The organism is Novosphingobium sp. (genome assembly GCF_027489515.1).
GTDB lineage: Bacteria > Pseudomonadota > Alphaproteobacteria > Sphingomonadales > Sphingomonadaceae > Novosphingobium.
In genome coordinates this window covers 1-114,964 of record NZ_JAIXZS010000015.1, presented here as the reverse complement: position 1 = coordinate 114,964, position 114,964 = coordinate 1, and the positions used below count along the sequence as shown (strand labels likewise).

Genomic DNA, 114,964 nt, shown 5'->3' with positions numbered 1-114,964 from the left:
GCGTTTTCCTCGTATTCGTGCTGATTATCATGAGCAACGTGACGGGCGACGGCGGCCCGGCAGGCGGCCAACTGGTGGCGATCAACATCGCCCCGCCTTCTGCGGAGAAGGAAAAGCAGAAAGCCGCGCCCAAGCAGGACGTGAAGCAGGAGCAGGTGCAGACGGTGACGACGCCGCCACCTAAGCTCCCCCCGCGCGTCGAAATCCCGAGCAAGAACCAGGTTGAATGGCCGCCGGGCTTTATCAAGCTCAGCCGCGAGGACATTGCCAAGGCCGATATCAGCCGGATCAAGCCCGCTGGCGGTGGTGGACAGGCCGGAGCATCGGCGGGCGGAGGTGGCAATGCTGAAGGGACCGGCGATGGCCCGGGCGGTGCCCGCGTCTACAACGCCGAATGGTACCGCGAGCCGACGCGGGCGGAAATGTCGCCCTATATGGGCGCGGCGCGCGGCGGCGGGGCAGGCGATTGGGCGATGATCATCTGCCGCACGGTCGAGCGGTTCCATGTCGAGGATTGCCGCGAGGTGGACGAAAGCCCGCGCGGTTCGGGTCTGGCGCGCGCACTACGGCAGGCAGCGTGGCAGTTCCTAGTCCGCCCGCCGCGCGTGGACGGCAAAGCGCAAGTGGGCGCGTGGGTGCGCATCCGCTTCGATTTCAAGGCGGCGAAGCGCGATGATGGGGTGGCCGGCCAGGACTAGGGGACCTGACCGGCCGGGGCCACGCGCCTTCGCACAAGGCGCGAGACCCAAAGGTTCTGCGCTAGAATTCGGACCAGTTGTCCTCGTCGAGCTCGATCGCAAGATTGCCGTGGACCGGCGCGGGCGCGGCAGCGGCAATCGCCCGCGGGGCCGGGGCCACGGCAGGCGGCGTGTGCCGCAGCGGCGGCGGCGGGGCGGCAAACGTGGTAGCCGAGCCGCTGATCCCCGCGCCCCGGAAGCGCGCGACGAGATTGGCAAGATTGGCGGCCTGACCCGAAAGATTGCGCGAGGCTGCGGCGCTTTCCTCGACCATCGCAGCGTTCTGCTGGGTCATCCGGTCGAGTTCGCTCATGGTCACGTTGACCTTGGATATGCTGGCGGCCTGATCGACTGCGGCAGTGGCGATGCCTTCAACCAGCGCGCCGATCTCGCCGACCTGGGTGATGATCGCATCAAGCGCCTCGCCCGTCTCGCCGACAAGATGGACGCCCATCTCGACATGCTGCGCGCTGCCGCTGATGAGGCCCTTGATATCGCGCGCAGCCTCTGCCGAACGCTGGGCGAGCGCGCGCACTTCGTTGGCGACGACCGCGAAGCCGCGGCCGGCTTCGCCGGCGCGGGCAGCCTCGACCCCGGCGTTGAGCGCCAGCAGGTTGGTCTGGAAGGCAATGCCGTCGATAAGGTCGATGATCTGGGTGATCTGCTTCGAGCTGTCGACGATCGAGTCCATCGCGCCGACCGCGCGCTTGACGACATCGCCGCCTTCGTTGGCGCGCTGGGTGGCGCGCACGATCGTCTCGCGCACGGCGCCGGCGTTCTGGGCGCTCTGTTCGACCTTGGCGGTGACTTCGCGCATCGCGTTGGCCGCGGATTCGAGGCTGGCGGCCTGCTGCTCGGTGCGGCTGGCGAGATCGTCCGAAGCGGCGCGAATCTCGGTCGAGCCGGTCTGCACGCCGCTGGCCGTGCCGGCGACCGAGCCGATGACCTGCTCGAGTTCGCTCGCCATGGCGTTGAAATCAGTCTTGAGGCGGGCAAAGGGGCCTTCGAGCGCGGAGGTGACCCGCGCACCGAGATCGCCTTCCTTGAACTTCGCGAGCGCCGCGCCGAGCGTGCTGACGATGAGTTCGACCTGCTCGGCCTTGCTCTTTTCGGCGCGGACAAGCTGATCCTGCAGCGCCCGCATGGCGCGGCCAAGTGCGCCGACTTCGTCCTGCGTATCGGCAAGGCGCAGCGAGCCATCGAGACGGCCATCGGCGAGATCCTGGATTGCATGGGTGATCTGGCCGACGGGGCGGGCGACGAGGCGGACCATCATGAGATAGATACCGCCGAGCGTACCCAGCAGGAGCAGTGCGGCCAGAATGCCGGTCCACAGCGCGACGGCATAGGAGGTGGAGGCCTCGTGGCCGGCTTCATCGATATGGCGCCGCTGGTAGGTCGCAAGGTCGCTGAGCGCCTTGGTGGTCGCCTCGACCGGTTCGCTCGAGGTGGCGAGGCGAGCCAGCGCTTCAGCAGTGCGACCCTCGGACGAGAGCTGGATGATCTGGCTGGTATCCTGGCTCATCTGCTGCCAGCCGGTCTTGAAGGCCTTGAGGTACGACTTTTCCTTGTCGTCGAGATCAGTGGCCTCGAACGCGGCCGTCTGCGTGCTGATGACCTTCTGGTTCGCGGCAATAGCGGCCTCGGCATCGGCGCGCTCGTATTCATCGGCCGCGAGCAGGTGGGCGCGCAGCGCGTTCTCGAACTCGGCCATGGCAATGTTGACCTTGTCGGCTGACAGCGCCTGGGGGACATGGTCCTGCGCAACCTCGATCTCGGAGGCCCGCATTGCGCTCATGCGCCAGACCATGGTGCCGATGGCGGCGACGACGACCAGCGAGAGCACCGCGAACATCAGCGCGAGCTTGCGTCCGATCGGAGCGTTCCTGAGATAATCCATGCCGAGTGAGCCCGTATCTGCCGCCACGCGGGACTGCGCGGCGGATAGCGCGTCCGTTCTAGGCGCGGGGTGGCTGCAAGGGCGTTTGGCGCGGGCTAGGGTGAAACCCGCAGGGGGTGGTTAAAATTCAGGTGGCAGGTGCGCCGATGGCATCAAGCGCGGCCATGTCTTCGGCGCAGAGTGCGATGTCGGTGGCGGCCAGGTTCTCGCGCAAGTGCACGCGTGAGGAGGTGCCGGGGATCAGCAGGATGTTGGGCGCGCGGTGAAGTAGCCAGGCGAGCGCGAGCTGCATCGCGCTGACGCCGAGCCGTGCGGCAAGGGCATTCAGTGCCTCGGACTGGAGCGGGGAGAAGCCGCCGAGCGGGAAGAACGGAACATAGGGGATGCCGTCCGCGCCAAGCATGTCGATCAGGGCATCATCGCTGCGCTGGACGAGGTTGTAGGCGTTCTGCACGCAGGCGACTTCGCCGATGGCGCGGGCTTCGGCGATCTGGGCAGCGGTGACGTTGCTGAGGCCGATATGGCGGATCTTGCCCTGCTGCTGAAGATCGCGCAGCGCGCCGAACCGTTCGGCAAGGCTCGTGTCATCAGGGCCGAAGGCATGGCCGATGCGCAGGTTGACGACATCGAGCGTCTCCAAACCGAGGTTGCGCAAGTTGCCATGAACCTGTTCGACGAGCGCGCTGGGCTCGGGCGTCATGATCCACGCGGCATCGGAGCCCCGCCGCGCGCCGACCTTGGTGACGAGGACGAGGCCATCGGGGTAGGGGGCAAGCGCCTCGCGGATCAGCTTGTTGGTGACTTCGGGGCCGTAGAAATCGCTGGTGTCGATGTGGTTGACGCCGCTCTCCACCGCCTCGCGCAGCACGGCGATGCATTCGGCGAGATCGCGCGGGGGGCCGAACACGCCTGGGCCGGCGAGCTGCATGGCGCCGTAGCCCATGCGGCCAACAGTGAACTGGCCTAGCTTGTGAGTAGCGGGTTGGCTCACGCGTCGATCAGTTCCGGATCGAGCTCACCCGCGCGGTTCTGGATGAACATGAAGCGCTGCGCGGGGTCGCGGCCCATGAGGCGGTCGACGAGGTCCTTCACCGCGGCGCGGCCTTCGTATTCGGGCGGCAGGGTGATGCGGATGAGACTGCGCGAGGCAGGGTTCATCGTCGTCTCGCGCAATTGCTGCGGGTTCATCTCGCCAAGGCCCTTGAAGCGGCCCACTTCGACCTTCTTGCCCTTGAACTTCGTGGCTTCGAGCTCGGCGCGGTGCGCATCATCCTTGGCGTAAACCGAAGTCGCGCCGCTGGTGAGGCGGTAGAGCGGCGGCTGGGCGAGGTAGAGGTGCCCGCGCCGAACGATCTCCGGCATTTCCTGAAAAAAGAACGTCATCAGCAAGGTGGCGATATGCGCGCCGTCGACGTCGGCGTCGGTCATGATGATGATCCGGTCATAGCGCAGGGCGTCAGCGTTGCAGTCCTTGCGCATCCCGCAGCCCAGCGCGAGCGCGAGGTCGGCGATTTCGGCATTGGCGCGGATCTTGTCGGCGCTGGCGCTTGCGACGTTGAGGATCTTGCCGCGGATGGGGAGGATCGCCTGCGTCTTGCGGTCGCGCGCGTGCTTGGCGCTGCCGCCCGCGCTGTCGCCCTCGACGATGAACAGCTCGGTCTCGCCGCTGCCTTCGCCGCTGCAATCGGTGAGCTTGCCGGGGAGGCGCAGCTTGCGCGAATTGGTCGCGGTCTTGCGCTTGACCTCGCGCTCCGCCTTGCGGCGCAGGCGCTCGTCCATGCGCTCCATCACCGCGCCGAGGAGGGCTTTGCCGCGATCCATGTTGTCGGTGAGGAAGTGGTCGAAATGGTCGCGCATCGCAGATTCGACCATGCGCGCGGCTTCCGGGCTGGTCAGCCGGTCCTTGGTCTGGCTCTGGAACTGGGGATCGCGGATGAACACCGAGAGCATGATCTCGCTGCCCGTGAGCATGTCTTCCGGCGCGATCTCCTTGGCTTTCTTCTGGCCGACCAGCTCGCCGAACGCGCGGATACCCTTGGTGAGCGCGGCGCGCAGGCCCGCTTCATGCGTGCCGCCATCGGGTGTGGGGATGGTGTTGCAGTACCAGCTGTAGGAGCCGTCCGACCAAAGCGGCCAGGCGATCGCCCATTCAGCGCGGCCCATTTCTTCGCCGCCCGGACCGGCCGGAAAGTCCTGGCTGCCGGTGAAGGGCACGCTGGTGACGCATTCGCGCCCAGCAACCTGCTCGGCAAGGTGATCGGCAAGCCCGCCGGGGAACTGGAACACGGCCTCGGCCGGGATGTCCGTCCCCGCGATCAGCGTAGGCGCGCACTTCCAGCGGATTTCGACCCCGGCGAAGAGATAGGCCTTGGAGCGGACAAGCCTGAACAGGCGGGCAGGCTTGAAACGCGCGTCTTCGCCGAAGATTTCGCCATCGGGAATGAAGGTGACGGTGGTGCCGCGCCTATTTGGCGCCGCCCCAATGCGCTCCAGCTTCGTGGTCGGCAGCCCGCGCGAGAACTCCTGCGCGTAAAGCTCCTTGTTCCGCGCCACTTCGATGCGGGTAAGCACCGAGAGCGCGTTGACCACCGAGATGCCGACGCCGTGGAGGCCGCCCGAGGTGGCATAGGCCTTGCCGGAGAACTTGCCACCCGAATGGAGCATGGTGAGGATGACTTCGAGCGCCGATTTGCCGGGATACTTCGGGTGCTCATCCACCGGCATGCCGCGGCCGTTGTCGGTGATCGTGATCTTGCCCGCGGTGCCGGGAGGTCCTTCCTCCAGCGTGACTTCGATGCGGTTGGCGTGGCCGGCGACAGCCTCGTCCATCGCGTTATCGAGCACTTCGGCGGCGAGGTGATGAAGCGCGCGCTCGTCGATGCCGCCGATGTACATGCCGGGGCGGCGGCGGACGGGTTCGAGCCCCTCCAGCACCTCGATGGCCGAACCGTCGTAGCTTTCCTCGGCGCTGCGCGCGGGCAGCTTGTCGAACAGGTCATCAGACATGGGAACGGCTATAGAACATGGCCGATTCCCGCGGCAATGGGGGTGGTGCGCTTATCCCGGGGTTTTGTGGGCTTTACCGCCTCAGGGATTGAACTTGGCCGGGGCCGGGCTCGCCGTCACGAAGGTGCCCGCGCCCACTTCGCGCACTTCCATCGCGCGTTCGGCGACGCCATTGGCCTCGAAGCGGAACACGCCATCGAGCCCGACGAAGCCGTCGCGCACATAGAGCTTGCCGGTGGGGAACAGCGTGCCCGGCTTCCACCCGCGCGCCACATTGAGCGTGAGCAGCACGGAATCGTAGCCCAGCGTGGCAAGCCGCGAGGGAGCAGCGCCGAAGCGGGTGCGGTAGGACTGTTCGAACCGGCCGAAGCGGCTGTCGGAGACGGCGGCAAACCAGGCGCCGCGCATCGAGGGACTCTTTGCGATCGAGGCATCGCCGTTCCACAGCTCGGTGCCAAGAAGCTGCGTTCCGGCAGCGGCAGGCGCGGCCATCAGTGCGATGCGGCCGCTATCGCCGATCAGGAGCGCATCGACCGGACCCTTGGCGAGGACGCGGCGCACGGCGCTGGAGACCGAGGTGTTGGACCGATCGTAGCTCTCGATCGTGGTCACCGTCAGCCCGCGCGAGCGCGCTGCGACCATCAGCGCGGAAGACACGCGCTGGCCGTAGGCACCGGTCGGAATGATCGCGCCGATGGACTTGATGCCCTTGTCCTGCGCGAAGCCGACCACGCGGGCGATGGCCTGCGCGGGTACCTGGCCGAGCACGAAGACATCGCGGTCAGCCACGGTCGCATCGTTGGAATAGGTGATCATCGGCACCTTGGCGGGGCGCGCAACGCTGGCCACAGCGACCACCTCATCAGCCAGTAGCGGCCCCAGGATCAGGCGGTTGCCATCAAGGATCGCCTTGTTGGCGGCAGGCCCGGCGCCGAGCGCGGTGTCGTAGGTCGTGATGCGCACGTTCTGCGCATTGGTATCGAGCAGAGCCATCGTAGTTGCGTTGGCGATCGCCATGCCTACGGGCGCGTTGGGTCCGCTCATCGGCACGAGCAGCGCGACGCGGTGGCGGTCTGCATCGGTGGGCAGAACATTGGCATCGGGCGTCACCTCCACCGGCTTGGGCGGCGGCGGTGCTTCGGTCGGCTTCGGGATAACGGCGCAGCCCGCAAGCAGCGAAAGCGCCCCGCACATGATCCAGCGCCGCAGGTTCCCGCCTGTTGCCCACCCGCTTACGATCATCATTGGCTTGCCGCTCCCTGGTCGCCGGTCCATTGGTCTGCGCATGACTACGCCCTTACTTGACCCCGGTCTCTATATAGTCGCGACTCCGATTGGCAATCTCGGTGACGTCAGTCGGCGGGCAATCGACGTGCTTTCGCGCTGTTCGGTGATAGCTTGCGAGGACACGCGGGTGACGGGGGGGCTGCTGCATCACCTTGGAATCAAGCGCACGCTGCGGCGGTATGACGATCACGCGAGCGATGCGGCGCGTGAGGCGCTGCTCGGCGAAATGACGCGCGGGGCCGTGGCGCTGGTTTCGGACGCGGGGACCCCGCTGATCTCTGATCCAGGCTACCGGCTGGTGCGCGAGGCGCGCGCGCGCGGCATCGCGGTGACGACAATCCCGGGGGCGAGCGCGCTCATCGCAGCCTTGACGCTGGCTGGGTTGCCGACCGACCGCTTCCTGTTTGCCGGCTTCCTGCCAAACAAGGACAAGGCCCGCAGCGATGTGCTGGCCGAACTGGCGGCCGTGCCGGCGACGCTGGTGTTCTACGATACGGGGCCGCGGCTTGTCGCCTCGCTCGAGGCGATGGGGCGCGTGCTGCCGGGGCGCGAGATTGCCGTCGCGCGCGAACTCACCAAGCTCCACGAGGAATGCCGGACAGGGACAGCGCAGGAGCTGGCGGCGCACTATACGGCGCATCCGCCGAAGGGCGAGATCGTGCTGCTGGCAGGGCCGCCGGGGGCACCGGAGACGCCGGACGAAGCCGATGTGGATGCCGAGCTGCAAGCGGCATTGGCCGATCTGCCGGTTTCCAAGGCAGCGGCGCAGGTGGCCAAGAAGCACGGGCTCGATCGGAAGGCGCTCTATGCCCGGGCGTTGGAGCTCCGCGGAGAACTGAAGGGGTGAGCCGGCAGGAGGCCGAGCGGCAGGGGCGGCGCGGGGAGAACCTTGCAGCGTGGTACCTGTGGCTCTGCGGATGGCGCATTCTGGCGCGGAGGCAGCGGGTCGGGGCGGGCGAAGTCGATCTCGTGGCGCGCAAGGGGCGCACGGTGGTGTTTGTCGAGGTAAAGTGGCGGTCGGGGCAGGCGGCGCTTGATCAGGCGATCGATGCGCGGCGGCTGCGGCGCGTGGCGCGGGCGGCGGAGGCACTGGCGCCGCGCTTTGCCGGACCGGGCGACGATGTGCGGATTGACGTGATCCTCATCGCGCCCGGAACCTGGCCGCGCCGGATCACCAATGCCTGGCAACCCGGCGCGTAAAGTAAGGGCTCAGTGGCTGGGATGACCGGCGCCGTGGCCGTCCTTGTGCTCGCCATCCCCATGGCCATCCTTGTGGTCGCCGTCGTGGCCGCCCTTGTGCTCACCGTCCTTGTGCTCACCGTCCTTGGGGTGCTCGGTCGGGTGCTGATCGGGGTTGGCGGTGGCGCTGGCGGTCCAGCCGAGGATGGCAGCGGTGCAGGCGATAGCGGTGAGGGTCTTGCGCATGTGGTCTGGTCCCTTTGCATGTTGGCGGTGCCGGACGACACGCCGACCGGGCACGGTGCTTTCATGGTCGCAAACCGGAGCAAACAGCATTAAGGCGCGGCTGCGGGCGATCACGGACCCGCCCGCTAATGGAATGACTGGCCCATGACCCTTCGCGTTGCCGTCCAGATGGACCCGCTGCATTCGATCAATATCAATGGCGACAGCTCGTTCGCGCTGATGCTGGCGGCGCAGGCGCGGGGGCATGAGCTGTATCATTATGACGTCGGCGCGCTCTCGCTCGATGAGAACGACCGGCTGACGGCGCGCGCGGTGCCGGTGACGGTGCAGCATGTGCCGGGCGATCATTACCAGGCGGGCGAGGCGCGGCGGCTCGATCTCGGGCGCGATATCGATGTGGTGCTGATGCGGCAGGATCCGCCGTTCCATATGGGATATATCACCGCGACGCACCTGCTCGAGCGGATCGAGAGCGAGACGCTGGTGGTGAACAACCCGCGCAGCGTGCGCAATGCGCCCGAGAAGGTGATGGTGCTCGACTACCGGCGCTTCATGCCACCGACGCTGGTGACGCGTTCGGTGGAAGAAGTGCGCGCCTTCCAGAAGCGCCATGGTGCGGTGGTGGTGAAGCCGATCCACGGCAACGGCGGCAAGGCGATCTTCCGCGTTTCGGAAGAGGGCGAGAACCTCGGCGCGCTGCTCGAAGTGTTCAACCAGACCTGGCCCGAGCCGCACATGGTGCAGGCCTTCCTCCCCGAAGTGACCGAGGGCGACAAGCGCATCGTGCTGGTGGACGGCGAAGTCGCGGGCGCGATCAACCGCAAGCCGGGCGAGGGCGAGTTCCGCTCCAACCTCGCGGTCGGCGGCTATGCCGAGAAGACTGCGCTGACGCCGGAAGAGCAGGAAATCTGCGCGGCGCTGGGGCCGGAACTGAAGCGGCTGGGGCTGATCTTCGTCGGCATCGACGTGATCGGCGGCAAGTGGCTGACCGAGATCAACGTGACCTCGCCGACGGGGATCGTGGCGATCGACCGGTTCAACGGGACCGATACGGCGGGGATGATCTGGGACGCGATCGAGGGGCGGGTTTAGGGGGCCGCTATTTGTGCGTGTGGTGGCGACGAGGGGGAGGTGGTGGAGCTTTGTACCTCGCCGTCCACTCCGCATCGGAGTATTCGATGCATTTTTCGGAGCAGTTAACTGTTTGCTGCAAGGTAGCCCGAATCTTTTGCACCAGCGCGCAGTCCGCAGTGGCCCGAATTCGCAATTCGGTGAGAGGAGCGGGGGTTAATGCTCCGACTGCGGCAATCAGCCTGAGTGCCCTGGACTCCTTAATTACCGTGTGATTCCATTTAATGTTCTTGCCGTCGATTAGAATAAGATTGCTGACGCCCCAGTCTACAAGGCCCTCGTCAGGTGAAGCCAGCGTTGTTCTAAGCCAATTGTTTGAAACTCCACCACATCGGGTTTCGGAGTATTGAGACGTGGTTGGGTGAGCAGATGTGCCCGCAGGTGCCATTGCCATTGAGGCAATGCCAAGGCCAACCCATGGCGTTAGCCTATGCAGAAGAGCGGCGCGTCGTTGCATTTCCGTGCTTGTATCATGCCCGAGACCCATACTGCTAGGCAGCACTTCGTCCTCCCTGTTTTCACGAAGTGCAAACGGGGAGGTGTCAGCCAGCAGGGCTGACGGAGGGGTATTCCCGGTTGCCGCAGGGGCGGCTTGCGAGGTACCATGCGGTTCTCGCCAAGGAGACTGCCGCCATGCCATCTCCCGAGGTCTATATCGAGGAAGCCGCGCCGCTGTCGCCCCGCATCGCGCAAGTGCCGACCGGGATTGCCGCTTTTGTCGGTGCCCTGCCGCAGGGGCCGATTGCCCAGCCCGCCATCTGTCGCAGTCAGATCGAGTTCGAGGCACTGTTTGGGGCTTGCGATACGGCGTTCCCGACCAGCCTGCAGGTACGCCAGTTCTTCACTAATGGCGGGTTCGAAGCGCGGGTATGCCGCACGGCGCCGGGTGCCGCCATCGCGGATGTTGCCGCCACCGCCGCGCTGGTGGACGGGTTCGATGTGCTTTGTGCCCCCGATCTCGCCGCTATGGCCGCCCAGGCCCATGCAGACACGGTCGGCGCGCTGCTCGCGCTGGTGCAGCAGCGGCGGGCCTTTCTGGTGCTCGATCCGCCGGCGGATGCGCGGGATCAGGCGGGCATAATCGCCTGGCGGCGGGGCGGTATTGCGGCGCTGGGGGATGGTATCAGCCACGCGGCCGTCTATTTTCCGCGCGTGCTCGTGGCGGCGCCGCAAGGGGGTAACATAGCGCTGGGGCCCTGCGGCACCTTGGCAGGGATCTATGCGCGGATCGACCGCGATCGCGGAGTGTGGAAGGCGCCGGCCGATACACTGCAAGGCGTGACGGGCCTGGAGCTGATGATTGGCACGGCGGCGCAGGAGGTGCTCAACCCTTTGGGGATCAACAGCTTGCGCAGCTTTTCGGGGCGGGGCTTGCAGGTGGGAGGCGCGCGTACGCTGCTCTCGTCTGCCAGCACGGCGCCGAGCGGCAAGTATGTCTCGGTGCGGCGGCTGGCGCTCATGATCGAGCGCAGTCTTGTCGCAGGACTACAATGGGCAGCATTCGAACCGAACGGTGCGCCGCTGTGGGCAAGACTGCGCCTCGCGGTTGAGAGCTTCATGCGCTCGCTCTGGCAGGACGGGGCGTTGCAGGGGGCCAAGCCGGAACTCGCCTTCCTTTGCCGCTGCGGGCTCGACACCACGATGCAGGCAGAGCTTGACCAGGGACTGGTGCAACTTGAGGTAGGCTACGCCGCGCTCAAGCCAGGCGAGTTCGAGCTGATCCGGCTGACGCTACGGACTGCTGGCGGTCTTTGATCCTCCCCGCCTTCACGAAATGGAGATGGGGAGGACCTTGACGTTCAGCCCGCTTCCGAAAGCCACTGCTCCAGATACTTGATCGAGTAGTCCCCATCGAGAAACTTGGGGTCAGTCAGCAGCTTCTGGTGCAAGGGGATCGAAGTCTTCACCCCGCCGATGACCATCTCTTCCAGCGCGCGCTTGAGGCGCATGATACAGCCTTCGCGGGTGCGGCCCGATACGATGAGCTTGGCGATCATGGAGTCATAGTAGGGCGGGATGCGGTAGCCGGCATAGAGGCCGCTATCGACACGCACATGCATGCCGCCCGCGGCGTGGTAGCTGGTGACGAGGCCGGGCGAGGGGGTGAAGTTGAACGGGTCTTCCGCGTTGATGCGGCACTCGATTGCGTGGCCCTTGAACTCGATCTCTTCCTGTTTGACCGAAAGCGGCTTGCCATCGGCAATGCGGATCTGCTCGCGCACGAGGTCGACGCCGGTGATTGCTTCGGTGACGGGGTGTTCCACTTGCAGGCGGGTGTTCATCTCGATGAAGTAGAACTCGCCGCCTTCCCACAGGAATTCGATCGTGCCCGCGCCGCGATAGCCCATGTCGGCCATGGCCTTGGCGACGATGCCGCCCATGCGGTCGCGCTCGGCGGCGGAGATGACGGGGGAGGGGGCTTCCTCCAGCACCTTCTGGTGGCGGCGCTGGAGCGAGCAATCGCGCTCGCCAAGATGGATGGCATTGCCGTTGCCATCGCCGAAGACCTGGAATTCGATGTGCCGCGGATTGCCGAGGTACTTCTCGATGTAGACGGTGGCATCGCCAAACGCGGCTTTCGCCTCGCTGCCGGCCTGCTGGATCAGCGTTTCGAGCTCGTCGGGCCCGTTGCAGACCTTCATGCCGCGCCCGCCGCCACCTGAAGCGGCCTTGATGATTACCGGATAACCGGCGGCGTCGGCGATTTCCTTGGCTTCCTTGATATCGGAAACCGCGCCGTCCGAGCCCGGGACCAGCGGCAGGCCGAGAGCGCCAGCGGTGCGCTTGGCCTCGATCTTGTCGCCCATCGTGCGGATATGTTCGGGCTTGGGGCCGATCCAGGTGATGCCGTGGGCCTCCACGATCTCGGCGAACTTGGCGTTCTCCGAAAGGAAGCCGTAGCCGGGGTGGATCGCGTCGGCATGGGTGATCTCGGCCGCGGAGATGATCGCGGCCATGTTGAGATAGCTGTCCTTCGCCGCCGGCGGGCCGATGCAGACCGCGTGGTCGGCAAGGCGCACATGCATGGCATCGGCATCGGCGGTGGAGTGCACCGCGACCGTCTCGATCCCCATTTCATGCGCGGCGCGGTGGATGCGCAGCGCGATTTCGCCGCGGTTGGCGATCAGCAGGCGGGAAATGGCCATGGTTTACGCGCGCTCAGGCGATGACGACGAGCGGCTGGTCAAACTCGACCGGCTGCGCGTTTTCGACCAGGATCGCGGTGATCTTGCCGCCGGTGGGCGCGGTGATCGGGTTCATCACTTTCATCGCCTCAACAATGAGCAGCGTGTCACCGGCCTTGACCGTGGAGCCGACGGTGATGAACGGTGCGGCGCCGGGTTCGGGGGTGAGGTATGCCGTGCCGACCATCGGCGAGCGCAGCGCATTGGCGTGGGTCTCGGCGGCAGGCGCGGCAGGAGCCTCGGCCGCCGCGGCGGGTGCCGCAGCCGGAGCCGGTGCGGCGGCAGGGGCGGGCGCATAGCTCATGACCGGTGCTGCGGTGATCGTGCGGGCGACGCGGATCTTGCGCGAGCCGTCCTCGACTTCGATCTCGGTCAGGCCGGTGTCGGAAAGAAGTTCGGCCAGTTCGCGCACCAATGCGCTGTCGATGGCCATCTTGGCGCTCTCGTCGCCGCGGTCTTGCCCCATTATCTTGTCCTCGCGGGTATACGTATCGAAAGCGGGTTCCATGCCCGCCGCGCTGCGCAGAGGCAAGAAAAACCGGCGCGGGCGGCGTGGAAAACGCCCGCAAGGGCCATTCAGAGCCGGTACGCGCCTTCGAGCGCGAGGAGGTAGCTGAGGGGGCCGAAGCCCGCGATCGTCGCCTTGGCGGCCATGCCGACGAAGGACTTGTGGCGGAACGCCTCGCGCGTGTGCGGGTTGGAGAGGTGGACTTCGATCACCGGCGTGCGAATGGCCTTGATCGCATCATGGAGCGCCACGCTGGTGTGGGTGAAGGCGCCGGCATTGAGCAGTACGGCCTTGGCGCCGACCGCCTGCGCTTCGTGAAGCCAATCAACAAGATGGCCCTCGTGGTTGGACTGTCTGAGATCGATCTCCAGCCCCAGTTCACGCGCGCGGTCTTCCAGCATGCCGGCGATATCATCGAGCGTGGCCGAGCCATAGATCTCCGGCTCACGCGTGCCGAGCAGGTTGAGATTGGGGCCGTTGAGGACGAAGACAGTCTCGGGCATGGCAGGCTCCGGCAGAGGCAATTGCGCTGTATCCGGCTCTGATAGAGCTTGGGCCTGCCGAGGCAAGCCCGCCCGAACCGGACGGCGCGATCAACCCTTGCCGTTATCGGCCATCGGCGGCGGCGGGGGCGGATCACCACCATCGTCGACCGAGGCGGCGGGATCGTCGCCATCGGGATTGTCGTTGCTCTGCACGACGGGTTCCGGCTGTGCGATCGGTTGCGGCTGGTTGGTCGCGGCAAGCGATTCGGCCGCCTTGGCCTTCTTCTCGGCCGCATCGGCCTTGGCCTCGACCGCCGTCACGCGCTCCTCGAGTGCGTTGACCCGGTCGACGTCGCAGCCGGAGAGCAGCAGCGCAAACACGGCGGCACTGCCGGCCAGGGCCAGGCGGCGCGGCTGGGGGCGCTGGGCGAGAAAGAGGCGATGTGCTTTCATGCTGCCCAGCGTCATATCAGGTAAACATTACCCGAAACTAACCACGCAGGTGTGTTTTACCGATCCGTGCCCCTGGCTTTGCCCCACTGGCGGGCTGCTGTGTAGCCGAGGTAGGCTGTGCCAAAGAGCGCATAAAGCGGCTCGGGCAGGCCGGCGAGATAGGCCGTCATCGCCCCGATCATGGCGCGCGCGGCTGCGGGGTGGACGGCGCCGAGCAGGCCGAGCGGGATGGCCCAGAGGATCATCGCATACATCACGTAAAGAAAGGTCGGGCGCGCCAGCGCCACGTAGCGGCGCGGCGCGGCGGGGATGGGCCGGGTGGTCATGGTGAGAGCGTCCTTTCCGGGAGAGGTGGGGGCGCCGGACCAGATAGCTGCAATGCGCCATGTAGGAAAATGGTTTGGGGATGTCGGCGCGCCACCCCGCGCGCAAAAGCGCGATTGCCTGTCCGGATTATGGCAATGGACGTGCTGCACTGCGGTAGATAGGGCAGTGGCCTTGTTGTCATGCTGGTGTAAGCTGGCGACGCGGCACTGGTTCAGGGGCGGGCATTTGGTCGAGGCTTTGCGGCGGATTTCCTTCGGGCGCGGAGTGCTGGCGCTGAGCGCGCTGGTCTCGGGATCGTGCCTCTATGCCGCCGCTGACGTGACCGCCGTGCCGCCTTCCGCGCCCGCGCTGGAGGAGCGTCGCGCCGAGCTGGTCGAGCCGATGCTCGCCGATTACTGTTCGCGCTGCCACAACGATTTCGATCACGTCGCGGGGCTTTCTGTCGAGGGCCTCAAGGCGGACGATATTGCCACAGGCCGCAATGCCGAGACCTGGGAGAAGATCCTGCGGCGCGTCGCGGCGGGCGAGATGCCGCCGCATAGCAAGAAGCAGCCTGAACCAGCCTTGCGGGCGGACTTCGTGAACTGGCTCGATGAAGGGCGTGCGCGCTTTGTCATGGCGAACCCCGATCCGGGCGCGGCGCCGGTGCGGCGGCTCAACCGGCGCGAGTATGCCAATGCAGTGCGCGATCTGCTGGGCGTGGAAGGCGATTTCGCCGCCGCGCTGCCGCCGGACAATTCGGGCTTCGGCTTCGATAACATCGCCGATGTTCTGAGCGTCTCCCCCACCCTGATGGAGCGGTATGTCGCCGTGGCGGGCAAGGCGGCGCGGCTGGCCACGGGGCTTGTGCCCAAGCGCGATTTCGTGACGAGCTGGCAGGTGGCCAAGGACGGCTCGGTGATGAATTCGGGCATTCCTGCCTTCAACGAGCGCGCCGGGGCTGACCTGCCGCTCGGTTCGCGCGGAGGAACGGCGGTGCGCTATACCGCGCGCTGGGACGGGGCCTACGATGTCGCGGTCTGGCTCAATTCCAACACCAACAACGAGAGCGACCGGCTGGCCGAAGACCGCTTCGTGCTTCGCGTGCCGATGAAGGCAGGGGTGCACAGCGTGGCGGTGTCGTTCCGGCGGCAGACCTGGCCGGACGAGGCCGTGCAAGTCGTGCGCAACACGACCGACTACGTGCCGCTTCCGCTCGAAAAGCCGGTCGATCTGCCGCTTGACGTCTGGGTCGATGGCGCGCGCGCGGGGACGCTGACTGTCCCTTCGTTCCGCGTCCATCCGCGCTATTCGCAGCACAATTTCCCGCGCGATGTGCTGCAATTGGACGTGGCAGGACCATTCGATGCGGCAGGCAATGCCGACCTCGCGAGCCGCAAGGCGGTGTTTGTCTGCCAGCCCAAGCGGACGGTGGAAGAAGCGCTTTGCGCGCGGCGTATCCTCGGGAGCCTTGCAAGGCGGGCATGGCGCGGCCCGGTGAGCGAGGCGGAGTTGGCGCCGCTTCTAAAGATTTACGAGAGCGAGCGTGCGGCGGGCGGCTTTGAAAGCGGCGTTGAGGCGGGAATCGAGGCGCTGCTAGTTTCCCCGCGCTTCCTGTTCGCGGTCGAGACGCCGGTCGCGGGCCCTGCCGGCAGTGCGCAGCACATATCCGACTATGATCTGGCGACGCGGCTTTCGCTGTTTCTGTGGAGCTCGATCCCAGACGAGCGACTGCTCGCGCTGGCAGGGCAAGGCAAGTTGCACCAGCCGGTCGTGCTCGCTGCGGAAATTGCGCGCATGCTGGCGGACCGGCGCGCCGAGGCGCTGACCGAGAACTTTGCCGGGCAGTGGCTCTATTTGCGCAACCTCGACCAGCAGCGGCCGGACATCAACGAATTCCCACAATTCGATGTGCCGCTGAGGAGCGCGATGGCGACCGAGACGCGGATGTTCTTTGGCCATGTGCTAGCCGCGAACCGGCCGGTGACCGACTTCATCCGCGCGGACTACACCTTCCTCAACGAGCGGCTGGCGCGGCATTACGGGATCGACGGCGTGCGCGGGCCGGCATTCCGCAAGGTTTCGCTGGGGGCGGATATCCCGCGCGGCGGGTTGCTCGGGCAGGCAAGCATCCTCACCGTGACGAGCTATGGCAACCGGACTTCGGTGGTGAAGCGCGGCAAGTGGATCCTCGACAACATGCTGGCCTCGCCGCCGCCACCGCCGCCTGCCGACGTTCCCGCCCTCAAGACCGAGCATGACGGCAGGCTGCTCACCGCGCGCGAGCAGCTCGAACTGCACCGTGCCAATCCGGCCTGCGCTTCGTGCCACCAGCGGATGGACCCGCTGGGCTTCGCACTGGAGAACTTCGATGCCGTCGGCGCATGGCGCGCGCAGGATGCCGGGCAGGTGATCGATGCGGGCGCGGTGCTGGCAGACGGGACAGCGTTCAAGGGGTTCACCGGCCTGCAGCAGATCCTGCTCGATCGGCGAGAGGAGTTTGCGCGGGCGTTTACCGAGCGGCTGATGACCTATGCACTGGGGCGCGGGCTCGGGCCGCAGGACATGCCGGCGGTGCGGGCCATTGCGCGTGATGCGGCAAAGGATGACTGGCGGGTGCAGACGATCATCAGGGGCATCGTGATGAGCTCCGGCTTCACCCTGCGCCGGGTGCCGACGCCGCCGACCAACGTCGCACTCGCCGTGAGCGGATGGAGACCGCATCGATGATCGTGAAACGCCCTGCGCTCAGCCGCCGCACCGTGCTGCGCGGGCTTGGCACCACGATGGCGCTGCCGTTCCTCGAAGCAATGATCTCGGCCGCGCGCGCGGCGGACGCGGCTGCACGGCCCAAGCGGCTTTCGGTGTTCTACACGCCCAATGGCATGACGATGGACGCCTATCGGCCTGCCACGACGGGGGCTGACTTTGCGCTGCCACCGACACTTGCGCCGATGGAGCCGTTCCGCAGCGATATGGTGGTGGTGAGCGGGCTGGGGCATCCACAGGCAGCGGCTTTCGGTGACAGACCTGCAGGGCATGGGCGATCTTGCCCGGCGTTTCTGACGGGTGCGCATGCGCGGCAGACGGAAGGGCCGGACATCCGCTGCGGCGTTTCGATGGATCAGGTCTTTGCCGCGCATCTGGGCGAGACGACGACGATTCCGAGCCTTGAACTGGGGATCGATCAGGCAAGCCTCCTGGGCAGCTGCGACATCAATTATTCGTGTGCCTACACCAACGGCATCTCATGGCTGACGCCGACGGTGCCGCTGCCAGTCATGGCCAATCCGCGCGACGTGTTCGAGCGCCTGTTCGGCGATGGCGAGGCGCTCGATCCCGCGAGCCGGCTGGCGCAGGCGCGGCAGCAGGCCTCGATCCTCGATTATGTGCGCGAGGACGCGGCGCGGCTTTCGGGCCGGCTGGGCGCGGAGGACAAGCGCAAGCTCGATGAATACCTCGACGCGACGCGCGCGATCGAGAAGCGCATCCAGCGCGCGGCGGCGGGGCCGCAAGCGGAGGCGGGCTCGTTCGCGCAGCCGGCGGGCATCCCCGCAGACTTTGCCGAGCATGTGCGGCTGATGATCGACCTCAAGGTGCTCGCCATGCAGGCCGACCTGACGCGGGTCGCCACCTTCATGCTGGGGCGCGAGATCTCGAACCGCACCTATCCCGAGATCGGTGTGCCGGATTCGCACCATATGCTCAGCCACCACGGCAAGAACGCCGACAAGATGGCCAAGCTCGCGGTGATCAACCGCTATCATATGGAATTCTTCGCCTATGCGCTGAAGCGGCTGAAGGAGACAAAGGACGGCGCGGGATCGCTCCTCGATACGACGCTGGTGATCCGCGGGTCGGCGTTCGGCGATTCCAACGAGCATGACTTCATGGACTTGCCGGTGATCGTGGCGGGCGGCCTCGTGCAGGGCGGACGGCATCTGGCCGTGGACAAGGGCACGACAATGTCGAACCTGCTCCTCGCGGGGCTCCAACTGCTCGATGTGCGAGCCACGAAGTTCGGCGACAGCACCGCGCCGCTGGCGGGACTGGCCCATGCGTAGGATCGCGGCGCTGCTGCTCGCGCTCTTGCCGCTGCCGGCCAGGGCGCATGGCACGGACGAGATCGCGCGGGCGATTGCCGAGGATGATGCCGAAGCACTGGCCGCCGCGATCGCGCATGGCGGATCTGCCCATGCCGTGCTCGAATATGGCGAGACGCCGCTGGCGCGCGCGGTCGAGACGCAGGACCCGGCGCTGGTCGATGTGCTGCTCAAGGCCCGTGCGCGGGTAGACCGCGCCGACGCGCTGGGGGTGACGCCGCTTCTGCTGGCCTGCGAGCGCGGCAATGGCGCGATCGTGGCCGCGCTGGTGGCGGCGGGCGCGCCGGTCGATCAGGCGAATGCCGATGCGATCACGCCGCTCGCCATGTGCGCGCGGTTTGCCGAAGCGGACGCGGTGCGCGCGCTGCTGGCACGCGGCGCGGCGGTCGAAAGCGTTGACGCGCGAGGGCAGACGCCGCTGATGTGGGCGGCTTCGGCCGGCAAGCTCGATGCGGTTTCGGCGCTGATCGCAGCCGGCGCGGGGGTGAACCGGGAGACACCGAACGGCTTCACCCCGCTGTTCTTTGCGCTGGCGAGCGGCAAGGCCAGTGTCGCCTCGGCACTGATTGCGGCGGGGGCAGATGTGAAGCATCGCGGGCCGGAGAATACCAGCGCCTTGCAGATGGCGCTCTATCAGAAGAACTGGGCCGCAGCCGAAGAGCTGGTGCGGCTGGGCGGCGGTGATGTTGCCGAACTGGACCGTCAGGGGCTGCGGCCGCTGCATGTCGCCGCCGCTGCCGGGCAGGGCACGCTGGTCGCGGCGCTGCTCGAGCGCGGGGCGGACGTCGACGCACTCTCCGGCCCCTCGAAAATCACTTGGGTGACCGAGGCCAATTTCGGCATGCCGCCACCACCTGTCCAGCCGACGACAGCGTTGATGGCGGCGGCGAAGGCGGGGCAGGCCGATGTCATGTGGCAGCTTGTGCGCGCAGGGGCGGATGAGCACTTTGTCGATGGCGCGGGCGTCAATCTGGTGCTCGCGGCAGTGCAGGGGCGCAATGCAACCGCGCTCGGCCTTGCGCTGGACCTCGCCGGCGATGCCAACGTGGCAGACAAGGACAAGACGACCGCGCTGCACATGCTGGCAGGCGGCCCGTTCTTCGCAGAACTTCCCGCGATGCTGCGCGTGCTGGCCGCAAAAGGCGCGCGGGCTGATATTCCCAACATCAAGGGCAAGACCGCTTGGCAGATCCTGACAGACGGGCTTGCCACGGTGCAGGCCGCGTTTCATGAAGTCTATCCGGACAAGGCGCCGGCCGCCCTGGCGCTGTCTCACTGAATTTTTGCAGCAGAAGGACCACTGCCGATGACCCGAGCAAGACCGATCCTGATGGCTGCCGCTATTGCCGCGTTGGTGGCAGGCGGAGCCGCCTCGATGGCCGCCTCCCCCGCAGAGACGATCGCGGCGCGGCAGGCCAATTTCAAGAAGATGGGCGGCGCGATGAAGGCGCTCAAGGACGAGCTGGGCGGCGGCGCGGACAAGGCCAAGCTGCTCGCCGCGGCGCGTACGCTGGCCGCGACGGCGCGGACGCAATGGGTGCTGTTCACGCCGGGTACCGGGCCCTCCTCGGGCGTCAAGACCGATGCATTGCCGGCGATCTGGACGCAAAAGGGCGCTTTCGATGCTGCCTCCGCCAAGCTGGTGGCCGAGGCGGACAAGCTCGTGGGGATTGCCGGTTCGGGCGATACCGCGGCAGTGCTTGCGCAGTTCAAGGCCGTCGGCGGCACCTGCGCAGCCTGCCACAAGCAGTTCCGCGCCGAGGATTGAGCCGGCGATGAGCACGGATACCGAATCCGTAAAGGTGTGGGACCCGTTCGTGCGGGTGTTCCATTGGAGCCTGATCACGCTCTTCGGCATTGCCTGGTGGAGCGGCGAGAACCACGACATGGAGCGCCACAAGCAGGCGGGCTATGCGATCTTCGCTCTGGTGGTGTTCCGCGTGTTCTGGGGCTTTGCCGGATCGCGCACCGCCCGCTTCGCGCAGTTCCTGAAAGGGCCGGGCGCGATCATGGCCTACTTGAAAACGCACGACGGCGAGAGGCCTTCGGATGGGCACAACCCGCTTGGGGGCTGGAGCGTCGTTGCGCTGCTGTCGGTGATCCTCGTGATCACGCTGGCAGGGCTTTTCGCGGTCGATGTCGATGGCATCGAATCCGGGCCGCTGGCGGATTGGGTGAGCTTCGATACCGGCCGCATAGCTTCGGAATGGCATGAGTCCGTCTTCAAGGCCGCACTCGCGGTGATCGGCCTGCATATCCTCGCGATCGGCTACTATCAGGTGCTCAATGCGCACAACCTGATCGGGTCGATGATCACCGGACGGCGCGAGCGCGCCAAGGGTGAGGCGGTCGAGGACGTGAAGTGGTCGCCGGTCATGGCGCTGATCGGGATTGCCGGGGTCGGTGCGCTAACCTGGGCGGTGATGAGCGGATTCAAATTCGGCTGAGCTCAATCCTCACGTCATTCCCGCCAAGGCGGGAATCCAGAGCCGCAAACGCTGCGGTGACGAAAGTTCAGGAAAGGCGCTCGGGCACCGCCTGCGCTTCCTCGGTGAGCGTTTCGGCGGTCATCACCGCTTCCCACGGGAAGACGAACCAGCGCTTGTCCTCGGCGCGGTCGATCACTTCGGCGGTGTAGTCGACCCGCGCCCTGGAGCGGCAATTGTCCTTGAGCACGGCGAAGCGCAGGTTGTCGGGATTGCAGCCATTATCCGCCAGCAGGCCCCGGATGTAGACGATGGTGCCGCCGCTGTCGTTGATATCGTCGACAAACAGCAGCCGCGTGCCAGTGGAGGACTTGTCCGCCACCTTGCCCAGCAGTTCGTCGGCAAAGCCCGGAACCTTCGACGAGTGGTCGATCGAGAGCATCGGCACCTGCAGCTCGTGGCTGATGTAGACTGCGGGGACGAGGCCACCGCGGCCGATGCCGATGATGAAATCGGGCTTCCAGCTATCGGCCGCCAGCAGCCGCGAGAGCCTGCGCACGCTGCTGAGGAAGTCCTCGTAGGGGATGTAGTTCAGCACGGGGGCGGCAGCTTCGGTCATGGCGGGTCCGTTTGTCGGGCGGCAAAGGAGAGCGGTTACCGATTCCCGGCGCGCGGGGCAATTGCGGCAAGGGCACGTTTTCAACCGGAATCGCGGCCGCCAGCCGATGGCCAGGCCAGTTCGCCGAACGCCGTCTGGATCTCGCCCAGCACGATATCGGCGGCATAGCTCGGCGGGCGGGCCGATGCAGTGCACAGCGCTAGCGTCATCGGGCGCAGCACCGGATCGGATATGCGGGTGAAGGACAGGAGCCCGGCACGCACCTCGGTCACCACATCGAGCGAGGTCAGGATGCCGATGCCGACGCCCTGGAGTACGAGGCTGGTGATCATCTGGATGTTGTTGCTGGTCGCCTTGCGGTCGAGCGCGATACGCGTGGTGCCTTCGAGGACCGCGATCTGCTGGTGGACCGCGAGCGGGCTGGATGGGACGACCACCGGCGAGCCGACAGAGGCGGAGAAGCGCGCCTCCGCCTGATCCCCAAAGGGATGACCGGCGGGCGTGATGAAGCCGAGATGGACATCGACAAAGGCTCGCACGGTGATGTCACGGTAGGATTCCGGACTGAAGAAAACCCCGAAATCGACCTCGCCACTCGCGATCATCCGGCGCACGGTGTCGTTCGCCGCAACCTTCACTTCGATGGTGATGCCGGGGTAGCGGGTCTGCAAGGACTGGATCGCTGCGGGGATCACGCCCTTGGCCAGCGCATCGATGACCGCGATCTCGACATGACCACGCTTCAGTCCGCGCAAGTCCTCGATCTGGGCGCGCACTTCGGCAAGGCTCTTCTGCCAGCGCCCGCCGGCCGCCATGAAAATCTCGCCCGCAGCGGTGAGGCGCAGGCCGGTCGGCAGGCGCTCGAACAGCGGCATGCCGATTTCGGCCTCAACATTGAGGATCTGGCGGTCGATGGCCGAGGCCGACACATTGAGCTCGTCCGCCGCCTTGCGGATCGAGCCGAGCCGGCCGACAGCGAGGAAATAGCGCAGGAAGCGGGAGAATGCCGGCACTGGTCTTTTACCCTACCTAATTTTCGCAACACCTTGCGCGATTCATTGCAGTTGCGCGAAACAGGTCAAGGCCATAATCACGCCGCAACGCAGCATACGGGATCGCAACTTGGGTTACAGGGCAGGGGGCTTTCGGACGATGGCAGGGCGCGCGCTGGGCGCGGCGCTGCTGCTCACCGCGTCTGCGCCGGTGCTCGCACAACCCGTGCTGAACGATCCTGCGCGTGAAGCCGCCGTTGCCAAGCTGATCGAGGACGCCCGCGAAAGTCCGCCGGCTCTGCGTGTGCTGCTGCGCGGCATGCCCAAGGGCGGCGACCTGCACAACCACCTCGGCGGTGCGATCTATGCCGAAGATTATCTGACCTGGGCCGCAGCAAAGGGCTTTTGCGTCGACGAGACGGGCCTCACTGTCGAGCCGCCGCCGTGCCCTGCCGAACGCGGGATCGAGCGCTTTGCGGCGAGCAACGAATTCGGCATGGACCGGCTGATCGACGCGATGTCGACGCGCGGCTTCCAGCGCGGGGTGGGGCAGAACGACGTTTCGGGCCACACCCAGTTCTTCCGCTCGTTCGATCGCTTCGGGAAGATGGGCGGCGAGACCGCGCAGATGCTTACCGCGACGCGGCGCATCGCGGCGGGGGACCATGTTTCCTATCTCGAGCTTGATCACAACACGACGACGCTGGTCTCGGTGGTGCGCGCGGCCGGGGATGCGCCGCTGGCCGAGGCCGATCTTGCAGCGGTCTTCGCGGGCGAGGCGAAGCAGTTCGCAGCGCTGATCCCGAAGGCGCGCGCCGAGCTTGATGCCGACGAGGCGGCAGCTGCCAAGGCCATGGCCTGCGGCACGCCATCCGCCGAACCGGCCTGCAAGGTTGCGGTCCATTATCTGTTCCAGGCGCTGCGCGCGCTACCGCCGCGGCAGGTCTATCGCTCGCTGATCCTCGGTTTCATGATGGCTGACGCCGATCCGCGGTTTGTCGGCGTCAATATCGTGATGCCGGAAGACGCGTGGCTGGCGCGGCGCGATTACGGCCTGCATATGGCGATGATCCGCTTTCTCGCCGCGAAGTACCCGCGCGTGAAGTTGACGCTCCACGCCGGCGAAGTGACGCTAGGGCAGGTTCCGCCGGCGGACCTCAAGGACCATATCGCGCAGGCGGTGGAAGTAGGTGCTAAGCGGATCGGGCACGGCACCGGCATTGCCTTCGAGGACAAGGCCGAAGATACGATGGCCCGCATGGCGCGCGAGAGCATCGCGGTCGAGATCAACCTTACCAGCAACGCGGTAATCCTCGGCGTGAAGGGCGCGGATCATCCGCTGCGGCTCTACCGCGCGCATGGCGTGCCGGTAGTGCTATCGACCGACGACGAGGGCGTGCTCCGTTCGGATATGACGAACGAATATGTCCGTGCGGTGCGCGAGCAGGGGATGACGTACGGTGAGCTCAAGCAGATCGCGCGGGCGGGTCTGGCCTATTCCTTTGTGCCCGGCGGGGCGTTGTGGAGCGATCCGGCAAAGCTGGTGCCGGTGGCTGCCTGTGCTGATTTTGCCACACCTTCTTGCGCCAAGTATCTGGCGGTCAACGAGAAGGCGCGGCTGCAGATGGATCTTGAACACCAATTTGCGGCGTATGAGGCCGAGCGTCTGGCGCGTGCTGGAAAGGTGACATAAGAGCGTAATACGAATTGCCGCGGTAGTGGCATCATAAGAAACGGGTACGCCCAGCCTCGGGGATGCTGCGGAAAGCAGCATGGCGGCAGGGAAGATGCCCGGTGGTTTGCGGGAGAGGCGCGGTTCAACCACGCGCATTGCGGTCCTCACGGCCAAGTGAGGGCAGTGCGCCTTTTGCGTCCCAGGGGGTTTCTCGATGCTCTACCCGAATAGTTCCGCGCAGGTTCTTGCGCCGCGCCGCCTCGTGCAAGGTCTGGTTGCGCTTCTTGGCTGCACCGCACTCACCGCGCCTGCCTTTGCGCAGGAAGCGCCGGCAGACGAGCCCAAGAAGGAAGAGATCGTCGTCGTCGGCTCGCTGAACGCGCTGCCAGTCAAGGACGTTGGCTCGATCTTCGGGTTCGACAAGAACCTCGTCGAAACGCCCCGTTCGGCCTCGACCATTTCGAAGGAGCAGCTCGAGCGCTTCGGCGTGAGCGAGATCTATGACCTCGTCTCGCAATCGCCGGGCGTGTTCACCAACTCGTTCTTCGGCGTCGGCGGCGCGCTCGACATTCGCGGTACCCCCGGCGAAGTCTACTTCCGCGGTATCCGCCGTCTCGACAACCCCGGCAACTACCCGACCCCGATCGGCGCCTCGGACCGTATCGACATCGTGCGCGGGCCAGCCTCGCCGATCTACGGCCCGTCGAAGACCGGCGGCTATATGAACTTTGTGCCGCTGACCGCGCGCGCTGCCGGCGGCAAGTTCCTCGACAATCCGGAAGGCCAGCTTTCGTACACGAGCGGCAGCTGGGCGCGCAACGTGCTCAGCGCGCAGGTGCGCGGCCCCGGCAAGATCGGCAGCCAGGAATTCGGCTACAGCCTCTATGGTCAGATCGAGGATTCGGGCAGCTACTACCGCAACATGTCGACCCGGCAGACAATCCTGCAGGCCGCGTTCGACACCGACCTTGCACCCAATCTGCGGCTCGAGTTCGGCGGCATGCATCACAACTTCAAGGGCCAGCAGAATGGCGGCTGGAACCGCCTGACGCAGGACCTTGTCGATAACGGCAACTACATCACCGGCCAGGCCAAGCCGCTTGACACCAACGGTGACGGCCAGATCTCGCACGCAGAGGCGAAGGTTGCCAACGGCGGCTTCGGCCTCAATCCGTTTGGCAGCGCGTTCTGCTCGACCCCGCCGTTCTCGAACCCCTTCGGCGGCCTCACTAACGACTGCCTTGCGACGCTCTATCCCGACAACGGCCTGACCAACGTCGGCACCGCGAAGCTGGACCGGCGCAACACGCTGACAGCCGAGAACGACAAGCTCAATAACATCGCCAATACGGCTTATCTCGATCTCATCTTCGATGCCGGGAATGATCTGGAGATCAAGAACCAGTTCTTCTACGATGGCTACAAGAACGACAACGCCAACCAGTATGGCTTCTCGCAGTTCCACAAGTCGTACGTGATCGAGGATCGCATCGTCGTTTCGAAGGTCTTCAAGACCGATATCGGCAAGTTTTCGCTCGAAGTTTCGCCGTCGATCCGTTACACTAATTTCCGTCACGGTGACGACTTCAACTATGAATACTTCAACCGCGTCGACCTGACCGTCGGCTACAACGCGTTCTCGGATCGTCTGCTTTCGACCGAGTGCGATTGCAATTACACCAGCTACAACGTCGGCCACTACACCGACCTCGGTTTTGCCGGTCTTGCAAACCTCGATTTCAACTTCGGTCTCGATCTGACGCTGGGTGCCCGCTATGATCACATCAAGGTGACGACAGCGGATCTGGCTTCGAAGCTCGAGAATCCGGCCAGCGCAGGCTCGGCAAAGAACTCGAAGGGCGGTTGGTCGTGGTCGGCGAGTGCCAACTACAAGCTGCCGCTCGGCCTGATCCCCTATGCGACGATCTCGCGCCAATCGACCATCATTGCCGGTCAGGGCGCGGAGATAACCACGGCTGACGCGCTGTCGGGAGCGTTTATCAGCGCTTCGAAGCTCTACGAAGGCGGTATTAAGGGTTCGTGGCTGAACAACCGGCTCTATGCTGCGATTTCGGTCTACAAGCAGACCCGTACGGACCGCAATTCGCAGGCCATCGTGACTAACCAGGCGGTGCAAACCAAGGGCATCGAGGCCGAACTGCGTTGGTCGGTCGACAAGCACTTCCTTGTGACGGCCAACTACACCAAGACCAAGGTCGAGAATCTGACCGCGATTGGCGACGGCGTGCTGTTCAGTTTCTTCGGCATCGAGGATCTTAAGGGCCTCAACCCGGCGCTGTTCCTTGGCGGCCAGCCAATCGGTCTCGTGCCGATCCCGAACCGCAATGCCTCGCGCCGCGCGGGTATCCCGGAGGATCTCTATTCGGCGACCGCGACCTACTCTTTCGACAACGGTCTCGCGTTCGCTGGCAGCATCAGCCACGTGCCGTCGGTCTTCTCGGGTCAGTCGCAGACGGTCCGGCTTCCGGCCTACACGCTGGTTGACGTGAGCGCTTCGTACGCCACCGGGCCGTGGCTGTTCCGCGCGGTTGTGAAGAACGCGACGAATGCCTCGTACTTCCGCGCCAACTTCACGGAACTGTTCGGCGCAACGATCGCGCTGCCCGAGCGTCCGCGCAACTGGCAGGCCTCGGTCGTCTACAAGTTCTGACCGGGCCATGGGCGAGGGGCGGCGGTGCCGCCCCTCGCATCTTTTCTGACGTGATATCAGGGTGACAAGACCCATGCGCCTCCTCGCGCGCCTTTCCTGCCTTGCCGCTTCGCTGCTGGCACCGTTCGCTGCTTCTGCCGCACCGGTGGCGGATGCGGCGACCCTCGCGGCGGTGAAGGCTTGCGCGCCGGCGCGGCCCTGCTCGGCAAAGCTGCCAGTGCGCGTGGTGGTCGTCACCATGTTCGAGATCGGCAAGGATACCGGTGACAAGCCGGGCGAGTTCCAACTCTGGAAAGAGCGCCGCCACCTCACTGAAACGCTGCCGTTCCCGCAAGGCTGGCACGATCTGGCTTATGATCCCGAAACGGGCGTGCTCGCGATCGTGACGGGCATGGGCTCGATCAAGTCGGCCACGGCGGCTCTCGCGGTCGGGCTCGATAACCGGCTCGATCTTTCCAAGGCCTACTGGCTGGTGGCCGGGATTGCCGGGATCGACCCGGAGGACGCTTCGGTCGGCTCCGCCGCATGGGCGCGCTATCTGATCGATGGCGATATTGCGCACGAGATCGATGCTCGCGAGATTCCGAAGGACTGGAGCAGCGGCTACTTTGCGCTCCACAGCAAGGGGCCCATGGATCCGACGCCGCTCGAGCCCGTCAACGGCGAGATGTTCGAGCTCAATCCCGCGCTGCAGGACTGGGCCTTTGCGCTGACCAAGGGCATGGCGCTGCCCGATGATGCTCGGATTGCCGAGGCGCGCGAAGCCTTCAAGGGCTATCCCAATGCGCAGAAGCCGCCCTTCGTGCTCAAGGGCGACAACCTCGCTGCGATGACCTTCTGGCACGGCGCGAAGATGACGCAGTGGGCGAACGACTGGACGCAGTTCTGGACGCGCGGGAAGGGCGAGTTCGTGACCTCCGCGATGGAGGAGACGGGCACGTTCCAGTCGATCGAGTACCTCACGAAGGTGGGCCGCGCCGACCGCGACCGGGTGCTCGTGCTGCGCGCAGGCAGCAATTTCACGATGCCGCCGCAGGGGATCGATCCGGCGAGTTATCTGCTGAGCGAGAACCAGGGATATGCCGGGATGACCGCAGCGCTGGAAAGCCTCTATGCGGTGGGCACCAAGGTGGTCGACGAGATCGTGACGCATTGGGACCGCTATGAGCAGAGTCCGCCAAGATGACGGGGCGCTGCTGACATGGCCCTCACGCTCATCCGCAATGCCGCCGTGGTTGCGGCCATGGACGACGCGGGGAGCGAGATTGCGGGCGGCGCGCTTGCCCTGCGCGACGGTGTCATTCTGGCGGTGGGGACGACCGCAGAACTCGCGCCGCTGGCGGGCCATGCCGATGTGATCATCGAGGCGGCGGGCTGCGTAGTCACGCCCGGGCTCATCAACACCCACCATCACTTGTACCAGACGCTGACCCGCGCCGTGCCGGGGGCGACCGAGGCGTCGTTGTTCGGCTGGCTCAAGCGGCTCTATCCGATCTGGGCGCGCTATACGCCCGATGATGTGTTTGCCGCGACGCAGCTGGGGCTGGCGGAGCTGGCGCTTTCGGGCTGCTCGCTGAGCAGTGACCACCTCTATCTGTTCCCCAATGGCGTGACGCTGGATGACACGATTCATGCCGCCGCCGGGATCGGCGTGCGCTTCCATGCGACGCGCGGGAGCATGAGCGTGGGCGAAAGCGCCGGGGGTTTGCCGCCGGACAGCCTCGTCGAGCGTGAGGATGCGATCCTCGCCGACTGCATCCGGGTGATCGACAAGTTCCATGATGCTTCGGATGGCGCAATGGTGCGTGTTGGCGTGGCGCCATGCTCGCCTTTTTCGGTGAGCCGCGAACTGATGCGCGATGCGGCGCTGCTGGCACGCGACAAGGGCGTGATGCTGCATACGCACCTCGCCGAGGATGCCGACGATGTTGCCTTCAGCCTCGACCGGTTCGGGTGCAGGCCGGGGCAATATGCGGAAGAACTGGGCTGGACCGGGCCCGATGTATGGCATGCACACTGCGTTCAATTGGACTCGCAAGAGATCGATCTGTTTGCGCGTACGAAGACCGGGGTGGCGCATTGTCCGGGATCGAACTGCCGGCTGGGTTCGGGCGTTGCGCCGGTGCGGGCGATGGTGGATGCGGGCGTGCCGGTGGGGCTGGGCGTTGATGGCTCTGCCTCCAACGATACCGCGAATCTCCTGGGGGAAGCGCGGCAGGCCATGCTGCTTCAGCGGGTCACGCATGGCGCGACCGCCTTTGCTGCGCGCGAGGCGCTGCGGCTCGCAACGCGGGGCGGTGCGGCGGTGCTTGGGCGACCTGATCTCGGCCAGCTCGTGCCGGGCAAGCGCGCCGACGTGGCGGTCTGGGACATGGCCGACGTTGCCTCGACCGGCGCGTGGGATCTCGTCGCTGGGTTGGTGCTCGCGCCGCCTGGAGGTGTCCGCGATCTGTTTGTCGAGGGCCGCGCGGTCGTGCGGAGGGGCGAGCTTGTCCAAACACCCCGAACGCAGATTCTTGGCGCCGCCCGCCGCTCGCTCGACCGGCTGATCGCCACAGGATAGGAGACTGCCCGCCGTGCCATTGCCCAAGTCGGTCAGCCGCGCGCAGGCTCGTGACCCGGATTTCTTTCCCGGCATGGCCCTCGCGCTTCCCCTGGGCATCCAGCACGTGCTGGCGATGTTTGTTTCCAACCTGACGCCGCCAATCATCGTGGCGGGCGCGGCGGGCTTCGGGTTCGGATCGGCAGACCCGTCCGAACTGATCTACATGATCCAGATGGCGATGCTCTTCGCCGGGATCGCCACCCTGATGCAGACGGTGGGCTTCGGCCCCATCGGAGCGCGGCTGCCGCTGGTGCAAGGGACGAGCTTTGCCTTCATCCCGGTGATGATCCCGATCGTTGCAGGCCGGGGCGTCGGCGCGATGGCGGAACTGACGACGGCGGCGCTGATCGGCGGGCTGGTGCACGGGGCCTTGAGTGTATTCGTGGGCCGCGTTCGGTTCGCCCTGCCGCCACTGATCACGGGCCTTGTCGTGCTGATGATCGGGCTATCGCTGATGCGGATCGGGGTGCAGTATTCGGCAGGCGGCGTGCCGGCGGTGGGGACGCCGGCGTTTGGTGCGGCAGGCAGCTGGCTGCTGGCGGGTGTGGTCGTTCTCGCGACACTAGGCCTGAAGTTCTTCACGCGCGGAATCTGGTCGACAGCATCGGTGTTGCTGGGGCTGCTCGCGGGCTATCTTGTGGCGCTGGCAATGGGGCGCATCTCGTTCGAAGCGGTGAGCGCGGCGCCGCTGGTCATGGTGCCGCAGCCATTCCATTTCGGCTTCGCGCTCTCGGCTTCGGCGGTGTTGGGCTTCGTCCTTACGGGCTTTGTTTCCTCGATCGAATCGATCGGGGATGTCGAGGCGATCTGCGACGGGACGGCGGGGCGGCCCGCGACCGATGCCGAATTGAAGGGCGCGGTGGCGGCAGATGGAGCCGGGACAGCGCTTGCAGCGATCTTCGGTGCGATGCCTAATACGACCTTCAGCCAGAACGTTGGCCTGATCGCGATCACCGGCATGATGAGCCGCCATGTCGTCACCCTGGGCGCAGTATTCCTTGTCGTTTGCGGGCTGGTGCCCAAGATCGGTGCGGTGATCACCACGATCCCGATCGAAGTGCTTGGCGGAGGGGTGATCGTCATGTTCGGGATGGTCGCCTCGGCGGCGCTGGCGATGCTTTCGGGCGTCGTGTGGAACCAGCGCAACATGCTGGTGTTCGGGGTGAGCCTTTCGCTTGCGCTCGGCCTGCAGCTGGAGCCTACGGCGCTGGCGCATCTGCCAGACACGGCGCGTATGCTGCTTTCATCGGGCGTTCTGCCGGCAGCGGTCGTGGCGATCCTGCTCAACCTGATCCTGCCGCACGAGACGACCGAGGACGAACTGGTTCCCGCCGGGGATGGCGCCTGAGCATATGGTGACGAGCGCGCTCTTTTTTGCAACAAACCGTCCGGTTCATTGCGTTGGATCGGTAGGGGTCAGCGCGGCATAGGGACGGCACCATGGCAGCGCGCATCAAACTTCCCACGGTCGATCCGTTCCTGATGTGGCTGGTGAGCTGCGTCGTAGCGGCAAGCGTTCTGCCGGCGCGCGGGGCGGTGTTGACGGGATTCGACTGGGCGGCGAACGCCGCAATCGTCCTGCTGTTCTTTCTCCATGGCGCCAAGCTTTCGCGCGAGGCGGTGCTCGCAGGGATCGGGCACTGGCGGCTTCACCTGATGACGCTGGCGTTCACCTACGTGCTGTTTCCGGTGCTCGGGCTGGTCGCGCAGGCGGCGACGGGGCAGGTGATCGACCCGACCCTGGCGATGGGGCTGCTGTTCCTCGCGCTGCTGCCCTCGACCGTGCAAAGCTCGATCGCGATGACCGCCATGGCGGGCGGGAATGTGGCGGCAGCGGTATGCAGCGCCTCGCTCTCCAACCTGATCGGCGTGGTGCTGACTCCGCTGCTGGTGACGGTGTTCATTCACGGCGGCGGTGGAGGGGCCGGTGGCGGGATGGATGGGCTAGCCTCGGCCGAAAAGATCGCCACGCAGCTGCTCCTGCCCTTTGTTGTCGGGCATCTGCTGCGGCCCGTGATCGGCAAATGGGTCGATAGCCACAAGAAGCTGCTGCAGCCGGTCGACCGGTCGTCGGTGCTGCTGGTGGTCTATTCGGCGTTCAGCGCGGCGGTGGTGAACGGAGTGTGGCAGCGCGTGGGTCCGTTTGACCTTGCCGTGTTGCTCGCGGCTTCGGGGGCGATGTTGGCGGTGGTGATCGCCATCAACGGCGTGGCGGCGCGGGCCGCGGGGCTGGCGCGCGAGGACGCGATCGTCCTCCTGTTCTGCGGCTCCAAGAAAAGTCTTGTTTCGGGCGTGCCGATGGCGGGGGCGCTGTTTGCCCCGGCGCAAGTGGGCATCGTGATCCTGCCGCTTATGATCTTCCACCAGTTGCAACTGTTCGTCTGCGCTTGGCTGGCCGGTCGCTGGCGGCGCGAGGGCGAGGCGCTGGCGGCGGCTGCGGCTGCAGCAACGCTACCCCCGCAGGATGAGGCAGCGATGCTTGCGCGTGCCTCCGAGATCGGTCTGCCGGTCCCGGAGGAATGCCGGCCGGGCGTGAGCAGCAATCTCGCTTTGCTGACGCAGCATGCGCGCATAGCGCTGGGCGAGGGTGGCGCGTGAGAACGGCGTGCGCAATCGCCGCGGCCGTCCGCGCGGGGACGGTGACCGCCGCAAGCGTAACGGCCGAGGCGCTGGTGCGATTGCGCGCAGATGACCACGTCGCGGTGACGCGCGTGCTGGCCGAACGCGCGATGGCTGAGGCGGCGGCGGTCGATGCCCGGATTGCCCGGGGCGAGGATCCGGGGCCGCTCGCGGGCGTGCCCTTTGCGGTGAAGGACTTGTTCGACGTGGCGGGTCTGCCGACGACGTCGGGCTCTGCGGCGCGGGATAAGGAAGCGCCGGCAGCCGCTGATGCGGAGGCGATTCGGCGGCTCAACGCAGCAGGCGCGGTGCTGTGCGCCACGCTCAACATGGATGCGTTCGCCTATGGCTTTGCCACGGTGAACGCGGACTATGGCACCACGCGCAATCCGCATGACACCGCGCGGCTGGCGGGTGGGTCCTCGGGCGGATCGGCGGCGGCGGTGGCGGCGGGGCTCGTGCCGCTGACGCTGGGATCGGATACGAACGGTTCGGTGCGCGTACCCGCCAGCCTGTGCGGGCTCTATGGCCTCCGGCCCGCGCGCGGCGATCTGCCACTCGCGGGGACATTTCCCTTTGCCGAGAGCTTCGACGAGATCGGGCCGTTTGCCGCGAGCCTTCAGGATCTGGCGCTGGTGTGGGCGGTGCTGCGCGGCGGCGAGGTTTGGCCATCAAGCTCTGCGCCGAGGATCGCGCGGCTGGGCGGGCGGTTTCGCGAGAATGCCGATCCGGCGCAGCTTGCCGCGATCGATGCGATTGCGCCCGGGGCGCCGCTGGTCGACCTGCCGGACGTTGCGCGGGCGCGCAGCGCGGCTTTCGTGATCACGGCCTATGAGGGGGGGCGGCTCCACCGCAAGGCGCTCGCCGCAGACCCGATGACCTATGATCCGGCAGTGCGCGACCGATTGCTGGCGGGGGCCTTGCTCCCCGAAGCACTCTTCGAACGGGCGCTGGCGTTCCGGGTGGAGTACGCCGCGCGGATCGCGGCGCTGGTGGCGGATTTCGATGTGCTGCTGGCGCCTTCCGCGCCTTGCGCCGCGCCGCTGATCGCCGATCCCATGATCCTGATCGATGGTGAGTTATGTGCGGCCAGGGCCAATCTCGGCATCCATAGCCAGCCGATCACCTTCACTGCACTGCCGGTATTGGCGGTGCCGCTGAAGCGTCCGGGCCAGTTGCCGTTGGGGCTCCAACTGATCGGCAAATGCGGCGCCGAAGGCGCGCTGCTGCGGCTGGCGGGCGAACTTGAAGAACGGGGCATGACCGGCGTCACCATGCCGGCAGGCGCATTTGCGGGGGAAATGACATGACGGGCGAAACGGCTAGTACGGGGATGCTGGAGGCCCGGTTCCACCTGAGCGAACGCGGCACCGATGTGCGCACCGAAGTGCTGGCGGGCTTCACCACGTTTCTGACGATGGCCTACATCGTGCTCGTCAACCCGGCGATCCTGGGGCAAGCAGGGCTGCCGGTGGCATCCGTCGCGGCGGCGACCTGCTTTGCGGCAGCCTTCGCCTCGATCCTGATGGGCATGGTGGCAAACACCCCGCTGGCGCTGGCGCCGGGCATGGGGCTCAACGCCTATTTCAGCTTCACCGTCGTGCAGCAGATGGGCGTGCCCTGGCCTGTGGCGCTGGGCTGCGTGTTCATTTCGGGGGTCGCCTTCCTGATCCTTACGCTGACGGGGGTGCGGCAGCTGATCGTCTCGGTGATCCCGCAGCACCTGTTTGCGGCAGTCGCGGGCGGCATCGGCCTGTTCATCGGCTTTATCGGCCTCAAGGATGCGGGGATCGTGGTGGCCAATCCGGCGACGTTCGTGGCGCTGGGCAGCGTGACGCAGCCCGGGCCGGCGCTGGCGTTGTTCGGCCTTGTCATCATCGGCACACTGTCGGTGTGGAACGTTCGCGCGGCGATGCTGATCGGCATCGTGCTGACGACGATTGCCGGCTGGGTCATGGGGCAGGTCCATGCGCCGACCGAGCCCTATAGCCTGGCGGCATTGACCGCGACGGCGTTCAAGCTGGATATTCCGGGTGTCTTCGGCCTTTCGGGGAAGGCCGGGCTGGGGCTGCTCGAAATCCTGTTCGTCTTCCTGTTCGTCGATCTGTTCGACAATATCGGGACGCTGGTGGCGGTGACCAAGCGCGCCGGGTTGATGGACGCGGCAGGCAAGATCCCCGGGCTCAACCGCATCCTGATGACCGATGCCGTTGCGACAATGGTGGGCGCGGTGGCGGGCACCTCGACGGTAACGAGCTATGTCGAGAGCGCTGCGGGCGTCCAGGCGGGTGGGCGGACGGGGCTGACAGCGGTGGTCTGCGGTCTGCTGTTCTTTGCTACGATGTTTGTCGCACCCTACGCGCAGCTCGTGCCCCTTGCGGCGACCGCGCCGGCACTCGTCGTAGTGGGCGGCCTGATGCTGCTGCCGCTGACCGAAGTCGACTGGGAGGACCCGATGGCCGCGATCCCGGCCTTCCTCACGGTTGCGATGATCCCGCTTACGTTCTCGATCGCCAATGGCCTTGCCTTCGGCATCACCGCGCATGCCTTCCTCAAGCTCATCAAGGGCGAGGCGGGCTTCAAGGACTGGTTTCTCTACACGCTCGCCGCGTTGTTCGTGGCGCGCTTTGCCTGGATGGCTGCTGCATGATCCGCCTGATCTTCCTGATTTTCGCCGCGCTCCTTGCCACCCCGGCGTGTGCGCAGAAGCTTGATGAAACCCCGCGCACGGTGGTGATGACGGCATTCTACCCCGAATGGCACTCACTCGTGCCGACGATCCAGAACGCCAAAGAGCACACAATCAACGGCAACACCTTCCTGACCGGCACGCTTGAGGGAAAGCCGGTCGTGCTCATGCAAAGCGGCGTCAGCGTCGTGAACGCGGCGATGAGCACGCAGCTGGTGCTCGACCGGTTCACCGTCAAGCGCATCGTGTTTTCGGGGATCGCGGGCGGGGTCGATCCGGCGCTCTCCATCGGCGATGTCGTGGTGCCGGAAAACTGGGGGCAGTATCTCGAAGGTTCGTTCGCGCGGAAGACGAGGAGCGGATGGCTGCCACCGGATGAGGGCCACCCGGAATCACCCGCGAACTGGAACTTCATCTTCCCGCGCGGCACGCTGATTACCACGCCGGCGGCGCCGATGAAGCGGGTCTATCGCATTCCTGTCGACGCGGACATGCTGACGCTGGCGAAGAAGGTCGTTCCCACGATCACGCTGGAACGCTGCGTGCCGCCTTCGGACAAGATGCGTGCAGGTTCGGAGCTCTGCTTGCCGCGCATGCCCAAGGTTGTGGTTGGCGGGACAGGGGTGACGGCGGGGATCTATGCCGACAACGCCGCGTTTCGCATCTACCTGCAGAAGGCGTGGAAGGCGCGTGTGCTCGACATGGAAAGCGCCGCTGTCATGCAGGTGGCGATGAGCAATACGGTGCCCGCGATCGTGTTCCGCAGCTTGTCGGACCTTGCTGGCGGCGACCCGCACAAGAACATGGAATATGTCTTCGAGCATCTCGCTTCGGCCAATTCGGCGCATGTCGTGCGCGCGTTCGTAGCGGCTTTGCCCGACTGATGGGGCTGGCAACCGTCTCGGGTCGCAACGGCATGGTGACCGCGCCGCACTCGCTGGCGGCGGAGGCGGGCCTGTCGGTGCTGCGGGACGGCGGCAATGCGGTAGAGGCGGCCGTGGCGGTCGCGGCGTGCCTCGCGGTGGTCTATCCGCACATGACCGGCATCGGCGGTGACGGGTTCTGGGTGATCCACGAGCCGGATGGCGCCGTGCATGGCATCCATGGCTGCGGCGGCGCGGCGGGCGCGGTTTCGCTGGAGATGTACACCGGGCTGGAGGCGGTACCGTTTCGCGGGCCACTTGCGGCGAACACCGTTGCGGGGACGATCTCGGGCTGGGCCGCGGCGCTGGCGAGTTCGAGCGGTTCGCTGCCACTGGACCGGCTGCTGCGCGATGCGATTGCCCATGCCGAAGCGGGCGTGGCGGTGACGGCGGGGCAGGCAGCGATCGCGGCGGCCAAGGGGCCGGAACTGCGGGTGCAGCCCGGCGCTTATGCGGCAACATTCGAACCAGCTGGGCGGCCCTTGGCGGAGGGCGAAGTGCTACGCCAGCCGGTGCTCGCCGAGACCTTGAGCAGGCTCTGCACCGAGGGGCTGGCGAGCTTTTATTCCGGCGGGCTGGCGGCAGATATCGCCGCAGATCTGGACGCACTGGGCAGCCCGGTTTCGGCAGCGGACCTGGCGGCGCATGTCGCGACGCGACCAGAGCCGCTCACGGTGGCGATCAAGGGTGCGCAGCTGTGGAACTCTGCACCGCCCACGCAGGGGTTTGCATCGCTGTTGATCCTCGCGCTGTTCGACCGGATGAAAGCGGATGCGGCGGACGGGTTCGATCACGTCCACGGACTGGTCGAGGCCACCAAGCAGGCGTTCCTGCTGCGCGATCGGCATGTCGGCGATCCGCTCTTTACCGGGTTTGATTTTCAGGCGCTGCTGGATGATGCGGCGGCGCTTGATGCACTGGCGAGGGAGATCGATCCTGCCAAGGCGCTGCGGTGGCCGCAGCCGCCGCAGTGGGGGGATACCTGCTGGTTCGGCGCGGCGGACGGCGAGGGGCGCGTGGTGAGCGCGATCCAATCGACCTATTTCGAGTTCGGCTCTGGCCTGGTGCTGCCGAAAACCGGGATCACCTGGCAGAACCGGGGGAGCAGTTTCCGGCTGGCAGAGAGCGGCTGGAATGCCCTGAAGCCCTATCGCAAGCCGTTCCACACGCTCAATCCCGCACTCGCGCGCTTCGATGACGGGCGCGTGATGGCCTATGGCACGATGGGCGGGGAAGGGCAGCCGCAGACGCAAGCGGCGCTGTTCACCCGCTATGCGCGGTTCGCCGCAGACTTGCAGGATGCGATCAGTGCCCCGCGCTGGCTGCTCGGGCGGACCTGGGGGGATCAATCGACCACGCTCAAGCTGGAGGACGGCTTTGTGCCCGAGCTCTATGCGGCGCTGAAGGCGGCAGGGCATGCGGTAGAGCGCGTCGGGCCGCTGACAGCCACGATGGGCCATGCCGGCGCCATCGTGCGCCATGCCGATGGGCGGCTCGATGGTGCGACCGATCCGCGTAGCGATGGCGGGGTTGCCGCATGGTAAGCGCCAGTGCCTCCGGGGGCGCCCGGGCTGTGGCGCGCTGCGAGGTGCTCGCGGTGTCGCCGTTCAGCGATAGCGCCGAGGGGCTGACGCGCACCTATCTTTCCCCCGCCTACATCGCAGCGCAGAAGCAGCTTGCCACATGGATGACCGAGGCGGGCATGGCGGTGCGGCGCGATGCCGCGGCGAACCTGATCGGGCGCTACGAAGGCGCGCAGGAGGGGGCGCCGGCGCTGGTGATCGGGAGCCATATCGACAGCGTGTGCAATGCCGGGGCTTATGATGGGCCGCTCGGGATCATGCTCGGAATTGAAGCGGTTGCGGCACTTTCTTCAAGCGGTACGCGCATGCCCTTCGCCATTGAGGTCTATGCTTTCGGCGACGAAGAGGGCTCGCGCTTTCCCGCCGCGATGCTGACAAGCCGCGCGGTTGCAGGCACGCTCGATCCGGCGGCGCTCGAGGTGCGCGACCGGGATGGCGTAGCGCTGGGCGATTTGCTCGATCTTGCCGCCTATCCCTCCGCTGCCCGGTCAAAGGGCGAGATCCTGGCCTATCTCGAGGCGCATATCGAGCAGGGGCCAGTGCTGGAAGCCGAGCGGCTTGCTGTCGGGACGGTGACCGGGATCGCTGCGCAGCTGCGCTTCGAGATCGGCCTTTCAGGCATGGCGGGCCACGCCGGGACAACCGCGATGGGCCTTCGCCGCGATGCCGTGGCCGGGATGGCCGAGATGGTGTTGGCGGCTGAGGCGGTCGCGACAGCGGGGCCGCCCGATCTGGTCGCTACCGTCGGCGTGGTCGAAGTGCCTTCAGGCGCGGCGAATGTCATTGCCGGGCGCAGCCGGTTCACGCTCGATGTGCGGGCAGGGGAAGCGGGCGTGCGCAACAGGGCTGCGGACGAAGTGTTGCGGCGGTTCCGCGCCATTGCCGGCTGGCGCGACCTTGGGCTGTCCGTGCGGCAGGTGCACGACTTGCCAGCGAGCCCCTGCGACACGGCGCTGACGGAGCTGCTCGATGCAGCGACGGCGGAAGCGGGGCACAAGCCGTTCCGCCTCGTTTCAGGCGCCGGGCACGATGCCATGATCCTGGCGGCGCTTTGCCCCACGGCCATGCTGTTCCTGCGCTGCCGGGGCGGGGTGAGCCACAATCCGGCTGAACATGTCGAACCCGCCGATGCCGAGGTGGCGCTGGCCGTCATGTCAGGATTTATCAGACGTTTGGGAGATAAACTTGAACCCGCTTGATCCCACCTTGTTCGGCGAGATCGATCCGCCGCAGCGCCTGCTGATGGGGCCGGGACCGGTCAACGCGCATCCGCGCGTGCTGCGCGCGATGGCGGCGGACCTGCTCGGCCAGTTCGATCCTGAGATGACGGAGTTCATGAACCAGGTCATGGCGCTCTATCGCCCGGTGTTCGGGACCGGAAACCAGTGGACGATGCTGATCGATGGGACGGCACGCGCGGCGATCGAGGCTTCGCTCGTCAGCCTCGTCGAGCCGGGCGATACGGTGCTGGTAGTCAATTTTGGGCGGTTTGGGCTGCTGCTTACGGAGATCCTGACCCGGCTCGGCGCGAAGATCGAGACCGTGAGCGCGCCGTGGGGTGAAGTCGTGCCGATGGAGGCAATTGCCGAGGCGATCGAGAAGTTCGGGCCGAAAGTCGTAGCAACGGTGCATGGCGATACCTCAACGACGATGGCGCAGCCGCTCGAAGGGCTGGGTGATCTGTGCAAGGCGGCGGGGGCCTATGCCTATGTCGATGCCTGCGCGACGCTTGGCGGCATGGAAATCGCGGCTGACCGGTGGGGTGTCGATATCGTGACCGCTGGCCTGCAGAAGTGCCTTGGCGGGCCGTCGGGCTCGGCCCCGATCACGATTTCGGACCGCGCGGCGGAGCGCATCTTCGCGCGGCGGCATGTGGAGCAGGGGATCCGGCGCGCGGATATCAGCGATGGTGTGGGCCCGCGCATTCCCTCCAACTACTTCGATCTCGCGATGATCATGGACTACTGGTCGGAGAAGCGGCTCAACCACCATACCGAGGCAACTTCGATGCTCTATGCCGCGCGCGAATGTGCGCGCGTGGCGCTGGGCGAGGGGCTGGACCTGCGCTTTGCCCGGCACCGCAAGGCGGGCGCGGCGATGACGGCGGGCGTGCGCGCGATGGGGCTTACGGTGTTCGGCGATGATACGCACCGGATGACCAACGTGACGGGCGTGTACATTCCCGAAGGCGTGGACGGCGAGGCGATCCGCACCGCAATGCGGACACATTTCGAGATCGAGATCGGGACGGCGTTCGGCCCGCTGCAGGGCAAGATCTGGCGGCTGGGCGCGATGGGCTACAACGCGATGAAGCACAAGGTGCTGCTGACCCTCGGTGCTCTGGAGGCGTGCCTGACCGCGGCTGGCCACAAGGTTCCGCTCGGTGAAGCGGTGCCGGCGGCGCTGGCGGCGTGGGAGGCGGCATGACGTCACCGCGCGATCTCGTCGGTTATGGGGCAACGCCGCCCGAAGCCCGCTGGCCGGGCGGGGCGAAGGTCGCCGTGCAGTTCGTGATCAATTACGAGGAGGGCGCGGAGAACTCGGTCCTCAACGGCGACAAGGGTTCGGAAGCGTTCCTTTCGGATATGGTGGGGGCAGCGAGCCATCCGGCGCGCGCGATGGCGATGGAGAGCCTCTACGAATACGGCAGCCGCGCCGGGTTTTGGCGGCTGCACCGGCTGTTCACCGAGCGGGGCGTGCCGGTGACCGTATTCGGTGTGGCGGCGGCGATGGCGATGAATCCAGCCGCAGTCGAAGCGATGATTGCGGCTGAATGGGAGATCGCGAGCCATGGGCTGCGCTGGATAGATTACCAGTATGTGCCCGAAGAGGTGGAGCGCGAGCACATCGCCGGGGCAATTGCGCTGCATACAAAGCTCACCGGCACGCGGCCGCTGGGCTGGTATCAGGGGCGTACCTCGCCCAACACGGCGCGCCTGGTGGTGGAGGAAGGCGGCTTCCTCTACGATGCGGATAGCTATGCCGATGATCTGCCCTACTGGGACCGGCGGCATGGCAGGCCGCAGCTGATCGTGCCCTATTCGCTCGATGCCAACGACATGAAAATTGTTTCGCTCAACGGCTTTACCGAGGGCGAGCAGTTTTTCAGGTACTTGTGCGATACTTTTGAGCAGTTGCGCGAGGAAGGTGGGCGGATGATGTCGGTTGGTCTCCACGGCCGCGTTGCAGGCCGTCCGGGCCGGGCGCGGGCGGTGGCGCGGTTTGTCGATCATGTGCTGGCGAGCGGGGACGCGTGGATCGCGCGCCGCGTGGATATCGCGCGGCACTGGCTGGCGGAGCATCCTTGCGGGGACGTGGCGGCATGAGGGTGAACGATCCCGTCCTGCTGGCCGAAGTGACTGCGGCGTTTGCGGAATACGAGCGCGCGCTGATGGCAGACAATCTGCCGGCTATGGACGCATTGTTCCATGAGGCTGCAACCACCAACCGCTTCGGCGTTGGTGAAGTGCTGTGGGGGATCGAGGCGATCCGAGAGTTCCGGAAGGGACGCGGCGGATCGCCACAGCGGCGGCTCGGGCATGTCGCGATCACCGTTTACGGGGATGCCTTTGCGACAGCAGATGCAGAGTTCTTCCGCGAGGGCTCGGATCGGCGCGGGCGGCAGAGTCAGGCATGGGTGAAGTTTGAGGACGGCTGGAAGGTCGTTTCCGCCCATGTCAGTCTGGAAGGAGCGACGTCGTGACCGCGCTTTTCGAACATAGCCCCTGGGTCGAAGCGCGGGCGGATGCGCTGCCATCGAGCGGGGACCGGCATGCAGACCTGATGGCGGTGGTCCATGCGGCGTCGCCCGAGGAGCAGCTGGCGCTGATCCGCGCGCATCCGGAGCTGGCAGGAAAGGCGGCGATTGACCGCACCCTGACCGAGGCCTCGGCGGCCGAGCAGGCGAGCGCGGGGCTCGACCGGCTGACGGAGGAGGAGTTTGCGCGGTTCCATGCACTCAATGCAGCCTATCGCGAGCGCTTCGGATTTCCTTTCATCATCTGCGTGCGGCTTACCGACAAGGCGGGCATTCTCGCGGCGATGGAAGCGCGGCTGGCGAATGATCGGGAGACTGAGATCACCACTGCGATCGCGCAGATCGGCGAGATCGTGCGGCTGAGATTAGAGGACGCGCGATGAATATCGCCGTGACCATCGATCTTGGCGAATGGCTCAATCTGGCGATCCGCTGGTTCCACCTGACCGCCGGTATCGCGTGGATCGGCTCGTCGTTCTATTTCGTGTGGCTCGACAACCATCTCGTGCCGCCGAAATCCGGTGAGGCCTCGGGTGAGGTGTGGTCGGTCCACGGCGGCGGGTTTTACCACAAGCAGAAGTATCAGGTCGCGCCGAGCCAGATGCCGGAGGACCTGCACTGGTTCAAATGGGAGGCCTACACCACCTGGGTGACGGGCTTTCTGCTACTGGTGCTGGTTTACTGGGTGGGCGCGGCGAGCTTCCTCATTGATCCGGCGAAGGCTGCGCTGACGCCGCTGCAGGCTTCGGGGATCGGCGCGGCGGTGCTGGCGGTCGGGTGGCTGATCTACGATGGCCTTTGCCGTTCGCCGCTGGGGGGCGATGACCGGCTGCTGGGCGCGGTGTGGTTTGCCGTGCTGGTAAGTGCAGCCTGGGGGCTGTGCCAGGTGTTCAGCGCGCGCGGGGCCTATCTTCATGTGGGAGCGATCATCGGCACGGCCATGGTCGGCAACGTGTTCTTCGTGATCATTCCGAACCAGCGCAAGGTGGTGGCGGCGTTGGTCAAAGGCGAGGTGCCCGATCCGGCTCTGGGCAAGGCGGCGAAAGCACGCTCCCTGCACAACAACTACATGACCTTGCCGGTGCTGTTCATCATGATCAGCCACCACTACGCGATGACCTTCGGTGCGCAGCGGCCCTGGCTGGTGCTGGCGCTGCTGGGCGCGACCGGCGTGGCGGTGCGTCATGTGTTCAACTTGCGGCACCGGGGCCAGCCACTGGGACGCGCGATCCTCGCCGCGGCGGTGCTGGCGCTGGTGAGCGTGACCTATGTCTCGGCAGAAAAGGCGGGGGCGAAGCGCGCGGCAAATGGGTCTTCGGACTGGGCCAGTGTCGAGCCGATTTTCGCCAAGCATTGCACAAGCTGCCATGCCGAAAAGCCGACCAGCGATCTCGTCACAGCGCCGCCTCTGGGTGTCATGCTCGAAAGCCATGAGCACGCTCGCCAGTTCGCTGCGCGGGTGAAGAAGGTGGCCGTCGATGCGGAGATCATGCCGCTGGGCAATACCACCGGGATGACACGCGCCGAGCGCGAAGCGCTGGGCCGCTGGATCGAGGCAGGAGCACCCTGATGACGACGCTTTCGACACATGTGCTCGATACGATGCACGGGAGGCCGGCCGCAGGCATGCAGCTCTGGCTCGAGGACGCGGCAGGCGAAGCACTTTTCGCCGGTGAGACCAATGCCGATGGGCGTTGCCCGGGCATGCCCGAGCTTGGGCCGGGTCGCTACGCGCTGACCTTTGCAGTGGCAGAGTATTTTGCCGGCGAAGGTGTCGCGCTGCCCGATCCGCCGTTTCTGGGCGACGTGCGGATTGCCTTCGGGGTCTCTGACGACGGGCACTATCACGTGCCGCTGCTTGTCTCGCCCTTCGCTTATTCGACCTATCGGGGGAGCTGAGCCGTGGCGGTGCGCTTCCTGCTTGATGGCGAGGTTGTGGAGCTGGCTCAGCCCGATCCGACTGGCACCCTGCTCGAAACCTTGCGTGGGCCGCTGCGGCGGACGGGCACCAAGGAAGGCTGCGCCGAAGGGGACTGCGGGGCCTGCACGGTGCTGGTGGGCGAGGCTGGGGGCCGCAAGGTGCAATGGCGCGCGGTGAATGCCTGCATCCAGTTTCTGCCGATGGTCCACGGCAAGGCGGTGATGACGGTGGAGAGCCTTTCGGCGGACGGCGGGCTCAATCCGTTGCAGGTGTGCATGGCGGCGAACGGCAGCTCGCAATGCGGGTTTTGCACGCCGGGCTTCGTGATGTCGCTGCATGGGCGGGCGATCGGGGCGTTGGGCAGCGAACTGCCGGTAGCGGATGCGATCGCCGGGAACTTGTGCCGGTGCACGGGCTATGGGCCGATCCTTGAGGCGGGGGAAGCGGTGCCGAGGCTGACGCAGGATGATGGCGCTGTTGCGGCGGCGCTTGCTGGCCTTGCAGGCGGTTGCATGGCAGCCGGCACTTTCGAAGAACGGCAGTGGTTTGTGCCGCGTTCCTCAAGCGAGCTGGTGGAGGTGCTGGCAGTGCATCCGCAGGCGCGGATCGTGGCTGGGGCGACCGATGTGGGGCTGTGGGTGACCAAGGGGTTGCGCGATCTGGATGCGCTGGTGTTCATTGGCGATGTCGCAGACCTCAAGGCCATCGAAGAGACGGCGGACGGCGTGCGGTTGGGCGCAGGGGTGCGCTATGCCGAGGCTCATGAGGCGCTGGCGCGGCTTCATCCGGATCTGGGCGAACTGGTTCGGCGGATCGGGGGGCTGCAAGTGCGGTCTTCGGCGACGGTTTGCGGCAACATCGCCAATGGTTCGCCCATCGGCGACGGGCCGCCGGCGCTCATTGCGCTGGGGGCGGAACTGACGCTCCGCTCGGCTGCAGGGCAGCGGACCATGCCGCTGGAAGCCTATTTCCTTGATTACGGGAAGCAGGACCGGCGGCCGGGGGAATTCGTCGAGAGCGTCTTCATACCGCGTCCCGAGACTGGCAGCCAGGTTCACATTTCCAAGCTTTCGCGGCGGTTTGACAGCGATATCTCTGCGGTTCTGGGAGCTTTTGCGCTGAAGGTGGAGGCGGGGACGATTATCGCCGCAAGGGTAGCGTTTGGCGGTATGGCAGCGATACCCCGGCGGGCGGTGGAGTGCGAGGCGGCATTGGTCGGCCAACCGTTTGGCGAGGCGACGATTGTGGCGGCGGGCGAGGCGCTGAAGAGCGATTTCAGCCCGCTGACCGATGTGCGCGGCACGGCAGCCTATCGCATCGAGGCAGCGGCGGCGCTGCTGTGGCGGCTGTGGCACCGCGAGCAGGGCGTGGCAGTCTCGGTGCTCGATGTGGAGGCCTGTTGATGGCGGAGGGGAACCCGCTCTGGCCGGAAGCCGCGATGCCGGCGCTGCCGCATGACAGTGCGCACCTGCATGTGGCAGGCCTCGCGCGGTACGTCGATGACGAGCCCGAGTTGCCCGGCACGCTGAATCTCGCTTTCGGGCTTTCGAGCGAGGCGCGGGCGCGGATCGTGGGCATGGACCTCGATGCCGTCCGCGCGTTTCCGGGGGTCGTGGCGGTCTACACCGCGGCGGATATTCCGGGTGAAAACAATGTCGGCCCGATTGCGCATGACGACCGGGTGCTCGCGGATGGTGAAGTGGTGAGCCATGGCCAGCCCGTCTTTCTGGTGGCAGCGGAGACGCGGCTGGCGGCGCGCAAGGCGGCGCGGCTGGGCAAAGTGAGGTACGAACCGCTCGAGCCGGCGATTACCGTGGAGCAGGCGCGCGGGATAGGTTCGCGGATCGAGGCGGACCAGCGCATGGCGCGCGGGGATGCTGATTCGGCGCTGGCAGCGGCCGAGCACCATCTTTCCGGAAGCCTCAAGATCGGGGCGCAGGATCACTTCTATCTGGAGGGACAAGTGGCTCACGCGCGGCCGGGGGAGGACGGGCAGATTCACGTCGTCTCCTCGAGCCAGCATCCGAGCGAGGTGCAACATCTGGTGGCGCATCTGCTGGGGAAACCCAGCGCTGACGTCACGGTGGAAGTGCGGCGCATGGGCGGGGCGTTTGGCGGCAAGGAAAGCCAGGCGGCGCTGTTTGCCGCTGCCGCCGCGCTGGTGGTGCACCATACCGGCCGGGCGGCCAAGTTCCGCTGCGACCGCGATGACGACATGATCGTGACCGGCAAGCGGCATGACTTCGAGGTGGACTATGAGGTCGGCCACGATGGCGAAGGGCGGCTTTCGGCAGTGAAGCTGCGCTTCGGCGGACGATGCGGAGCGACGATGGACCTCTCGCCAGGCATCAACGACCGGACGATGTTCCATGCGGACAACTGCTATTTCTTGCCAGACGTGGAAATCCTCTCGGAGCGGCTGAAGACCAATACGGTATCGGCGACGGCGTTCCGGGGCTTTGGCGGGCCGCAGGGGATGCTGGCGATCGAGCGTGTGTGCGACCATGTGGCGGCGCGGCTGGGGCTCGATCCGCTCGTCGTACGGGAGCGCAATCTCTATGGGCCGGGGCGTGATGTGACGCCCTATGGCATGACCATCGAGGACAACATCGCCCCGCAAATCATTGCACGGCTTCGAGAAACGGCTCGCTATGATGCAAGGCGGGAGGCGATTGCAGCCTTCAATGCGGGCTCGCCGGTGCTAAAGAAGGGGATCGCGCTGACGCCCGTGAAGTTCGGCATCAGCTTCACGACGACGCATCTCAACCAGGCGGGTGCGCTGGTCCATGTCTACTCGGATGGCTCGATCCAGGCGAACCATGGTGGGACCGAGATGGGGCAGGGGCTGCACATCAAGATCGCGCAGATCGTGGCGGACGTCTTTGGCGTGGGCGTCGATACGGTGCGGATCACTGCGACGCGGACGGACAAGGTGCCCAATACCTCGGCGACGGCGGCGTCCTCCGGCGCCGACCTCAACGGCATGGCGGCATGGCGCGCGGCCATGGCGATCCGTGGGCGGATGGCCGATTTCCTCGCGGGAGTGTTCGGCTGCACGGCGGATGACGTCAGCTTTACCCCTGATGGGGTGATCGCAGGCGATGCGCGGATGAGCTTTGCCGAGGCGGCACGGAAAGCGTGGCTCGGGCGGATTTCGCTGTCTTCGACCGGGTTCTACGCGACGCCTGAGATCGAATACGACCGCGCTTCACACCGGGGTCGGCCGTTCTACTACTTTGCCTATGGCGCGGCGGTTTCGGAAGTGGTCGTCGATACGCTGACGGGTGAGCACAAGGTGCTGGCCGTCGATATCCTGCATGATGTGGGGCGCTCGCTGAACCCTGCGATCGACCGCGGGCAGATCGAAGGCGGCTTCGTGCAAGGGCAGGGCTGGCTGACCACCGAAGTGGTCGAGTGGGACGCCAAGGGCCGGCTGCTCAACCATTCGCCCGCGACCTACAAGGTGCCGACAGCCTCTGATCGGCCGAAGCGGATGCGGATCGACTTGTGGGACGGGGAAAACGTGAAGCCGACGATCCACCGCTCCAAGGCGGTGGGCGAGCCGCCGCTGATGCTGGCGAACTCCGTGTTCTGCGCGATCTCGGCGGCGATCGCGGCAACGGCGCCTGAAGTGCGCGAGCTGCCCAAGCTCGATGCGCCGGCGACGCCTGGGGCGGTGCTGCGCGCGATTGCGAGTTTGCGCGGATGACTCGGTGGCTGGACGATCTGGCACAGCTGGCGGCGGCAGGGCCTGTGGCGATGGTCAGCGTGCTGGCGACCGAAGGCTCCGCGCCGCGCGGTGCGGGGACGCGGATGCTGGTGACCGCAGACGGGCTCTTCGGCACGATTGGCGGCGGGGCGCTGGAATTTCACGCGGCGGAGCAGGCGCGCTCCGTTCTGGGCCATGCGCCGGGGACGTGGCGGGTGCAGGACTATCCGCTGGGGCCGCTGCTGGGGCAGTGTTGCGGCGGGCGTGTCCGGCTCTTCGTCGAGCATGTCGACCGCGCGGCACTGGGCTGGCTGGCTGAAGCGCGCGAGGGCCGAGTGCTGGTGAGCGTGTTGCGCGCCGGCGGGATCGAGCGGCAAGTCAGCGATGGACCGACGGTGCCGCTTTCGGCGCGGGGCGACAAGCCATGCGAGGGCTCGCGGCTGGCCGAGGTGATCGGTGGTTTCCGGCGGCCGCTCTGGCTGTTCGGGGCTGGCCATGTGGGGCAGGCGATTGCGCGCCATGCTGGCGGGCTGCCGGTGCGGCTGGCCTGGTTCGATACGCGGCCGGTGTTCGAGGATATTGCAGGCGTGACGGTGGTGCCGGAGAGCGCGCTGATCGAATGTGTGGCGGAGGCGCCGGACGAGGCGGCGCTGGTGATCCTGACTCATGACCACGCGCTGGATTATCGGCTGACCTTGGCGGCGCTGCGACGGTCGGCTCTCGCGTTCACCGGGTTGATCGGTTCGCAGACCAAGCGCGCGCGGTTTCTCGCGCGGCTGGAGCGGGACGAAGTCTCTGCCGAGGCGCGCGGGCGGCTGTCGTGCCCGATCGGCCTGCCGGGCGTGACGGGCAAGGAGCCCGATGTAATCGCCATCGCACTGCTGGCGCAGCTGCTGCAATTGCCGCAAGTGGCCGCGGTGCAGGCTGTTGCGGCATGAGTATCAAGGGCTTTCGGGGTGAACTTGTGAGCCTTTCGCACGATCCGGTGGAAGCGCCGTACGCGGTGCGTCATGAGGCGGACGGACTGCTGGTGGTTGAGGCCGGGCACGTGGTGGCGCGGGGGCCGTATGCGGCAGTGGCGCCGCGTTTTCCGGGTCTCATGGTGGAGCACCTCCCGGGCTTGGTCGTTCCCGGCTTCATTGACGCGCACGTGCACTATCCGCAGCTGGGCCGCATCGCGAGCCATGGGGCGCAGTTGCTCGATTGGCTGGAGCGCCACATCTTTCCGGCGGAGAAGGCCTTTGCCGATCCGGTCCATGCGGCGGCGGTGACGGAAGAGTTCCTTGATGAGCTGCTGCGGCACGGGACGACCAGCGCGCTGGTGTTCGGCACTGTGCATGCAGCTTCGGTCGAGGCGTTCTTTGCGGCGGCGGAGGCGCGGCAGCTCCGGATGATCTGCGGCAAGGTGTTGATGGATCTGGGGCCGGAAGGCCTGCGCGATACGGTAAAGGAGGCGCGGAGCGAGAGCGAGGCGCTGATCGCAAAGTGGCATGGGCGCGGGCGGCTCGGCTATGCGGTGACACCGCGTTATGCGCTGACGTCGACCGATGAACAGCTTGCGCTCGCAGGGGAACTGCTCGCGGCGTATCCAGGGGTGCTGTTACATACGCATCTGGCCGAGAACACGCGCGAGATTGCCGAAGTGGCGGCGCGGTTTACCGAGGCGGTGGATTACCTTGATGCCTACGACCGGTTCGGGCTGGTGACGGATCGTTCGGTCTTTGCGCATGGAGTGCATCTTCCGGACCGGTCCTGCGCGCGGCTCGCGGAGACCGGCGCGGGGATTGCTGTTTGCCCCAGTTCGAACTTCTTTCTGGGTTCGGGCATGTTCGATTTCGCGCAAGCCGAGCGGCACGGGGTACGCTTGGGACTGGGCTCGGACATCGGGGCGGGAACGTCGCTCTCGCTGCTCCACAACGGGGGGCTCGCCTATCAGGCCGGGCTGCCGAAGGGGTATGTGCTCGATCCCTTCCGCGCGTTGTGGCTGGCGACGGGCGGTTCGGCGCGGCTGCTGCATATCGACGGCGAAGTGGGCATGCTTGCGGAAGGGCAGGAGGCCGATTTCGTGGTGCTTGATGACGCGGCGACACCGCTGATGGCGCGGCGGACGGCGGGGGCCTCGCTCGCGGAACGGTTGTTTGCGCTGCAGGTGTTGGGGGATGACCGGGCGGTGCGCCGGACTTATGTGCTCGGGCGCTGCGTTTGGGACAGGGAGGCCAGGCATGGACGGGCTTGAGGACTTCATTCGGCAGCTGCCCAAGGCCGAGCTCCACCTCCATATCGAGGGAAGCCTCGAGCCCGAGCTGATGTTTGCGCTGGCCGAGCGCAACGGGATCGCCATTCCCTATGCCAGCGTGGAGGACGTGCGTGCAGCTTACGCCTTCTCCAACCTGCAGGATTTCCTCGATATCTACTATGCGGGCGCGGGGGTTCTGCAGACCGAGGCGGATTTCCGCGATTTGGCCATGGCCTATTTCGAGCGGGCGGCGGCGGACGGAGTGGTGCATGCCGAGATCATGTTCGATCCCCAGACGCACACGGATCGAGGCATCGCATTTGGTACGGTGATCGAGGGGCTGCTGGCGGCGATGGCCGAGGCCGAAGTCCGACTGGGGATCACTTCGGTGTTGATCATGAGCTTTCTGCGGCATCTGAGCGAAGAGGCGGCGTTCGAGACATTGGCCATGGCCGAGCCGTGGCTGGAGCGGATCGCAGCGGTCGGCCTTGATTCGAGTGAGGTCGGGCATCCGCCGAGCAAGTTCGCGCGGGTGTTCGCGGCGGCGCGGGCCAAGGGGCTGAAGCTTACGGCGCATGCGGGGGAGGAGGGGCCTCCGGACTACGTCTACGAGGCGCTCGATCTGCTGGGGGTCGACCGGATCGACCATGGCAACCGGGCGCTGGAAGACGAGGCGTTGGTAGCACGGCTGGCGACGCAGGGCATGACGCTGACGGTATGCCCGCTCTCCAATCTCAAGCTGTGCGTGGTCGATGATCTGGCGGCGCACCCGCTCGACCGGATGCTGGCGGCGGGCCTCAAGGCCACGGTCAATTCGGACGATCCGGCTTACTTTGGCGGCTATGTGGCGGACAACTACCGCGCGGTGGCGGCGGCGCGGGGGCTATCCCGGACGGATCTGGTGCAGCTGGCGCGGAACAGTTTTACCGGCTCGTTCCTGCCGCCCGATGCGGTCGCACAGCACCTTGCAGCGATCGATGCTGTTGCAGGCGCATAAAACACCTCTTGCGTGGGGACGGGCGCGCGGGCCAATGACGGCGCAACGCTCCATTTCATGGGATTTTGCCATGCTTCGCCAGACGCTTGCCTTGCTTCTTCTTTCCACTGCGGTGCCGGTCATGGCCCAGAACCTGGCAGCGCCCGCGCCGGCCGCGACGACCGAGCAGCCTTCGCGGCTGTTCGGCGGGGCTGACCTCTTCGGCCTCGAAATTGCGGACAGCCCGCAGATCAGCCCGGACGGCGCGCGCGTCGCCTATGTGCGCAAGTCGGGCGACGTGATGGCCGACAAAATGCGCTCGGCGATCTGGCTGGTTGATGTGAAGACCGGTGAACAGGTGCCGTTGGCCGGCGCAGGATCGCAGTTTGCTCCGGTCTGGTCGCCCGATGGCAAGCGGCTCGCCTATGTCGGCGCTGAGGAGGGCGGCGCGCCGCAACTCTATGTGCGCTGGATGGACAGCGGGGCGACGGCGCGGATCACCAGCCTCCCGGATTCGCCGTCAAGCCTCGCGTGGTCGCCGGACGGAAAGCAGATCGCTTACGTGATGCACGTGCCGGGCGAGCCGACAAAATTCGGCGCCGCGCCTGCCAAGCCCGAGGGGGCGAAGTGGGCCGAGCCGCTCGAGGTGATCGACCGCGTGACCTACCGGGGCGATGGCGGTGGCTATCTCAAGCCGGGGTTCGATCAGGTGTTTATCGTCGCTGCCGATGGCGGCGCGCCGCGCCAGTTGACGTTCGGGAACTTCGACGTTTCGGGACCGCTCTCGTTCGCACCCGATGGCAAGACCCTGGTGCTTGCCTCCAATCGCCGGGCGGACTGGGAGCGGGAGCCGAATGATAGCGAAGTCTTCGCGCTCGATGTGGCGAGCGGGGCGCTGACACAGCTGACCAAGCGCTACGGGCCGGATCATGGCGCCGTGGTTTCGCCCGATGGCAGCAAGATCGCCTACCTTGGCTATGACGACACGCACCAGAGTTATCAGGCCGACGTGCTCTATGTAATGGACCGTGATGGGGCGAACGCAAAGGCGCTGACCGCCGGGCTTGATCGCAGCATCGAGGATGTGCAGTGGGCCGCAGACGGGCGCTCGGTCTATGTCGCCTTCGACGACAAGGCGGTGCGCAAGGTGGCGCGGGTCGATCTGGCGGGCAAGCTGACGGTGCTGGCCGAGGGCCTTGCCGGAGGCGGACTCGACCGGCCCTATACGGGCGGCAGCTTCAGCGTTTCCAAGGGCGGGGTGATTGCCTGGACTGGCGACATGAGCGGCGGTGTGCGCCCGGCCAATCTCTTTGTCGGCAAGCGGCAAATGACGCAGCTGGGTGAGACGCTGCTTGGGGGCAAGACCCTTGGCAAGGTTGAGCCGCTTGACGTGACGGCGAGCGACGGGCGCAAGATCGGGGCGTGGCTGGTGCTGCCGCCGGGGTATCAGGCAGGCAAGCGCGTGCCGCTGATCCTCGAGATCCACGGCGGGCCGCACACCGCCTATGGTCCGGTGTTCTCGAGCGACGATCAGCTTTATGCCGCGCACGGCTATGCGGTGCTGTTCACCAATCCACGCGGCAGCACGTCCTATGGCAGCGACTTTGCCAACCTAATCGACAAGGCCTATCCGGGCGACGACTACACCGACCTCATGAGCGCGGTGGATGCGGCGATCGCCAAAGGCGTGGCCGATCCTGACAACCTCTTCGTGACTGGCGGCTCGGGCGGCGGCGTGTTGACGAGCTGGATCGTCGGCAAGACTGACCGCTTCAAGGCGGCGGCGACGCAGAAGCCGGTGATCAACTGGATCAGCGAGGCGTTGACGATGGACGGCACGGGCTTCACCTCGCGCTACTGGTTCAAGAAGCAGCCGTGGGAAGACCCGATGAGCTACTGGACCCGCTCGCCGCTTTCGCTCGTCGGCAATGTGAAGACGCCGACGATGGTTGTGGTGGGGAGCGAAGACTTCCGCACGCCGGTCAGCGAATCCGAGCAGTATTACGCCGCGTTGCAGATCCGCGGCGTGCCGACTGCTCTCGTGAAGGTGCCGGGCGCGAGCCATGGCGGCTTTACTGCGCGGCCTTCGCAATCGGCGGCCAAGGCCTCGGCGATCCTCGCGTGGTTCGACAAGTACCGCACCGAGGCGGGCAAGGCGAAGTGAGGCGCTGATGGCGTGGCGGGTCCTACTTGCGCTCCTGATGCTGCTGGGGGCTCTCGCGCCCGCGGCGGCGGCAGAGGCGAAGCGGCAGGTGATCATCGATGACGAGGGTTTCGCGATCCCGCATCTGATGCTGCTGGAGGACGCCAACGTCGAGGTGCTGGGGATCACCACGGTATCGGGCAATGTCTGGGCCAACCGCGCGACAGCAATGGTGCTTCGCGGGCTGGAACTGCTCGGCCGCACCGAAGTGCCGGTGGCGGAAGGGGCGACCTTTCCGCTGCTCAACAGCGAGGCGCGCACCGGACGATGGGAGGCGCTTTACGGCAAGCTGGTGTGGAAAGGCGCGTTCATGAAGCAGTGGGCCGAGCCCACGGCGCAGTCGACGCCGCCCTATCACGGGCCGTTCGATCCCGTGGACTTGCCGTGGGGCAACCCGAAGTTGAAGGCGCTGGCCGAGCCGGCGGCGCAGTTCCTGATCCGAACGGTGCGCGCGCATCCGCATCAGGTGACGATCATCGCGTCCGGGCCGCTGACCAATCTCGCTTTGGCGCAGCGGCTCGATCCCGAGTTTGCCTCGCTGGTGAAAGAGCTTGTCATCATGGGCGGGAGCCTTGCGCCGCGGCAGGTGCTGGAGGGCAAGTCCGCTTCCGACTTCGCGCGCGAGTTCGTCAACACGCCGCGGCGCGAGTTCAACATCCGCTTCGATCCCGAGGCGGCGAGCATGGCGGCGCATGCGCCATGGCCCAAGGTGACGATCATACCGGTCGATCCCTCGACTGCGACGCAGCTTTCGCCCGCGCTGCTGGAACGGCTGGCGAAGGCATCGCGCCCGCCCGTCGCGGCATTCTTGCGGCGGATGGAGCCGGGCTTTCCGATGTGGGACGAGATCGCCGTCGCGGTCTGGCTCGATCCTTCGATTGTCACGAAGTCGGAGCGGCTGTGGTATGATTTCAATACGGATTTCGGCGCCGGCTACGGCGACATGCTGACCTGGCACGACGCCTATAGGCCGGGGCTGGATGAAGGGCAGGCGCAGGTTGTGCTTTCGGTCGACGTGCCGCGCATGGATGCGTTGATGGCGAAGGCGCTGGGCGAGCACTGATCCGGCTTGGCGGGCGGACCTGCTCGGCTCTATGGGCGGGCTAGACCAGCCGGAGAGGGCCGCACCATGAATGCCAATCTCGTTGCCGTGTTTCTTGCCCGTCATGCAGGGCATGAGGCCAAGCCCGCGTGGCTGTGGCAGGGGGAGGCGGTCTGCACCTTTGGCGAGTTGCCTGCGGCCATCGGGCGCTATCGGGCGGCGTTGGAGCAACTGGGCGTTCGGCGCGGCGACCGGGTGATGATCAAGGCGGAAAACTCGCCCGGCTTTGCGCTGACCTATCTGGCAGTGCTCGCCTCGGGCGCGATCGCGGTGCCGGTGAACCCGGCCTATACCGCGAGCGAGCTTGCCATGCTGATCGAGGATGCCGAGCCGGTGCTGCTGGTGCATGGCTCGGCCACGCCGGTGCCGGAGGGTGATGTCCCGCTGCGGATGACGTTGGAGCCTGATGGTTCGGGATCGCTGCCCGCGCTGGCGGCCGGGCTTGAGCCCGATCTCACGGTGGAGGTCATGGCCGAGACCGACCTCGCCGCGATCCTGTTCACCTCCGGAACGACGGGGCGGCCGAAGGGCGCGATGCTGATGCATCGGAACCTTTCGTCGAATGTCGTGGCGCTGTTCGAGACCTGGCGGTTTTCGGATGCCGACAGCATCCTGCACAGCCTGCCGCTGTTCCACGCGCATGGGCTTTTCGTTGCGCTGCATCTCGGGCTTTACAGCGCGGCGACGGTGCATCTGCTGGGCAAGTTCGATGCAGCGAAAGTCGTGGCGCTGCTGCCAACGGTCAGCGTGTTCATGGGGGTGCCGACGTTCTACACGCGGCTGCTCGAGCGGGCGGATTTCGGGCGCGATGCGGTGCGCAATATCCGGCTGATGATCTGCGGTTCGGCTCCGCTGCTGCCTTCGGTCTTTACCGAGATCGAGGCGCGCACCGGGCACCGCATTCTGGAGCGCTACGGGATGACCGAGGCGGCGATGATCACCTCGAACCCCTATGCGCCCGAAGGTCGGAGCCCGGGAACAGTCGGTTTCCCGCTGCCGGGCGTGGAGCTGCGCGTGGTCGGCGTGGAAGGGCGGCAGGAGCTGCCCGCGGGCGAGGTCGGCGAGATCGAGATCAGGGGGCCGAACCTGTGCGCCGGGTACTGGCGGCGGCCCGAGGCGACAGCAGAAGCGATCGGGCCGGACGGGTTCTTCGTGACGGGGGATACCGGCTTCAAGGACGAGACAGGCCGGGTGACCATCGCGGGCCGCTCGAAGGACCTTATCATCTCGGGCGGGTTCAACATCTATCCGGCCGAGCTCGAAATGGTGCTCGCAGAAGTGGACGGCGTGGCTGATGTCGCCATCATCGGCGTGCCGCATCCCGATTTCGGTGAGGGCGTGGTGGCGGTGGTGACGGCGGCGCGGCCTGATCTGGAGCCCGCAGCGATCGAGGCCGTCGCGCGGGAAAAGCTCGCGCGCTTCAAGCAGCCCAAGGCGATCCGCATCGTGCCGGAGTTCCCGCGCAATGCCATGGGCAAAGTGCTGAAAGCCGAGCTGCGGAAGCAGTTTGCTGGGCTATTTAAGGGGGAGGGATAGTTTGGTCGGGACGAGAGGATTCGAACCACCAAGCGGAGCCGCTCGCGGCACAGCGCATCAAAGGACTCAGGAGGTTCCGGGAGGCTGGGCGCAGCGTTCGGGGGAAGAAATGCCGCTTGAAATAATTGGTCGGGACGAGAGGATTCGAACCTCCGACCCCCACACCCCCAGTGTGATGCGCTACCAGGCTGCGCTACGTCCCGACCGGAAGGCGGGCCTATAGGCAGGGTCAGGATGGATGGCAAGGCTTCTTGATCGCCGATTGCGGAAGGCACAATCCGTTCGGGCCAAATGCCATGGGCGCAAAGTTGCCTAACCCATGCCAAACTGCTAGCGCGCCACCCGATACTGGCCGCCTGCGCCAGACCCGCCTTTAGCGAAAGTTCCTGTGTCCGCCATGACTGGTCCTGCCCTGCTTTCCTTCCTTGCCGCCGCCGCGCCGGCTGCCACGCCTGCCGAACCGCCGGCCTACCTTCAGTTCCTGCCGCTCGTTGCGATGGCGGCGATCTTCTACTTCCTGATCCTGCGCCCCCAGATGCGCCGCCAGAAGGAGCAGCAAGTGAAGATCTCTGCGCTCAAGAAGGGCGACCAAGTGGTGACTGCGGGCGGCCTCATCGGCAAGGTGATCAAGGTCGATGACGCTACGGTCGATCTTGAACTCGGTCCCAACGTCCGTGTCCGCGCGGTGCGGGCGACGATCGGCGACGTGCTGCCCCCCGCCGGATCGGCGCCTGCCAACGATTGATGCCGCGGCCCGCGTCCCCATATCGCGGCGCATGCGCCGATATGCGTGCGGCCTCCTTCAGGAAGACTGTGTTCGATGCTTGAATTTCCGCGCTGGAAGGTGATCTGGCTCTGGGCGATCACGCTGCTGGCTGCGCTTGCCGCGGCCCCGTCGATTGCCACGGTCATGGGCTTCACGATCCCTGCGGGCATCTATGCGCCCAAGGTCAATCTGGGCCTCGACCTTGCTGGCGGCAGCCACATCCTGCTTGAAGCCGATCCCAGCCAGGTGCGCCAGCAGCGCATCGAGGGCATGGACGAATCAGTTCGTAACAAGCTGAAGCAGGCCAATCCGGACATCCGCATCAGCGATATCTCCAACCGAGACGGCGCGCTGACCTTCCTTGTCGAGGATCCCGCCAAGGTTGACGCGGTGCGCGAGGCGATCCTGCCGCTGACCAATGGCGCGGGGCTGACCGGCGCGCGCGACTGGACGATCAACGTCATCGACGGCAACCGCTTCGTGCTGACGCCGACGCCGGAGGGCATCGATCAGGCGGTGGCACAGGCGATGGAAACCGCGGTCGAAGTGGTGCGCAAGCGCATCGACGCGCTGGGCACGCGCGAGCCGACGATCATCCGTTCGGGCGCCAACCGCATCGTCGTGCAGGTGCCGGGTCTGCAGGATCCGCAGGCGCTCAAGAACTTGCTCGGCCAGACCGCCAAGCTCGAGTTCAAGCTGGTCGATACGACCGCGCTGCAAAGCGATATCCAGCGCGGCGTGGCGCCTCCGGGCAGCGAGATCGTGCCCTATGCAGCGGGCAAGGACGGCGGACCGGTCGGTTCGATCGCGGTCAAGCGCCTCGGCGGCATTCGCGGCGACCAGCTGACCAACGCGCAGGTCACCAACAACCAGCAGACCAACGAGCCGCAAGTGGCGATCACCTTCAACACCGAAGGTGGCGCACGGTTTGCGAAGCTGACGACGCAGAACGTCAACAAGCCGTTCGCGATCATCCTCGATGGCAAGGTGCTCTCGGCGCCCAACATCAATGAGCCGATCCTGGGCGGCAGCGCGGTCATCTCCGGCAACTTCACCACGCAGGCGGCGAGCAACCTTGCCATCTCGCTGCGTTCAGGCGCGCTGCCGGTCGATCTCAAGGTCGTCGAGGAACGCACTGTCGGGCCTGATCTCGGCGCGGATTCGATCCGCAAGGGCATGATCGCGATGGCGGTTGGCACGCTTGCGCTTGTCGCCTTCATCCTTGCTGTCTACGGCCGGTTCGGCATGTATGCCTGCATCGCGCTGGTGTTCAACGTGCTGATGATCCTCGGCATCATGGCGCTGATCGGCACGACGCTGACTCTGCCGGGCATCGCCGGCTTCGTGCTGACCATCGGCGCGGCGGTCGATGCCAACGTGCTCATCAACGAGCGCATCCGCGAGGAACGGCACCGCGGCCGCCGCGTGTTCCAGGCGGTCGAGATGGGCTACAAGGAAGCCAGCCGCGCGATCTTCGATGCCAATATCACTAACGTGATCGCAGCGATGTCGATGGCGGCATTTGGCACTGGCCCGGTGCGCGGCTTCGCCATCGTGCTCCTCATCGGTATCGCGACCTCGGTGTTCACCGCGGTGACCATGACCCGCATGTGGGTCGCCCAGTGGCTGCGCAAGGCGCGGCCCACCGAAATCGCGCTGTAAGGAACCAGCCCCATGAAGCTTCTCAAGCTCGTTCCCGACAACACGAACATCAAGTTTCTGCGCTGGCGCGTGCCGTTCTACGTGATCAGCCTGCTGCTGATGGCGGCAAGCCTCGGCCTCGTGTTCACCAAGGGCCTCAACCTCGGCGTCGATTTCATTGGCGGGCAGATGATCCGCGTGACCTTCACGCAGAGCGCGGAGGCCCCGGTCGGGCCGCTGCGCGGGGAGATTGAAGCGCTGGGCTATGGCGAGCCGATCATCCAGCGCTACGGCAAGCCGAACGAGATCTCGATCCGCATGAAGCTGCCGGAAGGCGCCGACCACGACAGCGGCCTGTCCGACAAGATGGCGCGCACAATCACGGCGGATATCAAGGCCAAGCATGCCGATGCGCGCGTGGACGGCGTGGACTCGGTTTCGGGCAAGGTTTCGGGTGAGCTGTGGCACAGCGCGGTGCTATCGCTCGGCCTCGCTGCGCTGGCGGTGGCGGCCTATATCTGGCTGCGCTTCGAATGGCAGTTCGGTATCGGCGCGCTGTTCAGCCTTGTCCACGACGTGACGCTGACACTGGGCTTGTTTGCGGTGACCCAGCTCGAATTCGACCTCACCATCGTGGCGGCGCTGCTGACGCTCATTGGCTATTCGCTCAATGATACGATCGTGGTCTATGATCGCATCCGCGAGAACCTGAAGAAGTACCGCAAGATGCCGATGCCCGAGTTGCTCGACCTTTCGGTGAACGAGACGCTGCACCGCACGCTGGCGACCTCGCTTTCGATGCTGATCACGCTGACGGCGCTGCTGCTCTTGGGGCCGGGGGTAATCTTCGGCTTTACGGCGGCGATCACGCTGGGCATTTTCGTCGGCACCTACAGCTCGATCTACATGGCGGCGCCGATCCTGATCTGGCTCAAGGTGACCTCGAAGAGTTTCGTGCCAACCGAGAACGCGCTGGAGAAGCAGGAGCGCCTGGCACGCGAGGGGGCTTAGGCTCTGGCCCAGCACCAGCCCCTCCCGTAAACGGGAGGGGAAATCAGCGGTTGGCAGCTTTCTCGTAGATCCCGGCCAGTGCCTCTGCATTCGCGTCCCAGCTGAAACGGGTCGCGCTGGCTGCGACGTCTGCCTGCGCTGGGGGCGCGGCCAATATGTCTGTGATGGCAGCGGCGATGGCAGCGGGAGTGCGATCGGCAAGGCGGCCGGCGGCCGGGCGGTCGAGCACTTCAGCGGCGCCGCCGATCGGCGGTATTACGAGCGGCGTGCCGCAGGCGAGTGCTTCGATCCAGGCATTGGCGAGGCCCTCGCGCTCCGAGGGCAGGACCATCACATCGGCGGCGCTAAGCAAAATCGGCAGCGTCTCGTGGCTCACCGATCCGAGGAAATGCACTCGGCTCGCCACGCCGTGGGCGGCGGCTTTGGCGCGCAGCGCGGCTTCGTCCGCGCCGGTGCCGGCGAGTGCGAGCTGGATATCGCCGGGCAGGCTGGTCAGCGCCTCGATCGCGAGCGCCTGCCCCTTGATCGCGATCAGCGCGCCGACGCAGACTGCTAGGCGATCCGCGGGGCGCAGGGTTAGGCTGGGGAGGCTCTGCTCGAGGCGGGCACGGGCTTCGGCGCGGGGCACTGGCTGGAAGCGGACGCGGTCCAGACCGGTATAGTGCACGGTGATCCCGCCGGGCGGGGCAAGGCAGAGCGCTTCCATGTCGCGCGCGAGGGCGCCTGAAACGGCCAGCACCGCCGATGCGCTGTGCGCAGCGCGGCGCATCTGCAGCAACGCCGCGGCGCGGTCGCCCCAGAGGTGAATGTCCGAACCGCGCGCCTTGATCGCGTGGGGCAGGCCAAGCGCAGCAGCGACATCGGCGGCAGCGGGGCCATCGGGATAGAAGAACTGCGCGTCGACCAGATCAAAGGGGGCTTCACGGTGGAGCTTTCGCGCCAGCGGCAGGACGGCGCGGGTGATTGCCCATGGATTGAAGCGGCCCGATAGTCCGGGCACGAGCAGGAAACGCGGATGGTGCACCGTGACAAGGCCGCCTCCCACCACTGGTGGGATCACTGCCAGCGGTTTGTAGCGTCCAAGCGCACTGAAAGGCGGCGGCGGCAGGCCGATCGGGTTGATCACCGTGACGTCCCAATCCCCCCGCGCCGCCAGAGCCTCCATCTGGCGCGCGACGAAGCGGCCGAAGCCCGGACGGGTGGCGGCGGGATACAGCGTCGAGATCGACAGCAGGCGGCGCTTCACTGGCAAGGCGCGAAGGATCAGAGCGAGCGGACGAGCAATTCGGCCACACCGATCCAGGCGGGATGATCGATCACCACCTGGCGCTGACCGATGCCCGGTGGCAGCAGGGCGACGCGGTCACCGTCGCGATCGATCATGCGGCCGAATGCAAAGCGCCCGCCGGGGCGCGGGGCGAGCACATCGCGGTTGAGCGCGCGCCCGAAATCCTCTGCGCCGATCTGGCGCAGCCACACCTGATCGCCAGCGCGGTATTCGCCGGCGCTTGTCTCGACCGTCATTACCACGAGCTGCGCCGAGCCGGGCCCGACCGGGAAAACCGCAGACATCGGCTTTGCCAGCGCTTCCGCGCCGCTTGCGCCGAGGCGCGCGATGATCTGCGGCTCGCTGTCAACTTCCGCTTTCACGAGCAGCTGGGGATCGACTTCCAGCGCGGCAGCGATGCGGTTCATCCATCCGAGCGAGAGCGAGCGCATGCCGGTTTCGAGCCGGCCGATTGTCTGGGCAGTCGTCGGCGGCGCGCAGCGTGCGGCGACATCGGCCAAGGTCAGGCCCTTTTGACGGCGGATATCGCGGATGCGGTTGATCATGATGGGGGCACTCTCAGGGGCCTCATACGTGCTTTTACAGCTTTTGTGCGCTGCGGCAAGTTTTGTGCTTTCCTACAGGCGGCTATCTCCGGCAAGACAGCATTTGTTCCATATTTGTTCTTTAGGGAGAGGGTTATGGCACAAGTTCTGGTCGAACGTGAACTGACCGAGGAAGGGCCGCGGCGCCTGGAGGGTGTGCGTCCGGGCGGGGGGCGCGGGGCCGTACGCAGCGTGAAGGTCAATCTCGCCGAATCGCCGCTCACCTGGCTGCATGCGCGCGGACACCTGAATGACCGGCAGTTTGCTGCGGGCGAGCGGCTGCGCGCGGATTGGGAGCGCGCCGAACTTGCGCCTTCGGTGACGATGCGCTGGGATCTGGTGCGTGTGGCGGGTGGTGAGCCGGACCTCACGCCGGGCGAGCGCCAGCTGGCGGCGCGGCGCCGGTTTGACGGTGCGATCGCGGCGGCAGGGCCGGGACTTTCCGATATCCTTTGGCGCGTGGTTTGCGCAGGCGAGGGCGTGCCGGCGGCAGAGAAGGCCCTGGCCTGGCCGGTGCGCAGCGGCAAGCTGGTGCTAGAACTGGCGCTTGACCGGGTGGCGGGCTTTTACGGCATGGGTTAAGAAATCCCCCGCTCCGCCCGCCGGGTGGGTTGCCTCTGATGGCGGGGGTGTGCAAGCGAGCAGGCTTTCCAATCTGCGGGAGCCTTGTCCATGGAAAGACGTGAATTTCTCGCCGGTGCGGCCACGGCTGCGGTTGCCACCTGGCTGCCAATTGCGAGCAGGGCTGCGGCATCTTCCGCACCCGGCGATGCCGCCTTTGCTGCCCTTGCCGATCGTCTGTTCTACGAAAACCTGCTGTTGACGCCGAACCACGCGACCGGTCTCGGCCTCGACACCGGCGTGCGCGCAGGCTTGCGCTCGCGGCTTGATGACAAAAGTGAGGCTGGCCGCGCGGCGGTGCAGGCGTTTGACCGCGCCGGGCTTGCGGCGATGCGCGGGGTCGATCCCGCAAGCCTCAGCCCCGTCGTGCGGCGGCAGCGCGATATCCTGGCCTACATGTTCGAGCGGCGGCTCGCCGGTGTGCCCTTTGGCATCGAGAGCGTGCAGCAGCCCTATCCGATCACCCAGCAGCAGGGCATCTATTTCGAAGTGCCCGACATGCTCGACAGCCAGCATCCGGTGGAGACGGCCGCCGATGCCGAGGCCTATCTGGCGCGGCTCAAGGCCTTCGGATTTGCCCTCGACGAGGACACGCTGGGCCAGAAGCGGCTGGCAGCGCGCGGGGTGATCGCGCCGCGCTGGTCGCTTGATCTCGCGCTCGGCCAGCTTGCCAAGCTGCGCAGCGCGGCGCCCGAGGCCAGCGCAATGGTGCTTTCACTGACGCGGCGCACCACGGCCAAGGGCATTGCCGGGGATTGGGCGGGGCAGGCGGCAAAGATCATTGGCAGCGAGGTCTATCCCGCGCTCGACCGGCAGATCGCGCTGATTAAGGCGCTGCGGGCGAAGACCCCGGCGGGTGACGGCGCGTGGCGCGTGCGTGGCGGCGATGCGATCTATGCAGCCGCGCTGGCCGAGGCGACCACGACCAAGCTCTCGCCGGAAGAGGTTCACAAGATCGGGCTTGAGCAGGTGGCCGATATCGCCGGCAAACTCGATTCGATCCTGAAAGCGGCGGGCTATACGAAGGGCACGGTGGGCGAGCGGCTAACCGCATTGAACCATGCGCCGGATCAGCTTTATCCCGATAGCGATGCGGGGCGCAGCGACCTGATCGCCTCGCTCAATGCCGGGATTGCGGCGATGGCGAAGAAGCTGCCGCAGGCCTTCGCGAACTATCCCAGCGAGCCCCTCGAAATCCGCCGCGTACCGGTGGAGATTCAGGACGGGGCCTCGAACGGCTACTACTACAGCGCCAGCCTCGATGGTTCGCGACCAGCAATCTACTGGATCAACCTGAAGTCCGTGGGTGACTGGCCGCGCTATTCGCTGCCTTCGCTCACCTATCATGAGGGCATTCCGGGGCATCATCTGCAAGGCGGCTATGCGCAGAAGGGTGGTGCGCTGCCCTTGTATCTCAAGGACTATTTCCTCTCGGCACACGGTGAGGGCTGGGCGCTCTATGCCGAACAGCTGGCGGACGAACTGGGCGGTTACTCTGCGCTGGAGCGCGCCGGGTATCTGCAGTCGTTCCTGTTCCGCGCGGCGCGGCTGGTGGTCGATACCGGCATCCACCACTACCGCTGGAGCCGTGAGAAGGCGACCGCCTACATGGTCGCCACGACCGGCTTCGCGCAGGCGCGCAGCCAGCGCGAGGTGGAGCGCTATTGCGTGCTGATCGGGCAGGCCTGCAGCTACAAGATCGGCCACACCGCCTGGGTGAAGGCGCGGGCGAAGGCGCAGGCCGCCCTGGGCGACAAGTTCAGCCTGCCGTGGTTCCATGGGATCCTCGAGGAAGGCACGATGCCGCTGTTCATGCTGGAGAAGCGGATCGAGGAGCGCACGGCGGAGCGGTTGGCAGCGGGGTGAGGGGCCTTCAGAAGACGTTGTCATCTTCGGGCTGTCGCAGCAGCGAGCGGCCCCATTTGTACAGGCCGAACCCGATGGCGAAAGGGACACCGCCGACTGTGAGCGGGAGGTAGAGTGCGACGAGGATCGTCGGGTCCTGCGCCACCTCCGACGCACCGATGCCGATGACAACCAGGGTGCACAGCCCGCTGAGGAGCATGATCAGGATCCCGGCCGCAAGCAGCAGGCCACCGAACAGGCGCTTCATGGTGTCCTCCGGGCGCGGGCGAGCACCGGCGCGCCTTCGGCGCCGGGGCGGTAGAACGTGTTGTAGGTATCGAAGGGGATGATCTGGCGATCGGGCGTGACGAAGTGGACGCAGCTGCGTTTCACCGTCGCCAGATCGAAATTGTAGCGATCGAGGAACTGCAGGATCACGACGCGGAAGCTGTTGGCATAGCCGAGGTCTTCCGGCACCAGCGCCTGTGGCAGGCAGCACAGCACGCCCGCCAGCTTCTCCTCGGTGTTGCACTGCGTGGTGGCGAGGCTGAACAGGTTCAGCATGGCCTCGCGCAGCGCGGGATAGGCTTCGTAGCTGATCGTGTTGGGTCCGTTCAGCAGCACTTCGTGCGGGAGCAGCGAGGTGATCGGGGTGACGGAGCGACCGCTGCGCAGACCGTAGCCTATGCAGATCTGATCGGGATTGCAGGGCAGCGGGATCATGTCCTCCGCCGCGAAGACGCCCGCTTTCACCACTTCTCGCCGGATCTGGGTGATCAGCATGCGGTTGGCCTTGCCATCGAAGCCTTCGTTGCGCCCGGCATCCTGCACCGGCTGGAAGGTGACACCGCGCACGCATTTCCATTCGAGCGCGTGGCTGACGATTGCCGCAATCTCGCTGTCGTTGACCCCGCGCTTCACGACGGCGACCAGCGTGGTCGAGAGGCCGACGCGCTCCAGTGCTTCCAGAGCGGCCTGGCGGACGCGCGAGAGGCGGGCACCGCGCAAGTTGACCAGCGCCTCGTCGTTCAGGCTGTCGAACTGGAGGTAGACTTCGAGGCGAGGGGCATATGTGGCGAGGCGTTCCACGAAGGCCGGGTCTTGCGCGATGCGCACGCCGTTGGTGTTGATCATCACGTGGCGGATCGGGCGGCGCTTCACCGCATCGAGCACCTCAAAGAACTGCGGGTGGATCGTGGGTTCGCCGCCCGAAAGCTGGACGAGATCCGGCTCGCCCTCGCTTTCGACGAGCGCATCGAGCATGCCCTCGATCACGCTCAGCGGCAGATGCACGCCATGGACATTCTCGGCATCGGCGAAGCAGACCGGGCAGGCGAGGTTGCAGGCCGAATTGATCTCCACGATGGCAAGGCAACTGTGCTGCTCGTGATCGGGGCAGAGACCGCAATCGAACGGGCAGCCCGCCTCGGTGCGGGTCTGCGCGGTGAGCGGGCGGTCACCGGGCTTGAGCCAGTCCTTCTGGCCGCGCCAGTAGGCGAGATCGTCGCTGATCAGCGTTTTCTGGACGCCGTGGGCGGCGCAGCGCTTGAGGTAGTAGACGCTGCCTTCCTCGATGATGACCTTGGCGGGAACGGGTTCGAGGCAGGTCTCGCACAGGCTCGTGGTCTGGCTGTGGAAGATATAGGGCGCCGACTTGCGCTCAGGCGGTGGCAGGACGGTCGTTTCCACGTGCGATCCAGACGAGGGCATAAAGGATCAGTCCGATCATGGCGAAGCTGAACACGTTCAGCGGGCCGAGCACCTTTGGATAGGGCTTCAGGAACTCCCACGCAAATCGCTGCATGGCATAGAACAGGACGAAGGCGTGGAAGCCGTGCCGCGTGGCCCACACGCGTTCGCGGACGAGTGCGCGCCAGTAGACGATGAGGAAGCCGAGCATCGCGAGCGATTCGTAGAGCTGGACGGGATGGCGCGCGATGCCATCGCCCAGATCGACGCCCCAGGGCAGGCTGGTAGGGGTGCCGAAGGTCTGGTCGGGAAGGCCGGCGAAAAGGCAGCCGAGGCGGCCGACCATGATGCCAAGCGTCAGCGGAATGACGAAGGGCCCGCCGGTCGAACCGCGAACACCGCGCACCCATTTCCATAGCTCGACGGCGACGATGGCCCCGGCGAGGGCGCCCGCGACCGAGTGCGAAAGCGTGGGCCGCGCCGCCTGCAGCGTGTTGATCGAGCCGAGTAGCCACGCGCCTGCTGCTGCGCCAAGCGCGAGGGTTATGAAGTAGTCCGGCGCCGTCTGCCGGGCCAGCGTTTCGACGCTCGCGCGGCGGCGGCGATAGACCCACTGGCCGCCGAGAAAGGCGGTCCCCCAAGCGGCGAGATCGCCGAGATAGTGGAACCAGGGGGACGTGGGGACGTGGATCACGTGACCGGTAGTAGCTACGGACCCGCGCGAGGACTAGCCCTCCACCATCTCCGCCAGTTCCAGCCAGCGTTCTTCCGCCGCGTCCTTTTCGGCGCGCGCCTTGTCGAGCGCGGCGGTGAGGGCGGCGAAGCGGGTGGGGTTTTTGGTGTAGAGATCGGGGTCGGCCAGCGCGGCCTCGTCGCGGGCGATGGCTTTTTCAAGCTCGGCGATGCGATCCGGGAGCAGTTCGTAGTCGCGCTGGTCCTTGTAGGTGAGCTTGGCCTTCTTGGGCGGCGGGGGAGGCGGCGGCGCGGCGGCGGGTTTGTCTGCCGTTTCGCGCTGGACGGGTTTGCCTGCGAGGCGCTGCTTGCGCTGCTTTTCCCAGTCGGCATAGCCGCCCGCGACCACATCGACTTTGCCTGAGCCATCCATGCCGAGCGTGATCGTGACGGTGCGATCAAGGAAATCGCGGTCGTGGCTGACGATGAGCACGGTGCCGTCGTAGTCCGAAATCACTTCCTGCAGCAGGTCGAGCGTTTCGAGATCGAGGTCGTTGGTCGGCTCGTCGAGCACGAGGAGGTTCGAGGGGCGGGCGAATTCGCGCGCCAGCAGGAGCCGCGAGCGTTCGCCGCCCGAGAGCGTGCCGACACGCGCTTCGACCATGCCGGGATCGAACAGGAAGTCCTTGAGGTAGCCGTGGATATGCTTGCGCACGCCCTGCACGTCGATCCAGTCACTGCCTTCGGCGACCACATCGCGGATGCGTTTCTCCGGCGACATCAGGCTGCGCTGCTGGTCGATCACCACGGGGGTGAGCGTCTTGGCGAGGGTTACGGTGCCGCTGTCTGGCTCCAGTTCGCCGGTCAGGAGCTTGAGGAGAGTCGTCTTGCCCGCCCCGTTCGCGCCGACAAGGCCGATGCGGTCCTTGCGGGTAATCCGCAGCGAGAAGTCCTTGACGATCACCCGTTCGCCGAAGCGCTTGGTGATCTTGTCTGCGACGATCACCGCCTTGCTCTTGGCATCGTCGCTGGCGAGGGTGAGCTTGGCCGCGCCCTGCGGGCTCAGCATCGCGGCGCGGGTGGCGCGCATTTCCCAGAGCTTTTCGAGCCGGCCCATGTTGCGCTTGCGCCGCGCGGTGACGCCGCGTTCGAGCCAGTGCGCTTCGATCTTCAATTTGGCATCGAGCTTGTCAGCGGCGCGGGCTTCTTCCGCGTAGACCGCCTCCATCCACGCTTCATAACCGCCGAAGCCGATCTCGCGGCGGCGGAGCGAGCCGCGATCGAGCCAAAGCGTGGCCTTGGTCAGACGCTCGAGGAAGGTGCGGTCGTGGCTGATGACGACGAAGGCGCCGTTGTAGCGTTGTAGCCAGCTTTCGAGCCATTCGATCGCGGCGAGATCGAGGTGGTTGGTCGGCTCGTCGAGCAACAGCAGATCGGGCTCGCTGGCGAGCGCGCGGGCGAGCGCCGCGCGGCGGCGTTCACCGCCCGAGGCGCTGTCGGCTTTGCGAGAAAGGTCGATGCCGAGTTGGCCGGCGATGGATTCGACTTCGTGGCGCGGCGGGGCGTCCTTGCCCGAAAGCGCGAAATCCATGAGCGTATCGTAGCCGGTGAAGAATGGGTCCTGCTCCAGCGTGACGACGCGCGTGCCCGGCTGGACCGAGCGGGTGCCCTTGTCGCCTTCGACTTCGCCCGAAAGGAGCTTCAGCAGCGTGGTCTTGCCCGCGCCATTGCGACCGATCAGCGCCAGCCGGTCACGCGGGCCGATCTGGATGTCGAGGTCCCTGAACAGCCAGCTTGTGCCCTGGTTTAGGCCGAGGCCTTCCCAGCTGAGGATCGGTGCTGCTGCCATGATGCAGCGGCGCTTAGCGGGGGCGGGCCGCGAGGTCCAGTATCAGCAAAGGGCGTGATGGCACTCGCCCGCTTGATCTGTCATATTGAATGGCTAGGGGGATGGGCGAGCGGACCAGCGCGCGCCGCATCGTGTTCACAAGCTATTCAAAAGGCGGAGGCTATGCCGCTTCGCATCATGCGTTGGACCTCATCGATTCTTGCCCTTGGCCTCCTCGTCTCGCTTGCCCCGGCGGCCGACGCGCAGCAGCGCGCCGATGAACAGGGGGAGGCGCGCCGCGATTTGCGCAACGGCAACGTGCGCTCGCTCCGCGAGATCGAGGCGCGCGTCCTGCCAACCAAACGCGGCATGCAGTACCTCGGGCCCGAATACGATCCGACGGCCATGGCCTATCGCCTGAAGTTCATCCAGGGCGGGCGGGTCGTGTTCGTCGATGTCGATGCGCGGACCGGGCAGATTCTGGGCGAATCGCACTGATTCCCCAGCCTTTCGGCAGGCAAAACGCCCCGTTCCTTGACCGTTCAGGTTTGTCGCTCCATCAAGCCAGACGAAGAGTGGTCCCGCAGGTAGCGGGCGCAGCAAGGGGCAAGCGATGCGTATCCTGATCGTCGAGGATGAACCGACCCTCGGCAAGCAGCTCAAGTCCACGCTCGAGTCAAACGGGTACGCCGTCGATCTTTCGGTCGATGGCGAGGACGGGCACTTCATGGGTTCGACCGAAGATTACGATGCGGTGATCCTCGATCTGGGCTTGCCGGAGATCGATGGGCTGACGGTGCTGAACATGTGGCGCAAGGAGGGGCGCAAGTTCCCTGTGCTGGTTCTGACCGCGCGCGACAGCTGGTCGGACAAGGTTGCCGGGCTTGATGCCGGCGCGGACGACTATCTCGCCAAGCCTTTCCAGAGCGAGGAACTGATCGCCCGCCTGCGCGCGCTGATCCGGCGCGCTTCGGGCAATTCCTCGTCCGAGCTGATCGCGGGCGGCGTGCGGCTCGATACACGCTCGGGCCGCGTGACGCTCGACGGCGAGCCGGTGAAGCTGACCGCGCAGGAGTACAAGCTGCTCTCCTATCTGCTCCACCACAAGGGCAAGGTGGTGAGCCGCACTGAGCTGATCGAACACATCTACGATCAGGATTTCGACCGTGATTCCAACACGATCGAAGTGTTCGTGACGCGCATCCGCAAGAAGCTGGGGCCTGATGTGATCACCACGATCCGCGGGCTGGGCTATAGCCTCGACGACCCGGCGCAGGGCGGCCGGGGCTGACTGGCTGAGGGGCGCACGGCGTGGAACACAGCGTGATTGCCCCCGACGATACCGCTGCAGCGGCGCCAGACGCGCAGCCGGCAACAGCACCGCATACGGGCTCGCTTTCGCGGCGCATGCTGCTGATCGCAGTGGCGTGGATCTCGGTGCTGCTGCTGGGCGGCGGCTTTGCGCTAGACCGAACGATGACGGGGCTTGCCACGAGCAACTTCGACAAGCAACTCGACTACATGCTGACCGCCATGGTCGGCTCAGCCGAGATCGGGCCGGATGGCGAAGTGTTCTTCAATCGAGCCCTCGGCGATCAGCGCTTTCTCGAGCCGAACAGCGGTCTTTACTGGCAGATCAGCGGCAAGGGACACGAGGATTTTCCTTCGCGCTCGCTCTGGGATCGCACTCTCAAGCTCAGGGGCGATCACTTCGACGGCACGCCGCACGTCTATGACAGCGAGCAGTTCGGAGATGAGCGGCTGCGGATCATCGAACGCTCGGTGATTCTTCCGGGCAGCCCGATCAACTGGCAGTTCGCGGTCGCTGCCAGCCGCAGCGATCTTGACGCGCAGATCCGGCGTATCCGCGCAATTCTTATCTGGTCGTTTGTGGTGCTCGCGCTCGGCCTTATCGCCATGGCAGCGCTTCAGACTTACTACGGCCTTGGCCCCTTGCGCCGCGTGCGACGCGCGATTGCCGACATGCGCGAGGGCCAGGCGCGGCGGGTGGACGAGCCCCTGCCGCTTGAAGTGCAGCCGCTGGTCGAGGAAATCAACGCCCTGCTCGCCCATTCGGAGCGGCAGGCCGAGGAAGCGCGCACCCATGCCGGCAACCTTGCCCATGCGCTCAAGACCCCGCTGACAGTGGTGATGAACGCCGCGACGGCGAAGGCCGATGACCTTTCGGACACGGTGATCCGCGAGGCGGCGGTGATGCGCCGGCAAGTCGACCATCACCTCGCCCGTGCCCGCGCAGTCGGCCGCCGCGCCACCGGCCTTTCGCGTGCCAGCGTGGGCGAAAGCGCCGAGGCGGTGGAGCGCGCGGTCGTGCGGCTCTATCCGCATGTGCGCTTCGACATGGATGGCAACCGCGAGGCGAGCGTCGCGATCGAACGGCAGGATCTCGACGAGATTCTCGGCAATCTGATCGAGAACGCGGCGAAATATGGCGGCGGTTCGGTCTTCGTGACGATCGATGCGGTGCCCGACGATCCGAAGACCTGCGAGATCTGGATCGAGGACGACGGGATGGGCATCCCGGACGAGGCGCGCGACAAGCTTTTCGCGCGCGGCGCCCGGCTCGATACAGGCAAGCCCGGCACGGGACTCGGCCTTGCCATCGTGCGCGATGTGGCCGAACTTTACGGCGGATCGATCACGCTCGGCGAGAGCGAGGATCTGGGCGGCCTTATGGCGGTGCTGCGCCTGCCGCGCTCGGCGGGGAAGTAGGCGGGCGCACTCAGGCCCGCGGATGCGCGTTTCGATAGACATCGAGGAGCGTGGCAGCATCGACCTTGGTGTAGATCTGCGTCGAGGACAGGCTCGCGTGGCCGAGCAGTTCCTGCAGGCTCCTGAGGTCTGCCCCCGCGCCAAGCAGGTGCGTGGCAAAGCTGTGGCGCAGCGCATGGGGCGTGGCGGTGGCGGGCAGGCCCAGCACGGTCCGCGCGCGGGCGACGGCACGCTGGATCATCGCCTGCGCGAGCGGTCCGCCCTTTGCGCCGCGGAACAGCGGGGCGTGGCGCTCGAGCGGGAAGGGGACTTTCGCGGCGTAGTCTTCCACCGCCGCTTTCACAATCGGAAGGATCGGCACGACGCGCTGGCGGCCGCCCTTGCCGATGACGGTGAGCGCATCGCCAAGCGGCAGCGCGGCGGCGGTGAGCGAAAGCGCCTCGGCGATGCGCAGACCCGCTCCGTAGAGCAGGAGGAGGACGGCGCGGTCGCGCGCGCCGATCCATGGCTCGGCGCCCTCGTCCGCGACCATGGCCGCAAGGTTCACCGCATCGTCCGGCGTGACCGGGCGGGGCAGGCCCTTCTTGATCCGGGGTCCGCGCAAGCGGGGCGGCGGGGCGTCCGGACTGCCAGCCTGCGTCCGTGCGAAGCTGAGGAAGGCCTTAAGCGCCGAGAGTTCGCGTGCCGCAGACACGTTTCCGATGCCGTCCGCCCGGCGCGATGCCAGCTGGGTGCGCACATCGCCGACTTCGAACTTGGCCAGAGCCGGCCAATCATGCGGCGGGGGAAGTGCCGCGAGCAGCCGCGCCGCGGTCGCGACATAGGCGCGGACGGTGTGCGGCGAGCGGCGGCGGGCGAGCGCGAGGTGGCTACCCCAGGCTTCGAGCAGATCGGGCGCGCTCATGCCGATACGAGCCCGGCCGGGACGAGTTCGCCGAGCAGGCCATCGAGGAGCGGCATTCCGGCTTCGGTTACGATCAATCGGTCCGCGTGGCCGGCGAGAAGGCCTTGTTCGGCATAGAACGCGCGCTTGGCGGGATCGATCAGATCGGTCTCGAAAAGGCCAAAACGCCGGGCGAGCGCGGCGGGCGCGATACCCTCGGCAAGGCGCAGCCCCATAAGGAGTGCTTCGGCAGCCTGCTCCCTTGTGCCGAGTTCGCGAATGTCCGCGATGCCGTGGTGCTGGACGGTGACGGCCTTGAGGAAGTTTTCGGGCTTGCGGTGACGGACGGTCGCAAAGCTGCCGCGCCGCCCATGGGCGCCGGGGCCAATCCCGGCATAGTCCTGATAGCGCCAGTAAACGAGGTTGTGGCGGCTTTCCTCGCCTGGCCGCGCGTGGTTGCTGATCTCGTAGGCAGGGATGCCTGCCGCGGTGGTTAGCTCGCGGGTGAGCGCGAAGAGATCGCCTGCCGCATCGTCATTCAGCGGGGTGAACTTGCCTTCGCGTACCAGCGTGGCGAAGCGGGTGCCGGGCTCGATGGTCAGCTGGTAGAGTGAGAGATGACCGGTGCCGAGCGCCAGCGCGCGGGTGAGTTCGGTTTCCCACAGTTCCGGTGAGTGATCGGGGCGGGCGTAAATGAGATCGAAGCTGACGCGGGCGAAATGGCGCTGCGCCACTTCCAGCGCGGCTAGGCCCTCGGCAGCATTGTGAAGGCGGCCGAGGAAGCTGAGTGCTGCATCGTCCAGTGCCTGCAGGCCGAGGGAAACGCGGTTGATCCCGACACCCGCAAGCGTGGCGAAGTTCGCCGCTTCGACCGAGGATGGATTGGCTTCCAGCGTAATCTCGATATCGGGGGCGAAGCGCCAGTGGCGGCTCGCCGCCTCGATCAGCGACGCGACCAGTGCGGGCGGCATCAAGGAGGGCGTGCCGCCGCCGAAGAAGATCGAGGTCAGCTCGCGCCCGCCTGTCAGGGCCGCCTCATGCGCCATGTCGGCGAGCAGCGCCTTCTGCCATTCGGCGATGTCGGTCTTCTCGCGGACATGGCTATTGAAATCGCAATAGGGGCACTTGGCGAGGCAGAACGGCCAGTGGATATAAAGGGCAAAGGCCATGTCTCTTTCCAGCCTGAGTCGGGCTGGTAAAGTCAAGCGGCAAAGGATTGGGGACAGTTCATATGCCGGGGATTCGCGCACTTGCCATCGTTGCCGTTGCCACGCTGATTGGCGCGCCGCCGCTGGCGGCTCAAGTCACCGTCACGCCGACCGAGACAGTGGCGGATCGCCTGCTTGCCGCGCAGAACGCCGAACGGGTGAAGGTGGGGCTGAAACCGCTGGTGTGGAGCTCCAAGCTGGCCGACCACGCGAAGAAATGGGCGCAGACGCTGGCAGTCTCCGACATGTTCGAGCACGCGCCGGTAGGGGCTGATGGCGGCGAGGGCGAAAACCTCTGGTTCGGCACCAAGGACGACTACACGCCGGAGGAAATGATCGGTTTCTTCGTCGACGAGGGCAAGCAGTTCAAGCGCGGCCTCTTTCCCGATGTTTCGACCACCGGGCGCTGGGAGGATGTCGGGCATTATACGCAGATGGTGTGGAAGGACACGCGCGAAGTCGGCTGCGCGCTTGTCGGCAATGCGCGGCGTGATTTTCTGGTGTGCCGCTACTGGCCCGCGGGGAACATCGCCGGACAGCCGGTATATGACTACAAGCCATCGGCGCAGACAATGCAGCCCGCGCCCAAACCCGATGCCGTCAGTCCGTCAGCGCCGAAGAAACGAGCTTCGAAAAAGCGTCGGCGCGGTGGCTGATCTTGTGCTTTTCGGCTGGATCGAGCTCGGCGAAAGTGCGCGTATCGCCTGAGGGCACGAAGACCGGATCGTAGCCGAAACCCATGGTTCCGCGCGGCGGCCATGTGAGCGAGCCCATGGCGCGGCCTTCGTAGACCGCCTCGCGGCCATCGGGCCACGCGAGCGCCAGGACGCAGGCGAACCAGCAGTCGCGCGAGGTTTGGGGGCCGAGTTCGGCGAGTTTGCCCTCGACCTTGCCCATGGCCATGTACCAGTCACGGCCCGGGCCGCCTTCGTAGGGTGCGGCTTCGGCCCAATCGGCGGTGTAAACGCCGGGTGCTCCGCCCAAGGCCACTACGCAGAGACCGGAATCATCAGCGAGCGCGGGAAGGCCCGAAGCGCTGGCCGAGGCATGGGCCTTGATCAGCGCGTTCTCGGCAAAGGTGGTGCCGGTTTCGGCGGGCTCGGGCAGGCCGAGTTCACCCGCCGAGAGGCAGTCCATGCCGTAGGGCTCCAAAAGCGCCCGGATCTCGCGCAGCTTGCCCGCGTTGTGCGTGGCGATGACGAGCTTTCCGGGCGCGAGGAGCCGGGTCATTGGCCGACAGCGCGGGCCTGTGCGGCGAAGATCTCGGTGCAGCCGATGCGGGCGAGGCGAAGGAGGCGCAGCAGGCCTTCCTCGTCATAGGTCGCGCCTTCCGCAGTGGCCTGCACCTCAGCGATGTGGCCGCCCTCAATCAGCACGAAGTTGGCGTCGGCGTCGGCCGAGCTGTCCTCGATGTAGTCGAGATCAAGCACGGGCGTGCCGTTGTGAATGCCGCAGGAGATGGCGGCGACCTTGCGGGTGAGCGGGTCCTCGGTGATTGCGCCCGCGTCCATCAGCTTCTGCACGGCAAGGCGCAGCGCGATCCACGCGCCCGAGATCGAGGCAGTGCGGGTGCCGCCATCGGCCTGGATCACGTCGCAATCGAGCGTGATCTGGCGTTCGCCAAGCTTCTTGAGATCGGTGACGGCGCGCAAGGAACGGCCGATCAGGCGCTGGATTTCCTGCGTGCGGCCCGATTGCTTGCCCTTTGCCGCCTCTCGGCTGCCGCGCGTGTGGGTGGCGCGGGGAAGCATCGAGTATTCTGCCGTGACCCAACCTTCGCCCTTGCCGCGCATGAAGGGCGGCACGCGTTCCTCGACCGAGGCGGTGACGAGCACCTTGGTATCGCCGAAGCCGATCAGCACCGAGCCTTCGGCGTGCTTCGTGAAGCCGGTTTCGATCGTGATGGCGCGCATTTCATCTGCGGCGCGGCCTGAGGGACGCATGGGAATTCCTTTGTCTGCTGTTTGCGCTGCCTTTAGCCCGCGCGGAGCGGAATGAAAGGCCCTGCGGCACGAAAAGACGGGATTTGCGACGCCTTTCACGGCGCGATGATCTGTCCTAGATAGGGGGTATGGCAGGACCCGGACTTTCAGAACTCACGCTGCGAGCCCGTGAAATCTTTCGGCTGGTGGTCGAAGGCTATATCGCCAGCGGCCAGCCGGTGGGCTCGCGCACCCTTGCCGGGAGCGGGGCGGTGGGCTTGTCGCCCGCCTCGATCCGTTCGGTGCTGCAGGAATTGCAGGATGCCGGCCTGCTCGCGGCGCCGCATACGAGCGCGGGACGGATGCCGACCGAGGTGGGCCTCAGGCTCTTTGTTGATGGGATCATGCAGGCGGCTGAGCCTTCGGCGGCGGAACGCGCAAAGATCGAGCGGGGGCTGTCTGAGGGCGGTTCCATCGAGGCCGCGCTGGCGGCGGCAAGTTCGGCGCTGTCCGATCTTTCGGCGGCGGCGGGCGTCGTGATGGTGCCGCGGCGCGAGATGCGGCTGGCGCAGATTTCCTTCGTGCCGCTGGGGCAGGCGCGGGCGCTGGTGGTGCTGGTGGGGGATGACGGTAGCGTCGAGAACCGGGTGATCGATCTTCCGGGCGCGGCCAGCGCTTCGACACTCGAACAGGCGGGCAATTACCTCACCGCGCGCATGGCCGGGCGCACTTTGGCGGATGCCTTGCAGGCGATCCGCGCCGAGATCGCGAGCGGGCGTTCGGCGCTCGATACGGCAAGTGCGGCGCTCGTCGAGCGCGGCCTTGCGGTGTGGAGCCGCGATGCGGCGCAGCGGCCGGTGCTGGTGGTGCGGGGGCAGGCCAACCTGCTCGATGAAGCGGCGCTCGGCGATATCGAGCGGGTGCGGCAGCTGCTCGACGAACTCGAAAGCGCCGAGGCTATCGCAGGCGTGCTCGATGCCGCGCGCGAGGCGGACAGCGCGCGCATTTTCATCGGCAGCGAGAACCGGCTGTTCTCGCTTTCGGGCTCGTCGGTGATCGCGGCGCCCTGGCGTGATGGCGAGGGGCGTGTTGTCGGAGTTGTGGGCGTTATCGGGCCTACGCGGTTGAATTATGCGCGGGTTGTCCCCATGGTTGATTTCACGGCTCAATCTCTGAGCAGGATCATCACGCAGGACGGATTTACGCGAAAATGACTGATAACGACACGCGCCCTACGGATGCCGAAGTGGCGGCAGAGCTTGAAGGCGTGCCTTCCGAACTGACCGATGGCGGCAATGTTCAGGCCGAATTGCTCGAAGCGCTGAAGGCCGATCTGGAGGCGGCTAAGCAGGATGTGCTTTACGCCAAGGCCGAGACGCAGAACGTGCGCCGCCGCATGGAAAAGGAAATGGCGGACGCGCGCAGCTATGCCGCAACGGCCTTTGCGCGCGACATTCTCTCGGTTGCGGACAACCTGTCGCGCGCGCTCGAATCGATTCCGGCGGAGCTGCGCGAGGACGACAAGATGAAGAACCTTGTCGCCGGCCTCGAAGCGACGGGGCGCGAGATCGAGAAGGTGTTTTCCAGCCACGGCATCAGCCGGATTGCCGCCAAGGGCCTGCCGCTCGATCCGCACCAGCACCAGGCGATGCTGGAAATTCCTTCCAACGATGTGGAGCCGGGCACCGTGCTGCAGGAACTGCAGGCCGGCTACATGATCAAGGACCGCCTGCTGCGCGCTGCGATGGTGGCGGTGGCGAAGAAGCCGGATTGATCTAAACTAGGCCTCACCATGACGACTTGGTGGGGCGAGGGGGCCTATCTCAGCCCAGCAACCCCAGCACTTCGTCCGTATCGTAGAGATCGGCGAACACGAACGCCATGCTGTGCAGCGTGGCGACGTGTTCGGCGTCGGTCAGCGCGGCATTGGCGTCGCCCGCGAACAGCACGCGGTAGTTGAACTGCATCGCATCGCGCGCGGTGCTTTCGCAGCAGCAGTTGGTGAGGGTGCCGGTGATCAGCACGGTGTCGATGCCGCGCGCTTTCAGAACGGCGTCGAGATCGCTGGTGCCGGGGGTGAAGCCGCTGAAGCGATGCTTGTCGATCACGGCGTCTTCGGGCCGGACATCGAGCGTGGGCCAGAAATCGTGATAGTGCGCGCCGGGGGTGAAGGCAGCGCGGTGGGCAGCCGCGCCTGAGCCGAGGCGGCGGACGAAAACCGACCAGCTGGCGGCATCGGGCGTAGTGAAGCGCAGGAACACGTTGAGCCCGCCGGCCGCGCGGATAGCGGCGCTGATACGGTTGATGTTGCCGACGATCTCGCGTGCCATCGGCACTTCGACCGGTGAGCCTTCCTCCATGAAACCGTTCTGCATATCGACGCAGATGTGCGCGAGACGCTTCGGATCGATATCGTCGAACACGTTACGGATGCCGCCGCGCGCGGCGGCGACAGCATCGAGAACGGCATGGGTATCGACGGCGTGCGGCATGGGTGCGGTCCCTCTTGTGCAGCGGGATCGTGACACGGTCAGGCGTGTTTGCACCATAGCGCAGCGGAAAGCCTTTCGCGTGGCGGAACCCGGCGGCGGCACGCGCGTTTCTGCTTGGCAGGGTTAATCATTCGGGGGCCGCAAGGAGACTGGACGATGAAACACAAGATCATGATTCCCGTCATTGCCGTCGCGGCGTTCTCGCTCGCAGGCTGCGCGCGTAACTACGGCGCCGAAGGCGCGCTGCTTGGTGCAGCAGGCGGCGCGGTGATCGGCGGCGCAACGGGCGGCGATGTCGGCACCGGCGCGGCGATTGGCGCCGCGGCGGGCGCAGTCGGCGGTTCGCTGATCAAGAAGCATGGTCGCTGCTATCGCCGCGACCGCGATGGCTACGAGTACCAGGTCCGCTGCTGAGCTATTGCGATGCGCCCGGTCAGGCAGACCCGATCGGGAACGGCAGTACGGATTGCAGCGCCGCAAGCGAAGGGGCCGCGCCGTGCGGCGCACCCTGTGCTGCGAGGAAGGCGTGCGCCACAAGCTCGGCCTGCTGCTCAATGCCGTAGGCCGTGAATGGCCGTGCCGGATCGAAGCGGTAGTCATAGCGGCAGAACGGGTGGCGCATCAGCGGGAGATAGAACCGCCCGCGCTGCTGCGTCTGCCAGACATGCACAAGCTCGTGGATAAAAAGCGCCTGCAGACCGAGCGGCGCCTGCGCGAAATCGTCATGGTAGTGAGGGCTTGCCGGATGGAAATGCACGTGCCCCATCGGCGCCATCACGGTGGCGCGCGGCTGGAAGGGGAAGAAGCGGCGCCGCCGGATCCGAACAGGTGCAAGATCCAGCGCGCCGCCGAAAACGCTTTGCGCGAGCGCCTGTTCGCCCGGCGTAAGCGGCCTTTCGCCCCCGGGGGGAACCATGGGCGCCGCGATCACATGTGATCCATCATGCCTTCCATCGCGCCCACTTCCTCGACCTTGGCGAAGGTGCTGACCTTGTCGCCATTGGCGAGCGTGAAGGTGACTTCGACATCCTTGCCCGGCTTCATCGTGCTGGCGAGATTGAACAGCATGACATGATAGCTTCCGGCCTTGAACTCGGCAGGCTTGTCCGCGCTGAAGGCGACCGAGGTGACCGGCGCCATCGAGGAGACGCCATTTTCCGTCTTCGTCTCATGCATTTCCGCGCGGCCGGCGCCATCGACATGAACGGCGACGAGCGTGTTGGCCTTGCCCGCCGTCTGCTGGATCGTGAAATAGAGCACGCCGGGATTGCCGGGCACGGCCGGGAGCTTGATGACCGGTTCGATCACGCTTACGTTGGGGGCATTGTCGGGTGCGGCGGGATCAAGTGCCGCGCCGGGGGCAGTGGAGGCAGATGCCGATGCCGATGGGGCGGCTTCGGGCGTATTGCCGCTGCACCCTGCGATTGCCAGCAGGCCTGCGCTTGCGACAAGGATGACGGCTGCGGAACGGATAGGGGGCATCGAGGCTCTCTCCAGTCTTGATACGAGACGTAATATAGGTGCGGGGGCAGGCCTTGTCCCGGGAAGAAGGCGACCTATATCGCCCAGTGACGGAGCTGCATAGACGAAGGCTTGCCCGGTTCGGGGGGCCGCACCCGCAGCGTCCAAAGGGCAAGGAAACAGGAAAACATGGCTAAAGTTATCGGCATCGACCTCGGCACGACCAACAGCTGCGTTGCGGTGATGGACGGCGGTACTTCGAAGGTCATCGAGAATTCCGAAGGCGCGCGCACCACGCCCTCGATCGTCGCTTTCACCAAGGATGGCGAGCGCCTGATCGGGCAGCCCGCCAAGCGTCAGGCCGTGACCAATCCTGACAACACGATCTTCGCGGTGAAGCGCCTGATCGGCCGCCGCTTCGAAGATCCCATGACCCAGAAGGACATGGCGCTGGTTCCCTATGGCATCGTCAAGGGCAAGAACGGCGACGCGTGGGTCAAGGCGGGCGGCGAAGATTACAGCCCCTCGCAGATTTCGGCCTTCATTCTCCAGAAGATGAAGGAAACCGCCGAATCGTATCTCGGCGAGACCGTGACGCAGGCGGTGATCACCGTGCCGGCCTACTTCAACGACGCGCAGCGCCAGGCGACCAAGGACGCCGGGCAGATCGCGGGCCTTGAAGTGCTGCGCATCATCAACGAGCCGACCGCAGCCGCGCTCGCTTATGGCCTCGACAAGCAGGACGGCAAGACCATCGCGGTTTACGACCTTGGCGGCGGCACGTTCGATATCTCGGTGCTCGAGATCGGTGACGGCGTGTTCGAGGTGAAGTCCACCAACGGCGACACGTTCCTCGGCGGTGAAGACTTCGACAACGTGCTGGTCGAGTACCTCGCGGACAAGTTCAAGTCGAAGGAGAACATGGATCTCCGCACCGACAAGCTTGCGCTGCAGCGCCTCAAGGAAGCTGCCGAGAAGGCCAAGATCGAACTTTCGAGCGCGCAGACGACCGAGATCAACCTGCCCTTCATCACCGCGCGCATGGAAGGTGGCAGCACCACGCCGCTCCATCTCGTCGAGACGGTGACGCGTTCGGATCTGGAGAAGCTCGTCGCCAAGCTGATCGAGCGCACACTTGAGCCGTGCCGCAAGGCGCTGGCCGATGCGGGCGTCACCGCAAAGGACATCGACGATGTCGTGCTCGTCGGCGGCATGACCCGTATGCCGCGCGTGCGTGAAATCGTGAAGGAGTTCTTCGGCAAGGAACCGCACACCGGCGTGAACCCGGATGAAGTCGTCGCCATGGGCGCGGCGATCCAGGCCGGCGTGCTGCAGGGCGATGTCAAGGACGTGCTGCTGCTCGATGTGACCCCGCTTTCGCTGGGCATCGAGACGCTGGGCGGCATCATGACCAAGATGATCGACCGCAACACCACGATCCCGACCAAGAAGAGCCAGGTCTACTCGACCGCCGAGGATAACCAGCAGGCGGTGACGATCCGCGTGTTCCAGGGCGAGCGCGAGATGGCGCAGGACAACAAGCTGCTCGGGCAGTTCGACCTCGTCGGCATTCCGCCGGCGCGGCGCGGCGTTCCGCAGATCGAGGTGACCTTCGATATCGACGCCAATGGCATCGTGAACGTCAGCGCCAAGGACAAGGGCACCGGCAAGGAGCAGCAGATCCGCATCCAGGCCTCGGGCGGGCTTTCGGACAACGACATCGAGCAGATGGTCCGCGATGCCGAGAAGTTCGCCGAAGAGGACAAGAAGCGTCGCGAGGCGGCCGAGGCGCGCAACAACGCCGACAGCCTTGTCCACGCGACCGAGCGGCAGCTGGAAGAGAACGGCGACAAGATCGATGCTTCGCTGAAGGCCGAGATCGAAGCGGCGATCGCTGAAGCCAAGACGGCGATCGAAGGCGGCGACCCGGCCGACATGAACGCCAAGACCCAGGCGCTCACCGAAAAGGCGATGAAGATGGGCCAGGCGATCTACGAGAGGGAGCAGGCTGCTGCTTCTTCACCGGGTGCCGAGGCTCCGAAGGACGCCGAAGACGTGGTCGACGCCGAGTTCTCGGAAGTCGACGACACCAAGTGATGTTGCGATGAACCGGCCCGCTGCCTGTCCTTCGGGCGCAGGCGGCGGGCCGTTGTTCTGGGATGGGAACCGCAATGTCGGCTGAAATCGATTTCTATGAGCTGCTCGAAGTGGAGCGCACCGCGGACGACAAGGTGCTCAAGTCCGCTTATCGCAAGCTGGCGATGAAGTATCACCCGGACAAGAATCCGGGGTGCCAGGATAGCGAAGCCAAGTTCAAGCAGATCAACGAGGCTTATGCCTGCCTCTCCGATCCGCAGAAGCGGGCGGCCTATGATCGCTATGGCCATGCTGCGTTCCAGCAGGGCGGCGGTGGCGCTGGTCCCGGTGGCTTCGGCGGCAGCGCGGATTTCGGCGATCTGGGCGATATCTTCGAGACGATCTTTGGCGGCGCGTTCGGCGGCGGCGGACGCCAGCAGGCGCGCCGCGGCGGCGATCTGCGCTACGACATGGAGATCACGCTCGAAGACGCGTTCCACGGCAAGTCCGCCGAGATTGCGGTCGAGGTGGCGCAGAGCTGCCAGCCCTGCAGCGGCACCGGCGCGACGCCGGGCACTTCGGCGCGGCGCTGCAACCTCTGCGGCGGGCACGGCAAGGTGCGCGCACAGCAGGGCTTCTTCATGGTCGAGCGCACCTGCCCGACGTGCCATGGCCGCGGCGAGGTGATCGAGAGCCCTTGCAAGTTCTGCCGCGGCGAGGGCCGGGTCGATGCCGAGCAGAAGCTCGAAGTGCAGATTCCGGCCGGGGTCGACAACGGTACGCGCATCCGGCTGGCCGGCAAGGGCGAGGCGGGGCCGTTCGGCGCGCCGCCGGGCGATCTCTACATCTTCCTCCACATCAAGCGCCACCGCATGTTCGAGCGCGAGGGCACGACGTTGCTGACGCGCTGCCCGATCAGCTTCACCAAGGCGGCGCTCGGCGGCGAGATCGAGATCCCGGGTGTCGACGGGGCGCGGCACAAGATCGAGATCCCCGCCGGCATCCAGTCTGGCAAGCAGCTGCGCAAGCGCGGCGCGGGCATGCCGGTGCTGCAGGGGCGCGGCTCGGGCGATCTGGTGATCGAGATTCAGGTCGAGACGCCGACTAAGCTTTCTGCCCGCCAGCGCGAACTGCTGCGCGAATTCCAGGCGACCGAGACTGGCGAGGAAACCCCGCAATCGAAGGGGTTCTTCGATCGGATCAAGGATGCGTGGAACGATCTGACGGAGTAGTCATACTCTCTCGGTTCGACCGATTTTCTCGTCATTGCGACCGTAGCGAAGCAATGACGACGTTGCGTCAAGAGCTCAGCCTTCTGCGAACATCGCGTTCACTTCGGCGATCACGCTGTCAACCATGCCGGCCTCGGCGGTCAGGCGCGGCTTTTCCTCTTCGAGGATGGCGAGGAAAACGTCGCGCTTGAACTGGCGTATCACGCCTGGGGGGAGCGGCGGCTCGGCGGTCGAGGCGATCAGATCGACCGTGCGTTCGGCGCCGTGGAGGCGGCCCCAGAGGTAGTCGTTCTCGCGGTAGGCGCGCGCGAAGAACGCGCCGAAGTGGAAGAACTCGACCCCCTTGAGGCAGGCATAGGTGCCTCCGGCGCGAATCGACACCGCGTCTTCCGGAGAAATGCGATCGACCTTCACGGGATCGAATTCGCCCATGCCTTCGCCCTGCAGCAGCGGCAGCGTGGCAACGTCGTAGAACGGGAAGCCGAGGTAGGCGTAGAGGAAGCGGCGGCGCAGCGGCTTGCTCATCGCGGCAAGCCCTTCGACGATCATTGTATCCACCACCACATCGATGGCGGGCAGATCGCGCCGGTTGGCGATGGCGGCGAGCACATCTGCCGGCCGAATGAGGACACCGGCAGCCGCTTCGGCGAAGTCCTCGCCCAGCCCGGCGGCGGTTTCCTTGGCCTGGTAGAGCGCCTGTGCGCGGTAGACGATGTCGCGCGCGGCCTCGCGTTCGGCGGGGTTGATCCCTTCGGCATCGTCCCAGTCCTGTGTCAGGCGGCGCGCAAGCAGCTTCAGGCGGCGGATGCGAAAGCCGAGGTCGTGGGCGCGGAAGAAAGCGATGGCCTCTGCGGTGGCACCGCCCTTGGCCTGTGCCAGCCGGTCGAAGCCGAGCGTTGCGAGATGCGCCCAGAGTTCGGCCTCGACCGCACCGCGTGGTGGTGCCTCGATCATGGCCTCCTCTAGCACATGCGCGAGCGCAGTGACGATCCCGGCAAGCTTGACTTGCGCATAGCCATGGAACGCGAAGCCTGCCTGTTCGGCGGCGGCCTGCTGCGCCTTGGCGCGCCATGCGGTCAGGCGCTTCTGGGTCGGCTGGTCGAAGAAGAAGGTGTAGCCGAACAGGCGCTCCACCGCCGTGTCGATCTCGCCGCGCAGAGTATCGACGATCATCCGAAGGCGCGCGCGCTCACGCGACTGGGCTTCGAGCGCTTCGAGGTTGTCGCGGATCGGTTGCTCGCGCGGGATCGAGGAGAGCGAGCCGAAGATCGCCGAGAAGAACCCGACCGAGCGCTCCATATGATCAGGCATCGCGGCACGGGCAGGGCTGGGGTCGATATAGACGAAACGGCGATCAACTTCGCGCTGTGCGGGCCGATCGCGCAGCACTGCCATGGCCGGCGCGAAGGGCCGGTTGACGAGCACTGCGCCATCGACGAGCGCCACATCGGCAAGCTGCCCGCGCTTCCAGCGGCTGGGCATCACCCGCTTCAGGAACGCGTCGCGCCCGTGCCAGGCAAGCCCGCGCTCGGATGTGAGCTGATTCATTTCCGCCAACATGAGCGGGGGAAATGCACCGGGAAAGCTTGCGGTCGAGCGCGCGGCGAAGACGAGTTCGGGGCGCTCGGCAATGTCCTCGCCCGCGCCGGCTGCGGCATTGCGGCGAAAGCCGATGGCCAGGCGGTGCTCGCTTTCCTCGACCACTGGCGGGCTGTTGAGCTGCAAGTCTTCGAGGTGCCCGTTGAAATCGGTGGCAGTCACGAGAAGATCGAGCGGGTGGCCGGCGGGCAGCAGCGGCGCTGAGGTTACGCCGCTTTCCGCCCCGGAGGCAGCCATCGCATCGAACGCTTCTGCGAGCAGGTGCGAGAAGCCGATCCCGCTGAAGGGCGGGGCGAACCAGCGCGCGCGGATGAGGTGGGAGAGCTTGAGGCGCACTTCCCGGCGCGTGCTGGCCGAGGCAACCGTGCGGCTGACGACATTGCCCGGGCGCTTGAGCAGGAACCACACCAGCGGCTGTGCCCAGAACTTGGCAAATCGGCTCCAGGGCCGCGCATCGGGATCGAGCAGCACCTCGACATCTGCCCGCTCCAGCCAGAGCGTGGTGAGCGGCTCGAGGCTCTGCCCGCTGGCAAGGGCCTGCGCGAGGAACACGCCGTTGATCCCGCCCGCGCTCGCTCCGGAGATGATATCGGGCAGAATGCGCAGCTTCAGATCGCGGGTGTGGACAAGCGTTTCGAGCAGGCGCCGGTAGACAGCTTCCGCGCCGGCCTTGCCCAGATTGCCGCGAGGGCGTTCCTCATGAAACGCGCGGCTGGCGCGTGTGGCGTACCAGATCTCCTTGGTGACGCCGTGCATGTAGACCGCAAGACTGATCCCGCCATAGCAGACCAGTGCGAGCCGCAGTTCCTTCTCCCGCATGGGGCCGAAGATGACACTGCAGCCCGCATTCCGCCAGCGCGTATTTGGCCGATGCGGAACAAACAGCATGCCCCGCTCATTATCCTAGCCAGTAAGCAAAAGTGAGGGATCAAGCGATGGTTGATGAGCGTATTGTCGAAGTAGAGCGTCCTTCGGGCGGCGGCTCGGGTTGGATCATTGCGGTGGTGTTGCTGATTGCACTGGTGGTTGGGGTGCTCTTTCTGACCAACATGTCGAACAGCAGCGCGCGCAAAGACAACGCGATTGCCGATGCGGCAACCAGTGTCAGCAAGGCAGCGACAAAGGCAGGCAATGCTGCCGAAGCGGCGGCTACCAAGGCTGCTCCGTCACAATGAGGTAGCCTGTAAACAAGACCGACAGACAACGCGCGCCGCCCTCGGGGGGCGCGCGTTTTTGCGGGTTTTTCGGCATTTTGCTGTGCCGAAGGGGTGTTAAGTTTACCGACGGTTTACCCCTTCACGGGTAGACAGTCGGTATGATCCGTCTGTTCAAACTCTACATCCCGAACGCGGTGTTCCTGCTGGCACTGCTCGATTTCGTCCTGCTGATCGCGGCAGGTGAACTCGGCTGGACCTTGCGCGCGCACCAGATCGGCATTGATGGCGGCGAAGTCGCGGACCGCTGGATACCGCTGCTGATCTTTGCCGGGTTGGTGCAGACTGCGATGATTGCGGTCGGGGTCTATGGATCGGACGCATTGCGCTCGATGCGCTATGCCACCGCAAGGCTGCTGGTGGCGATCAGCCTCGGCATCATCGCGCTCTCATTCGTCTACTTCGTGTTGCCGGGGCGCACCCTGTGGCGATCCAACCTTTTCTACGCGATGTTCATCGCGATGGCGCTGCTGGTGTTCATCCGCATCCTGCTGGGCGGCCTGCTGGGGACTGCGGTCTTCCGCCGGCGCGTGCTGGTGCTTGGTGCGGGCGACCGGGCAGAGCGGCTGCGCCAGCTTGGCGAACGGCTCGAAGCAGGCTTCGTCATCGTTGGCTTCATCGGCATGAGCGACAGCGCGCCGGTGATCAAGGAAGCGATCAACCGCAACGCGATCCACAACCTCACGCGCTATGTCGAGAACCTGGGCGTGAGCGAAGTGGTGCTCGCGCTTGAGGAGAGGCGCAACGCGCTGCCACTCAAGGACCTGCTGCGGATCAAGACGACCGGCGTCCACGTCAATGACTTCTCGACCTTCATGGAGCGCGAGACGGGCCGCGTCGATCTCGACACGGTCAATCCGAGCTGGCTGATCTTTTCGGACGGGTTTTCTTCGGGCCGGATGATCTCGAGCGCGTTCAAACGCGTCTTCGACATCTGCGCGAGCCTTGTGCTGCTCGTGCTGACCGCCCCGGTCATCGCGCTTTTCGCGATCCTCGTGAAGCTTGATAGCCGCGGCCCGGCCTTCTTCCGCCAGACCCGCGTCGGGCTCTATGGCCAGAGCTTCAGCCTGATCAAGCTGCGCTCGATGCGCACCGACGCCGAAAAGGGCGGGGCGCAGTGGGCAGCCAAGGACGATCCGCGCGTGACCCGCATCGGCCGCCTGATCCGCAAGCTGCGGATCGACGAGCTGCCGCAGGCCTGGACCGTGCTCAAGGGCGAGATGAGCTTTGTCGGCCCTCGTCCGGAGCGGCCCGAGTTCGTCTCCGACCTTGAGGACAAGCTGCCCTACTATGCCGAGCGCCACATGGTGAAGCCGGGCATCACCGGCTGGGCGCAGATCAACTATCCCTATGGGGCCTCGATCGAGGATTCGCGCCACAAGCTCGAATACGATCTCTACTACGCCAAGAACTACAGCCCCTTCCTTGATCTCCTGATCCTCCTCCAGACGCTGCGCGTGGTGCTTTGGAACGAGGGCGCGCGCTGAGTGGCGGCGGGGTGCCTTCATGCATAGTCCGCTCGGATGGACCGGCCTTGGCCAGTGGAGCTATCTCGTCGCGGCCTTCGCGGCGATGCTGCTCACGGTGTGGCTGGCCGACCGCGGGCGGCGCGGCAAGGAGAGCAGTCGTGCCCTGATCGCGGCGCTGACGCTGACGACCGCGTGGACCTTGCTCAGCTCCTCGTTCGGGGCGAGTGCGGCCCTCACGCAAGCGTTCGAAATGCTGCGCAACCTGTGCTGGCTGGCAGTGGTCTATTCGCTTTTCGCGCGCGACAACCGGCATACCAGCGTCGTTCAGGTGCGCCCGGTCCTTGCCGTGCTCGCGATGGTCGAGCTGTTCCAGATCGTGCTGCTGGTGCTGGCGATCCGCTTTGCAGCGATCCTGCCCGCCACCGCGATGATCTTCCAGCTTTCGGTGATGTTCCGCTTGCTGTTGACGACCGGCGCGCTGGTGCTGGTGCACAACCTTTATGTCGGTGCGATCAGCGGGCAGCGTGATGCCGTGCGCTGGACCGCGCTCGCGCTCGCGCTGATGTGGGGCTACGATCTCAACTTCTACACGATTGCCTATCTTGGCCGGATGATCCCGCAGGAGATGGTGGCGCTGCGCGGGCTCGTGCAGATCGCGGCGGTCTTGCTGGTTTCGGTGGGCACCGTGCGCGGCGGATCGGCGCTGCGCTTCTCGCCCAGCCGCTCGGTCGCGTTCCAGTCGCTTTCGCTGCTGGTGATCGGCGGCTACCTGATCCTGATGGTCGCCGCAGCGCAGTCGGTCGCCTGGCTTGGCGGCAATGTCAGCCAACTGGCCCAGCTGGGCTTTGCGTTTGCGACGACGGTGGTGATCCTTGCGCTGGTGCCCTCGGGGCGCTTGCGTGGCTGGCTCAACGTGATGCTGGCCAAGCATTTCTTCCAGCACCGCTATGACTACCGTGCCGAGTGGCTGCGCTTCACCCGCACGATCGGGCGCGGCGGACCGGGTGCTTCGCCGCTTCACGCACGCGTTGTCCAGGCACTGGCGGACATTACTGACAGCGCCAGCGGGATCATGCTGATTCCGGGCGAAGCCGGCGATCTCGTGCTCGCTGCCCGCTGGCAATGGCCGACGATCGATGTGCCTGCCGATGCGATGCCGCTCGCCGCCGCGCAGTTCTTCGAGCGGCGCGGGTTCATTGCCGATCTCGACGAAGTGCGGGCCGGCACCGACCACGAGGGCGAGGCAGCACTGATCCCGGAATGGCTGCTTGAGGAACACGGCGCTTGGGCGCTGGTGCCGCTGCTGCATTTCGATCGGCTGGTCGGCCTCGTCGTACTCGGCCGTCCGCCACTAGCGCGCAAGCTCGACTGGGAGGACTTCGATCTCCTGCGCGTGGTGGGGCAACAGCTGGCGAGCTACATCGCCGAACACAGCGGGCAGAGCGCGCTGCTCGAGGCCAGCCGGTTCGATGAGTTCAATCGGCGCATCGCGTTCGTGATGCACGACATCAAGAACCTGGCGAGCCAACTCGCGCTGCTTGCCCGCAATGCCGAGCGGCACGCCGACAACCCTGCGTTCCGCAAGGACATGCTGGTGACGCTGACCAACGCGGCAGACAAGCTCAATGCACTGCTCGCGCGGCTTTCGCGCTATGGTGCAGGCGGTGTCCAGCGGATCGAACCCGTCGATGCAGCTGAAGTGATCGAGGCGGTGGCCGCGCGCTATCGCGGGGCAGGGGGCGATTGCCCGGTCTATGTGACGCAGGGCCAGCCGTGCCTCGTCATGGCGAGCCGCGAGACGCTCGAGCAGGTGCTCGCGCATCTCGTGCAGAATGCGATCGATGCAAGCCAGCCCGGCATGGCGGTCTTTCTCCAGGCGCGGTTCGACGGACTCAACGGCGTGATCGAGGTTTCCGACACCGGCTGCGGCATGAGCGCGGATTTCGTGCGCAACCGTCTCTTCAAGCCGTTCGTCTCGACCAAGGCGGGCGGCTTCGGGATCGGCGCGTTCGAAGCGCGCGAGCTGGTGCGGGCGATGAATGGCCGGCTCGAAGTGGAAAGCCGCGAAGGGCTGGGCAGCCGCTTCGCGGTGCGCCTGCCGCTCGCCATGAGCAGCGCGAACGAAGCAATTCCTGACGGCACGTCAGACGACAAGAAGGTAGCATGATGATTCAGGAACGGCCCCCGAGCCCGGTCAAGGCGCTCCCCAAGCTCCTCATCGTCGAGGACGATCCCGGCCTGCAGGCCCAGTTGAAGTGGGCCTACGAGGACTTCGAAGTGTTCATTGCGGGCGACCGCCAGACCGCGCTCGCGCTGCTGCGCTCCGAGGAGCCTGCAGTGGTGACACTCGACCTCGGCCTGCCGCCCGATCCCGATGGGACGAGCGAGGGCTTTGCCGTGCTCGATGCGATCATGGCGCTCAAGCCCGATACCAAGGTGATCGTCGCGAGCGGACACGGCGCACGCGAAAGCGCTCTCCGCGCCATTCAGCAGGGCGCCTATGATTTCTACGCCAAGCCGGTCGATATCGATGCGCTCGGCCTGATCGTGCGGCGCGCGCTGCATCTTTACCGGATCGAGGCGGAGAACCGCCAGCTCGCTGAGAGGGCACCCGAGGACAACAGGGTGCTGGGCCGCATGATCACCGGTGCGCCGGAGATGGTGAAGGTGGCGCGGACGATCGAACGCGTGGCGGGAACCAATGTTTCGGTCATGCTGCTGGGCGCTAGCGGCACCGGCAAGGAACTGCTGGCGCGCGGCCTGCATGAGGCCAGCCCGCGGCGGCAGGGCGCATTTGTCGCGATCAACTGCGCTGCGATCCCGGAGAACCTCCTCGAAAGCGAGCTGTTCGGCCACGAGAAAGGCGCGTTCACCGGTGCGGTGAAGACGACCGAGGGCAAGATCGAACAAGCCAGCGGCGGTACCTTGTTCCTTGATGAAGTGGGCGACATTCCCTTTCCGCTGCAGGTCAAGCTGCTGCGCTTCCTGCAGGAGCGCACGATCGAGCGCATCGGCGGGAGGCGCTCGATCGAGGTCGACACGCGCATTGTCTGCGCTACGCACCAGAACCTCGAGGCGATGATCACCGACGGACGCTTCCGCGAGGACTTGTTCTACCGCCTTGCCGAGATCGTCGTGCGTATTCCCAGCCTTGCCGAGCGGCCGGGCGATGCGGCGCTGCTGGCCAAGGTCTTCCTGACGCGATTTGCCGCCGAGATGAACCCGTCGGTCAAGGGCTTTGCGCCCGATGCGCTAGCCGCGATCGATGCCTGGACGTGGCCCGGCAACGTGCGCGAGCTCGAAAACCGGGTGAAGCGCGCGGTGATCATGGCCGATGGCAAGCTGGTGACGGCGTCCGATCTCGATCTTGCCGAACCAGGCGAGGACGAGGCCAATCCGCTCAACCTCAAGTCAGCGCGCGAGGCGACCGATCGCAAGATGATCCGCCATGCGCTGGCGCGCAGCGAGGGGAACATCTCCAACACCGCGCGCCTCCTGGGGATCAGCCGGCCCACGCTCTATGATCTCCTCAAGCAGTACGACCTTCAGCATTAAGGCCGCGGCCGCCCTCTCGCTGGCCATTCTGGCGTTGGCCGGGCCTGCGGCGGGCGCTTCGCGGCTTGAGGATTTGCGCGCGCGGGCGCAGGCGGCGATCGACCGGCGGGATGCGGTTTCGGCGGAAGTCATGCTGCGCGCGGCAATCCGGGTTGGCACCAGCGAGGATGCCCTGCGCGCGCATCTTGGTGAGGCGCTGCTGGCCGAGGGCGACCGCACCGAGGCCCGCAAGGTGCTCGAAGGCGGTGCCTTCGCGCCGGGAACCGAGGCGCTGGGCTGGCGCGTGCGCGGCCAGCTGGCCCTCGCAAGCGGCGATCTGCGCGGCGCAGCGAACGCGTTCGATGCGGCGCTGAGAGCCAATCCTCGCGATTCCGATCTGTGGGTGGCGATTGCCGCCCTGCGTTTTTCGGGCGGCGAACAGTTGCAATCGATCGAGGCGGCGGACCGCGCCGTCGCGCTCGATCCGAAGAATGCCCGCGCGCTTGCCTTTCGGGGCCTGCTGATCCGCGAGCAATATGGCCTTGCCGCCGCGCTGCCGTGGTTCGAGGCGGGGCTGAAAGTACGGCCCGACGATCCGGCACTGCTGGGCGAATATGCCGCGACGCTGGGCGACATGGGCGATTACCGCGCGATGCTCATCGTGTGCCGCAAGCTGGCGCAAGTCGATCCGAAGAACCCGCGGCCTGCGTTCCTCCAGGCCGTGCTTGCGGCGCGCGCGGGCCAGACGGACCTTGCGCGCACGATCCTGCAGCGCACCGGCACGGCCTTTCGCGACATGCCGGCGGCGATCCTGCTGACGGGTGTGCTCGAGTACCGTGCGGGCAACATCAACGTCGCGGTCGAGCAGTTCGACCGCTTGGTGCGTATGCAGCCAGACAACCTCGAGGCGCGGCAGATGCTGCTGCGTGCGCTGGCGCGGCAGGGCAGCGATCCGCTGATCACCGCGCGCTTCGATGGTGATGCCGCACAGCCCTGGGCCGCACCCTATACGCTGCAGCTGGTTGGCCAAAGCTGGCGGCGGATGGGCAACAAGACCCGCGCGGAGGACCTGCTTTCGCGGGCCGCGCGCCCGCAGGCGCATGGGCCCGCTCCGCTCTCTGCCGAATTCGGCACCGGCGTGCTCGCGGCAGCCTATGGCGATGCGCCTAACCAGGCCGGGACTGCGGTGCCCTATATCCGCGCGCTGCTGAAGGAAGGACGCAAGGACGAAGCACAGGCGGCGGCCGACCGTCTGCGCGATGCCAATCCGGGCGCGGCCGAAGCGCACCTGCTTGCTGGCGACGTGCGCACCTTGCGCGGCGATGCCGCCGGCGCGCTGGCGGACTATCAGAACGGCGCGGCGATTCGCTTCAACGAACCCGTGCTGCGGCGCATGGATGCGGCGCTGCGCGCACTTGGCCGCACGCGCGACGCCGACGCCATGACCTCGCGCTATCTGGCGCAGAACCCGCAAAGCGTTGCGGCCATGAAGCTGCTTGCCGCGTCGTGGGTGGGCGGACCACGCAGCGATGCCTATGCCGCCGTCTCGCGCGCGCTGGCAGCACGCGGACAGCCGTTGCTTGCGCAATAAGTCTCGACAGCTGGGCAATCGCGCGGCAAACCGGTTTTCAATTGATCGGTTAAACAAGGTCGGGGTGAGTGATGGCTGGTGCGCTGGAAGGTTTGACGGTTCTCGAGTTCGCAGGGATTGGACCCGGGCCCTTTGCCTGCATGATGCTGGCCGATCACGGCGCCAGGGTCATTCGCATCGACCGGCCCGGAAAGCCGGGTCGCACCGGTGACGCCGGCAATCGCGATATCCTCAACCGGAACCGCGTGCGGATGGAGCTCGATCTCAAGGATCCTGCCGCCATCGCGCGCATCCGCGAACTGGTGAGAGACGCCGACGCGATCATCGAAGGCTATCGGCCCGGCGTGATGGAGCGGCTGGGGCTGGGACCCGAAGTGCTGCTCACCGATAACCCGCGGCTCGTCTACGGGCGGATGACCGGCTGGGGTCAGGAGGGCCCGATGGCGCCGCTGGCCGGGCATGACATCAACTACATTGCGCTCGCCGGCGCGCTCCACACCTATGGTCAGGCCGGCGGCAAGCCGCAGTTTCCGGTGAATGCCGTGGGCGATTTCGGCGGAGGCGGCATGATGATGGCCTTCGGCGTACTCGCCGCCGTGCTGTCCGCCCAGCGAACCGGCAAGGGCCAGGTGATCGATTGCGCCATGGTCGATGGCGCGGCGATCCTTTCGGCGATGACCTGGACCTTCTTCGGCAATGGCCAGTGGAAGGACGAGCGCGGGGTCAACCTGCTCGATGGCGGCGCGCACTTCTACGACACCTACGAGACGAGCGACGGCAAGTGGATCGCGCTCGGCTCGATCGAGCCGCAGTTCTACGCGTTGCTGATGGAGAAGAGCGGGCTCGGCGCCGATCCCGCGATGGCTGCACAGCACGATCAGTCGCAATGGCCGGCGCTCAAGGCCAAGGTTGCCGCGCTGATCAAGACGAAGCCGCGCAGCGAGTGGGAAGCGATCATGGACGGCACGGACATCTGCTTCGCACCGGTCCTCAGCCTCAAGGACGCGCCGCACCACCCGCACAACGCGGCGCGCGCCATGTTCGTGGAGGATGGCGGGATGACGATGCCCGCACCCGCGCCGCGCTTCCTGGGCACGCCTGCACCTGCGCCCAAGTTGGCGTCTGTGCCGCTCGACTAGATCACTCCGCGCGCAGCGCGTCCTCGATCTCGCCATCGGGGAGTTCGCGGTTGTGCCGCACGGACCACCATAGCGAGAGCCCGATCAGCACGGCGCCGATGAGGCCGGTTACCGTCTCGGGAATTTCGACGTGCGCGGAGATCAGCATGATCGCGGCCAGCGCGATGATCGCCCAGAACGCGCCGTGCTCAAGGTAGCGGTATTCGGACAGCGTTCCCTGCTTCACCAGCAGCAACGTGAGCGAGCGCACGAACATCGCGCCGATGGAGAGGCCGAGCGCGATCACCACCATGTTGTTGGAGAGTGCGAAGGCCCCGATCACTCCATCGAAGCTGAACGAGGCATCGAGCACGTTGAGATAGAGAAAGCCGGCCAGGCCCGAGCGCACCATGATGCCCGCCGCCTTCTGCGCCTCTTCGCGCATTTCGAGCAGGGTGCCTATGGCCTCCACCGCAATGAAGGTGACGATGCCGAGCGCGCTGGCGCCGAGGAATGTGAGCGCCTCCGCCGGGGGCAGCAGCAGCGAGATGCCGTAGACCGCAACCAGCAGGATCGCGATCTCGGCCGCCTTGATATCTGCAAAGCGGGCGAGGCGGGCCTCGATCCAGGTGATCCAGTGTACGTCCTTCTCGCCATCGAAGAAGAACGAGAGGCCGACCATCGCGAGGAACGCGCCGCCGAAGCCGGCGATGCCGACATGTGCGCCGGAGACGATTTCCTCATAGCGCGCGGGCTCGGTCAGCGAGATGCGGACGGCCTCGACCGGCCCGATGCCGGAGGCGATTGCCACGATCGCCACCGGAAACACGATCCGCATGCCGAAGACCGCGATGACCATGCCCCAGGTGAGGAAGCGCCGCTGCCAGACCGCGTCCATCTCGCCCAGCACCACCGCATTGACCACCGCGTTGTCGAACGAAAGCGAGATCTCGAGTACCGAGAGCATCACCACGATCCACAGCATAGCGAGCGTCGCTGGCACGGATGCGGTCTGGTACCAGCCATAAGCGGCCGCCAGCGCAAGGCAGAGAAGCGTGAAGGCGATCGAGCCGCCGAAGTTCTTGAGCAAGTGGTGGTCCCGTTTCGGCCAGGAGATACCGGCCAGATATTCCCTTACTTCGGCTGGTAGGTCTGTTCCACCCCTGGAAAGGTGCGAGCGCGCACTTCGGCGGCGTAGGTTGCGGCCGCGGCGGAAATGGTCTCGGCCAGATGTTCGTATATCTTCACGAAGCGGGGGGTGCGCTCGAACATGCCGAGCATGTCGTCGGTCACCAGCACTTGCCCGTCACACTGCGCCGAAGCGCCGATGCCGATGGTCGGGCAGGGGACGGCCTCGGTAATCGCGACAGCCAGCGGTTCGACCACGCCTTCGACGACGATGGCAAAGGCCCCGGCCTCGGCAATCGCGCGTGCATCGCCCACGATCTTCTCCGCCTCCGCCGCGCTGCGCCCACGCGCGTTGTAGCCGCCGAGCACATTGACCGCCTGCGGGGTGAGGCCGACATGGCCCATCACCGGAATGCCGCGCGCGACAAGGAACGCGACCGTCTCGGCCATCGCGACCCCGCCTTCGAGCTTGACCGCATCGCAGCCGGTTTCCTTGAGCAGGCGCGAGGCGCTCGCGAAGGCCTGGCTAGGCGAGGCTTCATAGGCGCCGAAGGGCATGTCGACCACAACCGCCGCGTGATAGGAGCCGCGCACAACGGCGGCGCCATGCGCGCACATCATGTCGAGCGTGACCGGAACGCTCGAGGGCAGGCCATAGATCACCTGGCCGAGCGAATCCCCGACGAGCAGAAGATCGCAATGTGCATCGAGCAGCTGCGCCTGGCGCGCGGTGTAGGCCGTCAGCATGACGACCGGGTGCTCGGTGACCCCGTCCACCTTGCGCTGCCGGATGCCGGGGATGTTGAGCCGCTTCATCGGCGCCGGCGTCGGATGTGCGCGGCTGGTGGCGGTGTCGAGGACATAGGTCGTGGACATTGGTGAGGTTTCCTGTCGCAGGACCCGCGCTTTTAGAGCAATGCCGCAAAGCCGCAAGGCTTGGTCCGTTTCGGTGCGGCACTGTTCCGTCGCGGCGCATGGCGCTTATGGAAAAAGCGCTTTGCGGCGGCGGTTCGCAGCGCTAGCACTCATGTCAGCAAACCTGGTGCCATGAGCCGCGTCCGCACAGAGGGTGTAACGGGCGCAACCGGCTTCTGGACCAAGGCGGGAGAAATCAATGTTCGGTCGCGTCAAACCACTCGACGCCATTCTTGCAACTGCCGAGAAGAAATCGCTCCATCGTTCGCTCGGCGCGTTCCAACTGACCATGCTCGGCGTCGGCGCCGTCATCGGCACCGGCATCTTCGTGCTGACCGCGGAGGCCGCGCAGAAGGCGGGTCCCGGGATGATGGTGAGCTTCATCATCGCAGGGTTCGTCTGCGCCGTGGCGGCGCTGTGCTACGCGGAAATGGCCGCGATGGTGCCGGTCTCGGGCTCTGCCTATACCTACAGCTACGCCGTGATGGGCGAACTCGTCGCGTGGATGGTCGGCTGGGCGCTGATCCTCGAATACGCGATCGCGGCAGGTGCGGTTTCGGTCGGCTGGTCCGGCTACATGGTCGGCTGGCTCAACACGAGCTTCCATCTCGACATACCGCTGACGCTGGTGCGCGGGCCGTTTGACGGCGGCGTGATCAACTTGCCGGCGATGGCGATCGCCGGGCTGATCACCTGGCTCCTCGTGCTCGGCACCAAGGAAAGCGCCACGGTCAATGCGGTGCTCGTGGCGATCAAGATCGTCGCGCTCTCGCTGTTCGTCGCGCTTACCCTGCCGGTGATCAAGAGCGGCGAGTTCGTGCCTTTTGCGCCCAACGGCTTTGCCGGCATTTCCGGTGCGGCGGCCTCGATCTTCTTTGCCTATGTCGGGTTCGATGCGGTCTCGACCGCGGCGGAAGAGACCAAGAACCCCCAGCGCAACATGCCGATCGGCCTGATCGGCAGCCTCGGCATCTGCACCGTGTTCTACATGCTCGTGGCTGCCGGCGTCATTGGCACGGTGGGTGCGCAGCCGATGGCCGGCCCCAATGGCGAGATCCTCTCGCCCGGTACGCCCGCGCTTTCGGCCGCTTGCGCCGCGATCCAGGACAACGCAGTGGTCTGCTCGAAGGAAGCTCTCGCCTGGACGCTGCGCAGCGTTGGCTATCCCTTTGTGGGCTGGCTGGTGGGCGCTGCTGCAATCATCGCGCTGCCCTCGGTCATTCTGATGATGATGTTCGGCCAGACCCGCATCTTCTTCGTGATGAGCCGCGACGGGCTGCTGCCGGAGTTCTTCTCGAAGATCCATCCGCGCTTCCGCACCCCGCACGTGATCACGATGATGACCGGGGTGTTCGTCTCTGTCTTCGCTGCGTTCTTCCCGGTCGGTCTGCTGGCCGACGTGTCGAACTCGGGCACGCTGTTCGCCTTCGCTGCGGTTTCGGTCGCGGTGATCGTGCTGCGGCGGACCGAGCCCACGCGCCACCGTCCGTTCCGCACACCGGCCGTGAACATCGTCGCGCCGATTTCGATCGCGGGCTGCATCTACCTGTTCTGCAGCCTCTCGGCGGTGACGATCCAGCTGTTCTTCGGCTGGGCTGTCGCGGGTCTTGTGGTCTACTACACCTACAGCCGCAACCGCAGCCATGTCGGGCGCGGCACGGTCGAAGTGCATGAGACGGACGCGGACATTCCGCCGCAATCGGTGCCGCCCATCGTTTGATCGCCGCATCAGGCAAAGCCTCGAGGGCCGCTTCCCGCACCGGGAGGCGGCCCTTTTGCATGGAAGGGCCCTTTTGCATGGAAGGGCAGGGTGTGCGGGGAGGCGCTTGCATGGCGGGAGAATAAGAACATAATAGGAACATGAATCGAATCGAAGCCCGTTCCGAAGTCCATGTCCTGTCCCCGCCGCTGGCCGCAGGTCTGCGTCGCGGTTCTGTCTCCCGCGTGCTTTCCGGCGCCAAATCCGCGCGCTGGCGTCCCGGAGTCACCACCGGGTGCCGCCATGCCGAAGTCTTCGCCCCTGCCGGAGAAGCGAGCGGTGCGGCGCTGGCGCTGGCGCTGGCGCGCGATGCTCTTGGCTTTGATGCAGAGGATCAGCGCCTCTGGCTCTGGGTGCAGGACAAGGCGGCGCTCAGGCTCTCGGGCCGGCCCTATCGCCCGGGGCTCCCGCCGCACTTGCGCCACCGCCTGATCCATGTTGCCGCGACAACGCCTGAGGACGCGCTCTTTGCGCTGGAAGAGGGGCTGCGCTGCCGTGACCTTGCCTTCGTGATCGGGGAGATTGCGGGCAACCCCCGCGCGCTCGATTTCACCGCCTCGCGGCGGCTCAGCCTTGCGGCGGAAAAACACGGCACCGCGCTTTGGCTGGTGCGGCTGGACGCACGCAGCGATCTCGGCTCGGCGCGGATGCGCTGGCGCGTCACTGCCGCCGCCTCACCGCCGCCGCGCTGGAACCCGCAGGCGCCCGGCCGCGCGACATGGAACGCCGAGCTGTTCCGTGCCCACACCTTTCAACCCGGATACTGGACCTTGCGCGATGACGACACCGCTCTCGCTGCCGAGCCCGCCGGTTCTGGCACGCCGGATCATGGCGATCTGGTGCGCGGATCTGGCGCTCGATCGCTGGCGGCTGGCTGAAGGCTGCGCAGCGGGCGAGGGCAGTGACGCCGCACCGCTCGCGCTGATCGCCGAAACCGCTCATGGCCCGCGCATCGCCGCGGTCAACGCCGCCGGCGCGGCCGAGGGCGCGCGCGCGGGTGCGATGCTGGCGGATGCGCGCGCGCTTTGTCCGGCACTGGCCGTGCGCCCGGCTGATCCGGCCGGGGACCTGGCCTTCCTCGAAGCCCTTGCGCTCTGGGCGCAGCGTTGGGGGCCTTGGTCAGCGCTCGATCCGCCCGATGGCCTGATCGTCGATACTACTGGCGCCGCGCATCTGTTCGGCGGGGAGGCCATGCTGCTCGCCGATGCGCGTGCCCAGCTTGCCCGGCGCGGCCTTGTCGCGCGCGCGGCGATCGCGCCCACGGCGGGTGCAGCCTGGGCGCTGGCCCATTACGGGCCCGAGAGCGCAATTCTGGAGGGCGCCGACCTGATGGACCGCCTCGCCGGGCTCCCGGTCGCGGCCTTGCGGCTCGATGACGATGTCCTGCTCCTCCTGCGCCGCCTTGGCCTGAAGCGGCTGGGCGATCTCGCCGGCATCGGGCGCGAGGCCCTGGCGCGGCGTTTCCGCAACCGCCGCTCCCCAGGCGCGAACCCGCTGGTGCGGCTCGATCAACTCCTCGGCCGTGTGCCCGAGCCACTGCTGCCGGTGATCGCCGCTCAGCAGCCGATGGTGCAGCGCCGCCTGATGGAACCCATCCGCCACCGCCCGCTGCTCGACCGCGTGCTGATGGACCTTGCCGAAGACATGGCGCGCGCGCTGGAGGGACGCGGGGAGGGGGCGCGGCGGCTCGAACTCGCAGCGTGGAAGGTCGACGGTGATGTCCTCGTGCGGCGGCTCGAAATGGCCGCCGCCACCCGCGATCCCGCGCATGTCTGCCGTCTCTTTGCGGCGCGGCTCGATGATCTCGATGCGGGCTTCGGGATCGAGCTTGTCCGACTCAGTGCGCCGTGGACCGAGCCACTGGCGCTCGCGCAGGCCGAGCTTGATGCGGCGGCCGAGCGCCATGGCACCAGCCTTGCCGCCTGCATTGACCGGCTGACGGTGCGGCTTGGCACAGAGGCGGTGCGCCGCCCCGTGCCGCGTGCCAGCCACCTGCCCGAACGCGCGCAGCGCTGGGCCCCGCCGCTGGAGCCTATGCCGGGCCTTCAGGAAGACTTCGCCTTCCACGAGCGGCCCTTGAAGCTGCTCGACCGGCCCGAGCCCATCGCGGTGATCTACGAAGCGCCCGACGGGCTTCCCCGCCTGTTCCGCTGGCGCGGCGGCGTGCACGAGATTGCGCGCGCCGAAGGGCCTGAGCGGATCGCCCCGGAATGGTGGCGCGAACGCTCCACCGTGCGCCTGCGCGATTACTACCGCATCGAGGACAGCACCGGCCGCCGCTACTGGATCTACCGCCATGGCCTTGCCGGCGATGGCCGTGGCGGCGCGCCCGAATGGTTCCTGCAGGGGCTCTGTGCCTGAGGGACCGCTCACCCCGGCGCGCCGGCATGTTGCGCCCGATGATGTCTCAGGTGCGCCCGCCCGCGCGCCCTTCGTCGAACTGGGGCTCGTCACCTGCTTCTCCTTCCTGCGCGGGGCCTCCGATCCGGTCGACCTCGTGCTTGCTGCGCATCGGCTAGGCTATGATGCGGTCGGCGTGGCGGATGCCAATTCGATGGCGGGCGTGGTGCGCATCCACGGCGAGGCGAAGGCCTTGGGCGTGCGCCCGGTGATCGGTTGCCGGATCGAGACCGTCGAGGGCCTCGCCTTCCTCGCCTATCCCGAGACACGCGCCGCCTATGGCCGTCTGTGCCGCCTGATTTCGGCAGGGCGCATGGCGCGGCTCGATGGGGAATGGCAGGCCAAGGGCGTCTGCGAGATCGATCTTCCGCTGCTGGCGGCGCATGCGGAGGGTGTCCATCTCGTGCTGCTACCGCCGCATGACTTGGATCAGACGTTCACACTGGAAGTCGAAAGCAACGTGATCCCCCTCCCGCTGGCGGGAGGGGTTAGGGGTGGGCAGGCGGCAAACGTTGCGCCTGAACAGCCCGCACCAGAACGTGAGGGTAGCCGAGTATCCCTGCCTTTTGCCGCGCTTGTCCCCCATCTTGTCCACAGCCTGCCCAGCATGCGCCATGTGGCGGCGAGCTATCTCTACAGCGGCGACGATCTCGCGCGGATCAGTACGCTCGATGCGCTGGCCAGAGCGCATGGCCTGAGCCTCTTGGCGACCAACGATGTCCACTACCACGAAGCCGCCCGGCGCCCGCTTCAGGACGTGATGACGGCAATCCGCCACAAGACCACCGTCGCCCGCGCCGGGCATCTTCTCCATCCCAATGCCGAGCGGCACCTGAAATCGCCCGCCGAGATGCTCCGCCTGTTCGAGCGCTGGCCCCATGCCATCACCGCTGCGCGCGATCTTGCCGATTCCTGCACCTTCAGCCTCGATGAACTCAGCTACGAATACCCCGAGGAGATCTGCCCCGAAGGCCGCACCCCGCAGGACTGGCTGGAGGAACAGACCTGGCTCGGCGCGGCGGAGCGCTACCCCTCGGGCGTGCCCGACAGCGTGTGCGATACGCTGGCGCGCGAATTGGCGCTGATCGGCAAACTGAACCTCGCAACTTACTTTCTAACCATCAAGGATATCGTTGATTTTGCGCGCAATCAGGATCCACCAATCCTGTGCCAGGGGCGCGGCTCGGCGGCCAATTCGGCAGTGTGCTATTGCCTTGGCATCACGGCCGTCGATCCGGCGCGCCATGCGCTGTTGTTCGACCGGTTCATTTCCGAGGATCGCAACGAACCGCCCGATATCGACGTCGATTTCGAGCACGAGCGGCGCGAGGAAGTCATCCAGTACATCTACCGCCGTTATGGCCGCCAGCGCGCGGGGCTCTGCGCGACGGTGATCCACTACCGCCCGCGCATGGCGATCCGCGAAGTGGGCAAGGCGATGGGCCTCACCGAAGACGTCACCGCCGCCCTCGCGCGCACCGTCTGGGGCGGCTGGGGCAGCGAGGTGGCAGAGCGGAACGTGGAGCAGGCGGGGCTTGACCTTTCCGATCCACACTTGAAGCGAGTTCTGAAGCTCACCGAGCAGATGATTGGCATGCCGCGCCATCTTTCGCAGCATGTCGGCGGCTTCATCCTCACGCAGGGCCCACTGACCGAGACTGTGCCGATCGGCAATGGCGCCATGGCGGACCGCAGCTTCATCGAATGGGACAAGGACGATATCGACGCGCTGGGCATCCTCAAGGTCGATGTGCTGGCGCTCGGGATGCTCACCTGCATCAGGAAATGCCTCGATCTTTTGGGCGAGCACCACGGCCGCGAACTCACGCTCGCCACCGTTCCGCGCGAGGATCCGGAGACATACGCGATGCTGCGCAAGGGCGATTCGCTGGGGGTGTTCCAGGTCGAAAGCCGCGCGCAGATGAACATGCTGCCGCGCCTGCGCCCGCGCGAGTTCTACGATCTCGTCATCCAGGTCGCCATCGTCCGCCCCGGGCCGATCCAGGGCGACATGGTGCACCCCTATCTCCGGCGTCGGCGGGGGGAGGAAGCCGTCAGCATCCCCGCGCCGGGCCCCGCCTTCGGTCCGCCAGACGAGCTGACCTCGATCCTTGGCCGCACGCTCGGCGTGCCGATCTTTCAGGAACAGGCGATGAAGATCGCGCTCGATGCGGCCAAGTTCACCGGCGCCGAGGCCAACCGCCTGCGCAAGGCGATGGCCACCTTCCGCCGCCGCGGCATGGTCGATGAACTGCAGGACATGATGGTCGAGCGCATGACCCAGCGCGGCTATGACCGCGATTTCGCGCAGCGCTGCTTCAACCAGATCCGGGGTTTCGGCGAATACGGCTTTCCCGAAAGCCACGCGGCAAGCTTTGCGCACCTCGTCTACGTTTCGAGCTGGCTCAAGTGCCACTATCCGGCGGCGTTTGCCTGCGGCCTGCTCAATTCGCAGCCGATGGGCTTCTACGCGCCTGCGCAGATCGTGCGCGATGCGGTGGAGCACAAGGTCACGGTGCTGCCGATCGATGTGAATCACTCGGTGTGGGATTGCACGCTGGAGCAGGAGGGGGAGGCACTGCGCCTTGGCCTCAGGCAGATCGACGGCCTGCCCGAACATGCCGCCGCCGCGCTCGTTTCCGCGCGCGAGGCGGGGGGGCGGTTCGAGGATGTGGCTGCGCTCAAGGTGCGGGCAGGGCTCTCACCCGCGATGATCGAGCGTCTGGCGGCGGCGGATGCCTTCGGCTCGATGGGGCTGCCGCGTCGGCAGGCGCTGTGGGATGCGCGCAGCCTGATTGCCGCCAATGCCCTGCCGCTGTTCGCCGCAGCGGACGCGCGCGAGGAGGGGGAGGAGCGCGCGCGCACCCGGTTGCCGACGATGCCGCTCTCGGAGGAAGTCGTCGCTGATTACCAGACTCAGCGGCTTTCGCTGAAGGCGCACCCCATGGCCTTCCTGCGCGCCGAACTTGCCGAGCGCGGCTTCGTGCGGGCGGCAGACCTGCGGAACCGGAAGCTGCGCTCGATGGTGCGCGTTGCGGGCGTGGTGCTGGTGCGCCAGCAGCCGGGCAGCGCCAAGGGGGTGTGCTTCATCACGCTTGAGGACGAGACGGGGGTGATCAATCTCGTGATATGGCCCGATCTCAAGGAAAAGCAGCGCAGTGTGGTGATGGGTGCGCGACTGATGGAAGTGCGCGGCCGGGTGGAATACGACGACGAGGTAATCCATGTAATTGCCCAGCATCTGACGGACGCGAGCGAGGGGCTGGCGCGGCTGTCAGACGACGCGCTGCAGCCTGCCATGGCCCGTGCCGACGAGGTGAACCGCCCCGTTCCCGGCCGTGTCCCGCCGCCCGCACGCAGCCATCCGCGCAATGTCCGCGTGATCCCCAAGTCGCGCGATTTCCACTGACGGCGCGTTTGCCACAATTGCGCCGCGAGCCTCGGCTAGGCGCGCGGCCCATGGATATCGTGAAACTGGGCCCGGATGACACGGCGCGCTTCCTCGCGCTGCGCCAGATCATGTTCGACGCCGAAGCCATGAGCTTCCGCGGCGCCGGCGCGGATGACGACGCCATCGGCCTTGCAGCCTGGCGCGAGCGGCTGGCACGCGATCATGTCTATGCCGTGGTGCGCGGCGGCGAATGGCTGGCCGTCGGCGGCCTCACGCGCATCTCCGGGCAGAAGCTCGATCACAAGGGCCTCGTCTGGGGCATGTACGCCGTCCCCGCCGCCCGCGGCACGGGCGCCGCAGCGCGCATTCTGGAGCAGCTCGAAGCCACGGCCCACGAGCTCGGTCTGCGCCAGCTGCAACTGACCCTGATGGCCGACAATCCCCGCGCCCAGGCACTCTACGAACGCCACGGCTATGTGCTCTACGCCAAGGAACCGGACTCGGTGCGGCGGGGCGATGGCAGCTACGTGGACGAAGCGCTGATGTGGAAGCGGCTGTAGTTCTGGCCAGACCAGCGTACAAAGCCGTCGTCATGCAATTGGAAACGGACGGAGCACAGCATTTCCCGGGAGCGGCCCTGCCTGTGCTGCCGAACTTGTTTGCCGCCTTCCAGGATCTGGAAGCGGGCAAGGCTGGCGTCAGGCTTGCGCATGCTTACGGCATTGCCGATGTGCTGTCTCCGCAAGGCGCCATTGGCGCCATCGCTGCGCGCTTTCGCGGCAACCTCGTAAGGCCCGTTCGCGCGGTTCTCTTCGACAAGACCCCCGCGCGGAACTGGGGCCTCGGATGGCATCAGGACCGGACAATCTGCGTGAAGGCGCGCCATGATACGCCCGGTTTCGGCCCTTGGACGATCAAGGCAGGACTGACCCATGTGGCGCCGCCGTTCAGCTATATCGAGCGCATGATCACGCTGCGCGTTCATCTTGATGACGTGACACACGACAACGCGCCGCTGCAGGTGGCCCTTGGATCGCACAGCCTTGGTCGCATCCCTGCAGGCGAGGTTGAAGCGGTCGTTGCTCGCTGCCATGACCATGCCTGCCTGGCCCGGGCGGGCGATATCTGGGCCTATGCAACGCCCATCCTGCATGCTTCCGATGCGGCCATCCGACCAGCCCGGCGGCGGGTGCTGCAGATCGACTACTCGGCAGACGAACTGCCCGATGGTCTGAACTGGCTCGGCGTCACCTGATCACGTCCGCAGCCGCTCGATCCCCTGCGCCAGCGCCACATACAGTTTGCCCATGTCCGACGAAAGCAGCGTCACGCCCAGCGCATGGCCGTCGCGGGTCGAAAGCAGCTGGCGCAGCATCGCCTCGAAATCGTGGATGTAGCGGTTCACGTGGCCGCGGAACTCGGTGTCGGTTTCGTAGTGCTGCTGCACCGCGCGCACTTCGCCGCTGTCGAGCAGGCTGACCGCGCGGCGGGTGAAGATGCCGCGGTCGCCGCGCAGGTACGAGGCCCAGGCGGTTTCCGAAACGTCGGCCGAGAGCACCTTAGTGATGTCGATTGCGGTGGAATTGAGCGATTCGGTAATCAGTGCAGTGCGGCGCGCGAAATCGTTGTCGACCTGCTCCTCGGCGCGTTCCCGCGCGCGGGCGACGCGGTTTTCGAGGTTGCCGGCCAGCTCATCGACCTTGGCAAGCTGGTCGCGCATCTGAATCGCGGTCTCGCGGCTCGCGGCGGAGGCGCTGTCTATCGCGTCTTCGAGCCGGGCTACCAGTTCGGCGCCGCGCCCCTGCAACACGCGGACAATCGAGGCCGAAAGCTGCCCGTCGATATCCTGCGAAAGCGCCTCGCTGTCTTCCCGCGCCGCTGCGATGAGCGCGCGCAACTCGCCTAGCCGCGCTTCCTGTTCGGCAGCCTGCGCGGCGAGCGTCTTCTGCATGCGGCTCATGTCGGACACGGCGGACTTGAGGCTGCCGCGGGTGCTTTCCACATCCTGCGAGAGCACCCGGCCGGTATCGCCCGCCTCGCCAAGCGCCACGCGCACGGCCTCGACACGGTTTTCGAACGCGCCCAACTCGCTGGTTGCGCCGTCCAGTGCGGCGGGGAGCGTCGTGCCGGCATGCTCGCTGCCGGCCTGAATCAGCTCGAGCAGGCGGAAGGCCGCATCGGTCAGCGTGCCGATATGGCCGTCGGTCCCGCCCAGCGTCTTGCGCATGTCGACCAGCCGCTGGTTGAGCGTTGCAAGTGCTTGATCGATAGTGGCAGCGGCCGTGTCGCCTGTCTCGCCGGCGGAGCGCAGCACGCCGTTGAAGGCCGTGACTTTCGCCGCGATCGCTTCGCACTGCGCGCCCAATGCCTGCGCTTCCTCAAGCTGGCGCTGCCTCTGCGCCTCGACCGCCACGTCGAGTTCGGCGAGTTTGCGTGCAAGGGCCTCTGCGGCTTCGGCCCCGGCTGCCGCCATGGCCGTGCGGCGCTCGCGGATTGCGCTGTCAAGTTCGGCGAGGCTCTGCGTGAGCGCGGCGCGCTGTTCGGCCGAGGCGACTTCGAGATTAGCGCGCCGGGCGGCTAGCTGCTCGTCGAGCAGGCTGGCATCCTCGGCAAGGCGGCGGGTGAGTTCGGCGGCATTGGCCTCGAACGCGGCAAGCCGGTCGCGCGAGGCCGAGATGAGGTCTTCGTGATCGCTGCCAAAGGCCTTGATCGCTTGCCGCAGCGCGGTGATCTGCGTTTCCGACCGTTCGGCAAACTGCTGCAGCGCGCTATCCTCGGCGCTGCTGAGCGAGCGGCTGAACGCGCCGCTTTCCGCGCGCATCGCGGCAAAGCGCGCGCCGAGCGCAGCGAGCGTATCTTCCTCGCTCCGCACGATCGCCTCGCGCTGGCGGACGAGTTCCTCGTTGAGGGTTTCGGCACGGGCGCGGATCGCGGCCAGCGCGGCAATTTCCTCGGCATCAAGGCGCTGGCGATGCGCCTCGGTGCCTTCCTCGAGCGCAGCGAAGCGCGCCTCGCTCAGCGAGGCAATGCGCGCGGTGCTTTCCTCGAACGCGGCCAGCGCGGCGTCGACCCGTTCGCGCACGGTGCCGACCTGCCGCTCGCTGGCGATGCCGAACTCGTTGAGACGCTGGAAGCCGGCGACAAGGTCTTCAAGCTGGACATGCGCGGTGCGACCGGCATTGGCGATGGTGTTGGTGACGTCCTTGGCGGAATTGGCGATCACTGGCAGCTGGCCGCGCAGCTTTTCCATGTTTTCAAGCGCATGGTCCGAAACCGTGGCGATCTGCTCGACCTGCGCGCCATTGCTGGCGATCAATGTCTGCAACTGCCCGGCGTTGCCGCTGATCCGCTCCACTGCGATGCGGCCGAGCGACTCGAGATCGCGGCCTTGCGCTGCGAGAAAATCGCGGGCGAGCGACAGTTCGGTGTTCACTGCGGCCAGCCGGCGCTCAAGCTGCTGCGATTCGAGGCGGAGCAGCTGTGCGGCATCGCCAAAGCGCGCCGCCTCGCGCCGACTGCCTCGGCGGACGAGCACAAGCGTGACGAGCACCACAAGCACAGGCGCGGACCACGCTGAAACGAGACCAGTCCAAACCCCCATGGGCTGGGCCTGCTGCATGGTGGCGAGATTGCCGGCCGCGAAGGCAGCCGTCCACGCAGCGATCAGGGCGCTGCCAATGGCCGGGCCGAGCCATTCCCGCTGGAGGGGCGGGGCTGCTTCGTCCGTGTCGTCCCAGATCGCCGTGTTTTCCTCCGCAGCGGAAGAGATCGGCCACGCGTTCTCTGCCGCTTCATCGCTTGCGGCAGCGACGATTCCGCCGGCCTCGGCATCGTCTCGCAGTGCCTCGCCTGCCAGACGCTTGCCCAGCCTCACGGCAGCAGCATTCGCTGCGCCGTCATCTGCGCCGCCTTCAAGTGCGATGATCTTTCTTCCCCCGGACATGACAGCCTGCTTACCACACATCGGGCCGCCGCTTAAAGGCACCTTAACCCGTATCGAATATTCCCTCCGCCATGGCTTACCTTGGCGATGCGATCGATGCCCACCTGGCAGTAGCGACCGGTGATGATGCCGAGCTGTTTCGCGAACTGCGCGCTGCTTTTGTCGAAAGCGCACGCCGCCAGCTTGACTTGCTCGGCCGTTCGCGCTGCGACGGCAATTGGGAAATGGCGGCGATGCGCCTCAAAAGCCTTGCGGCGACTTTCCACGCCGATGAGCTGATCGCCCTGGCCGATCACGCCTTGCGCGGCGCTCCCGGCGAGCCGACGGTCCTGCGCCAGATCGCTGCAGCGCTCGATTCGATCGAACCCACCGGCTAAGACGCGGCCAAGCTTGGCATTATCGCCCTGCCGCCCTACCATGGGGCAAAGGGAGGTCGCCGCCTTGCGGGTTGCATTGCTGTCGTTGATGGACGCCGCTCAGGGCGAGCCACAGGGTCTTCGCGGCCTGCTGCCAATCGGTGGACGCTCGATCCTGCGCCACCAGCTGGGCCTGGCCATGGCGCTCGGCTGCTCGCGTATCGTGGTTCTCGCTGAAACGCTCACGAACGACCTCGTCGCGCTGCAGCATGCGGCGGAAGCGGGCGGCGCGCGGTTTCATGTCATCGCATCGGCACGGGCGCTCGCACCCCTCGTCGCGGCCGAGGACGAATTGCTGGTGCTGGGCGAGGGGCTTCTTGCCATGCCCGAGGATGCGCTGCGCCTGCTGGGCGACGGTCCGGTGGTACTGACCTTGCCGGTTGAAACGGGGCTGCCGCTGGGCTTCGAACGGATCGATATCAACAATGCGGGCGCGGGGGCCATGCTGCTGCCGGGCAAGCTGATTGCCGCGCTGGGCGATCTGCCGGGCGATTGGAACCCGGGCTCGGCGCTGCTGCGGATTGCCTCACAGGCGCGCATCATCCAGCGCGAGCTTCCCGCGCTTCTGCTCGATCAGGGCCGCTGGCGCCTGATCCGCGACGAGGCCGAGGCACACCGCGCCGAGCCCGGCTGGGTGCGGCTCCACACCGCCGGCGCCGAAGTGCGCTCGCCGGGTTCGTGGATTGCCGCCGGCATCGTGCGGATGCTCGGCCCCGCGCTGCTGCATGCCGGCACACGGCCTTATGTGATTGCGCTTGGCGCGGTCGTCATGGCGCTGCTGGGGACCGGTGCGGGCTGGTTCGGGTGGACCGGCGCCGGCTTTGCGATGCTGGCAGTGGCCTGGCTGGTGCATCAGGTGGCCAGCCTCCTCGCGCGGGTCGAGCGGGATTCGCTGATTTCTTGGTCGGACGGTGCGCCGCTTGACCATCTCGCCGACTGGGTTCTCGACGGCATGTTCATCACGCTCTGCGCATGGCGAAGCGAGATACCGGCGGTCACAGGCGTGCCGTGGGGCATCGCCTGGTTTCCCCCGGTCGTGCTGTTCATGCTGCTGCGGCTGCTCCAACGCCTGCGACCGGGCGAGGCGTGGATTTGGTGGCTGGGCGACCGCTTCGTGATCGGCGCGCTGCTGACGGTTTCCAGCATCCTGTTCCCGTTCGATTTCGTGCTGCGGGCGCTGGTGATAGCGTTGCTGGTCGCCGGGTTCCTCCTTGCCGCAAAGGCCGACGAGCCGGTACGGACCAGTCCCGGAGACGGCGGGCGGGCCGCATGAGCGCGCGCCGCCTAACCCCGAATTAACCAGCACGGACTAAGGCTGGCAACGATGGCCACACCCGCACCTTCCGGCGCCCAGGCAAGCGCGAGCGCCTCGCCGATGGCGCAGGATATCGCCGCCGCGCGCGGTGCGGCTGCGCATGTCGTGCCGATCCTGCGCCATCTCCTGCGCAGCGATGACAACTCGATCTTCAGCGACGAGATCGTCGCGCGGGTGCGCGGCATGTTCGTCGACCTCGCGCGCCAGCTGGTGGTCGCGCTGGCGGCCGCCGCAGGTCATGCCGAACCGGAGGGCTGGGCGCACGAGGCTGCCGACGAGCTTGCGCACGTGCTGGCTGACAACCCCGCCTTCCTCGAGCATTTCCACACACTCGCGCTTGAGTGGCATTGGACGGTCCGCCTGGAACGCAGCCGCGCGCTTGATCCCGTCCTGCCACCACTGCTCCAGGCGCGGATGAGCGATCCCGACGCCGCCAGCTCGGCCGCGGCGATGAACCTTCTCGCCGCGCAGGCCCGCTTCTGCCAAAACCGGCGCCGGATGCAGCTGCCACTTGGCGAACTGCCCGGCGATCTCGTCCACATCGCGCTCGTCACTCTGCGCGCACACGTCGGCCTCGATGCCTCAGCCGAAGCTTATGCCTTGATCGCCGACCGCAGCGTCCGGACAGAAATCGACGAGAGCCGTTCGCGGCTCGCCCAGATGGGCCGTGTGCTCGATGCGATGGGAGACCGGGCGGGCGCCGCACTCGATATTGACCAGGCCGGCGTCGCGCTGTTCCTGACTGCGCTGGCCCGCGGCTCCGGACTCAGCCGCGAGGGGGCGATCATTGCGACGATCGACGGCCAGTTGCCCCGCCTCGTACTGGCACTCAGGGCTTGCGGTCTTGCGCCGGCAGGCGTCGCGGCCGCTGCGCTGGCATTTCATCCCGAGGCCGAACTGCCGCAGGGCTATACCGAACTCTCCCCCAGCGAGGCCGCGACGCTGCTGGCCGAGCCGTGCCCATGAGCGCGCTGCGCGAGGAAGGCGCCGCTCCGACGACGCCCGGCGGCTTGATCCGTGCCCGCACCGATGGCGAAGACCGGCTGATCGCGGCCGACGAGCCGCTGGCGGGCTTCCAGATGCGCTCGGGCACCGGCGTGCCGGGTGCCATCGCGATGCCGGCGCTTCTGGCCCTTGTGCGCCGCGTGCGCCGGACCGGGCAACCGGCCTCGCGCACAATCCTCTCGTTCGACGATGGGCATCCGGTCAGCGCCTTTGCCTGCGTGTCGCCGCAAGGCGAGGGTACCGCGATCGAGCTCAGCCAGTGGCATCGGGGCGAGGAAGCGGCTGCAGAACCGCCGGTGCCTGATGTGCTGCTGCATCACCTCGCTGAGGCGGAGATACTGCTCGACGACGCCCAGCGCGTGATCGTTGCTGATGTTCGCGCGGACGATCTGGCCGGCCTCGCCGCCGCGCTGGAAACAGGGCGTGGAAAGTATTGGACCGATTTCGTGAAGATCGAGTTGGTGAGCGATCTCATGACGGCGCGGCAGGGGCCGCTCCATTGGCGGCTGCTCGATGATGCGCCGTTCACGGTCGAGGGATCGGCGCGTGGCTGGCGCGCGCGGATCTTGCCACGCGGGCAGGGCGGTTTTGTGCTGCTGGCAATCCCCGAGGCGATCGAGACACTTCCTGCCGGCCCGGCAGCCACGGCCGCAACCCGGGGCGAAGAAGACCAGCCGCCCGGCTGGAATCGCCTGCTCGGCCGCGATCTTGCGCCTGCGCTGCGCCAGCCGATCACCCGGATCATCGCCAATGCCGAGACGATCCGGACTCGGCTCGCCGGCCCGCTGGCCGACGAGTACGCAAGCTATGCGCACGATATCGCCGAGGCCGGCCGCCATCTGATGAGCCTCATCGAAGACCTCGCCGACCTCGAAGCGGTCGAGGCGCCCGGTTTTGCCCCGGCGCCGGACCAGATCGATCTCGCTGATTGCGCGCGGCGCGCGGCAGGCATCCTTTCAGTGCGCGCGCAGGAACGCGGCATTACGCTGAAGACCCCTGCAGCGGACATCCGTGTCCCCGCGATCGGCGAATTTCGCCGCGTGCTGCAGGTTCTTCTCAATCTTGTCACCAATGCGATCCGCTATGGTCCGGCGGGCTCCACGGTCACGCTCGCCTGCGGGCTCGATGCGCGCGGCGCCTGGATTGCGGTGCAGGATGAGGGGCACGGTCTCACCCCCGAGCAGGCCGAGCGCGTGTTCGACAAGTTCGAGCGGCTCGGCCGCAGCGGCGATGGCGGGACTGGCCTCGGCCTCTACATCTCGCGCCATCTGGCGCGTGCCATGGGCGGCGATCTCAAGGTGACCAGCGCAGCGGGCGAGGGCGCGCGCTTCGAGCTCACTCTTCCGCCAGATCGCGCCGCCTGACCGGACGACCAGACGTTCAGCGGCGGCGCTGCGCCAGCAAGAGCAGTCCGGCGCCCACCGCGGCCAGCACGCCGCCCCAGAGGATCCAGACTTTCTGCTCCAGCATGAAGCTGGACGCCGGCCACATGATGAGGCCGGCTCCCTGACCCATCCAAAGAAGGCCCATGAGGAGGGCGAGCAGGCCAATCACGCGCAGGATCAAGGTCATTTCGCTCTCCTCAAGGTGTCTGGCGGCGCCTTAGCGCTTGTCGACAGGAACGTAGTCGCGCGCCGCGGGCCCCGTGTAGAGCTGGCGCGGGCGGCCGATCTTCTGGCCGGGGTCGCTGATCATTTCGTTCCACTGCGCGACCCAGCCCACGGTGCGGGCGAGCGCGAAGAGCGCCGTGAACATTGCGGTCGGGAAGCCGATCGCCGAGAGGATGATGCCCGAATAGAAGTCGACGTTCGGGAACAGCTTCTTCTCGATGAAGTACGGGTCGCTCAGCGCCAGTTCCTCGAGCCGCAGCGCGGTCTCGAACAGCGGATCGGTGACCTTGAGCGAGGCAAACACCTCACGCACCGTCTGCTGCATGACCGTCGCGCGCGGGTCGTAGTTCTTGTAGACGCGGTGGCCGAAGCCCATCAGGCGGAACGGATCGTTCTTGTCCTTGGCGCGCGCGATGTAGTGCGGGATGCGGTCCGGCGTGCCGATTTCCTTGAGCATGTTGAGCGCTGCTTCGTTCGCGCCGCCATGCGCCGGGCCCCACAGACAGGCGATGCCGGCCGCGATGCAGGCAAAAGGATTGGCGCCCGAGGAACCGGCCAGACGGACGGTCGAGGTCGAGGCATTCTGCTCGTGGTCGGCGTGGAGAATGAAGATGCGGTCCAGCGCGCGCTCGACCACCGGGTTCACCTCGTATTCCTCCGCCGGCACCGCGAAGGTCATGCGCAGGAAGTTGCCGGTGTAGGAAAGGTCGTTGCGCGGATAGACGAAGGGCTGGCCGACCGAATACTTGTAGGCCATCGCCGCGATCGTCGGCATCTTGGCGATCAGGCGGTGCGCGGAAATCTTGCGCTGCTCGGGGTCCGAGATGTCGGTCGAGTCGTGGTAGAACGCCGAAAGTGCGCCGACGACGCCGCACATGATGGCCATCGGGTGCGCGTCACGGCGGAAGCCGCGATAGAACACCGAAAGCTGCTCATGGACCATGGTGTGGCGGGTGATCGTGCGGGTGAACTGCGCAAGCTCGTCGGCCGAGGGCAGCTCGCCGTTGAGCATCAGGTAGCTCACTTCCATGAAGCTCGAATGCTCGGCCAGCTGGCCGATCGGATAGCCGCGGTGAAGCAACACGCCCTCGTCACCGTCGATGTAGGTCAGCGCGCTGTCGCAGCTTGCCGTGCTGGTAAAGCCCGGATCGTAGGTAAACTTGCCGGTCTCGGCATAGAGCTTGCGAATGTCGATGACGTCCGGACCGATCGTGCCGCTCTTGATCGGCATCGTGATGGCCTTGCTGCCGTCGTTCAAGGTCGCCTGGTTGTCGCTCACGCTCTAGCCTCCTCTTTATTCTTCAACCTGTGCGGCACGCGGCCGTCTTGCTTCGGTTCGGGCCTGAACCCGGAAAGTTACAGTCTATGCCGCGCCGGCCTGGTCCGCGATCCGGGCGAGCGACTCGTCTCGTCCCAGAAGTACCAGTACGTCGAAAATCCCCGGCGAGGTAGTCGTCCCCGTCAGCGCGGCGCGCAGGGGCTGCGCGAGCTTGCCGAGCCCGAGCCCACGCTCCTCAGCCATGGCCTTGAGTGAAGCCTCTAGTGCACCGGCTGTCCATTCCTCGGCGGCAAGCCGCTCAACCATCGCGCCAAGCAGCGCGCGCGCATCGTCCGAGAGCAGGCCGGATGCCTTCTCATCGAGCGCCAGCGGCCGCTGCGCGAAGAGGAAACGCGCGCCGGCGGCGAGTTCGTTGAGGTCCGCCGCACGCACCTTCAGCACCGGCATCGCCTGGATCAGGAGCGCAAGCTCTGCATGGCCAAGCGCGCCAATGCGCTGCGCCACCAGCGCCGCCAGCCGCGCATCTTCCGCCTCGCGGATGTAGTGGCCGTTGAAGCTCTGGAGCTTCTTGAGGTCGAAGCGCGCCGCGCCCTTGCCGACATCGCCGATCTCGAACCACTCGACCGCCTGCTCGCGGCTGATAATCTCGGCATCGCCGTGGCCCCAGCCAAGCCGCAGCAGGTAGTTGAAGACCGCCTCCGGCAGGAGCCCCAGTTCGTCGCGATAGGCATCGACGCCCAGCGCGCCGTGACGCTTGGAGAGCTTGGCCCCGTCCGCCCCGTGGATCAGCGGAATATGAGCGTAGGCTGGATCTTCCCAGCCGGAACCCTCGACCGCCTGCATCGCGCGGATGATGACGATCTGGCGGAAGGCGTTGTTGATATGGTCGTCGCCGCGGATCACGTGGGTGACGCCCATGTCATGATCGTCGACAACCACCGCAAGCATGTAGGTCGGCGTGCCGTCCGAGCGCAGGATGACGTAATCGTCGATCTCAGCGTTCTGTACCGTGATCGGGCCCTGCACGAGGTCCGGAATCGTCGTGGCGCCCTCACGCGGCGCCTTGATGCGGACGACCCATGGCTGGCCTTCGGGCCATGTCGCCGGGTCGGCATCGCGCCATTCGCTCTCGATGCGGAAGGGGCGGCGCTCGGCCTGCGCGGCGGCGCGGCGGGCGGCCAGTTCTTCCTGCGTGAGGTAGCAGCGATAGGCGTGGCCTGCCTCCAGCAGCTTGTGCGCTACTTCGGCATGCCGTTCGGACCGTGCGAACTGGAACACCGGCTCCTCGTCACCGCCAAGGCCCAGCCAGTTGAGGCCGTCGAAGATCGCCTCGATCGCCGGCTCGGTCGAGCGGGCGCGGTCGGTGTCCTCGATGCGCAGGAGGTAAGTCCCGCCGTGATGCCGCGCAAAGAGCCAGTTGAACAGCGCCGTACGGGCGCCACCGATGTGCAGGTAGCCGGTGGGCGAGGGAGCAAAGCGCGTGACCACGCGTCCACGCACAGCAGCAGCGCCCGCGCCTGATCCTGCAGAAACGGTGTCACTGGCGCTTGCCATTGCGGGCGCGATCCTTCCTAATCCACGTCATGCCGCCGACACTGGCCCAACCTCTTGGCGAACCTGCTTCGCGGCGGACACGCCTCTGGGACAAACTCGCCGCCTTGTCCAGCATGCACCGCACCATCGAGGCGTTCCTTGGCGCCCACCCGTTCGAACGCGGGCCATGGCTGGCGGTGGGCTTTGCGCTTGGAATCGCTTGCTGGGCGGTGTTGCCGGGGCCGTGGCAATGGGCGGGCTTCATCGCATTGTGCGGTGCGGCGGCGATGGGCGGGCTGATGATCGCCGGTGATGGTGACCTCGGCTATCTGCGCGCGGCCGTCATCGGCATGGCGCTGATGCTGGGTGCGGGCTGCACCACCATCTGGATCAAGTCGGCGATGGTCGGTCAGCCCGGAATCGCGCGGCCCGAAGTCGCTATGGTGCAGGGCCGTGTGCTTGACCGGCAGGTCGAAGGCGCGCGCGATCGGGTGCGTCTGCTCGTCCGCGCGCAGGTGGAGGGACACGGCGAGACGCTGCTCGTCCGGCTCAACCTGCCCGACACAGGCGACTCGCCGGCGCTGGTCGAGGGCGCCGAAGTGCGCATGCGCGCCAGGCTGATGCCGCCCGCCCCGCCGATGCTGCCCGGGTCCTACGATTTCGCCCGTGCCGCATGGTTCCAGGGCCTCGCCGCCACCGGCAACGTGGTCGGACCAGTCACGATTGTCGCGCCGGCCGAGGAAGGCTGGTCGCTCAGGCAGTGGCAGCAGCGGCTTGCCGACCATGTCCGTGCGCAGCTGTCGGGCTCCCCCGGCACGATCGCGGCGGCGTTCGCCAGCGGTGACCGCGGCGCAATTGCCGAAAGTGATGAAGAGGCCATGCGCGATGCCGGCCTTACGCACTTGCTCTCGATCAGCGGCCTGCACGTGAGCGCGGTGATCGCGGGCGCCTATTTGCTGACGATCCGGCTGCTTGCGCTGTTCCCGTTCATTGCGCTCAGGGTGCGGTTGCCGCTGCTGGCAGCTGGTGTCGGGGCCAGTGTCGGGCTGTTCTACACACTGCTGACCGGTGCTGAAGTGCCGACGGTGCGGTCTGTGGCCGGCTCCTTGCTGGTGCTGGCCGCGCTGGCGCTGGGGCGCGATCCGCTCTCGCTGCGGCTGCTGGCGACGGCAGCGATCATCGTCATGTTGCTGTGGCCCGAGGCGGTGCTGGGGCCAAGCTTCCAGATGAGCTTTGCCTCGGTGATCGCCATCGTCGCATTCAGCACTTCGGCGCCGGCCAAGGCCTTCCTTTCGCACAGCCACGAGGGGCGCCTGACGCGGCTGGGGAGGCACATCGCCATGCTGCTGCTGACGGGCCTTGTCATCGAACTGGCGTTGATGCCGATCAGCTTGTTCCACTTCCACCGTGCCGGCATCTATGGCGCTGCGGCGAACGTGGTCGCGATTCCGCTCACGACGGTGCTGACGATGCCGTTGATTGCGCTGGCGCTCGCGCTGGATCTGTTCGGGCTGGGGGCGCCAGCGTGGTGGGCGGTCGGCAAGTCGCTCGAACTGCTGCTATGGCTCGCGCACCTCGTGGCCGGCCAGCCGGGTGCGGTGACGATGATGCCGGGGATGAGCGGCGGCACCTTTGCGCTGTTCGTGGGGGGGCTGCTGTGGCTGGCGCTGTGGAGCGGGCGGGTGCGGCTGTGGGGTTTTGCGCCTATCGGACTGGGCATGGCTGCGCTGCTGCTGACGCGCACACCCGATGTACTGATTTCGGGCGATGGGCACCATGTGGGTATCACCGGCGAGGGACCGGACCTGCTGGTGCTGCGAGCGGTGCGGGAGGAGAGCTATACGCGCACGGCGCTGCTGGAGAACGCCGGGATGACCGGTGATGCGGTCGCGCTGGAGGACTGGAAGGGCGCGCGCTGCAATCTGGATTTCTGCGCGATCGCGCTGATCCGCGGCGGGCGCCGGTTCGATCTGCTCATGGCGCGCGGGAAGTATCTGGTACCGATCCCCGTGCTCGCCGCGGCATGCGCGCGGGCTGATATCGTGGTGGCAGACCGCCGTCTTCCTGCCGCCTGCAAACCGCGGCTCCTGAAAGCCGACCGCGCGTTACTTGCCCAGACCGGCGGGCTCGCGATCGATCTTGTCTCGGGCCGGGTGCGGAGCGTGGCGGAGACGCAAGGCGAGCACGGCTGGTTCCGCCGCCCGCCGCCCAATCAGCCCCGGAGGAAGTGGCAGGGTCCGGCCCCGGTTGCTACCGGAATGCCGGACCCCAAACCCGTTCAGTGATAGCGGCGCAGGAGCCCCGCGAGCTTGCCCTGCACCTGCACTTCATGCGGCTGGTAGTACTGCGGATCGTAGGCCGCGTTGGCCGGATCGAGCCGGACCATGCCGCGCTCGCGCCGTAGGTACTTGAGTGTCGCTTCCTCGCCGCGCACCAGTGCGACAACGATCTCGCCATCCCGCGCCGTGTCGGTGCGGCGCACGAGGGCGTAGTCGCCATCGAGAATACCGGCCTCGACCATCGAGTCACCGGAAACTTCCAGCGCATAGTGTTCGCCCGAGCCGAGCAGTGCGGCGGGGACGGGGAGGGTGGCGGTGCCTTCCAGCGCTTCGATCGGAACGCCCGCGGCGATACGGCCGTGGAGCGGGATCTCGATCACATCGTTCGCCGGTTCGCGAGCAGGCGCCGGATTGCGCAGCGGAGCTAGTGCGCTGGGCGCATTGGCTGCGGCCCGGCTGGCGGGCTTGGCACCACCGGCGTCGCTGTCACGGATCACTTCCAATGCGCGGGCACGGTTGGGCAAGCGGCGGATGAAGCCGCGCTCTTCCAGCGCCGAAATCAGCCGATGCACGCCAGACTTCGATTTGAGGTCGAGCGCTTCCTTCATTTCCTCGAACGAGGGGGAGATGCCGGAATCCTCAAGGCGGGTCTGAATGAAGGTCAGCAGTTCATGCTGCTTGCGCGTGAGCATCCGTGCGCACTCCCATCTAGTGAACGAATGCGGAACGAATAAGCAACGAAATATTAG

98 protein-coding genes, 1 tRNA gene and 1 pseudogene (1 of these 100 cut by a window edge) are annotated in these 114,964 nt (G+C 66.4%); 66 read left to right on the top strand and 34 right to left on the bottom strand.

What is annotated here, in order from left to right; translation table 11 throughout:
- Positions 1-698 carry the 3' portion of a hypothetical protein gene (locus tag Q0082_RS01815; protein WP_298189201.1) on the top strand. It extends 88 nt beyond the left edge of the window, so the window shows 698 of its 786 coding nt (coding positions 89-786); the start codon falls outside the window, past its left edge; the stop codon is at positions 696-698.
- Between the two features lie 61 nt (positions 699-759).
- Here the strand turns inward: Q0082_RS01815 and Q0082_RS01810 are convergent, their stop codons facing one another.
- The 4 genes from Q0082_RS01810 to Q0082_RS01795 form a co-directional block, all read right to left on the bottom strand.
- Positions 760-2,664 (bottom strand): methyl-accepting chemotaxis protein, encoded by a 1,905-nt coding sequence (locus tag Q0082_RS01810; RefSeq protein ID WP_298189200.1) that lies wholly within the window; start codon positions 2,662-2,664, stop codon positions 760-762.
- Between the two features lie 100 nt (positions 2,665-2,764).
- Positions 2,765-3,628, bottom strand: coding sequence for an oxidoreductase (locus Q0082_RS01805; protein WP_298189198.1), 864 nt, complete (start codon positions 3,626-3,628; stop codon positions 2,765-2,767).
- Positions 3,625-5,643 (bottom strand): DNA topoisomerase IV subunit B, encoded by a 2,019-nt coding sequence (locus Q0082_RS01800; protein ID WP_298189197.1) that lies wholly within the window; start codon positions 5,641-5,643, stop codon positions 3,625-3,627. Before Q0082_RS01800 ends, Q0082_RS01805 begins: the two co-directional genes overlap by 4 nt.
- Before the next feature lie 81 nt (positions 5,644-5,724).
- Positions 5,725-6,888 (bottom strand): penicillin-binding protein activator, encoded by a 1,164-nt coding sequence (locus tag Q0082_RS01795; RefSeq protein WP_298189196.1) that lies wholly within the window; start codon positions 6,886-6,888, stop codon positions 5,725-5,727.
- Positions 6,889-6,928: 40 nt separating this feature from the next.
- Here Q0082_RS01795 and rsmI point away from each other — a divergent pair, with 40 nt between their 5' ends.
- Complete coding sequence (gene rsmI / locus Q0082_RS01790; protein WP_298189194.1) at positions 6,929-7,777, top strand: 16S rRNA (cytidine(1402)-2'-O)-methyltransferase; 849 nt, start codon at positions 6,929-6,931, stop codon at positions 7,775-7,777.
- A complete protein-coding gene (locus Q0082_RS01785; RefSeq protein ID WP_298189193.1) occupies positions 7,774-8,130 on the top strand; it encodes a YraN family protein in 357 nt (118 codons plus the stop codon). Before rsmI ends, Q0082_RS01785 begins: the two co-directional genes overlap by 4 nt.
- A 9-nt stretch (positions 8,131-8,139) precedes the next feature.
- Here the strand turns inward: Q0082_RS01785 and Q0082_RS01780 are convergent, their stop codons facing one another.
- Entirely contained in the window at positions 8,140-8,355 is a 216-nt protein-coding gene (locus tag Q0082_RS01780; protein ID WP_298189191.1) for a hypothetical protein, read from the bottom strand.
- Positions 8,356-8,499: 144 nt separating this feature from the next.
- Between Q0082_RS01780 and gshB the strand changes: the two genes are divergently transcribed.
- Positions 8,500-9,447: a glutathione synthase gene (gshB, locus tag Q0082_RS01775; protein ID WP_298189189.1), complete on the top strand. Its 948-nt coding sequence runs from the start codon at positions 8,500-8,502 to the stop codon at positions 9,445-9,447.
- Positions 9,448-10,119: 672 nt separating this feature from the next.
- A complete protein-coding gene (locus Q0082_RS01770; protein WP_298189188.1) occupies positions 10,120-11,241 on the top strand; it encodes a phage tail sheath subtilisin-like domain-containing protein in 1,122 nt (373 codons plus the stop codon).
- A 44-nt stretch (positions 11,242-11,285) separates the two neighbouring features.
- On the opposite strand, the gene accC is transcribed toward Q0082_RS01770, so the two are convergent.
- The 5 genes and pseudogenes from accC to Q0082_RS01745 form a co-directional block, all read right to left on the bottom strand.
- Positions 11,286-12,632: an acetyl-CoA carboxylase biotin carboxylase subunit gene (gene accC / locus Q0082_RS01765; protein WP_298189187.1), complete on the bottom strand. Its 1,347-nt coding sequence runs from the start codon at positions 12,630-12,632 to the stop codon at positions 11,286-11,288.
- A gap of 13 nt (positions 12,633-12,645) precedes the next feature.
- Positions 12,646-13,104: an acetyl-CoA carboxylase biotin carboxyl carrier protein gene (gene accB / locus Q0082_RS01760; RefSeq protein WP_298189254.1), complete on the bottom strand. Its 459-nt coding sequence runs from the start codon at positions 13,102-13,104 to the stop codon at positions 12,646-12,648.
- A 143-nt stretch (positions 13,105-13,247) separates the two neighbouring features.
- Positions 13,248-13,682 (bottom strand): type II 3-dehydroquinate dehydratase, encoded by a 435-nt coding sequence (aroQ, locus tag Q0082_RS01755; protein WP_298189186.1) that lies wholly within the window; start codon positions 13,680-13,682, stop codon positions 13,248-13,250.
- Positions 13,683-13,772: 90 nt separating this feature from the next.
- On the bottom strand, positions 13,773-14,117 hold the full coding sequence (locus Q0082_RS01750) for a hypothetical protein (protein ID WP_298189185.1): 345 nt from the start codon (positions 14,115-14,117) through the stop codon (positions 13,773-13,775).
- Between the two features lie 56 nt (positions 14,118-14,173).
- Positions 14,174-14,407: pseudogene (locus Q0082_RS01745) on the bottom strand (3TM-type holin); the annotation flags it as partial.
- 301 nt (positions 14,408-14,708) lie between these two features.
- Here Q0082_RS01745 and Q0082_RS01740 point away from each other — a divergent pair.
- The 5 genes from Q0082_RS01740 to Q0082_RS01720 are packed head-to-tail and all read left to right on the top strand — an operon-like array spanning position 14,709 to position 20,973.
- Positions 14,709-17,153 (top strand): DUF1592 domain-containing protein, encoded by a 2,445-nt coding sequence (locus tag Q0082_RS01740; RefSeq protein WP_298189184.1) that lies wholly within the window; start codon positions 14,709-14,711, stop codon positions 17,151-17,153.
- Positions 17,150-18,487, top strand: a complete 1,338-nt coding sequence (locus Q0082_RS01735; RefSeq protein ID WP_298189183.1) for a DUF1552 domain-containing protein — start codon at positions 17,150-17,152, stop codon at positions 18,485-18,487. The genes Q0082_RS01740 and Q0082_RS01735 overlap by 4 nt, the downstream gene beginning before the upstream one ends.
- The gene (locus Q0082_RS01730; RefSeq protein WP_298189181.1) at positions 18,480-19,805 is read left to right on the top strand and encodes an ankyrin repeat domain-containing protein; all 1,326 of its coding nucleotides are present in this window, start codon (positions 18,480-18,482) and stop codon (positions 19,803-19,805) included. The genes Q0082_RS01735 and Q0082_RS01730 overlap by 8 nt, the downstream gene beginning before the upstream one ends.
- Positions 19,806-19,832: 27 nt before the next feature.
- Complete coding sequence (locus tag Q0082_RS01725; RefSeq protein ID WP_298189180.1) at positions 19,833-20,294, top strand: cytochrome c; 462 nt, start codon at positions 19,833-19,835, stop codon at positions 20,292-20,294.
- A 7-nt stretch (positions 20,295-20,301) separates the two neighbouring features.
- A complete protein-coding gene (locus Q0082_RS01720; RefSeq protein WP_298189179.1) occupies positions 20,302-20,973 on the top strand; it encodes a cytochrome b/b6 domain-containing protein in 672 nt (223 codons plus the stop codon).
- A 67-nt stretch (positions 20,974-21,040) separates the two neighbouring features.
- On the opposite strand, the gene Q0082_RS01715 is transcribed toward Q0082_RS01720, so the two are convergent.
- Positions 21,041-21,571 carry a phosphoribosyltransferase family protein gene (locus Q0082_RS01715; RefSeq protein ID WP_298189178.1) on the bottom strand — a complete coding sequence of 177 codons (531 nt, stop codon included), beginning with the start codon at positions 21,569-21,571 and terminating at the stop codon, positions 21,041-21,043.
- Between the two features lie 80 nt (positions 21,572-21,651).
- On the bottom strand, positions 21,652-22,584 hold the full coding sequence (locus tag Q0082_RS01710; RefSeq protein WP_298189177.1) for a LysR family transcriptional regulator: 933 nt from the start codon (positions 22,582-22,584) through the stop codon (positions 21,652-21,654).
- A gap of 139 nt (positions 22,585-22,723) precedes the next feature.
- On the opposite strand from Q0082_RS01710, the gene Q0082_RS01705 reads away from it, so the two are divergent.
- The 25 genes from Q0082_RS01705 to Q0082_RS01585 all read left to right on the top strand — a co-directional run bounded on the left by Q0082_RS01705 (position 22,724) and on the right by Q0082_RS01585 (position 54,768).
- A complete protein-coding gene (locus Q0082_RS01705; protein WP_298189176.1) occupies positions 22,724-24,256 on the top strand; it encodes an adenosine deaminase in 1,533 nt (510 codons plus the stop codon).
- Between the two features lie 196 nt (positions 24,257-24,452).
- Complete coding sequence (locus Q0082_RS01700) at positions 24,453-26,909, top strand: TonB-dependent receptor (protein ID WP_298189175.1); 2,457 nt, start codon at positions 24,453-24,455, stop codon at positions 26,907-26,909.
- Positions 26,910-26,982: 73 nt separating this feature from the next.
- Positions 26,983-28,095: a purine nucleoside permease gene (locus tag Q0082_RS01695; protein ID WP_298189174.1), complete on the top strand. Its 1,113-nt coding sequence runs from the start codon at positions 26,983-26,985 to the stop codon at positions 28,093-28,095.
- Between the two features lie 15 nt (positions 28,096-28,110).
- On the top strand, positions 28,111-29,472 hold the full coding sequence (locus tag Q0082_RS01690) for an 8-oxoguanine deaminase (RefSeq protein WP_298189173.1): 1,362 nt from the start codon (positions 28,111-28,113) through the stop codon (positions 29,470-29,472).
- 13 nt (positions 29,473-29,485) lie between these two features.
- Complete coding sequence (locus Q0082_RS01685) at positions 29,486-30,862, top strand: nucleobase:cation symporter-2 family protein (RefSeq protein ID WP_298189171.1); 1,377 nt, start codon at positions 29,486-29,488, stop codon at positions 30,860-30,862.
- 92 nt (positions 30,863-30,954) lie between these two features.
- Entirely contained in the window at positions 30,955-32,112 is a 1,158-nt protein-coding gene (locus Q0082_RS01680; RefSeq protein ID WP_298189170.1) for a bile acid:sodium symporter family protein, read from the top strand.
- The gene (locus tag Q0082_RS01675; protein ID WP_298189169.1) at positions 32,109-33,443 is read left to right on the top strand and encodes an AtzE family amidohydrolase; all 1,335 of its coding nucleotides are present in this window, start codon (positions 32,109-32,111) and stop codon (positions 33,441-33,443) included. Before Q0082_RS01680 ends, Q0082_RS01675 begins: the two co-directional genes overlap by 4 nt.
- Positions 33,440-34,783, top strand: coding sequence for an NCS2 family permease (locus Q0082_RS01670; protein ID WP_298189168.1), 1,344 nt, complete (start codon positions 33,440-33,442; stop codon positions 34,781-34,783). The genes Q0082_RS01675 and Q0082_RS01670 overlap by 4 nt, the downstream gene beginning before the upstream one ends.
- Positions 34,780-35,706, top strand: a complete 927-nt coding sequence (locus Q0082_RS01665) for a 5'-methylthioadenosine/S-adenosylhomocysteine nucleosidase (protein WP_298189166.1) — start codon at positions 34,780-34,782, stop codon at positions 35,704-35,706. Before Q0082_RS01670 ends, Q0082_RS01665 begins: the two co-directional genes overlap by 4 nt.
- A complete protein-coding gene (locus Q0082_RS01660) occupies positions 35,706-37,289 on the top strand; it encodes a gamma-glutamyltransferase (RefSeq protein WP_298189165.1) in 1,584 nt (527 codons plus the stop codon). The genes Q0082_RS01665 and Q0082_RS01660 overlap by 1 nt, the downstream gene beginning before the upstream one ends.
- Entirely contained in the window at positions 37,283-38,527 is a 1,245-nt protein-coding gene (locus tag Q0082_RS01655; protein WP_298189164.1) for an allantoate amidohydrolase, read from the top strand. Before Q0082_RS01660 ends, Q0082_RS01655 begins: the two co-directional genes overlap by 7 nt.
- Entirely contained in the window at positions 38,514-39,755 is a 1,242-nt protein-coding gene (locus tag Q0082_RS01650; RefSeq protein ID WP_298189163.1) for an alanine--glyoxylate aminotransferase family protein, read from the top strand. The genes Q0082_RS01655 and Q0082_RS01650 overlap by 14 nt, the downstream gene beginning before the upstream one ends.
- Positions 39,752-40,654: an allantoinase PuuE gene (gene puuE, locus Q0082_RS01645; protein WP_298189162.1), complete on the top strand. Its 903-nt coding sequence runs from the start codon at positions 39,752-39,754 to the stop codon at positions 40,652-40,654. The genes Q0082_RS01650 and puuE overlap by 4 nt, the downstream gene beginning before the upstream one ends.
- Complete coding sequence (hpxZ, locus tag Q0082_RS01640) at positions 40,651-41,031, top strand: oxalurate catabolism protein HpxZ (RefSeq protein ID WP_298189160.1); 381 nt, start codon at positions 40,651-40,653, stop codon at positions 41,029-41,031. The genes puuE and hpxZ overlap by 4 nt, the downstream gene beginning before the upstream one ends.
- Positions 41,028-41,468, top strand: coding sequence for a 2-oxo-4-hydroxy-4-carboxy-5-ureidoimidazoline decarboxylase (gene uraD, locus Q0082_RS01635; protein ID WP_298189159.1), 441 nt, complete (start codon positions 41,028-41,030; stop codon positions 41,466-41,468). The genes hpxZ and uraD overlap by 4 nt, the downstream gene beginning before the upstream one ends.
- Complete coding sequence (locus tag Q0082_RS01630) at positions 41,465-42,655, top strand: urate hydroxylase PuuD (protein ID WP_298189158.1); 1,191 nt, start codon at positions 41,465-41,467, stop codon at positions 42,653-42,655. The genes uraD and Q0082_RS01630 overlap by 4 nt, the downstream gene beginning before the upstream one ends.
- On the top strand, positions 42,655-42,984 hold the full coding sequence (gene uraH / locus Q0082_RS01625; protein ID WP_298189156.1) for a hydroxyisourate hydrolase: 330 nt from the start codon (positions 42,655-42,657) through the stop codon (positions 42,982-42,984). The genes Q0082_RS01630 and uraH overlap by 1 nt, the downstream gene beginning before the upstream one ends.
- Positions 42,985-42,987: 3 nt before the next feature.
- Positions 42,988-44,409, top strand: coding sequence for a xanthine dehydrogenase small subunit (xdhA, locus tag Q0082_RS01620; protein ID WP_298189155.1), 1,422 nt, complete (start codon positions 42,988-42,990; stop codon positions 44,407-44,409).
- A complete protein-coding gene (gene xdhB, locus Q0082_RS01615) occupies positions 44,409-46,715 on the top strand; it encodes a xanthine dehydrogenase molybdopterin binding subunit (protein WP_298189153.1) in 2,307 nt (768 codons plus the stop codon). Before xdhA ends, xdhB begins: the two co-directional genes overlap by 1 nt.
- Positions 46,712-47,653: a xanthine dehydrogenase accessory protein XdhC gene (gene xdhC, locus Q0082_RS01610; protein ID WP_298189151.1), complete on the top strand. Its 942-nt coding sequence runs from the start codon at positions 46,712-46,714 to the stop codon at positions 47,651-47,653. The genes xdhB and xdhC overlap by 4 nt, the downstream gene beginning before the upstream one ends.
- Positions 47,650-48,951, top strand: coding sequence for a guanine deaminase (guaD, locus tag Q0082_RS01605; RefSeq protein ID WP_298189150.1), 1,302 nt, complete (start codon positions 47,650-47,652; stop codon positions 48,949-48,951). The genes xdhC and guaD overlap by 4 nt, the downstream gene beginning before the upstream one ends.
- Positions 48,938-49,948: an adenosine deaminase gene (locus tag Q0082_RS01600; protein WP_298189149.1), complete on the top strand. Its 1,011-nt coding sequence runs from the start codon at positions 48,938-48,940 to the stop codon at positions 49,946-49,948. Before guaD ends, Q0082_RS01600 begins: the two co-directional genes overlap by 14 nt.
- 121 nt (positions 49,949-50,069) lie before the next feature.
- Positions 50,070-52,091 (top strand): S9 family peptidase, encoded by a 2,022-nt coding sequence (locus Q0082_RS01595; protein WP_298189148.1) that lies wholly within the window; start codon positions 50,070-50,072, stop codon positions 52,089-52,091.
- A gap of 7 nt (positions 52,092-52,098) precedes the next feature.
- Entirely contained in the window at positions 52,099-53,193 is a 1,095-nt protein-coding gene (locus Q0082_RS01590; protein ID WP_366522473.1) for a nucleoside hydrolase, read from the top strand.
- Between the two features lie 66 nt (positions 53,194-53,259).
- The gene (locus Q0082_RS01585) at positions 53,260-54,768 is read left to right on the top strand and encodes an AMP-binding protein (RefSeq protein WP_298189146.1); all 1,509 of its coding nucleotides are present in this window, start codon (positions 53,260-53,262) and stop codon (positions 54,766-54,768) included.
- Between the two features lie 126 nt (positions 54,769-54,894).
- Here the strand turns inward: Q0082_RS01585 and Q0082_RS01580 are convergent.
- Positions 54,895-54,971: transfer RNA gene (locus tag Q0082_RS01580), tRNA-Pro, on the bottom strand.
- 194 nt (positions 54,972-55,165) lie between these two features.
- Here Q0082_RS01580 and yajC point away from each other — a divergent pair.
- From yajC to secF, 3 genes are all read left to right on the top strand, one after another.
- Positions 55,166-55,513: a preprotein translocase subunit YajC gene (gene yajC, locus Q0082_RS01575; RefSeq protein WP_298189145.1), complete on the top strand. Its 348-nt coding sequence runs from the start codon at positions 55,166-55,168 to the stop codon at positions 55,511-55,513.
- A gap of 75 nt (positions 55,514-55,588) precedes the next feature.
- The gene (gene secD, locus Q0082_RS01570; RefSeq protein ID WP_298189144.1) at positions 55,589-57,196 is read left to right on the top strand and encodes a protein translocase subunit SecD; all 1,608 of its coding nucleotides are present in this window, start codon (positions 55,589-55,591) and stop codon (positions 57,194-57,196) included.
- Between the two features lie 12 nt (positions 57,197-57,208).
- On the top strand, positions 57,209-58,186 hold the full coding sequence (secF, locus tag Q0082_RS01565; protein WP_298189143.1) for a protein translocase subunit SecF: 978 nt from the start codon (positions 57,209-57,211) through the stop codon (positions 58,184-58,186).
- A 43-nt stretch (positions 58,187-58,229) separates the two neighbouring features.
- On the opposite strand, the gene Q0082_RS01560 is transcribed toward secF, so the two are convergent.
- Both Q0082_RS01560 and Q0082_RS01555 read right to left on the bottom strand, forming a co-directional pair.
- Positions 58,230-59,432, bottom strand: coding sequence for a glycosyltransferase (locus Q0082_RS01560; protein ID WP_298189141.1), 1,203 nt, complete (start codon positions 59,430-59,432; stop codon positions 58,230-58,232).
- 17 nt (positions 59,433-59,449) lie between these two features.
- On the bottom strand, positions 59,450-60,019 hold the full coding sequence (locus Q0082_RS01555) for a helix-turn-helix transcriptional regulator (RefSeq protein WP_298189140.1): 570 nt from the start codon (positions 60,017-60,019) through the stop codon (positions 59,450-59,452).
- Between the two features lie 135 nt (positions 60,020-60,154).
- Between Q0082_RS01555 and Q0082_RS01550 the strand changes: the two genes are divergently transcribed.
- Together Q0082_RS01550 and Q0082_RS01545 are read left to right on the top strand one after the other, a co-directional pair.
- A complete protein-coding gene (locus tag Q0082_RS01550; RefSeq protein ID WP_298189139.1) occupies positions 60,155-60,640 on the top strand; it encodes a DUF6456 domain-containing protein in 486 nt (161 codons plus the stop codon).
- Between the two features lie 90 nt (positions 60,641-60,730).
- Entirely contained in the window at positions 60,731-62,545 is a 1,815-nt protein-coding gene (locus Q0082_RS01545; protein ID WP_298189138.1) for a DUF885 family protein, read from the top strand.
- Positions 62,546-62,552: 7 nt separating this feature from the next.
- Here the strand turns inward: Q0082_RS01545 and Q0082_RS01540 are convergent, their stop codons facing one another.
- The 4 genes from Q0082_RS01540 to Q0082_RS01525 are packed head-to-tail and all read right to left on the bottom strand — an operon-like array spanning position 62,553 to position 66,734.
- Positions 62,553-62,792, bottom strand: coding sequence for a hypothetical protein (locus Q0082_RS01540; RefSeq protein WP_298189136.1), 240 nt, complete (start codon positions 62,790-62,792; stop codon positions 62,553-62,555).
- Positions 62,789-64,213 carry a radical SAM protein gene (locus Q0082_RS01535; RefSeq protein ID WP_298189135.1) on the bottom strand — a complete coding sequence of 475 codons (1,425 nt, stop codon included), beginning with the start codon at positions 64,211-64,213 and terminating at the stop codon, positions 62,789-62,791. The genes Q0082_RS01540 and Q0082_RS01535 overlap by 4 nt, the downstream gene beginning before the upstream one ends.
- A complete protein-coding gene (locus Q0082_RS01530; RefSeq protein ID WP_298189133.1) occupies positions 64,185-64,907 on the bottom strand; it encodes a prolipoprotein diacylglyceryl transferase family protein in 723 nt (240 codons plus the stop codon). The genes Q0082_RS01535 and Q0082_RS01530 overlap by 29 nt, the downstream gene beginning before the upstream one ends.
- A gap of 33 nt (positions 64,908-64,940) precedes the next feature.
- Positions 64,941-66,734, bottom strand: coding sequence for an ABC-F family ATP-binding cassette domain-containing protein (locus tag Q0082_RS01525; RefSeq protein WP_298189132.1), 1,794 nt, complete (start codon positions 66,732-66,734; stop codon positions 64,941-64,943).
- A gap of 177 nt (positions 66,735-66,911) precedes the next feature.
- On the opposite strand from Q0082_RS01525, the gene Q0082_RS01520 reads away from it, so the two are divergent.
- The 3 genes from Q0082_RS01520 to Q0082_RS01510 all read left to right on the top strand — a co-directional run bounded on the left by Q0082_RS01520 (position 66,912) and on the right by Q0082_RS01510 (position 69,443).
- Complete coding sequence (locus Q0082_RS01520; RefSeq protein ID WP_298189131.1) at positions 66,912-67,211, top strand: PepSY domain-containing protein; 300 nt, start codon at positions 66,912-66,914, stop codon at positions 67,209-67,211.
- Between the two features lie 115 nt (positions 67,212-67,326).
- Entirely contained in the window at positions 67,327-68,004 is a 678-nt protein-coding gene (locus Q0082_RS01515) for a response regulator transcription factor (protein ID WP_298189129.1), read from the top strand.
- A gap of 116 nt (positions 68,005-68,120) precedes the next feature.
- Positions 68,121-69,443: a HAMP domain-containing sensor histidine kinase gene (locus Q0082_RS01510; protein WP_298189247.1), complete on the top strand. Its 1,323-nt coding sequence runs from the start codon at positions 68,121-68,123 to the stop codon at positions 69,441-69,443.
- Between the two features lie 10 nt (positions 69,444-69,453).
- Here Q0082_RS01510 and Q0082_RS01505 read toward each other — a convergent pair whose 3' ends face one another.
- Positions 69,454-70,347, bottom strand: coding sequence for a tyrosine recombinase XerC (locus Q0082_RS01505; protein ID WP_298189128.1), 894 nt, complete (start codon positions 70,345-70,347; stop codon positions 69,454-69,456).
- Positions 70,344-71,495 (bottom strand): radical SAM family heme chaperone HemW, encoded by a 1,152-nt coding sequence (gene hemW, locus Q0082_RS01500; protein ID WP_298189127.1) that lies wholly within the window; start codon positions 71,493-71,495, stop codon positions 70,344-70,346. Before hemW ends, Q0082_RS01505 begins: the two co-directional genes overlap by 4 nt.
- A 62-nt stretch (positions 71,496-71,557) precedes the next feature.
- Here hemW and Q0082_RS01495 point away from each other — a divergent pair, with 62 nt between their 5' ends.
- Positions 71,558-72,190, top strand: a complete 633-nt coding sequence (locus Q0082_RS01495) for a CAP domain-containing protein (protein WP_298189126.1) — start codon at positions 71,558-71,560, stop codon at positions 72,188-72,190.
- Here Q0082_RS01495 and rdgB read toward each other — a convergent pair.
- Both rdgB and rph read right to left on the bottom strand, forming a co-directional pair.
- Entirely contained in the window at positions 72,135-72,764 is a 630-nt protein-coding gene (rdgB, locus tag Q0082_RS01490; RefSeq protein WP_298189124.1) for an RdgB/HAM1 family non-canonical purine NTP pyrophosphatase, read from the bottom strand. The two genes, Q0082_RS01495 and rdgB, sit on opposite strands and share 56 nt — an antisense overlap.
- Complete coding sequence (gene rph, locus Q0082_RS01485; protein ID WP_298189123.1) at positions 72,761-73,477, bottom strand: ribonuclease PH; 717 nt, start codon at positions 73,475-73,477, stop codon at positions 72,761-72,763. The genes rdgB and rph overlap by 4 nt, the downstream gene beginning before the upstream one ends.
- 128 nt (positions 73,478-73,605) lie before the next feature.
- Between rph and hrcA the strand changes: the two genes are divergently transcribed.
- Together hrcA and grpE are read left to right on the top strand one after the other, a co-directional pair.
- Positions 73,606-74,670 (top strand): heat-inducible transcriptional repressor HrcA, encoded by a 1,065-nt coding sequence (hrcA, locus tag Q0082_RS01480; RefSeq protein ID WP_298189121.1) that lies wholly within the window; start codon positions 73,606-73,608, stop codon positions 74,668-74,670.
- Entirely contained in the window at positions 74,667-75,230 is a 564-nt protein-coding gene (gene grpE / locus Q0082_RS01475) for a nucleotide exchange factor GrpE (RefSeq protein ID WP_298189119.1), read from the top strand. Before hrcA ends, grpE begins: the two co-directional genes overlap by 4 nt.
- Positions 75,231-75,279: 49 nt before the next feature.
- Here grpE and Q0082_RS01470 read toward each other — a convergent pair whose 3' ends face one another.
- Positions 75,280-75,948, bottom strand: a complete 669-nt coding sequence (locus tag Q0082_RS01470) for an isochorismatase family cysteine hydrolase (protein WP_298189116.1) — start codon at positions 75,946-75,948, stop codon at positions 75,280-75,282.
- A gap of 156 nt (positions 75,949-76,104) precedes the next feature.
- Between Q0082_RS01470 and Q0082_RS01465 the strand changes: the two genes are divergently transcribed.
- Positions 76,105-76,362: a YMGG-like glycine zipper-containing protein gene (locus Q0082_RS01465; protein ID WP_298189113.1), complete on the top strand. Its 258-nt coding sequence runs from the start codon at positions 76,105-76,107 to the stop codon at positions 76,360-76,362.
- A 19-nt stretch (positions 76,363-76,381) separates the two neighbouring features.
- On the opposite strand, the gene Q0082_RS01460 is transcribed toward Q0082_RS01465, so the two are convergent.
- A complete protein-coding gene (locus Q0082_RS01460) occupies positions 76,382-76,864 on the bottom strand; it encodes a vgr related protein (RefSeq protein ID WP_298189110.1) in 483 nt (160 codons plus the stop codon).
- Between the two features lie 11 nt (positions 76,865-76,875).
- Positions 76,876-77,430, bottom strand: a complete 555-nt coding sequence (locus Q0082_RS01455) for a copper chaperone PCu(A)C (protein ID WP_298189106.1) — start codon at positions 77,428-77,430, stop codon at positions 76,876-76,878.
- 168 nt (positions 77,431-77,598) lie between these two features.
- On the opposite strand from Q0082_RS01455, the gene dnaK reads away from it, so the two are divergent.
- Together dnaK and dnaJ are read left to right on the top strand one after the other, a co-directional pair.
- Positions 77,599-79,506, top strand: a complete 1,908-nt coding sequence (gene dnaK, locus Q0082_RS01450) for a molecular chaperone DnaK (protein ID WP_298189104.1) — start codon at positions 77,599-77,601, stop codon at positions 79,504-79,506.
- Between the two features lie 74 nt (positions 79,507-79,580).
- Positions 79,581-80,717 (top strand): molecular chaperone DnaJ, encoded by a 1,137-nt coding sequence (gene dnaJ, locus Q0082_RS01445; RefSeq protein WP_298189101.1) that lies wholly within the window; start codon positions 79,581-79,583, stop codon positions 80,715-80,717.
- Positions 80,718-80,792: 75 nt separating this feature from the next.
- Here dnaJ and Q0082_RS01440 read toward each other — a convergent pair whose 3' ends face one another.
- The gene (locus Q0082_RS01440; protein ID WP_298189098.1) at positions 80,793-83,135 is read right to left on the bottom strand and encodes a patatin-like protein; all 2,343 of its coding nucleotides are present in this window, start codon (positions 83,133-83,135) and stop codon (positions 80,793-80,795) included.
- Between the two features lie 101 nt (positions 83,136-83,236).
- On the opposite strand from Q0082_RS01440, the gene Q0082_RS01435 reads away from it, so the two are divergent.
- From Q0082_RS01435 to Q0082_RS01410, 6 genes are all read left to right on the top strand, one after another.
- Positions 83,237-83,491, top strand: a complete 255-nt coding sequence (locus Q0082_RS01435; RefSeq protein WP_298189095.1) for a hypothetical protein — start codon at positions 83,237-83,239, stop codon at positions 83,489-83,491.
- A gap of 140 nt (positions 83,492-83,631) precedes the next feature.
- Positions 83,632-85,017: a TIGR03013 family XrtA/PEP-CTERM system glycosyltransferase gene (locus Q0082_RS01430; RefSeq protein WP_298189092.1), complete on the top strand. Its 1,386-nt coding sequence runs from the start codon at positions 83,632-83,634 to the stop codon at positions 85,015-85,017.
- Positions 85,018-85,036: 19 nt separating this feature from the next.
- Positions 85,037-87,166, top strand: a complete 2,130-nt coding sequence (prsK, locus tag Q0082_RS01425) for an XrtA/PEP-CTERM system histidine kinase PrsK (RefSeq protein WP_298189090.1) — start codon at positions 85,037-85,039, stop codon at positions 87,164-87,166.
- The gene (gene prsR, locus Q0082_RS01420; RefSeq protein WP_298189088.1) at positions 87,163-88,554 is read left to right on the top strand and encodes a PEP-CTERM-box response regulator transcription factor; all 1,392 of its coding nucleotides are present in this window, start codon (positions 87,163-87,165) and stop codon (positions 88,552-88,554) included. Before prsK ends, prsR begins: the two co-directional genes overlap by 4 nt.
- Before the next feature lie 34 nt (positions 88,555-88,588).
- On the top strand, positions 88,589-90,124 hold the full coding sequence (locus Q0082_RS01415; protein ID WP_298189085.1) for a tetratricopeptide repeat protein: 1,536 nt from the start codon (positions 88,589-88,591) through the stop codon (positions 90,122-90,124).
- 71 nt (positions 90,125-90,195) lie between these two features.
- Positions 90,196-91,263 carry a CaiB/BaiF CoA-transferase family protein gene (locus Q0082_RS01410; protein WP_298189083.1) on the top strand — a complete coding sequence of 356 codons (1,068 nt, stop codon included), beginning with the start codon at positions 90,196-90,198 and terminating at the stop codon, positions 91,261-91,263.
- Between the two features lies 1 nt (position 91,264).
- On the opposite strand, the gene Q0082_RS01405 is transcribed toward Q0082_RS01410, so the two are convergent.
- The gene (locus tag Q0082_RS01405; protein WP_298189081.1) at positions 91,265-92,332 is read right to left on the bottom strand and encodes a DUF475 domain-containing protein; all 1,068 of its coding nucleotides are present in this window, start codon (positions 92,330-92,332) and stop codon (positions 91,265-91,267) included.
- 44 nt (positions 92,333-92,376) lie between these two features.
- A complete protein-coding gene (panB, locus tag Q0082_RS01400) occupies positions 92,377-93,246 on the bottom strand; it encodes a 3-methyl-2-oxobutanoate hydroxymethyltransferase (protein WP_298189078.1) in 870 nt (289 codons plus the stop codon).
- 238 nt (positions 93,247-93,484) lie between these two features.
- Here panB and Q0082_RS01395 point away from each other — a divergent pair, with 238 nt between their 5' ends.
- The 6 genes from Q0082_RS01395 to Q0082_RS01370 all read left to right on the top strand — a co-directional run bounded on the left by Q0082_RS01395 (position 93,485) and on the right by Q0082_RS01370 (position 102,090).
- Positions 93,485-95,005, top strand: coding sequence for an amino acid permease (locus Q0082_RS01395; protein ID WP_298189075.1), 1,521 nt, complete (start codon positions 93,485-93,487; stop codon positions 95,003-95,005).
- Positions 95,006-95,145: 140 nt separating this feature from the next.
- The gene (locus Q0082_RS01390; protein WP_298189072.1) at positions 95,146-95,922 is read left to right on the top strand and encodes a hypothetical protein; all 777 of its coding nucleotides are present in this window, start codon (positions 95,146-95,148) and stop codon (positions 95,920-95,922) included.
- On the top strand, positions 95,822-97,405 hold the full coding sequence (locus tag Q0082_RS01385) for a DUF6504 family protein (protein ID WP_298189069.1): 1,584 nt from the start codon (positions 95,822-95,824) through the stop codon (positions 97,403-97,405). Before Q0082_RS01390 ends, Q0082_RS01385 begins: the two co-directional genes overlap by 101 nt.
- Positions 97,398-100,853, top strand: coding sequence for an error-prone DNA polymerase (locus tag Q0082_RS01380; RefSeq protein ID WP_298189066.1), 3,456 nt, complete (start codon positions 97,398-97,400; stop codon positions 100,851-100,853). The genes Q0082_RS01385 and Q0082_RS01380 overlap by 8 nt, the downstream gene beginning before the upstream one ends.
- A 50-nt stretch (positions 100,854-100,903) precedes the next feature.
- The gene (locus Q0082_RS01375) at positions 100,904-101,395 is read left to right on the top strand and encodes a GNAT family N-acetyltransferase (RefSeq protein WP_298189063.1); all 492 of its coding nucleotides are present in this window, start codon (positions 100,904-100,906) and stop codon (positions 101,393-101,395) included.
- Positions 101,396-101,427: 32 nt separating this feature from the next.
- Positions 101,428-102,090 (top strand): phytanoyl-CoA dioxygenase family protein, encoded by a 663-nt coding sequence (locus Q0082_RS01370; protein ID WP_298189060.1) that lies wholly within the window; start codon positions 101,428-101,430, stop codon positions 102,088-102,090.
- On the opposite strand, the gene Q0082_RS01365 is transcribed toward Q0082_RS01370, so the two are convergent.
- Complete coding sequence (locus Q0082_RS01365; RefSeq protein ID WP_298189057.1) at positions 102,091-104,778, bottom strand: hypothetical protein; 2,688 nt, start codon at positions 104,776-104,778, stop codon at positions 102,091-102,093.
- 71 nt (positions 104,779-104,849) lie between these two features.
- Here Q0082_RS01365 and Q0082_RS01360 point away from each other — a divergent pair, with 71 nt between their 5' ends.
- The 4 genes from Q0082_RS01360 (at position 104,850) to Q0082_RS01345 (ending at position 108,878) form a co-directional block, all read left to right on the top strand.
- Entirely contained in the window at positions 104,850-105,155 is a 306-nt protein-coding gene (locus tag Q0082_RS01360; RefSeq protein ID WP_298189052.1) for an Hpt domain-containing protein, read from the top strand.
- Positions 105,156-105,243: 88 nt separating this feature from the next.
- Positions 105,244-106,467 carry a hypothetical protein gene (locus tag Q0082_RS01355; protein ID WP_298189049.1) on the top strand — a complete coding sequence of 408 codons (1,224 nt, stop codon included), beginning with the start codon at positions 105,244-105,246 and terminating at the stop codon, positions 106,465-106,467.
- A gap of 51 nt (positions 106,468-106,518) precedes the next feature.
- Entirely contained in the window at positions 106,519-107,475 is a 957-nt protein-coding gene (locus Q0082_RS01350) for a hypothetical protein (protein WP_298189048.1), read from the top strand.
- On the top strand, positions 107,472-108,878 hold the full coding sequence (locus Q0082_RS01345; protein ID WP_298189045.1) for a HAMP domain-containing sensor histidine kinase: 1,407 nt from the start codon (positions 107,472-107,474) through the stop codon (positions 108,876-108,878). Before Q0082_RS01350 ends, Q0082_RS01345 begins: the two co-directional genes overlap by 4 nt.
- A gap of 16 nt (positions 108,879-108,894) precedes the next feature.
- On the opposite strand, the gene Q0082_RS01340 is transcribed toward Q0082_RS01345, so the two are convergent.
- The 3 genes from Q0082_RS01340 to gltX form a co-directional block, all read right to left on the bottom strand.
- Entirely contained in the window at positions 108,895-109,086 is a 192-nt protein-coding gene (locus Q0082_RS01340; protein ID WP_298189043.1) for a hypothetical protein, read from the bottom strand.
- Between the two features lie 30 nt (positions 109,087-109,116).
- On the bottom strand, positions 109,117-110,403 hold the full coding sequence (locus Q0082_RS01335; protein ID WP_298189040.1) for a citrate synthase: 1,287 nt from the start codon (positions 110,401-110,403) through the stop codon (positions 109,117-109,119).
- Between the two features lie 84 nt (positions 110,404-110,487).
- A complete protein-coding gene (gene gltX, locus Q0082_RS01330) occupies positions 110,488-111,957 on the bottom strand; it encodes a glutamate--tRNA ligase (protein ID WP_298189038.1) in 1,470 nt (489 codons plus the stop codon).
- A gap of 29 nt (positions 111,958-111,986) precedes the next feature.
- Here gltX and Q0082_RS01325 point away from each other — a divergent pair, with 29 nt between their 5' ends.
- Complete coding sequence (locus Q0082_RS01325) at positions 111,987-114,221, top strand: ComEC/Rec2 family competence protein (protein ID WP_298189036.1); 2,235 nt, start codon at positions 111,987-111,989, stop codon at positions 114,219-114,221.
- On the opposite strand, the gene lexA is transcribed toward Q0082_RS01325, so the two are convergent.
- A complete protein-coding gene (gene lexA, locus Q0082_RS01320) occupies positions 114,215-114,907 on the bottom strand; it encodes a transcriptional repressor LexA (protein WP_298189033.1) in 693 nt (230 codons plus the stop codon). The genes Q0082_RS01325 and lexA overlap by 7 nt on opposite strands.
- Positions 114,908-114,964: the final 57 nt, after the last annotated feature.

Excerpts from the sequence above, each read along its gene's own strand:
- Q0082_RS01440 (WP_298189098.1), bottom strand. The coding sequence starts at position 83,135 with ATGCGGGAGAAGGAACTGCGGCTCGCACTGGTCTGCTATGGCGGGATC.
- Q0082_RS01600 (WP_298189149.1), top strand. The coding sequence starts at position 48,938 with ATGGACGGGCTTGAGGACTTCATTCGGCAGCTGCCCAAGGCCGAGCTC.
- Q0082_RS01345 (WP_298189045.1), top strand. The coding sequence starts at position 107,472 with ATGAGCGCGCTGCGCGAGGAAGGCGCCGCTCCGACGACGCCCGGCGGC.
- Q0082_RS01705 (WP_298189176.1), top strand. The coding sequence starts at position 22,724 with ATGGCAGGGCGCGCGCTGGGCGCGGCGCTGCTGCTCACCGCGTCTGCG.
- Q0082_RS01720 (WP_298189179.1), top strand. The coding sequence starts at position 20,302 with ATGAGCACGGATACCGAATCCGTAAAGGTGTGGGACCCGTTCGTGCGG.
- uraH (WP_298189156.1), top strand. The coding sequence starts at position 42,655 with ATGACGACGCTTTCGACACATGTGCTCGATACGATGCACGGGAGGCCG.
- Q0082_RS01585 (WP_298189146.1), top strand. The coding sequence starts at position 53,260 with ATGAATGCCAATCTCGTTGCCGTGTTTCTTGCCCGTCATGCAGGGCAT.
- xdhC (WP_298189151.1), top strand. The coding sequence starts at position 46,712 with ATGACTCGGTGGCTGGACGATCTGGCACAGCTGGCGGCGGCAGGGCCT.
- gshB (WP_298189189.1), top strand. The coding sequence starts at position 8,500 with ATGACCCTTCGCGTTGCCGTCCAGATGGACCCGCTGCATTCGATCAAT.
- Q0082_RS01325 (WP_298189036.1), top strand. The coding sequence starts at position 111,987 with ATGCCGCCGACACTGGCCCAACCTCTTGGCGAACCTGCTTCGCGGCGG.
- Q0082_RS01800 (WP_298189197.1), bottom strand. The coding sequence starts at position 5,643 with ATGTCTGATGACCTGTTCGACAAGCTGCCCGCGCGCAGCGCCGAGGAA.
- Q0082_RS01460 (WP_298189110.1), bottom strand. The coding sequence starts at position 76,864 with ATGGTTCCCCCCGGGGGCGAAAGGCCGCTTACGCCGGGCGAACAGGCG.
- panB (WP_298189078.1), bottom strand. The coding sequence starts at position 93,246 with ATGTCCACGACCTATGTCCTCGACACCGCCACCAGCCGCGCACATCCG.
- Q0082_RS01390 (WP_298189072.1), top strand. The coding sequence starts at position 95,146 with ATGAATCGAATCGAAGCCCGTTCCGAAGTCCATGTCCTGTCCCCGCCG.
- dnaJ (WP_298189101.1), top strand. The coding sequence starts at position 79,581 with ATGTCGGCTGAAATCGATTTCTATGAGCTGCTCGAAGTGGAGCGCACC.
- rph (WP_298189123.1), bottom strand. The coding sequence starts at position 73,477 with ATGCGTCCCTCAGGCCGCGCCGCAGATGAAATGCGCGCCATCACGATC.
- Q0082_RS01410 (WP_298189083.1), top strand. The coding sequence starts at position 90,196 with ATGGCTGGTGCGCTGGAAGGTTTGACGGTTCTCGAGTTCGCAGGGATT.
- Q0082_RS01470 (WP_298189116.1), bottom strand. The coding sequence starts at position 75,948 with ATGCCGCACGCCGTCGATACCCATGCCGTTCTCGATGCTGTCGCCGCC.
- Q0082_RS01505 (WP_298189128.1), bottom strand. The coding sequence starts at position 70,347 with ATGAGCGCGCCCGATCTGCTCGAAGCCTGGGGTAGCCACCTCGCGCTC.
- Q0082_RS01750 (WP_298189185.1), bottom strand. The coding sequence starts at position 14,117 with ATGAAAGCACATCGCCTCTTTCTCGCCCAGCGCCCCCAGCCGCGCCGC.
- Q0082_RS01670 (WP_298189168.1), top strand. The coding sequence starts at position 33,440 with ATGACGGGCGAAACGGCTAGTACGGGGATGCTGGAGGCCCGGTTCCAC.
- Q0082_RS01455 (WP_298189106.1), bottom strand. The coding sequence starts at position 77,430 with ATGCCCCCTATCCGTTCCGCAGCCGTCATCCTTGTCGCAAGCGCAGGC.
- Q0082_RS01540 (WP_298189136.1), bottom strand. The coding sequence starts at position 62,792 with ATGAAGCGCCTGTTCGGTGGCCTGCTGCTTGCGGCCGGGATCCTGATC.
- Q0082_RS01590 (WP_366522473.1), top strand. The coding sequence starts at position 52,099 with ATGGCGTGGCGGGTCCTACTTGCGCTCCTGATGCTGCTGGGGGCTCTC.
- xdhB (WP_298189153.1), top strand. The coding sequence starts at position 44,409 with ATGGCGGAGGGGAACCCGCTCTGGCCGGAAGCCGCGATGCCGGCGCTG.
- secD (WP_298189144.1), top strand. The coding sequence starts at position 55,589 with ATGCTTGAATTTCCGCGCTGGAAGGTGATCTGGCTCTGGGCGATCACG.
- Q0082_RS01355 (WP_298189049.1), top strand. The coding sequence starts at position 105,244 with ATGGACGCCGCTCAGGGCGAGCCACAGGGTCTTCGCGGCCTGCTGCCA.
- Q0082_RS01520 (WP_298189131.1), top strand. The coding sequence starts at position 66,912 with ATGCGTTGGACCTCATCGATTCTTGCCCTTGGCCTCCTCGTCTCGCTT.
- Q0082_RS01365 (WP_298189057.1), bottom strand. The coding sequence starts at position 104,778 with ATGTCCGGGGGAAGAAAGATCATCGCACTTGAAGGCGGCGCAGATGAC.
- Q0082_RS01430 (WP_298189092.1), top strand. The coding sequence starts at position 83,632 with ATGATCCGTCTGTTCAAACTCTACATCCCGAACGCGGTGTTCCTGCTG.
- Q0082_RS01735 (WP_298189183.1), top strand. The coding sequence starts at position 17,150 with ATGATCGTGAAACGCCCTGCGCTCAGCCGCCGCACCGTGCTGCGCGGG.
- Q0082_RS01700 (WP_298189175.1), top strand. The coding sequence starts at position 24,453 with ATGCTCTACCCGAATAGTTCCGCGCAGGTTCTTGCGCCGCGCCGCCTC.
- Q0082_RS01630 (WP_298189158.1), top strand. The coding sequence starts at position 41,465 with ATGAATATCGCCGTGACCATCGATCTTGGCGAATGGCTCAATCTGGCG.
- Q0082_RS01385 (WP_298189069.1), top strand. The coding sequence starts at position 95,822 with ATGACGACACCGCTCTCGCTGCCGAGCCCGCCGGTTCTGGCACGCCGG.
- prsR (WP_298189088.1), top strand. The coding sequence starts at position 87,163 with ATGATGATTCAGGAACGGCCCCCGAGCCCGGTCAAGGCGCTCCCCAAG.
- puuE (WP_298189162.1), top strand. The coding sequence starts at position 39,752 with ATGACGTCACCGCGCGATCTCGTCGGTTATGGGGCAACGCCGCCCGAA.
- Q0082_RS01730 (WP_298189181.1), top strand. The coding sequence starts at position 18,480 with ATGCGTAGGATCGCGGCGCTGCTGCTCGCGCTCTTGCCGCTGCCGGCC.
- hpxZ (WP_298189160.1), top strand. The coding sequence starts at position 40,651 with ATGAGGGTGAACGATCCCGTCCTGCTGGCCGAAGTGACTGCGGCGTTT.
- Q0082_RS01495 (WP_298189126.1), top strand. The coding sequence starts at position 71,558 with ATGCCGGGGATTCGCGCACTTGCCATCGTTGCCGTTGCCACGCTGATT.
- Q0082_RS01795 (WP_298189196.1), bottom strand. The coding sequence starts at position 6,888 with ATGATGATCGTAAGCGGGTGGGCAACAGGCGGGAACCTGCGGCGCTGG.
- Q0082_RS01525 (WP_298189132.1), bottom strand. The coding sequence starts at position 66,734 with ATGGCAGCAGCACCGATCCTCAGCTGGGAAGGCCTCGGCCTAAACCAG.
- lexA (WP_298189033.1), bottom strand. The coding sequence starts at position 114,907 with ATGCTCACGCGCAAGCAGCATGAACTGCTGACCTTCATTCAGACCCGC.
- Q0082_RS01690 (WP_298189173.1), top strand. The coding sequence starts at position 28,111 with ATGGCCCTCACGCTCATCCGCAATGCCGCCGTGGTTGCGGCCATGGAC.
- grpE (WP_298189119.1), top strand. The coding sequence starts at position 74,667 with ATGACTGATAACGACACGCGCCCTACGGATGCCGAAGTGGCGGCAGAG.
- prsK (WP_298189090.1), top strand. The coding sequence starts at position 85,037 with ATGCATAGTCCGCTCGGATGGACCGGCCTTGGCCAGTGGAGCTATCTC.
- rsmI (WP_298189194.1), top strand. The coding sequence starts at position 6,929 with ATGACTACGCCCTTACTTGACCCCGGTCTCTATATAGTCGCGACTCCG.
- Q0082_RS01360 (WP_298189052.1), top strand. The coding sequence starts at position 104,850 with ATGGCTTACCTTGGCGATGCGATCGATGCCCACCTGGCAGTAGCGACC.
- rdgB (WP_298189124.1), bottom strand. The coding sequence starts at position 72,764 with ATGACCCGGCTCCTCGCGCCCGGAAAGCTCGTCATCGCCACGCACAAC.
- accB (WP_298189254.1), bottom strand. The coding sequence starts at position 13,104 with ATGGCCATCGACAGCGCATTGGTGCGCGAACTGGCCGAACTTCTTTCC.
- secF (WP_298189143.1), top strand. The coding sequence starts at position 57,209 with ATGAAGCTTCTCAAGCTCGTTCCCGACAACACGAACATCAAGTTTCTG.
- Q0082_RS01595 (WP_298189148.1), top strand. The coding sequence starts at position 50,070 with ATGGCCCAGAACCTGGCAGCGCCCGCGCCGGCCGCGACGACCGAGCAG.
- Q0082_RS01695 (WP_298189174.1), top strand. The coding sequence starts at position 26,983 with ATGCGCCTCCTCGCGCGCCTTTCCTGCCTTGCCGCTTCGCTGCTGGCA.
- Q0082_RS01680 (WP_298189170.1), top strand. The coding sequence starts at position 30,955 with ATGGCAGCGCGCATCAAACTTCCCACGGTCGATCCGTTCCTGATGTGG.
- hemW (WP_298189127.1), bottom strand. The coding sequence starts at position 71,495 with ATGGCCTTTGCCCTTTATATCCACTGGCCGTTCTGCCTCGCCAAGTGC.
- aroQ (WP_298189186.1), bottom strand. The coding sequence starts at position 13,682 with ATGCCCGAGACTGTCTTCGTCCTCAACGGCCCCAATCTCAACCTGCTC.
- Q0082_RS01550 (WP_298189139.1), top strand. The coding sequence starts at position 60,155 with ATGGCACAAGTTCTGGTCGAACGTGAACTGACCGAGGAAGGGCCGCGG.
- Q0082_RS01555 (WP_298189140.1), bottom strand. The coding sequence starts at position 60,019 with ATGATCAACCGCATCCGCGATATCCGCCGTCAAAAGGGCCTGACCTTG.
- Q0082_RS01465 (WP_298189113.1), top strand. The coding sequence starts at position 76,105 with ATGAAACACAAGATCATGATTCCCGTCATTGCCGTCGCGGCGTTCTCG.
- guaD (WP_298189150.1), top strand. The coding sequence starts at position 47,650 with ATGAGTATCAAGGGCTTTCGGGGTGAACTTGTGAGCCTTTCGCACGAT.
- Q0082_RS01715 (WP_298189178.1), bottom strand. The coding sequence starts at position 21,571 with ATGACCGAAGCTGCCGCCCCCGTGCTGAACTACATCCCCTACGAGGAC.
- hrcA (WP_298189121.1), top strand. The coding sequence starts at position 73,606 with ATGGCAGGACCCGGACTTTCAGAACTCACGCTGCGAGCCCGTGAAATC.
- Q0082_RS01375 (WP_298189063.1), top strand. The coding sequence starts at position 100,904 with ATGGATATCGTGAAACTGGGCCCGGATGACACGGCGCGCTTCCTCGCG.
- yajC (WP_298189145.1), top strand. The coding sequence starts at position 55,166 with ATGACTGGTCCTGCCCTGCTTTCCTTCCTTGCCGCCGCCGCGCCGGCT.
- Q0082_RS01340 (WP_298189043.1), bottom strand. The coding sequence starts at position 109,086 with ATGACCTTGATCCTGCGCGTGATTGGCCTGCTCGCCCTCCTCATGGGC.
- Q0082_RS01395 (WP_298189075.1), top strand. The coding sequence starts at position 93,485 with ATGTTCGGTCGCGTCAAACCACTCGACGCCATTCTTGCAACTGCCGAG.
- Q0082_RS01545 (WP_298189138.1), top strand. The coding sequence starts at position 60,731 with ATGGAAAGACGTGAATTTCTCGCCGGTGCGGCCACGGCTGCGGTTGCC.
- Q0082_RS01780 (WP_298189191.1), bottom strand. The coding sequence starts at position 8,355 with ATGCGCAAGACCCTCACCGCTATCGCCTGCACCGCTGCCATCCTCGGC.
- Q0082_RS01725 (WP_298189180.1), top strand. The coding sequence starts at position 19,833 with ATGACCCGAGCAAGACCGATCCTGATGGCTGCCGCTATTGCCGCGTTG.
- Q0082_RS01665 (WP_298189166.1), top strand. The coding sequence starts at position 34,780 with ATGATCCGCCTGATCTTCCTGATTTTCGCCGCGCTCCTTGCCACCCCG.
- Q0082_RS01350 (WP_298189048.1), top strand. The coding sequence starts at position 106,519 with ATGGCCACACCCGCACCTTCCGGCGCCCAGGCAAGCGCGAGCGCCTCG.
- Q0082_RS01370 (WP_298189060.1), top strand. The coding sequence starts at position 101,428 with ATGCAATTGGAAACGGACGGAGCACAGCATTTCCCGGGAGCGGCCCTG.
- Q0082_RS01655 (WP_298189164.1), top strand. The coding sequence starts at position 37,283 with ATGGTAAGCGCCAGTGCCTCCGGGGGCGCCCGGGCTGTGGCGCGCTGC.
- Q0082_RS01660 (WP_298189165.1), top strand. The coding sequence starts at position 35,706 with ATGGGGCTGGCAACCGTCTCGGGTCGCAACGGCATGGTGACCGCGCCG.
- Q0082_RS01770 (WP_298189188.1), top strand. The coding sequence starts at position 10,120 with ATGCCATCTCCCGAGGTCTATATCGAGGAAGCCGCGCCGCTGTCGCCC.
- gltX (WP_298189038.1), bottom strand. The coding sequence starts at position 111,957 with ATGGCAAGCGCCAGTGACACCGTTTCTGCAGGATCAGGCGCGGGCGCT.
- dnaK (WP_298189104.1), top strand. The coding sequence starts at position 77,599 with ATGGCTAAAGTTATCGGCATCGACCTCGGCACGACCAACAGCTGCGTT.
- accC (WP_298189187.1), bottom strand. The coding sequence starts at position 12,632 with ATGGCCATTTCCCGCCTGCTGATCGCCAACCGCGGCGAAATCGCGCTG.
- Q0082_RS01510 (WP_298189247.1), top strand. The coding sequence starts at position 68,121 with ATGCTGCTGATCGCAGTGGCGTGGATCTCGGTGCTGCTGCTGGGCGGC.
- Q0082_RS01515 (WP_298189129.1), top strand. The coding sequence starts at position 67,327 with ATGCGTATCCTGATCGTCGAGGATGAACCGACCCTCGGCAAGCAGCTC.